Source organism: Herbiconiux ginsengi, assembly GCF_900107435.1.
GTDB lineage: Bacteria > Actinomycetota > Actinomycetes > Actinomycetales > Microbacteriaceae > Herbiconiux > Herbiconiux ginsengi.
In genome coordinates, this window is sequence record NZ_FNPZ01000002.1 from 56,602 (window position 1) to 168,906 (window position 112,305).

At 68.2% G+C, this 112,305-nt stretch carries 109 protein-coding genes, 3 tRNA genes and 1 other RNA gene (2 of these 113 cut by a window edge); 64 read left to right on the forward strand and 49 right to left on the reverse strand.

Annotated features, from left to right (window positions below; all coding sequences use genetic code 11):
* The 4 genes in view from BLW00_RS08535 to BLW00_RS08550 are tightly spaced (each overlapping or abutting the next) and all read right to left on the reverse strand, a layout consistent with a single transcriptional unit that may run on beyond the window.
* On the reverse strand, window positions 1-571 hold the 5' end (the start) of the coding sequence (locus BLW00_RS08535; RefSeq protein ID WP_092552356.1) for a dipeptide ABC transporter ATP-binding protein. The gene continues 1,244 nt to the left of window position 1, outside the view; 571 of the gene's 1,815 nt are visible here — the first part of the coding sequence; its start codon is at window positions 569-571; the stop codon falls past the left edge of the window.
* The gene (locus BLW00_RS08540) at window positions 568-1,425 is read right to left on the reverse strand and encodes an ABC transporter permease (RefSeq protein ID WP_092552359.1); all 858 of its coding nucleotides are present in this window, start codon (window positions 1,423-1,425) and stop codon (window positions 568-570) included. The genes BLW00_RS08535 and BLW00_RS08540 overlap by 4 nt, the downstream gene beginning before the upstream one ends.
* Window positions 1,422-2,453, reverse strand: a complete 1,032-nt coding sequence (locus BLW00_RS08545; protein ID WP_092552362.1) for an ABC transporter permease — start codon at window positions 2,451-2,453, stop codon at window positions 1,422-1,424. Before BLW00_RS08545 ends, BLW00_RS08540 begins: the two co-directional genes overlap by 4 nt.
* Complete coding sequence (locus BLW00_RS08550; RefSeq protein WP_092552365.1) at window positions 2,431-4,071, reverse strand: ABC transporter substrate-binding protein; 1,641 nt, start codon at window positions 4,069-4,071, stop codon at window positions 2,431-2,433. Before BLW00_RS08550 ends, BLW00_RS08545 begins: the two co-directional genes overlap by 23 nt.
* A gap of 169 nt (window positions 4,072-4,240) precedes the next feature.
* On the opposite strand from BLW00_RS08550, the gene BLW00_RS08555 reads away from it, so the two are divergent.
* Window positions 4,241-5,614: an LLM class flavin-dependent oxidoreductase gene (locus BLW00_RS08555; protein WP_092552368.1), complete on the forward strand. Its 1,374-nt coding sequence runs from the start codon at window positions 4,241-4,243 to the stop codon at window positions 5,612-5,614.
* A gap of 60 nt (window positions 5,615-5,674) precedes the next feature.
* On the opposite strand, the gene BLW00_RS08560 is transcribed toward BLW00_RS08555, so the two are convergent.
* Entirely contained in the window at window positions 5,675-7,849 is a 2,175-nt protein-coding gene (locus tag BLW00_RS08560; protein ID WP_139256666.1) for a helix-turn-helix transcriptional regulator, read from the reverse strand.
* Window positions 7,850-7,966: 117 nt separating this feature from the next.
* Here BLW00_RS08560 and BLW00_RS08565 point away from each other — a divergent pair, with 117 nt between their 5' ends.
* Window positions 7,967-8,200: a hypothetical protein gene (locus BLW00_RS08565; RefSeq protein WP_092552374.1), complete on the forward strand. Its 234-nt coding sequence runs from the start codon at window positions 7,967-7,969 to the stop codon at window positions 8,198-8,200.
* On the opposite strand, the gene BLW00_RS08570 is transcribed toward BLW00_RS08565, so the two are convergent.
* The gene (locus BLW00_RS08570) at window positions 8,178-9,383 is read right to left on the reverse strand and encodes an AI-2E family transporter (protein ID WP_092552378.1); all 1,206 of its coding nucleotides are present in this window, start codon (window positions 9,381-9,383) and stop codon (window positions 8,178-8,180) included. The two genes, BLW00_RS08565 and BLW00_RS08570, sit on opposite strands and share 23 nt — an antisense overlap.
* Before the next feature lie 48 nt (window positions 9,384-9,431).
* Between BLW00_RS08570 and cls the strand changes: the two genes are divergently transcribed.
* The 5 genes from cls (at window position 9,432) to BLW00_RS08595 (ending at window position 14,980) form a co-directional block, all read left to right on the forward strand.
* Window positions 9,432-10,904 carry a cardiolipin synthase gene (gene cls / locus BLW00_RS08575; protein WP_092552381.1) on the forward strand — a complete coding sequence of 491 codons (1,473 nt, stop codon included), beginning with the start codon at window positions 9,432-9,434 and terminating at the stop codon, window positions 10,902-10,904.
* A gap of 2 nt (window positions 10,905-10,906) precedes the next feature.
* Window positions 10,907-11,572: a GAP family protein gene (locus BLW00_RS08580; RefSeq protein WP_175494204.1), complete on the forward strand. Its 666-nt coding sequence runs from the start codon at window positions 10,907-10,909 to the stop codon at window positions 11,570-11,572.
* Window positions 11,573-11,659: 87 nt separating this feature from the next.
* Window positions 11,660-12,994 (forward strand): DUF1254 domain-containing protein, encoded by a 1,335-nt coding sequence (locus BLW00_RS08585; RefSeq protein WP_092552387.1) that lies wholly within the window; start codon window positions 11,660-11,662, stop codon window positions 12,992-12,994.
* 13 nt (window positions 12,995-13,007) lie between these two features.
* Window positions 13,008-14,468, forward strand: coding sequence for a DUF2252 domain-containing protein (locus BLW00_RS08590; RefSeq protein ID WP_092552388.1), 1,461 nt, complete (start codon window positions 13,008-13,010; stop codon window positions 14,466-14,468).
* Between the two features lie 17 nt (window positions 14,469-14,485).
* Window positions 14,486-14,980, forward strand: coding sequence for a hypothetical protein (locus tag BLW00_RS08595; RefSeq protein WP_092552391.1), 495 nt, complete (start codon window positions 14,486-14,488; stop codon window positions 14,978-14,980).
* A gap of 734 nt (window positions 14,981-15,714) precedes the next feature.
* On the opposite strand, the gene BLW00_RS08605 is transcribed toward BLW00_RS08595, so the two are convergent.
* Window positions 15,715-16,461, reverse strand: coding sequence for an SDR family NAD(P)-dependent oxidoreductase (locus BLW00_RS08605; protein ID WP_092552394.1), 747 nt, complete (start codon window positions 16,459-16,461; stop codon window positions 15,715-15,717).
* Window positions 16,462-16,582: 121 nt separating this feature from the next.
* Between BLW00_RS08605 and BLW00_RS08610 the strand changes: the two genes are divergently transcribed.
* Window positions 16,583-17,230, forward strand: coding sequence for a TetR/AcrR family transcriptional regulator (locus BLW00_RS08610; RefSeq protein WP_175494205.1), 648 nt, complete (start codon window positions 16,583-16,585; stop codon window positions 17,228-17,230).
* 199 nt (window positions 17,231-17,429) lie between these two features.
* On the opposite strand, the gene BLW00_RS08615 is transcribed toward BLW00_RS08610, so the two are convergent.
* Entirely contained in the window at window positions 17,430-18,314 is an 885-nt protein-coding gene (locus tag BLW00_RS08615) for a fumarylacetoacetate hydrolase family protein (RefSeq protein ID WP_092552400.1), read from the reverse strand.
* Window positions 18,315-18,412: 98 nt separating this feature from the next.
* Between BLW00_RS08615 and BLW00_RS08620 the strand changes: the two genes are divergently transcribed.
* The 3 genes from BLW00_RS08620 to BLW00_RS08630 all read left to right on the forward strand — a co-directional run bounded on the left by BLW00_RS08620 (window position 18,413) and on the right by BLW00_RS08630 (window position 22,509).
* Complete coding sequence (locus tag BLW00_RS08620; protein ID WP_139256668.1) at window positions 18,413-19,642, forward strand: PrsW family intramembrane metalloprotease; 1,230 nt, start codon at window positions 18,413-18,415, stop codon at window positions 19,640-19,642.
* Between the two features lie 55 nt (window positions 19,643-19,697).
* Window positions 19,698-20,072, forward strand: coding sequence for an FKBP-type peptidyl-prolyl cis-trans isomerase (locus BLW00_RS08625; protein WP_217634345.1), 375 nt, complete (start codon window positions 19,698-19,700; stop codon window positions 20,070-20,072).
* Window positions 20,073-20,271: 199 nt separating this feature from the next.
* Window positions 20,272-22,509: a HelD family protein gene (locus BLW00_RS08630; RefSeq protein WP_092552406.1), complete on the forward strand. Its 2,238-nt coding sequence runs from the start codon at window positions 20,272-20,274 to the stop codon at window positions 22,507-22,509.
* Between the two features lie 42 nt (window positions 22,510-22,551).
* On the opposite strand, the gene BLW00_RS08635 is transcribed toward BLW00_RS08630, so the two are convergent.
* Complete coding sequence (locus tag BLW00_RS08635; protein WP_092552409.1) at window positions 22,552-23,922, reverse strand: MFS transporter; 1,371 nt, start codon at window positions 23,920-23,922, stop codon at window positions 22,552-22,554.
* Window positions 23,919-24,971, reverse strand: coding sequence for an isopenicillin N synthase family dioxygenase (locus tag BLW00_RS08640; protein ID WP_092552412.1), 1,053 nt, complete (start codon window positions 24,969-24,971; stop codon window positions 23,919-23,921). Before BLW00_RS08640 ends, BLW00_RS08635 begins: the two co-directional genes overlap by 4 nt.
* A gap of 198 nt (window positions 24,972-25,169) precedes the next feature.
* On the opposite strand from BLW00_RS08640, the gene rpsO reads away from it, so the two are divergent.
* Window positions 25,170-25,439, forward strand: a complete 270-nt coding sequence (gene rpsO / locus BLW00_RS08645) for a 30S ribosomal protein S15 (RefSeq protein WP_022898789.1) — start codon at window positions 25,170-25,172, stop codon at window positions 25,437-25,439.
* 99 nt (window positions 25,440-25,538) lie between these two features.
* On the opposite strand, the gene BLW00_RS08650 is transcribed toward rpsO, so the two are convergent.
* Complete coding sequence (locus tag BLW00_RS08650) at window positions 25,539-26,936, reverse strand: HNH endonuclease signature motif containing protein (protein WP_092552415.1); 1,398 nt, start codon at window positions 26,934-26,936, stop codon at window positions 25,539-25,541.
* A gap of 148 nt (window positions 26,937-27,084) precedes the next feature.
* Here BLW00_RS08650 and BLW00_RS08655 point away from each other — a divergent pair, with 148 nt between their 5' ends.
* From BLW00_RS08655 to BLW00_RS08715, 13 genes are all read left to right on the forward strand, one after another.
* Window positions 27,085-27,432 carry a PadR family transcriptional regulator gene (locus BLW00_RS08655; RefSeq protein WP_092552417.1) on the forward strand — a complete coding sequence of 116 codons (348 nt, stop codon included), beginning with the start codon at window positions 27,085-27,087 and terminating at the stop codon, window positions 27,430-27,432.
* 32 nt (window positions 27,433-27,464) lie between these two features.
* The gene (locus BLW00_RS08660; RefSeq protein ID WP_092552420.1) at window positions 27,465-28,040 is read left to right on the forward strand and encodes a hypothetical protein; all 576 of its coding nucleotides are present in this window, start codon (window positions 27,465-27,467) and stop codon (window positions 28,038-28,040) included.
* Window positions 28,041-28,139: 99 nt separating this feature from the next.
* On the forward strand, window positions 28,140-29,339 hold the full coding sequence (locus tag BLW00_RS08665) for an LLM class flavin-dependent oxidoreductase (RefSeq protein WP_092552423.1): 1,200 nt from the start codon (window positions 28,140-28,142) through the stop codon (window positions 29,337-29,339).
* Window positions 29,336-29,980 carry an FMN reductase gene (locus tag BLW00_RS08670; RefSeq protein WP_092552426.1) on the forward strand — a complete coding sequence of 215 codons (645 nt, stop codon included), beginning with the start codon at window positions 29,336-29,338 and terminating at the stop codon, window positions 29,978-29,980. Before BLW00_RS08665 ends, BLW00_RS08670 begins: the two co-directional genes overlap by 4 nt.
* Before the next feature lie 99 nt (window positions 29,981-30,079).
* Complete coding sequence (locus BLW00_RS08675; RefSeq protein WP_092552429.1) at window positions 30,080-31,330, forward strand: type III polyketide synthase; 1,251 nt, start codon at window positions 30,080-30,082, stop codon at window positions 31,328-31,330.
* Between the two features lie 2 nt (window positions 31,331-31,332).
* The gene (locus tag BLW00_RS08680) at window positions 31,333-32,067 is read left to right on the forward strand and encodes a class I SAM-dependent methyltransferase (protein WP_245741474.1); all 735 of its coding nucleotides are present in this window, start codon (window positions 31,333-31,335) and stop codon (window positions 32,065-32,067) included.
* Window positions 32,060-33,256 carry an FAD-dependent oxidoreductase gene (locus BLW00_RS08685; RefSeq protein WP_092552432.1) on the forward strand — a complete coding sequence of 399 codons (1,197 nt, stop codon included), beginning with the start codon at window positions 32,060-32,062 and terminating at the stop codon, window positions 33,254-33,256. Before BLW00_RS08680 ends, BLW00_RS08685 begins: the two co-directional genes overlap by 8 nt.
* 97 nt (window positions 33,257-33,353) lie before the next feature.
* Window positions 33,354-33,806 (forward strand): hypothetical protein, encoded by a 453-nt coding sequence (locus tag BLW00_RS08690; RefSeq protein WP_092552435.1) that lies wholly within the window; start codon window positions 33,354-33,356, stop codon window positions 33,804-33,806.
* Between the two features lie 12 nt (window positions 33,807-33,818).
* Entirely contained in the window at window positions 33,819-34,241 is a 423-nt protein-coding gene (locus BLW00_RS08695; protein ID WP_092552438.1) for a hypothetical protein, read from the forward strand.
* 35 nt (window positions 34,242-34,276) lie between these two features.
* Window positions 34,277-34,864 (forward strand): hypothetical protein, encoded by a 588-nt coding sequence (locus BLW00_RS08700; RefSeq protein WP_092552441.1) that lies wholly within the window; start codon window positions 34,277-34,279, stop codon window positions 34,862-34,864.
* A 294-nt stretch (window positions 34,865-35,158) separates the two neighbouring features.
* Window positions 35,159-37,450, forward strand: a complete 2,292-nt coding sequence (locus BLW00_RS08705) for a polyribonucleotide nucleotidyltransferase (protein ID WP_092552444.1) — start codon at window positions 35,159-35,161, stop codon at window positions 37,448-37,450.
* A 174-nt stretch (window positions 37,451-37,624) separates the two neighbouring features.
* On the forward strand, window positions 37,625-38,986 hold the full coding sequence (locus BLW00_RS08710) for a M16 family metallopeptidase (RefSeq protein ID WP_092552447.1): 1,362 nt from the start codon (window positions 37,625-37,627) through the stop codon (window positions 38,984-38,986).
* A complete protein-coding gene (locus BLW00_RS08715) occupies window positions 38,986-39,588 on the forward strand; it encodes a histidine phosphatase family protein (protein ID WP_092552450.1) in 603 nt (200 codons plus the stop codon). The genes BLW00_RS08710 and BLW00_RS08715 overlap by 1 nt, the downstream gene beginning before the upstream one ends.
* Before the next feature lie 257 nt (window positions 39,589-39,845).
* Here the strand turns inward: BLW00_RS08715 and BLW00_RS08720 are convergent, their stop codons facing one another.
* Window positions 39,846-40,319: a GNAT family N-acetyltransferase gene (locus tag BLW00_RS08720; RefSeq protein ID WP_092552453.1), complete on the reverse strand. Its 474-nt coding sequence runs from the start codon at window positions 40,317-40,319 to the stop codon at window positions 39,846-39,848.
* Window positions 40,320-40,389: 70 nt separating this feature from the next.
* Here BLW00_RS08720 and dapB point away from each other — a divergent pair, with 70 nt between their 5' ends.
* Both dapB and BLW00_RS08730 read left to right on the forward strand, forming a co-directional pair.
* The gene (gene dapB, locus BLW00_RS08725; protein ID WP_092552456.1) at window positions 40,390-41,232 is read left to right on the forward strand and encodes a 4-hydroxy-tetrahydrodipicolinate reductase; all 843 of its coding nucleotides are present in this window, start codon (window positions 40,390-40,392) and stop codon (window positions 41,230-41,232) included.
* Window positions 41,229-41,672, forward strand: coding sequence for a tetratricopeptide repeat protein (locus tag BLW00_RS08730; RefSeq protein ID WP_407650961.1), 444 nt, complete (start codon window positions 41,229-41,231; stop codon window positions 41,670-41,672). Before dapB ends, BLW00_RS08730 begins: the two co-directional genes overlap by 4 nt.
* Window positions 41,673-41,712: 40 nt before the next feature.
* On the opposite strand, the gene BLW00_RS08735 is transcribed toward BLW00_RS08730, so the two are convergent.
* From BLW00_RS08735 to BLW00_RS08750, 4 genes are all read right to left on the reverse strand, one after another.
* On the reverse strand, window positions 41,713-42,606 hold the full coding sequence (locus BLW00_RS08735) for a TIGR01777 family oxidoreductase (RefSeq protein WP_092552459.1): 894 nt from the start codon (window positions 42,604-42,606) through the stop codon (window positions 41,713-41,715).
* Window positions 42,607-42,646: 40 nt separating this feature from the next.
* Window positions 42,647-43,072 carry an OsmC family peroxiredoxin gene (locus tag BLW00_RS08740; RefSeq protein WP_092552462.1) on the reverse strand — a complete coding sequence of 142 codons (426 nt, stop codon included), beginning with the start codon at window positions 43,070-43,072 and terminating at the stop codon, window positions 42,647-42,649.
* Between the two features lie 63 nt (window positions 43,073-43,135).
* Complete coding sequence (locus tag BLW00_RS08745; RefSeq protein ID WP_175494206.1) at window positions 43,136-43,609, reverse strand: DUF4395 domain-containing protein; 474 nt, start codon at window positions 43,607-43,609, stop codon at window positions 43,136-43,138.
* The gene (locus tag BLW00_RS08750) at window positions 43,606-44,037 is read right to left on the reverse strand and encodes a thioredoxin family protein (protein ID WP_092554606.1); all 432 of its coding nucleotides are present in this window, start codon (window positions 44,035-44,037) and stop codon (window positions 43,606-43,608) included. Before BLW00_RS08750 ends, BLW00_RS08745 begins: the two co-directional genes overlap by 4 nt.
* An 84-nt stretch (window positions 44,038-44,121) precedes the next feature.
* Between BLW00_RS08750 and thyX the strand changes: the two genes are divergently transcribed.
* From thyX to BLW00_RS24240, 7 genes are all read left to right on the forward strand, one after another.
* Complete coding sequence (gene thyX, locus BLW00_RS08755; protein WP_092552465.1) at window positions 44,122-44,850, forward strand: FAD-dependent thymidylate synthase; 729 nt, start codon at window positions 44,122-44,124, stop codon at window positions 44,848-44,850.
* Window positions 44,851-45,238: 388 nt separating this feature from the next.
* Window positions 45,239-47,005 carry a 2-isopropylmalate synthase gene (gene leuA, locus BLW00_RS08760; protein WP_092552467.1) on the forward strand — a complete coding sequence of 589 codons (1,767 nt, stop codon included), beginning with the start codon at window positions 45,239-45,241 and terminating at the stop codon, window positions 47,003-47,005.
* A gap of 96 nt (window positions 47,006-47,101) precedes the next feature.
* Entirely contained in the window at window positions 47,102-47,776 is a 675-nt protein-coding gene (locus tag BLW00_RS08765) for a GAP family protein (RefSeq protein ID WP_092552470.1), read from the forward strand.
* Between the two features lie 58 nt (window positions 47,777-47,834).
* Entirely contained in the window at window positions 47,835-48,584 is a 750-nt protein-coding gene (gene recO / locus BLW00_RS08770; RefSeq protein WP_092552473.1) for a DNA repair protein RecO, read from the forward strand.
* On the forward strand, window positions 48,581-49,417 hold the full coding sequence (locus BLW00_RS08775; protein ID WP_245741476.1) for an isoprenyl transferase: 837 nt from the start codon (window positions 48,581-48,583) through the stop codon (window positions 49,415-49,417). The genes recO and BLW00_RS08775 overlap by 4 nt, the downstream gene beginning before the upstream one ends.
* A 48-nt stretch (window positions 49,418-49,465) precedes the next feature.
* A complete protein-coding gene (locus BLW00_RS08780; protein WP_092552478.1) occupies window positions 49,466-50,134 on the forward strand; it encodes a DsbA family oxidoreductase in 669 nt (222 codons plus the stop codon).
* Window positions 50,131-50,262, forward strand: coding sequence for a hypothetical protein (locus tag BLW00_RS24240; RefSeq protein WP_281242399.1), 132 nt, complete (start codon window positions 50,131-50,133; stop codon window positions 50,260-50,262). Before BLW00_RS08780 ends, BLW00_RS24240 begins: the two co-directional genes overlap by 4 nt.
* Before the next feature lie 76 nt (window positions 50,263-50,338).
* Here the strand turns inward: BLW00_RS24240 and BLW00_RS08785 are convergent, their stop codons facing one another.
* Window positions 50,339-50,827, reverse strand: coding sequence for an aminoacyl-tRNA deacylase (locus BLW00_RS08785; protein WP_245741478.1), 489 nt, complete (start codon window positions 50,825-50,827; stop codon window positions 50,339-50,341).
* Window positions 50,828-50,908: 81 nt separating this feature from the next.
* Here BLW00_RS08785 and dusB point away from each other — a divergent pair, with 81 nt between their 5' ends.
* From dusB to BLW00_RS08815, 6 genes are all read left to right on the forward strand, one after another.
* Window positions 50,909-52,135: a tRNA dihydrouridine synthase DusB gene (gene dusB, locus BLW00_RS08790; protein WP_092552484.1), complete on the forward strand. Its 1,227-nt coding sequence runs from the start codon at window positions 50,909-50,911 to the stop codon at window positions 52,133-52,135.
* Entirely contained in the window at window positions 52,125-53,447 is a 1,323-nt protein-coding gene (locus BLW00_RS08795; protein WP_092552487.1) for a deoxyguanosinetriphosphate triphosphohydrolase, read from the forward strand. The genes dusB and BLW00_RS08795 overlap by 11 nt, the downstream gene beginning before the upstream one ends.
* Before the next feature lie 4 nt (window positions 53,448-53,451).
* A complete protein-coding gene (gene dnaG, locus BLW00_RS08800; protein WP_092552490.1) occupies window positions 53,452-55,485 on the forward strand; it encodes a DNA primase in 2,034 nt (677 codons plus the stop codon).
* Window positions 55,486-55,510: 25 nt separating this feature from the next.
* Window positions 55,511-56,437, forward strand: a complete 927-nt coding sequence (locus BLW00_RS08805) for an ATP-binding cassette domain-containing protein (protein ID WP_092552493.1) — start codon at window positions 55,511-55,513, stop codon at window positions 56,435-56,437.
* Complete coding sequence (locus BLW00_RS08810) at window positions 56,437-57,441, forward strand: D-isomer specific 2-hydroxyacid dehydrogenase family protein (protein WP_092552496.1); 1,005 nt, start codon at window positions 56,437-56,439, stop codon at window positions 57,439-57,441. Before BLW00_RS08805 ends, BLW00_RS08810 begins: the two co-directional genes overlap by 1 nt.
* A 56-nt stretch (window positions 57,442-57,497) precedes the next feature.
* Window positions 57,498-57,570: transfer RNA gene (locus tag BLW00_RS08815), tRNA-Asn, on the forward strand.
* A 120-nt stretch (window positions 57,571-57,690) separates the two neighbouring features.
* Here the strand turns inward: BLW00_RS08815 and BLW00_RS08820 are convergent.
* Window positions 57,691-57,996, reverse strand: a complete 306-nt coding sequence (locus BLW00_RS08820) for a hypothetical protein (protein WP_092552499.1) — start codon at window positions 57,994-57,996, stop codon at window positions 57,691-57,693.
* A 120-nt stretch (window positions 57,997-58,116) separates the two neighbouring features.
* Here BLW00_RS08820 and BLW00_RS08825 point away from each other — a divergent pair, with 120 nt between their 5' ends.
* Window positions 58,117-58,842, forward strand: a complete 726-nt coding sequence (locus tag BLW00_RS08825; protein ID WP_092554608.1) for an AzlC family ABC transporter permease — start codon at window positions 58,117-58,119, stop codon at window positions 58,840-58,842.
* A complete protein-coding gene (locus tag BLW00_RS08830; RefSeq protein ID WP_092552504.1) occupies window positions 58,839-59,144 on the forward strand; it encodes an AzlD domain-containing protein in 306 nt (101 codons plus the stop codon). The genes BLW00_RS08825 and BLW00_RS08830 overlap by 4 nt, the downstream gene beginning before the upstream one ends.
* Window positions 59,145-59,171: 27 nt before the next feature.
* Here the strand turns inward: BLW00_RS08830 and def are convergent, their stop codons facing one another.
* Window positions 59,172-59,738, reverse strand: coding sequence for a peptide deformylase (def, locus tag BLW00_RS08835; RefSeq protein ID WP_092552507.1), 567 nt, complete (start codon window positions 59,736-59,738; stop codon window positions 59,172-59,174).
* Window positions 59,739-59,780: 42 nt separating this feature from the next.
* Here def and BLW00_RS08840 point away from each other — a divergent pair, with 42 nt between their 5' ends.
* The 3 genes from BLW00_RS08840 to BLW00_RS08850 all read left to right on the forward strand — a co-directional run bounded on the left by BLW00_RS08840 (window position 59,781) and on the right by BLW00_RS08850 (window position 62,188).
* Window positions 59,781-60,695 carry a DMT family transporter gene (locus tag BLW00_RS08840; RefSeq protein WP_092552510.1) on the forward strand — a complete coding sequence of 305 codons (915 nt, stop codon included), beginning with the start codon at window positions 59,781-59,783 and terminating at the stop codon, window positions 60,693-60,695.
* A gap of 75 nt (window positions 60,696-60,770) precedes the next feature.
* Window positions 60,771-62,063, forward strand: coding sequence for a glycosyltransferase (locus BLW00_RS08845; RefSeq protein ID WP_407650962.1), 1,293 nt, complete (start codon window positions 60,771-60,773; stop codon window positions 62,061-62,063).
* 51 nt (window positions 62,064-62,114) lie between these two features.
* Window positions 62,115-62,188 (forward strand) — tRNA-Ile (locus BLW00_RS08850).
* A gap of 23 nt (window positions 62,189-62,211) precedes the next feature.
* Here BLW00_RS08850 and BLW00_RS08855 read toward each other — a convergent pair.
* Window positions 62,212-62,667 carry an iron chaperone gene (locus tag BLW00_RS08855; protein WP_092552513.1) on the reverse strand — a complete coding sequence of 152 codons (456 nt, stop codon included), beginning with the start codon at window positions 62,665-62,667 and terminating at the stop codon, window positions 62,212-62,214.
* A gap of 230 nt (window positions 62,668-62,897) precedes the next feature.
* Here BLW00_RS08855 and BLW00_RS08860 point away from each other — a divergent pair, with 230 nt between their 5' ends.
* Complete coding sequence (locus BLW00_RS08860) at window positions 62,898-64,718, forward strand: esterase-like activity of phytase family protein (RefSeq protein WP_245741482.1); 1,821 nt, start codon at window positions 62,898-62,900, stop codon at window positions 64,716-64,718.
* A gap of 47 nt (window positions 64,719-64,765) precedes the next feature.
* Here the strand turns inward: BLW00_RS08860 and BLW00_RS08865 are convergent, their stop codons facing one another.
* Window positions 64,766-65,503, reverse strand: a complete 738-nt coding sequence (locus BLW00_RS08865; protein WP_092552519.1) for an alpha/beta fold hydrolase — start codon at window positions 65,501-65,503, stop codon at window positions 64,766-64,768.
* Window positions 65,504-65,593: 90 nt separating this feature from the next.
* Here BLW00_RS08865 and BLW00_RS08870 point away from each other — a divergent pair, with 90 nt between their 5' ends.
* From BLW00_RS08870 to BLW00_RS08885, 4 genes are read left to right on the forward strand one after another with little or no spacing between them, the layout of a single operon-like run.
* Window positions 65,594-65,995, forward strand: a complete 402-nt coding sequence (locus BLW00_RS08870; protein ID WP_092552522.1) for a hypothetical protein — start codon at window positions 65,594-65,596, stop codon at window positions 65,993-65,995.
* On the forward strand, window positions 65,992-67,032 hold the full coding sequence (locus BLW00_RS08875; protein WP_092552525.1) for an AAA family ATPase: 1,041 nt from the start codon (window positions 65,992-65,994) through the stop codon (window positions 67,030-67,032). Before BLW00_RS08870 ends, BLW00_RS08875 begins: the two co-directional genes overlap by 4 nt.
* A 4-nt stretch (window positions 67,033-67,036) precedes the next feature.
* Complete coding sequence (locus BLW00_RS08880) at window positions 67,037-68,362, forward strand: DUF58 domain-containing protein (RefSeq protein WP_092552528.1); 1,326 nt, start codon at window positions 67,037-67,039, stop codon at window positions 68,360-68,362.
* Entirely contained in the window at window positions 68,359-70,686 is a 2,328-nt protein-coding gene (locus tag BLW00_RS08885; protein ID WP_092552531.1) for a transglutaminase family protein, read from the forward strand. Before BLW00_RS08880 ends, BLW00_RS08885 begins: the two co-directional genes overlap by 4 nt.
* On the opposite strand, the gene BLW00_RS08890 is transcribed toward BLW00_RS08885, so the two are convergent.
* Window positions 70,633-71,178 carry a PadR family transcriptional regulator gene (locus BLW00_RS08890; protein ID WP_092552534.1) on the reverse strand — a complete coding sequence of 182 codons (546 nt, stop codon included), beginning with the start codon at window positions 71,176-71,178 and terminating at the stop codon, window positions 70,633-70,635. The two genes, BLW00_RS08885 and BLW00_RS08890, sit on opposite strands and share 54 nt — an antisense overlap.
* 176 nt (window positions 71,179-71,354) lie before the next feature.
* On the opposite strand from BLW00_RS08890, the gene BLW00_RS08895 reads away from it, so the two are divergent.
* Entirely contained in the window at window positions 71,355-71,861 is a 507-nt protein-coding gene (locus tag BLW00_RS08895) for a DUF3145 domain-containing protein (RefSeq protein WP_092552537.1), read from the forward strand.
* 72 nt (window positions 71,862-71,933) lie between these two features.
* On the opposite strand, the gene BLW00_RS08900 is transcribed toward BLW00_RS08895, so the two are convergent.
* From BLW00_RS08900 to aceE, 6 genes are all read right to left on the reverse strand, one after another.
* Entirely contained in the window at window positions 71,934-73,172 is a 1,239-nt protein-coding gene (locus BLW00_RS08900) for a beta-ketoacyl-[acyl-carrier-protein] synthase family protein (RefSeq protein ID WP_092552540.1), read from the reverse strand.
* Between the two features lie 113 nt (window positions 73,173-73,285).
* Window positions 73,286-73,534 (reverse strand): acyl carrier protein, encoded by a 249-nt coding sequence (locus BLW00_RS08905; RefSeq protein ID WP_066038612.1) that lies wholly within the window; start codon window positions 73,532-73,534, stop codon window positions 73,286-73,288.
* 60 nt (window positions 73,535-73,594) lie between these two features.
* On the reverse strand, window positions 73,595-74,599 hold the full coding sequence (locus tag BLW00_RS08910; protein WP_092552543.1) for a beta-ketoacyl-ACP synthase III: 1,005 nt from the start codon (window positions 74,597-74,599) through the stop codon (window positions 73,595-73,597).
* 48 nt (window positions 74,600-74,647) lie between these two features.
* The gene (locus BLW00_RS08915) at window positions 74,648-75,568 is read right to left on the reverse strand and encodes an ACP S-malonyltransferase (protein WP_092552546.1); all 921 of its coding nucleotides are present in this window, start codon (window positions 75,566-75,568) and stop codon (window positions 74,648-74,650) included.
* Window positions 75,569-75,661: 93 nt separating this feature from the next.
* Window positions 75,662-76,945, reverse strand: coding sequence for a PucR family transcriptional regulator (locus BLW00_RS08920; protein ID WP_092552549.1), 1,284 nt, complete (start codon window positions 76,943-76,945; stop codon window positions 75,662-75,664).
* A 44-nt stretch (window positions 76,946-76,989) separates the two neighbouring features.
* Window positions 76,990-79,716 (reverse strand): pyruvate dehydrogenase (acetyl-transferring), homodimeric type, encoded by a 2,727-nt coding sequence (aceE, locus tag BLW00_RS08925; RefSeq protein WP_092552552.1) that lies wholly within the window; start codon window positions 79,714-79,716, stop codon window positions 76,990-76,992.
* A 206-nt stretch (window positions 79,717-79,922) separates the two neighbouring features.
* On the opposite strand from aceE, the gene BLW00_RS08930 reads away from it, so the two are divergent.
* Window positions 79,923-80,396: a peroxiredoxin gene (locus BLW00_RS08930; RefSeq protein WP_092552555.1), complete on the forward strand. Its 474-nt coding sequence runs from the start codon at window positions 79,923-79,925 to the stop codon at window positions 80,394-80,396.
* 148 nt (window positions 80,397-80,544) lie between these two features.
* Here the strand turns inward: BLW00_RS08930 and BLW00_RS08935 are convergent, their stop codons facing one another.
* Window positions 80,545-81,234, reverse strand: a complete 690-nt coding sequence (locus BLW00_RS08935) for a hypothetical protein (protein WP_092552558.1) — start codon at window positions 81,232-81,234, stop codon at window positions 80,545-80,547.
* Window positions 81,235-81,282: 48 nt separating this feature from the next.
* Here BLW00_RS08935 and BLW00_RS08940 point away from each other — a divergent pair.
* The 3 genes from BLW00_RS08940 to BLW00_RS08950 all read left to right on the forward strand — a co-directional run bounded on the left by BLW00_RS08940 (window position 81,283) and on the right by BLW00_RS08950 (window position 82,956).
* A tRNA-Val gene (locus BLW00_RS08940) sits at window positions 81,283-81,355 on the forward strand.
* 20 nt (window positions 81,356-81,375) lie between these two features.
* On the forward strand, window positions 81,376-82,077 hold the full coding sequence (locus tag BLW00_RS08945; protein ID WP_139256669.1) for an endonuclease/exonuclease/phosphatase family protein: 702 nt from the start codon (window positions 81,376-81,378) through the stop codon (window positions 82,075-82,077).
* Window positions 82,078-82,092: 15 nt separating this feature from the next.
* Window positions 82,093-82,956 (forward strand): SDR family NAD(P)-dependent oxidoreductase, encoded by an 864-nt coding sequence (locus BLW00_RS08950; protein ID WP_092552564.1) that lies wholly within the window; start codon window positions 82,093-82,095, stop codon window positions 82,954-82,956.
* 66 nt (window positions 82,957-83,022) lie between these two features.
* Here BLW00_RS08950 and BLW00_RS08955 read toward each other — a convergent pair whose 3' ends face one another.
* Complete coding sequence (locus BLW00_RS08955; protein WP_245741555.1) at window positions 83,023-84,390, reverse strand: glutamate decarboxylase; 1,368 nt, start codon at window positions 84,388-84,390, stop codon at window positions 83,023-83,025.
* 180 nt (window positions 84,391-84,570) lie between these two features.
* On the opposite strand from BLW00_RS08955, the gene BLW00_RS08960 reads away from it, so the two are divergent.
* Both BLW00_RS08960 and BLW00_RS08965 read left to right on the forward strand, forming a co-directional pair.
* Window positions 84,571-85,389: a Nif3-like dinuclear metal center hexameric protein gene (locus BLW00_RS08960; RefSeq protein ID WP_092552570.1), complete on the forward strand. Its 819-nt coding sequence runs from the start codon at window positions 84,571-84,573 to the stop codon at window positions 85,387-85,389.
* A gap of 46 nt (window positions 85,390-85,435) precedes the next feature.
* Window positions 85,436-86,170: a zinc ribbon domain-containing protein gene (locus tag BLW00_RS08965; RefSeq protein WP_092552573.1), complete on the forward strand. Its 735-nt coding sequence runs from the start codon at window positions 85,436-85,438 to the stop codon at window positions 86,168-86,170.
* A 576-nt stretch (window positions 86,171-86,746) separates the two neighbouring features.
* Here the strand turns inward: BLW00_RS08965 and rnpB are convergent.
* The 4 genes from rnpB to panB form a co-directional block, all read right to left on the reverse strand.
* Window positions 86,747-87,126, reverse strand: an RNA gene (gene rnpB / locus BLW00_RS08970) — RNase P RNA component class A.
* Window positions 87,127-87,172: 46 nt separating this feature from the next.
* Window positions 87,173-87,952, reverse strand: coding sequence for a polyphosphate--glucose phosphotransferase (gene ppgK / locus BLW00_RS08975; RefSeq protein ID WP_092552576.1), 780 nt, complete (start codon window positions 87,950-87,952; stop codon window positions 87,173-87,175).
* Window positions 87,953-87,977: 25 nt separating this feature from the next.
* On the reverse strand, window positions 87,978-88,166 hold the full coding sequence (locus BLW00_RS08980; RefSeq protein WP_175494207.1) for an SPOR domain-containing protein: 189 nt from the start codon (window positions 88,164-88,166) through the stop codon (window positions 87,978-87,980).
* Between the two features lie 56 nt (window positions 88,167-88,222).
* On the reverse strand, window positions 88,223-89,056 hold the full coding sequence (panB, locus tag BLW00_RS08985) for a 3-methyl-2-oxobutanoate hydroxymethyltransferase (protein WP_092552582.1): 834 nt from the start codon (window positions 89,054-89,056) through the stop codon (window positions 88,223-88,225).
* 99 nt (window positions 89,057-89,155) lie between these two features.
* Here panB and BLW00_RS08990 point away from each other — a divergent pair, with 99 nt between their 5' ends.
* The gene (locus BLW00_RS08990) at window positions 89,156-91,081 is read left to right on the forward strand and encodes an alpha/beta fold hydrolase (RefSeq protein WP_139256670.1); all 1,926 of its coding nucleotides are present in this window, start codon (window positions 89,156-89,158) and stop codon (window positions 91,079-91,081) included.
* A gap of 92 nt (window positions 91,082-91,173) precedes the next feature.
* Here BLW00_RS08990 and BLW00_RS08995 read toward each other — a convergent pair whose 3' ends face one another.
* Window positions 91,174-92,913 carry an NAD+ synthase gene (locus BLW00_RS08995; RefSeq protein ID WP_092552588.1) on the reverse strand — a complete coding sequence of 580 codons (1,740 nt, stop codon included), beginning with the start codon at window positions 92,911-92,913 and terminating at the stop codon, window positions 91,174-91,176.
* Window positions 92,914-92,969: 56 nt separating this feature from the next.
* Here BLW00_RS08995 and BLW00_RS09000 point away from each other — a divergent pair, with 56 nt between their 5' ends.
* Entirely contained in the window at window positions 92,970-94,307 is a 1,338-nt protein-coding gene (locus BLW00_RS09000; RefSeq protein ID WP_092552591.1) for a glutamine synthetase family protein, read from the forward strand.
* Window positions 94,308-94,333: 26 nt separating this feature from the next.
* Window positions 94,334-97,333 (forward strand): bifunctional [glutamine synthetase] adenylyltransferase/[glutamine synthetase]-adenylyl-L-tyrosine phosphorylase, encoded by a 3,000-nt coding sequence (locus BLW00_RS09005; RefSeq protein WP_092552594.1) that lies wholly within the window; start codon window positions 94,334-94,336, stop codon window positions 97,331-97,333.
* Window positions 97,334-97,339: 6 nt separating this feature from the next.
* On the opposite strand, the gene BLW00_RS09010 is transcribed toward BLW00_RS09005, so the two are convergent.
* The 5 genes from BLW00_RS09010 to BLW00_RS09030 all read right to left on the reverse strand — a co-directional run bounded on the left by BLW00_RS09010 (window position 97,340) and on the right by BLW00_RS09030 (window position 100,213).
* Window positions 97,340-97,576, reverse strand: coding sequence for a hypothetical protein (locus BLW00_RS09010; RefSeq protein ID WP_092552597.1), 237 nt, complete (start codon window positions 97,574-97,576; stop codon window positions 97,340-97,342).
* 13 nt (window positions 97,577-97,589) lie between these two features.
* Window positions 97,590-98,084 carry a MarR family winged helix-turn-helix transcriptional regulator gene (locus tag BLW00_RS09015; RefSeq protein WP_175494208.1) on the reverse strand — a complete coding sequence of 165 codons (495 nt, stop codon included), beginning with the start codon at window positions 98,082-98,084 and terminating at the stop codon, window positions 97,590-97,592.
* Window positions 98,085-98,200: 116 nt separating this feature from the next.
* Window positions 98,201-98,908 (reverse strand): nucleotidyl transferase AbiEii/AbiGii toxin family protein, encoded by a 708-nt coding sequence (locus BLW00_RS09020; protein ID WP_092552603.1) that lies wholly within the window; start codon window positions 98,906-98,908, stop codon window positions 98,201-98,203.
* Window positions 98,901-99,593, reverse strand: a complete 693-nt coding sequence (locus tag BLW00_RS24415; RefSeq protein ID WP_092552606.1) for a MarR family transcriptional regulator — start codon at window positions 99,591-99,593, stop codon at window positions 98,901-98,903. Before BLW00_RS24415 ends, BLW00_RS09020 begins: the two co-directional genes overlap by 8 nt.
* Before the next feature lie 365 nt (window positions 99,594-99,958).
* Window positions 99,959-100,213 (reverse strand): helix-turn-helix domain-containing protein, encoded by a 255-nt coding sequence (locus BLW00_RS09030; protein ID WP_175494209.1) that lies wholly within the window; start codon window positions 100,211-100,213, stop codon window positions 99,959-99,961.
* Window positions 100,214-100,809: 596 nt separating this feature from the next.
* Here BLW00_RS09030 and BLW00_RS09035 point away from each other — a divergent pair.
* Entirely contained in the window at window positions 100,810-101,010 is a 201-nt protein-coding gene (locus BLW00_RS09035) for a hypothetical protein (protein WP_139256671.1), read from the forward strand.
* A 538-nt stretch (window positions 101,011-101,548) separates the two neighbouring features.
* On the opposite strand, the gene BLW00_RS09040 is transcribed toward BLW00_RS09035, so the two are convergent.
* The 6 genes from BLW00_RS09040 to BLW00_RS09065 all read right to left on the reverse strand — a co-directional run bounded on the left by BLW00_RS09040 (window position 101,549) and on the right by BLW00_RS09065 (window position 107,015).
* Window positions 101,549-102,856: a phage major capsid protein gene (locus BLW00_RS09040; RefSeq protein WP_092552615.1), complete on the reverse strand. Its 1,308-nt coding sequence runs from the start codon at window positions 102,854-102,856 to the stop codon at window positions 101,549-101,551.
* Window positions 102,857-102,974: 118 nt separating this feature from the next.
* Window positions 102,975-104,909: a phage tail tape measure protein gene (locus tag BLW00_RS09045; RefSeq protein WP_092552619.1), complete on the reverse strand. Its 1,935-nt coding sequence runs from the start codon at window positions 104,907-104,909 to the stop codon at window positions 102,975-102,977.
* Window positions 104,896-105,291, reverse strand: coding sequence for a hypothetical protein (locus BLW00_RS22890; RefSeq protein ID WP_139256672.1), 396 nt, complete (start codon window positions 105,289-105,291; stop codon window positions 104,896-104,898). The genes BLW00_RS09045 and BLW00_RS22890 overlap by 14 nt, the downstream gene beginning before the upstream one ends.
* Window positions 105,260-106,057 (reverse strand): helix-turn-helix domain-containing protein, encoded by a 798-nt coding sequence (locus BLW00_RS09055; protein ID WP_322788336.1) that lies wholly within the window; start codon window positions 106,055-106,057, stop codon window positions 105,260-105,262. The genes BLW00_RS22890 and BLW00_RS09055 overlap by 32 nt, the downstream gene beginning before the upstream one ends.
* A complete protein-coding gene (locus tag BLW00_RS09060; RefSeq protein ID WP_092552628.1) occupies window positions 106,054-106,491 on the reverse strand; it encodes a hypothetical protein in 438 nt (145 codons plus the stop codon). Before BLW00_RS09060 ends, BLW00_RS09055 begins: the two co-directional genes overlap by 4 nt.
* A 359-nt stretch (window positions 106,492-106,850) precedes the next feature.
* Window positions 106,851-107,015 carry a helix-turn-helix transcriptional regulator gene (locus BLW00_RS09065; protein WP_092554612.1) on the reverse strand — a complete coding sequence of 55 codons (165 nt, stop codon included), beginning with the start codon at window positions 107,013-107,015 and terminating at the stop codon, window positions 106,851-106,853.
* A gap of 104 nt (window positions 107,016-107,119) precedes the next feature.
* Between BLW00_RS09065 and BLW00_RS09070 the strand changes: the two genes are divergently transcribed.
* Entirely contained in the window at window positions 107,120-107,617 is a 498-nt protein-coding gene (locus BLW00_RS09070; RefSeq protein WP_092552631.1) for a helix-turn-helix domain-containing protein, read from the forward strand.
* Window positions 107,617-108,789 (forward strand): tyrosine-type recombinase/integrase, encoded by a 1,173-nt coding sequence (locus BLW00_RS09075; RefSeq protein WP_092552634.1) that lies wholly within the window; start codon window positions 107,617-107,619, stop codon window positions 108,787-108,789. Before BLW00_RS09070 ends, BLW00_RS09075 begins: the two co-directional genes overlap by 1 nt.
* Here the strand turns inward: BLW00_RS09075 and glnA are convergent.
* The 3 genes from glnA to BLW00_RS09090 form a co-directional block, all read right to left on the reverse strand.
* Window positions 108,731-110,155 carry a type I glutamate--ammonia ligase gene (glnA, locus tag BLW00_RS09080; protein WP_092552637.1) on the reverse strand — a complete coding sequence of 475 codons (1,425 nt, stop codon included), beginning with the start codon at window positions 110,153-110,155 and terminating at the stop codon, window positions 108,731-108,733. The genes BLW00_RS09075 and glnA overlap by 59 nt on opposite strands.
* Before the next feature lie 135 nt (window positions 110,156-110,290).
* Window positions 110,291-110,701, reverse strand: a complete 411-nt coding sequence (locus BLW00_RS09085; RefSeq protein ID WP_092552640.1) for an RDD family protein — start codon at window positions 110,699-110,701, stop codon at window positions 110,291-110,293.
* Between the two features lie 7 nt (window positions 110,702-110,708).
* Window positions 110,709-111,422 carry a DUF4191 domain-containing protein gene (locus tag BLW00_RS09090; RefSeq protein ID WP_092552643.1) on the reverse strand — a complete coding sequence of 238 codons (714 nt, stop codon included), beginning with the start codon at window positions 111,420-111,422 and terminating at the stop codon, window positions 110,709-110,711.
* 138 nt (window positions 111,423-111,560) lie between these two features.
* Between BLW00_RS09090 and BLW00_RS09095 the strand changes: the two genes are divergently transcribed.
* Window positions 111,561-112,305, forward strand: partial view of a hypothetical protein gene (locus BLW00_RS09095; RefSeq protein WP_092552646.1) — the 5' portion only. 707 nt of this gene lie beyond the right edge of the window; the window shows 745 of its 1,452 coding nt (coding positions 1-745); the start codon lies at window positions 111,561-111,563; its stop codon lies off the right edge, out of view.

The following is a 112,305-nucleotide window of genomic DNA, read 5'->3' on the forward strand; positions in this document are numbered from 1 at the left end:
GGAGACCGCCGGACAGCTCGTCGGGCCGTTGCCGCGCCCGCACCGCCGGGTTCGGCACCCCGACCGATTCGAGCAGATCGACGACCTTGCGCTTGCGCGCCGCCCGCGAGCCCCAGCCATGCAGGGCCAGCGCCTCCTCGATCTCCTTGCCGACCGGCCGCAACGGATCGAGCGACACCAGGGCGTCCTGCAGGATGAAGCCCACCCGGCGGCCGCGGATCGAGCGCCAGGCCTTCTCCGACACCGTCGTGAGATTGATGCCGTCGAGCTCGAGGGTCTCGGCGTCGACGACCGCGTTCGCCCCGGTGAGCCCCACGATCGTGCGGGCGGTGACGCTCTTGCCCGATCCGGATTCCCCGACGATCGCCAGGCATTCGCCGGCCCGCAACGAGAACGAGACGTCGTTCACCACGGGCCGGGTCTCGCCGCCCCGGGTGAAGCCGACGTGGAGGTGCTCGACGCGCAGCAGGGGAGTCGCCGGATTCGTCGAAGCCGGCTGGGTCGTCGGTGTCGTCTGTGTGGTCGGTGCCGGCTGGGCCGTCGCTGCCGTTCGTGCCGTCTCCGTCGTCATTTCTCGTCCTTCTCGAGGATGTTCTGGATGTGCTTGCCGAGAGTGGTCGCGGCCAGGGCCAGCACCACGATCACGAGACCGGGCAGAACGGTCAGCCAGCCCGCCTGGGTGATGTACTGCTTTCCGGCGTCGAGCAGAGCGCCCCATTCCGGTGAGGGCGGGGCGACACCGAGCCCGAGGAACGACAGACTCGACGCCCACACGATCGACTGCCCGACCGAGAGCGCGAAGATCGCGACCAGGGGCCGCAGCGCGTTCGGCAGCACGTGGTTGCGGAGGATCCAGGCGCGCGGATGACCGAGCGCCACCGCTGCCTCGACGTATCCGGAGTCCTTCGCCTTCAGGATCTGGCCGCGGATGATCCGCGCGTAGCCGGGGGCCGTACCGACGCCGACGGCCACCACCTGAGACATCGCCGACGGACCGATCACGGCCACCAGGAGCAGCGCGAGCAGCAAGGTGGGGAAGGCGAAGAGCACCTCGATGATGCGGTTCACGGCGGCCGAGGCGAAGCGCCCGGCCAGCGCGGCGAGCGAGCCGAGAACGAGCGCGAGGCTGAGGCTCACAGCCGTGGCGCCCACGCCGATCAGCAGCGACTCGCGGGTGCCGTAGATCACCCGGCTGTAGAGGTCGCGGCCGGATTCGTCGGTGCCGAACCAGAATTCGAACGACGGCGGATGCAGGGCGTTCGCGAAGTTCATGGCGTAGGGATCGTGCGTGGCGAGCGCCGCCGGGAAGACGGCGGCCACCACGAAGAACAGCAGCACCGCGATGGCGAGGAAGAAGCCCCACGGCGTCGCAGCGAGCTTCGCGCTGACGGGCTTGGTGAGGAGGGGCTGGCCCAGTGCGGTCATGACTTCTTCAACCTCGGATCGATGATGACGTAGGCGATGTCGACGAGGATGTTCGCGACGACGTAGAGCGCGGCGATGAGGATGACGATGCCGGTGACGACCGGCAGGTCCTGCGTGTTCACGGCCGTGACGAGCACCGATCCGATGCCGGATCGGGTGAAGATCGACTCCACGATCACCGCCCCCGAGATGGTGGCGCCGAGCGCCCAGCCCGAGAGGGTGACCGCGGGCAGCACCGAGTGCCGCAGCACGTGCTTGAGCCGCACCCCCCAGTCGCCCATGCCGCGCATCCGGGCGGTGATCACGAACGGCTGGTCGAGCGAGCGCTCGAACTCGGCGCGCGTGGCCTGCCCCATGAAGCCGGCGAGGGGGATGGCGAGGGTGAGCGCCGGCAGGAACAGGCCGTTCGGGCTGGTGCCGCTGATCACCGGGAACCACCCGAGCGTGAGCGCGAACACGAGCAGCAGGATGATGCCGAGCCAGTAGTGCGGGAGGCCGGCGACCGCCGTGTCGAGCACGGCGCCGACGGAGCTGACCTTCGTGCCGCGGCCGGCGGTCAGGGTGACCCAGACCACCATGATCACCCAGGCCAGCGCGATCGCGGTGAGCGTCAGCACGATCGTGGGCCACATCTGCTCGCCGATGATGGCGGCCACCGGCCGGTGCTGTTGGTAGGAGGTGCCGAGGTCACCGGTGACGATGCCCCGCAGGTACTCGAGATACTGCACCAGCAGCGGATTCTGCAGGCCGTACTCCTGGTTGATCGCCGCGAGCTCGGCGGGGGTGCGCTCGATGGCCTGACCGGCGCGGATGTTGAGGATGATGGTGGCGCGGTCGCCCGGCAGGGCGGTCTGGGCCAGGAACGCCGCGGTCGCGGCACCCCAGAGCACCACGACGGCGCCGACGAGTTTGCCGGCGATCAGTCGCCAGGGGAAGCGGCGCGAGGCGCGGGCCCCGCCGCCGGCCGGCCCGGAGGGGGCCGGCGCGGCGGGCGGGGTCAGCGTGTCACTGGACGAAGTAGGCGTCATAGAACACCGGTCCTCCCTGTGCGTTCTCCTGCCAGACGTCTTTCAGGTACGGAGAGACCGCGAGGGTGCTCAGCCGGTCGTAGAGGCCGATGGCGAGGGCGTGGTCGGCGATGTACTGCTGAGCCTCGGCGTAGAGCGCGTTGCGCGCATCCGGATCGGCCGTGGAATTGGCCTGCAGGATGTAGTTCTCGAGCTCCGGGCTGTTGTAGAAGGCCGCGTTGTTGTAGTTCGGGAGATCGGGTGTGCTCTGCCCCCAGTTGATCAGCAGGATGCCGGAGCCGACACTCGTCCAGTAGCCCGCGCTGATGTCCTTCTCCGAGGGCTTGGAGTAGGCGCCCGCGAAGAACTCGCTCTGCGGCACCGGGATCAGCTTCACTTTGAAGCCGGTGGCCTTCACCTGCTCCTGCACGCCCTGCAGGATCGAGGCGCCGTCGGCGTTGATGATCGAGCCCGCGCCGTAGGGCAGCACGACCTCGAGCGTCTGGCCGTCTTTCGTGCGGTAGCCGTCGGCGTCGCGGCCGGTCCAGCCCGCGGCATCCAGCAGCTCGTTCGCCTTGTCGGCGTCGAAGGAGTAGGTGTCGGCCGCTTCCTGGCTGTAGCCCGGCGTGGTCTGGCTGACGCCGCCGTTGCCTTCGTAGGGGATGACGCCGTGGCCGATGGTCTCGACCAGCGGCTCCCGATCGAGGCTGTAGGCGAACGCCTTGCGCACGTTCTCGTCGGTGAAAGGGCCCTCGGCGGTGTTGAAGGTCAGCTGCTGGGGCCGGCCATGGGTGACGTACTTCTCGAGCTGGTAGCCCTGACCCTCGAGGTTCGACCACTCGATCGCCGGCACGTCGTAGATGACGTTCGTCTCGTCGGCGCGGAGCGAGGCGACCCGGGTGGTGGGGTCGGGCACGAACTTCCAGTCGATCTCGTCGACGTAGGCGGGCCCGGTGTGCTTCGCGTTGGCGGGCGGCGAGGTGTAGTCGTCGTTGCGGGTGAGCACGATGTCCTGGCCGCGGTTCCACTGCTTCACGACGAAGGCGCCGGAGCCGATCGGGCTGTTGCAGTTGTCTTCGTCGGAGCGCGTCTTCAGTGCCTGCTCCGACTGGATGCCGAAGTACCCCTGGGTGAGCGTCTCGGCCAGCAGTGCGTACGGCTTCTGCAGGTGGATGGCGACCGTGGTGGCGTCGATCGCCTCGGCCGACTGGTAGTAGCCCTGGAGCCACACCTTCGCGGTGCTGTTGCCGCCGCCGACCCAGTGGTCGAAGTTGTAGGCGATCGCCTCGGCGTCGACCGGGGTGCCGTCGGTGAAGGTCACGCCGGGCTTGAGGTGGAACGTCCAGGTGAGCTGGTCGTCGGATTCCTCCCACGACTCGGCGAGCCAGGGCACGACCTGGGCGTTCTCGTCGAGCGAGACCAGGCTGTCGAGCACCTGGGTTGAAAGGTAGGCCTGCTCGATCCAGCCGCCGAACACGCACGCGGGTTCCTGCTGGTGGCCGTAGACGATGGTGCCGCCCTCGACGCGCGGCGCGTCGGAGGCAGGGCCGGCCGATGCGCCGGCGGAGCATCCGGCAAGCGTCAACGCAGCGGCCGCGGTGAGGGCCACGAGGGGGGCGACTCGGAGTTTTCTGGGCATGGAGCGGTTCTCCTGAACGGGAGGTCGGTGGTCGGGGATGCTCAGACGGTAGGGCGACGCGCAGCCCGGCCGATACCCGGTGACGTCACATGACGACGCCGGGCGTAACTGTCTTGCGCCGTGTTACGCCGGGCTTGCGCGCGCGAGAGGAGCCGCCGAGAGTGACGGCATGACGAAAGAGCTGCATTTCAACGGCTTCGAGATGAACACGCCGAGCCACATCAATCACGGGCTGTGGCGGCATCCGGAGAACAACCGCCACCGCTACACCGAGCTGTCGTACTGGACCGAAACGGCGAAGCTGCTGGAGCGCGGGCTCTTCGACGCGATCTTCCTCGCCGATGTGGTGGGCACCTACGACGTCTACGACGGAAGCCGCGACCCCGCGATCATCCGTGGGCTGCAGACGCCGAACAACGACCCGTTCCTGCTGGTGCCGGCCATGGCGGCGGTGACCGAGAACCTCGGGTTCGCCGTGACCTTCACCACCACCTACGAGCAGCCCTTCCCGAACGCCCGCCGCTTCAGCACGCTCGATCACCTCACCGGCGGCCGCGTGGCCTGGAACGTCGTCACCGGCTACCTCCCGGATGCGGCGCGCAACTTCGGCCTGAGCGACCAGGTGAAGCACGACGATCGCTACGACCTGGCCGAGGAGTTCCTCGAGGTGTCGTACAAGCTCTGGGAGAGCTCCTGGGAGGCCGACGCGGTGGTGCGGGATGCCGCGGCGAACCTCTACACCGATCCGGAGAAGATCCGGCAGATCGACCACGAGGGCCGCTTCTTCACGGTGGCCGGCCCGCACCTCTCGGAGCCCTCGCCGCAGCGCACGCCCGTGATCTACCAGGCCGGCGCCTCCGATCGCGGCCGGGTGTTCGCGGCACGGCACGCGGAGGCGATCTTCGTGGGCGCCCGTACGCCCGAGCAGGCGCGCAAGGTGATCACCGACGTCAAGGAACTCGCCGTCTCGCTGGGGCGCCGGGACGACGACATCCGGTTCCTGCTCGGTCTCAACGTGGTGGTGGCCGAGACCGAGGCCGAGGTGAAGAAGAAGCTCGACGACATCCTGTCGTATCGCGACGTGGTGGGCTACCTCGTGCACTTCGGGGGAGGCTCGGGCATCGACCTGTCGAAGCTCGGGGCGGAGGAGTACATCGAATACAAGGCGCGCGACCACGTGCAGTCGATGGAGGCGGCCTTCGCCGACAAGACCGTGCAGAACGTGGTCGACTTCTACGACGACCCGTTCTCCGATCCGTTCTTCGTGCACGGCACGCCCGACCAGGTGGCCGACCGGATCGAGGAGCTCGCCGACTCGATCGGTCTCGACGGCTTCAACCTCGTGCAGTACCTCTCGCCCGGCACCTTCGAGGACTTCGTGGAGCTCGTGGTGCCGGAGCTCCAGAAGCGCGGCCGCTATCGCACCGCCTACACGCCGAACGAGACCCTGCGCGAGCGGCTCTTCGAGGGGCGCGGCCCGCTCCTCCCGGAGCGCCACCCGGGCGGCTCGCTTCGCGTCGGCCGGAACGCCGCGCGGGCCTGATCGCCTGCGGAACTCCGGCGCGACCCGGCGAGGCCGCGCGAAGCACGGCCCCGCCGGCAGCTAGAGCAGGCCGAGTTCGCGGGCGCGGAGGATGGCGGCATCGCGGTCGGGGGCGTCGAGTTTGCGGTAGATGTGGGCCATGTGCGTCTTGATGGTGTTCACCGACACGAACAGCCGCGCCGCCAGTTCGGCGTTGGAGTAGCGGCTGGGAAAGTAGGCGAGCAGCTCGCGTTCGCGATCGGTGAGCGGCACGGGCAGCGGCGAGATCGTGGCCGCGAGCGGCACCGCCTCGCGCGCGCGGGCGAGCTCGGCGGCCACCACCGGGGGCGGGGGCCCGATCGCCTCGTCGTCGACGAAGAGGTGACCCAGGATGAGGGTCTTCGCCAGCCGCACCAGCCAGAGCAGCTGCGTGCGGTTGTCGAGGGCGGAGAGCGCCTCGGCGTCGCGCAGCGCCGCGATCGCCGCCTCGGTGCGGCCGAGCCCGATGGCCGCGAAACATCGAGCGAGGTGGGCGTCGGCGGGAGCCGGATGGCCGAGCAGCCCGACCTCGCGAGCGAGCGCGATCGCCTCGTCGGCGGTCTCGAGACCCCGGTCGAGGTCGCCTTCCCAGACATCCACGAGCGCGAGACTCCCGAGCAGATGGATGCGGTGGGCCGAGTACCGGCCGCCCGGCGTGTCCAGCCCCCGCTGCAGCCACGACCGGGCCTCGGCCAGCCGGCCGAGGAGGAAGAGTGATCGCCCACCCGCCGCGAGCACGAACGGCCACAGCAGTTCGACGTTGGTGAGCCGGAGCAGATCGGGCACCGGAGAACCGTCGTGGTCGGTGAGCCGACGGAGGGCCTCTTCGGCGTCGGTCAACGAGAGCGCCGGGTTCGGCCGGAGCTGCACTCGCCCGGTGAGGTAGCACTGCGCCACGAGCTGCTGACCGGCGGTGAGGCCCGGATCGGCGCAGAGCTCCCGCAGGATGTCTTCGGCCTGCGCACCGTGGCCGCTCAGTCCGAGCAGGATTCCCCGCAGCAGCTGCGCATCCGGATTGCGGCGCAGCACGCGCTCCGGAACGGCATCGAGCCAGCGGAGCATGGTGGCCGTCTCGCCGCGTTCGAAGACGTCCGATCCGCGCGCCAGCAGCACGTCGAGCACCGAATCCCAGCGCTCCGCCTCGAGGAAGTACCCGATGGCCTTCTCGAAGGAGTCGTGCTCGAGCGACCATTCCGCGGCATGCACGAGCATCGCGGCCTCTTCGGCGGGGTCGTTCACGTGCAGCCGGTAGCGCAACAGCTCGCGGAAGAGGTGGTGGAAACGGTACCAGCCCGGCCTGCCGGCGACGGGCAGAACGAACATCGACTGCTCCTGCAGCGACTCGAGCAGCCCGGCCGCACGCGCCTCGCCGGTGCAGGCGGCCACCAGGTCGGCATTCATCTCCGTGAGGGCGGAGAGCCGCAGCAACATCTCGCGGCGGCCCTGCGGTTGCGCGAGCAGCACCTCCTCACCGAGGTAGTCGGCGATCAGTCGATCGCTGCCGACGAGCAGCGAGACGAAGGCCTCGGGGTCGCCGGTGTCGCGCAGGGTCAACGCCGCCAACTGCACCCCGGCTGCCCAGCCCTCGGTGCGTTCGACCAGCACCGACACGGCTTCGGGGCTCAAGGCGCGGCCGCTGATGCGCGCGACCGCCTCCGCGGCATCCGCGTCGCCGAAGGCCAAGTGCGACTGCCGCAGCTCGAGGAGGTTGTAGCGCAGGCGCAACGGAGCCCACCCGAGCCGGAAGTCGCGCCGCGACGAGAGCACCAGGTGCACCTGCTCGGGCAGGGTGTCGACGAGGGCCCAGAGATCGGCGAGCACCTTCTCGTTGGCCAGCAGGTGCAGGTCGTCGAGCACGATCTCGCACTCGGGGAGGGGGCGCATCCGCTCGCTCAACGCATCGACGAACGGGCGGCCCAGCCCGCCGTCGGCTGCGACCACCTTCGCGACGAGGTCCTCGATGCCGGGGGAGAGCGAGTTGAGCGCGGAGGTGAGGCGGCGCGCGAAGTGCGCGGCATCCACGTCGTCGGGGCCGACGTCGATCCAGACGAAGGCTAGGTCGTCGTGGCCGGCGGCCCATTGACTGATCAGCACGGACTTGCCGGCGCCCGCCGGCGCCACGATCAACGTGGCCGGGCCGGTTCGGCCCTCGTCGAGCAGAAGGCGCAGGCTCGGTCGATCGACCGCGTGATGCGGAGGAACATGCCGCTGTGTCATCGGGCCTCTTTTCCCGCCCCGAAGCCCAGTATGCCAGCGGGGGCAGAAGTCATCCATGGCGGATGACGTCTGGAATCGGCGTCCGGCGCACACTCGATGAGGAGGGAGGGCCCCTCCGTGGACGCACGGGAGGCACGGGTGCACGAGCAGACCTTCGAGATCGTGGTGCGTGGCCGGTTGAGCCCCGAGCTCGCGGCGACGTTGACCGGCTACGACGTGTTCGTCGACGACGACTCGTTCACCCACGTCACCGGACTCGTGATCGATCAGGCCGCCTTGCACGGACTGATCTCGATGTTCGGATCGCTGAACATCGACCTCGTGTCGGTCAACCCCGCGCCGGCCGGTTAGCCGCCTTCTGTGCCTTGGCCGACTTGCGGGCGGTCTTCTCGTCTACGTAGTCGGATTTCAGGATGCCGCGGGTCTCGGCCGTGGGCCCGAGCACCGGCCGCCACCACTGCGCATCCGGATTCGCGTCGATCAGGATCATCTTGCCGAGCAACGTCAACGGCACTGCGAGGATCGCCCCGATCGGCCCGATCACCACCGCCCAGAACAGCACCGAGAAGAAGGTGACGGTCTGGCTGAGCGAGACCGCCTGCCCCACCACCCGCGGCTGGATGATCGACTGCACCACCGCGTTGATCACGCCGTAGACGATCACGATGGCGATGACCGTCGGCCAGCCGCCCACCAGGAAGCCGAAGATGATCGGCGGGATGATGGCGAAGAAGTAGCCGATGTTCGGGATGAAGCTCATCAAGAACGCGAGCAGCCCCCAGAGCAGCGCCGCGGGCACGTGCAGGATCGCGAGAGCGAGCGTGTTCAGCGCGCCCTGCACGATGCCGAGCACGGTGGTGACCACCATGTAGCGCCGCACGTTCGAGGTGTAGGAGGTGATCGCGGTGACGAGGTCGGGCTTGCGGGTCTTCAGTTGCCCGAGGATCGTCTTGGCGTAGACCGCGTCGGCGGCCATCAGGATCATCATGGTGAGCACGATCACGAGTGCCGCGGTGATGCCCGCGACGCTGCCGATCGCGCTGGTCACGGCGGCGATCACGTTGCCCGGATCGATCCCCTGCACCACGGCCTGGATCTGTTGCTGGTCGATGCCGAGCGTGGTCAGCCAGCCGGCGACGGTCTCGCCGATCTGCTGGAACTGCGCGGCGTAGCCGGGCAGCATCGCCACGAACTGCGAGAAGGCGATCAGGATCGTGTAGGTGAATCCGGCCAGCAACCCGAAGACCACCAGGATGACCGCTCCCGTGGCCAGGCCTCGCGGCACGCCCCGCTTCTCCAGGCCCGTGCGCACCGGACTCGCGCAGATCGTGAGGATGAGGGTGAGCAGAACCGGGGCCAGGATGCCGCGCAGCGAGCTGATGCCGATCGACACCACCACGGCCGAGGCCAGCCCCACCAGGATGATCGCCCCGCGCGGATAGGGCGATCGTGACTCGGTGCTGTCGGTCATCGGCGTGCTCCCGCTCGTTGAGATGCCCTCACGGTAGGCGGGCGGCGTCGGGACTGTCGTCATCCCGTCAGGGTGATGCAGGCCGCACGCGCGATTGGCTAGGTTCCCCTCATGAGCGACGTGCTGTTCACCAATCTCGTCTGGATCGTGGTCGTCGCGGCCGATCTGGCCATCCGGATCGCAGCACTCATCATCGTCCCCCGTGACCGCAAGCCCACCGCGGCCATGGCGTGGCTGCTCGCGATCTTCCTCATCCCGTTCGTGGGCATCCTGCTCTTCCTCGTGATCGGCCGCACGAAGCTGCCGAAGAAGCGACTCGCGCTGCAGAGCACGGTCGACGGGATGATCGCCGAGAGGGCCCGTGCGCTCGACCTCACACCGCGGCGTGCCTCCTGGCCGGTGTGGTTCGAGAACCTGGTGATCCAGAACGAGCGGCTCACGCGCATCCCGCCGAGCGACGGCAACACGGCGGAGCTCTTCGCCGACTACGAGGGTTCGATCGCCGCGATGACGGCCGAGATCGAACGGGCGACCACCTTCGTGCACGTCGAGTACTTCATCGTCTCCTTCGACGCCACCACGGCGCACTTCTTCGGCGCGATGGAGCGCGCCGTGCAGCGGGGCGTCACCGTGCGCCTGCTCGCCGACCACCTCTCCTCGACGCGCGCGGTGCACAGCAAGGAGACCTTCGCCGAACTCGACCGGATCGGCGTGGTCTGGTCGTACATGCTCCCGGTGCGGCCGTTCAAGGGCGAGATCCAGCGGCCCGACCTGCGCAACCACCGCAAGCTCGTCGTGGTCGATGGCCGGGTCGCGTTCATGGGGTCGCAGAACCTCATCGACCGCACCTACAACACGGCCAAGAATCTCAAGCGGGGCCTCAAATGGCAGGAGCTGGTGACGCGGCTCACCGGCCCGGTCGTCGCGAGCGTGAACGCGATCTTCCTCGGCGACTGGTTCACCGAGACCGGTGAACTCATCACCGAGGAGAACGTGCCCGCGATCGACCAGCCCCGCGCATCCGGCGACGACGCCCTGGAATGCCAGCTCGTGCCGAGCGGGCCGGGCTACACCTTCGAGAACAACCTGCGGATGTTCCTCGGCCTGATCTACGGTGCCGAGCGGAAGGTCATCATCACGAGTCCCTACTTCGTGCCCGACGAGGCGATGATGTACGCCATCACGGCGGCGTGCCAGCGCGGACTCGACGTGCAGCTGTTCGTCTCCGAGATCGGCGACCAGGGTCCGGTGTTCCACGCACAACGCTCCTACTACGGTGCGCTGCTCGAGGTGGGGGTGCGGATCTTCCAATACCCGGCTCCGTTCATCCTGCACGCGAAGCACCTGTCGATCGACGACGACCTCGGGGTGATCGGATCGAGCAACATGGACATCCGGTCGTTCAACCTCGACCTGGAGATCTCGCTTCTCGTGCGCGGCCGCTCCTTCGTCGACGGGATGCGGGCGGTCGAGCAGCACTACCGGGACATCGGGCGCGAGCTCACCCGGGAGGAATGGGAGCGGGAGCCGCTCAGCCGCACCGTGTTCGACGGGGTCGCCCGACTCACCTCCGCCCTGGAGTGACGATGGCCGACGCGATCGGACGACTGTTGCCGCTCGCGGTGGCGTTGGCGATCAGTTCGGTGCCCATCCTCGTCACCGTGCTGATCCTGCTCTCACCCAACGCGCGCCGCTCGGCGTTCCCCTTTCTGATCGGCTTCGTCGCGGGCGTCGCCGGTGTGTTCGCGGGATGCATCGCGCTCGCTCAGGTGATCCCGGTGCGGGTCGTGCGGCATCCTCAGGAGGCGCTCGGGATCGCGTTGATCGTGATCGGCGCCGCCCTGGTGGTGCTGGCGGTGGTCGGCGGGGTGCGGTCACTGCATGCCGAGGCCTCGGGCGTGCCGCGCTGGATGAGCCTGGTCTCGGGCTTCGGGCCGCTGCGGTCGGCGGGCCTCGGCGTGCTGCTCTGCTTCCGGCCGAAGTCGATCCTGCTCTGCGCGGCCGCCGGCCTCTCGGTGCGCGGCGAGCGACTCTCGCCGGGCGAGCTCGGCGTGCTGGTGACGGTGTTCACTCTTCTCGCCGCCTCGACCGTGATCGCCCCGATCGTCGTGGCCGCGGCTTCCCCCGAACACGCCCAGAACTGGCTGACGGCGATGCGGCACTGGATCGAGAAGAACAGTTCCACGGTTACCACCGTCATCCTGCTCATCATCGGCGTCGTCGTGGTCGGTGACGGGCTCACGCGGCTCTGACGCCGTGCAGCGGATCACCCCGACGGGATGACGACAGTGCATCCGCCCTCCGATTGACTCGCTGCATCGACCCTGGAGGAACGACGAATGACAGCGACAGATCCCGTCGAGATCCGAGAACGGGCGGCTGAGGCCTTCACCTACCTGTACCCGCTTGTCACGATGGACGTCACGCGGATGCAGCTCACCGACACCCGCGACCCCGCCGCCATCGGGCGCAGCGCTCCCAACACCTTCTCCCATGTGCAGCAGTTTCCGCCGGCCGATTTCCGGAGCGTCGTGGCGCCGAACTTCGACACGCTGTACAGCGTCGCCTGGCTCGATCTCGAGGAGAGCCCGATCGTGCTCGACGTCGCAGACTCCGGTGGCCGGTACTACCTGCTCCCGATGCTCGACATGTGGACCGACGTGTTCGCGGTTCCCGGTAAACGCACGACGGGCACCGGGGCCGGCTCCTTCGTGATCGCGGGACCCGATTGGAGCGGGAGCGTGCCGCCCGGGGCACAGCTCATCCGGGCCACCACCTCCACGGTGTGGCTGATCGGCCGCACCCAGACCGACGGTCCGGCCGACTACGACGCGGTGCACCGGTTCCAGCGTGGGCTGACGCTGCGCGCGCTCGACGGGGGCGAGCTCTCGCACGAGGTGCGGGCATCCGTCGCCCCGGAGAACCTCGACCTCACCGGCGACCCGCTGCACATCGTGAACGGACTCCCGGCGATCGACTACTTCGGCTATGCGGCACGGCTCGTGCAGCTCTACCCGCCGCACGCCACCGACTTCTCGGTGCTCGCGCGGATCGCCCGCATCGGCTTCGTGCCGGGTGACGACTTCGACGGCTCCGGATTCGACGCCGACGGTCTGGCCGCTCTCGAGGCTGGGAAGGCGGATGCGCTGGCTCACCAGCTCGCCGAGCTGCCCACGCTCGCCCGCGTGGCGAGCGGCTGGTCGATGAACACCGACACGATGGGCGTGTACGGCAACTTCTACACCAAGCGCGCCATCGTGGCGATGGTGGGTCTCGGAGCCAACCCGCCGGAGGACGCCGTGTACCCGATCGCGGTGGCCGATTCCGACGGCTCGCCGATCGTGGGTGAGAAGTCCTACGTGCAGCACTTCGAGAAGTCGGAGCTGCCCCCGGTCGGCGCCTTCTGGTCGGTCACCATGTACGACGCCGACAGCTTCCAGGTGGCGAACCCGCTGAACCGCTTCGCGCTCGGCGACCGCGATCCGCTGGTCTACGGCGCCGACGGCTCGCTCGACCTCTACTACGGTCCCACCGATCCCGGCGGCGACCGCACGGCCAACTGGCTGCCCGCACCGGCCGGGCCGCTGCGCATCATCATGCGGCTGTACGAGCCAGAAGCGGCGGTGCTCGACGGCGCCTGGAACCCGCCCGCGCTGAAAGCGGTGGCGCTCTGATGGAGGAACGATCATGACCACGAACTCGCGCGTGACCATCGCTCCCGACAGCGGGGTTCCGCTCTGGCGCGGCAACGCCGAGCGCATCGATGCGGGGCGCTCCGCCCGGGCGCTGTCGCCGCGCCGGAGCCACGCGACGTGGCGCCCGGCCGACGACCGCACCGACGTCGTGACCACTCTCGAAGAGCAGGCCGAGTCGCGGGTGCGCTCGCTCATCCCGCTGCGCTATCAGCGGATGCTGAGTTCACCGTTCGCCTTCTACCGCGGTGGCGCCGCGATCATGGCGGGCGATCTCGCCGCCCTGCCCGACTCGGGCATCAGGACCCAGCTCTGCGGCGACGCGCACCTGGCGAACTTCGGACTGTTCAAGACCCCCGAACGTTCGCTGATCTTCGACCTCAACGACTTCGACGAGACCGCGCGAGGCCCGTTCGAGTGGGACGTGAAGCGGCTCGCGGCGAGCTTCGAGATCGCGACCCGGCACCGTGGCTTCCGCGACGCCGACCGGCGTGCCACCGTGCTCGCCGTGGGAGGCGCCTATCGCAGCGCGATCCGGCGCGCCGCGCGCGGACGCGTGCTCGACAGCTGGTACGAGCGGCTCGACGTCGGCGAGATGCGTGCGCTGCTGCGCGAAGCCGCGGCCAGTGGCGCCGCGAAGCGCACGCAGGTGCGCCGGACGGAGTCGACCATCGCCTCGGCCAACGAGCACGACAGCGCCCGGGCGTTCTCGAAACTGGTGCGCGAGGTCGACGGGCGCCTGCGGTTCGTCTCCACGCCTCCGCTCATCGTGCCGATCGAGGAGCTGCCGCCCGACGAAGGCGGATTCGGCGACGGCGACCTGATCGACGATCGCGCCGCCATCCCGGGCCTGCTGAGTGGCTACCAGTCCACGCTGCTCGACCGGCCGCATCCGCTGCGGGAGTTCAGCTACCACCATCTCGCGCGGAAGGTCGTGGGGGTCGGCAGTGTGGGCACGCGGGCCTGGGTCATCCTGTTGCAGGGAACGGATGCCGGCGATCCTCTGCTGCTGCAGGCCAAGCAGGCCCAGCGGTCGGTGCTGGAACGGGGAACGGATGCGCCCGAGTACGACAACCACGGCGAGCGCGTCGTGCGCGGCCAGCGCTTGATGCAGGCCGCGAGCGACAGCTTCCTCGGCTGGCAGCGGGTGGACCGCACCGACGGCACCTCGCGGGACTATTATGTCCGGCAGCTCAGCGACGGCAAGGCCTCGTTCGACATGGAGCGGGCACAACCGGCCGGTGCCCTGATCTACGCGCGGCTCTGCGGGGAGACGCTCGCCCGGGCCCACGCCCGTGCCGGTGCGCGCCTCGAGATCAGTGCCTACCTGGGCGCGCGCGACGTGTTCGACCAGGCGGTGGCCGAGTTCGCCGAGCACTACGCTGATCAGAACGACGCGGACTACGAGAGTGTGCGGGCGGCGGCCGCGTCGGGGCGGATCACAGTAGACGGATAGCGGGGGACGGATAGCGGATGGTGTCGGAACGAACCCTGCGTCAGACCCTCGTCACGCCCGAGCTGGTCTCGGGGATCGTTCTGGTCAGCGTCTTCGTGGCCGTCGCCGACCAGAACGACGGCGTGCTCGACGTCTTCGCCATCACCGTCGTCAGCGTGCTCGTGTTCTGGTTCACCGAGGTCTTCGCACACACCGTGGCGGAGCAGCGTCGACGGGCCGTCGACGACTCGGTCGACCTCGGCGCCTCGCTCCGGGTCGCCCTGGTGAAATCGCGCGGATTCCTGTTCGCGGCGATCCTGCCCACCGTCTTCCTCGTGATCGGACTGTTCGGCGTCAACGAGGGAGTCGTGGCCTACTGGGCGGCGCTCTGGGTGGGGGTGGCCTCGCTCGCCGTGATCGGCTGGATCGCGTTCAAGGGGCGCGGGGTGGGCTGGTACTGGCGGGTCGGTGGAGCGCTCGCCACCGCGTGCCTCGGGTTGATGGCGGTTCTGCTCAAGATCCTGGTGCACTGAGTAGTCCTGGTGCACTGAGTAGTCCTGGCGCACTGAGAAGTCCTGGTGCGCTGAGAAGTCGTGGACGCCACCGAACGCCTCGCTCGCGATCGACGTTCCGCTGCCCGAGGGCGTGACGCTGCGCCGGGTGACCGGGGAGTCGGAGGTGTGCGCGATGAGCGCGATGCACGACGAGGTGTTCGGCGATCCGCCCTCCGACGAGATGTTCGGCGATCCGCCCTCCGACGAGATGGCGGACGCGCTGATCCGGCGGCTCGATTTCGGCGACGGGATGGAACTGTGGGTGGCGGAGGAGGAGGGGCGGATGGTCTCCGCGGGCCGGCCCGAACCGATGGCCGGGACGGCGTTCGCCGGCATCTGGGGCGGGGCGACGCGTGAGCAGTGGCGGGCCCGGGGTGCGAATCGCGCTCTGACGGCCGCCCGGGCCCGATCGGCTCGAGCGTTCGGGGCTCGTGAAGGTCTCGACCGCGACACCGTACCGCTGGCGGCGCACTGCGGGCGCCACGGTGTAAGTGGATGCCCCGGGCGCCGGACCTGGGCCCGGGGCATCCGGTCGGTGGCGGGTGGGACCAGCCGATGTCTGCTTGGCGCAATCCGGAGACCGCCTGAAACCCGGTGTTCCCGCTCTTACCTCACGGCAGACCGGAGGGCCGCGACAGGTGCATCCCGGCTCTCACGAACTCTGACCGCTCGGCCTCGCCATCCGTGACGGGTCGGCATGGTGACGGATGTGTTCATTGGGTCTGATCGGTGGGACGGATGAGGATCTCGTTCACCGAGACATGCGCCGGTTGCGTGACGGCGTAGAGCACGGCGGCCGCGACGTCGTCGGGCCGGAGCGTGCGCATCCGGGTCGCCAACTGGGTGGCCATCGCGCGCGACGCCGGGTCGGAGATGTGGTCGGTGAGCTCGGTCGCGGTGAAGCCCGGTTCCACCACGACCACACGCACGCCGTGCGCCGTGACCTCCTGCCGGAGCGATTCGGAGAAGGCGTTCACGCCGAATTTCGTGGCCGCGTAGACGCCGCCACCCGCGTTCGCGACGCGACCGGAGGTGGAGGAGAGCTGCACGAGCGCGCCTTTGCTCTCGAGAAGGTGGGGGAGGGCGGCGTGAGTCATGTACATCGTGCCCAGCAGGTTGGTGCCCACCATCCGCTCCCACTCCGCCGTGTCGGCGCCGTCGATCAAGCCGGTCAGCATGAGGCCCGCGTTGTTCACGAGCACGTCGAGGCGTCCGAACCGCTCGATCGTCGCTGCCACTGCGGCCCGAACGGAGCTCTGGTCGGACACGTCGAGCCGGAGCGCCAGCATCTCGCCCGGTGCGCTCTGCGCCAGCACGTCGAGTCGGTCGACCCGTCGCGCCCCCACGGCGACCCGTGCGCCCGCCGCGGACAGCGCGAGCGCCACCGCCTCTCCGATCCCGGATGACGCGCCGGTGACGAGCGCGACCTTTCCGCTCATCGTCTGGTTGGTGTTCGACATGTCCGTCACTGCTTCGATCTCCTTGAGGTCCCCGGGTCCGATAACCGGACCACTCGGTCATGTTGATCGTAACCGCACTCCGGACGGTAATCGGACCATTGGGTCAGGTTATCCTGGAGCCATGAGCGAACAGCGTGCGACGACCGCGCAGGAGCCGCCATCCGCCCTCCGACAGGATGCCCGGCGCAATCGCGAGCGCCTGCTCGCGGCCGCGGGCGAGCTGCTGGCGCGTGACGGGACGGAGGTCTCGATCGCCGACATCGCCACCCGGGCGGGCGTGGGCAAGGGCACGGTGTTCCGGCACTACGCGTCGAAAGACGCCCTCGTCGCCGAGGTCGTCTGCGAGGTGCTCGAGACGTTGCTCGCACAGGGCCAGGAACTCGCGGCGACGCTCCCGCCGGCCGACGCGCTGCGGGAGTTCATGACCGCGGCGATCCATCGGCAGGCCGACGATCGCGCGTTCTGCGAGGTCGTGGCGGGAGCGTCCGCCGACAACGAGCGGGTGCAGGGATCGATCCGGCGGTTGTACGCCCTCGTCGACGGGCTGACCGCGCGAGCGCGGGACGCCGGCGCCATCCGTGTCGACGTCACGGGCGACGACATCGCCCTCCTGCTGAGCGGCATCTACCAGACGGCGGCCCCTCTCGCCCGTACCGATCCCGATCTGTGGCGCCGCTACCTCGCGCTGACGCTCGACGGCCTGTTGCCGCGGCACGCGAACCCGTTACCGCATCCGTCGCCCCACCTCGCATCAGGGGGCGGCGACTAGTTACCACCGATTTGAAGGAGACCGGTGCCGTATAGGCCACCGCTCCTCCTCGAATCTGTAGTAACTCATCAGCGATCCATGCCCGGCGCGTGCCCGGAATCGGTACCACGCCCTGCGCCATCAGCCACGCCAGCGCGATCTGAGCCTTCGACGCACTCTTCTCGGCCGCGATCGCGTTAACCCGGTCGACGGGCGCGGCTCAGTCCTCGATGACGCGGCAGTGCGTCGTGAGCTGGCCGATGCCGTCGATCCAGATGGTCACGGTCGAGTGGTTCTTGAGGAAGATCTGCGGTTTGCGCGAGTAGCCGGCGCCGGCCGGCGATCCGGTCGAGATCAGGGTGCCGGGCAGCAGCGTGGTCGACTGGGAGAGCACGCTGATCAGCTTCGCGACGCTGTGGATCATCTCGCTGGTCGACGAATCCTGCACCGTGCGGCCGTCGAGCACCGTGCCCAGCCGCAGGTCTTGCGGATCGGGCACCTCGTCGGCCGTGACCACCACCGGTCCGACCGGGGTGAACCCGTCGAAGCTCTTGCAGCGGATCCACTGCGCCTCACTGAACTGCACGTTGCGAGCGGTGATGTCGTTCACGATCGTGTAGCCGAAGACGTGATCGAGCGCATCCGCGATGCTGACGTCTTTGGCCGGCTTGCCGATGATGACGCCGAGCTCGGCCTCGTAGTCGACTTCGGCGCTGAGTGACTGCGGCCAGCTCGTGGTGCCCTCGTGCGGTGCCAGCGAGCTCGGCCAGAAGGCGAAGACGGTGGGCGCGGCCGCCATGTCGAGGTTCAACTCGGAGGCGTGGGCGCCGTAGTTCAGGCCGATCGCGATGATCGCCGGCGGGCGGGAGACAGCGGGCGCGTGCTCGAAGTCGGCGAGGTCGAGCGCGTCGTGCCAGCCGTGCGCCGCGACGGCCGCGCGAAGGCGATGGAGTTCGCCGTCTCCGCGCTCGATGAGCTCTTGGAGGTCGCGCGGCGGATCGTCGGTCACCGCACCGACCGGCAACACCCGGTGCCCGTCGACGACGTAGAAGCCTGCGGCCTCCCTTCCGGCTGCGGAACGGGGGGACAGGTGCGCGAATCTCACCCCTCCAGGCTATCGGGCCCCACCGGCCCCCCGGATATCGCGCCCGGACAAGCCGGAGTCCGCTACGCTGTCGGATAATGCCAAGGTGAGGATTGCTCTTGACGGTTTTCGATCCCCGATCCGCGCCCGCTCCGGCGCCGGTTCTCGCGCCCGATGTCGCGCTCCCGCCGATGCCCGAGATCGCCCCCGGTCCGCCTCCGCGCCGCACCCGCACCGGAGTGTTCGTGCTGGCGATCGTCGGCATCATCCTGCTCGGCTTCGTCTTCCTTGCCGTCGTCGGCTACCTCGTGCTCGGGCTGGGGCCGGCCGCATTCGTCATCTGCGCCATCCTGGCCCTGGTGCCGCTCGCGGTCGTCATCACCGCCATCACAATCATCGACCGGTGGGAACCCGAGCCCCGGCCGGCGCTCTGGTTCGCCTTCCTCTGGGGCGCTGCGGCATCCATCGCCATCGCCTTGATCGTGGATTTCGGGGTGCAGGTGGCCGTCGCCGTCGCCAGCGACGGGCAGAGCACCACGAGCGACCTCTGGGGCTCGGTGATCCAGGCGCCCATCGTCGAAGAGGGGGCGAAGGCCGTCGGCGTGCTGATCCTCCTGCTGTTCTTCCGCAAGCAGTTCGACGGACCCGTCGACGGGCTGGTCTACGGCGCCACGGTGGCCGCCGGTTTCGCGTTCACCGAGAACATCCTCTACTTCGGCCAGGCCCTGATCGAGTCGGGCGGTGTCGGCCTCGGCTTCACCTTCGTGCTCCGCGGCATCATGTCGCCGTTCGCGCACGTCATGTTCACGGCCTGCACCGGCGTCGCGCTGGGCTTCGCGGCCCGCCGCAAAGGATTTCTGAAGGGTGTCGGCATCTTCTTCGCCGGGCTCGTGCTGGCCATGGCGCTGCACGCGCTGTGGAACGGCTCCTCGTTCGTGGTGGAGGGGCTCGACGGCTTCTTCCTCGTCTACTTCGTGGTGCAGGTGCCGTTGTTCGCGCTGGCGGTGGTGTTCGTGGTGCTGCTGCGCAAGTCCGAAGCCAAGCTCACCCGCGCCAGGCTCACGGAGTATGCCGAGGCCGGCTGGTTCAGCGCCGCCGAGGTCGACATGCTCTCGTCGGGGGCGGGGCGGCGGCAGGCGCGGCGCTGGGCGCACACCCTGCCGGGTGGCAACGGGCCCGCCGCTCTGAAGTCGTTCATCCGGCATTCCACCCGCCTGGCATTCACCCGGCAGCGCCTGCTCGTCGACCGCGCGAACATCGCGCCGCAGCACGACGAGGCCGAACTGCTCGACGCGATCCTCGGCGATCGCGTCGCGCTGGCCGCCGCATCCGCCGGCCACCCGGTATGACGGCGGATGTGCGGGCTGCTTTGACCTGACCCCGGCGGTGGGATTGGATGGACTCATGACAGATCCCATCGGCTCCAAGCCCGAAATCGAATTCCCCGAGGGCCCGGCCCCCACCACCCTCGAGATCGTCGACATCGTCGAGGGCACCGGCGCCGAGGCGACGCCGGGCGCCACCGTCGAGGTGCACTACCTCGGCGTCGAGTACGACACCGGCGAGGAGTTCGACTCCTCCTGGAACCGTGGCGAGACCATCACCTTCCCGCTGAACGGCCTGATCGCCGGCTGGCAGGAAGGCATCCCCGGCATGAAGGCCGGCGGTCGTCGCAAGCTCACCATCCCGCCCCACCTCGCGTACGGCCCCGAGGGCAGCGGCCACTTCCTCGCCGGCAAGACGTTGATCTTCGTGATCGACCTGGTCGAGGTCCCGTAACTGCATCGTCTTGTGCGCCGCCGCTTCTGCGGCGCACCGTGCGGTAGGTCCCGGCGCGCCAGCCTTGTGGCCGCTCTCACGGCGCGAGGCGACGTCCACGCCGCCGCCTCGCGCCGCCGATTCACCATCCGGAAACCTCGCCCCGGCATCCTCCCGGCAATCCGCGCGTAGAATAGCTTGCCGGATTCTGGGAGGTGCCGTGGCGGACGAAGAACTGGCGCGCGAGCGCGACTACGTTGCGGGACTCTATGCGCGCCTCGACCAGCTGCGGGCCGAGGCCGAAGCGGAATTGACCGTGGTGCGCCGCGAGAACGTGGGCGGAAACCACCAGAGCCGATCCGAGCGCGACGCCTTCGCCCGGGCCTACGAGGATCGCATCCATCAGCTCCGCGAGGTCGGCGAGCGACTGGCGTTCGGCCGCCTCGAGCTGATCGATCCGGATGACGACGGCTCCCGGCTGCGTTACATCGGCCGCATCGGGCTGCGCGACGAGAATCTCGAGCCGTTGCTGCTCGACTGGCGCGCGCCGCAGGCCCGCGCCTTCTATCAGGCCACGGCGGCCACACCGCTCGGCGCCCGCGCGCGCCGGCATCTGACCACACGCGGTCGCGAGGTCGTGCGCATCGAAGACGAGGTCTTCGACTCCGCCCTCCTCGACGAAGAGGGAACGCAGTTGCAGGGTGAGGGCGCGCTGCTGGCGGCACTCTCCGCACAGCGCACCGGGCAGATGCACGACATCGTGTCCACCATCCAGGCCGAGCAGGATCGCGTCATCCGTTCCGAGCTCGGGGGCGTGCTGGTGGTGCAGGGCGGACCGGGAACCGGCAAGACCGCGGTGGCGCTGCACCGCGCCGCCTACTTGCTCTACACCTACCGCGAGCGGCTCGGTTCGAGCGGCGTTCTCGTGGTCGGCCCGAGCCCGGCCTTCCTGCAGTACATCAACGCGGTGCTGCCGAGCCTCGGCGAGACCGGCGTGGTGCTCTCGAGCCTCGGACAGCTCTATCCCGGTGTCGATGCGCTCGACGAGGATGCGCCGGCGGTGGCCGCCCTGAAGGGCTCGGCCGAGATGGCCGCGCTCGTGCGACGCGCCGTGCGGTCGCGGCAGCGGGTGCCCGAGGAAGCCATTCCGCTCGAGATCAACGGCGAGAAGCTGCTGCTCGAACCCGCGCTGATCGCGGAGGCGATGGCCAAGGCGCGCGAATCGGGCAAGCCCTACAACGAGGGTCGCGTGCAGTTCGTCAAGAACGTGCTCGCGCAGCTCACCCGGCAGCTGGCCGAGCAGCTGCGGCGCCGTGGCAGCACGGTCGACGATTCCGATCTCGCGTATCTCCGCGAAGACATCCGCACCGCCTACGACGTGCGCGTCGCGTTGAACACCGCCTGGTTGCCGCTCACGCCCGAGAAGCTGGTCGAAGACCTCTACGCCCGCCCGCAGTGGCTGGCCACGATCACCGGCCACTGGTCGAAGGCCAAGCGCGAACTTCTGCGGCGCGAGCGCGGCAGCGCCTTCACCGTGTCCGACGTGCCGCTGCTCGACGAAGCGGCCGAGCTGCTGGGCGAGTACGACCCCGGCAACGCCGCCGCGCGTCGTGCCGAGAAGGCGCAGCGCAAGCGCGACCTCGAGAACGCGAAGAACGCCATCCGCAACATGGATGTCGCGGGCATGGTCTCGGCGGAGGCCGTCGTGGCGGGGTTCGAGGAATCGACGGTGCGGCTCACCACGGCGGAGCGTGCGGCATCCGATCGCACCTGGACCTACGGGCACATCGTGGTCGACGAGGCGCAAGAGCTCTCGCCGATGCAGTGGCGGGTGCTGTTGCGCAAGTCGCCGTTGCGGTCGTTCACGATCGTGGGCGATGTCGCGCAGGCGAGCTCGGCGGCCTCGTCGACGAGCTGGTCGTCGACGTTGCAGCCTCTGATCGGTGAGAACTGGCGGCTCGAGGAACTCACGGTGAACTACCGCACCCCCTCGCAGATCGTGGATGCCGCAGAGCGCGTGGCGCACGCCAGCGGGCTCACCGTTACGCGGTCGCGCTCGGTTCGCACCACGGAGTGGCCGGTGACGGCGCGACCGAGCGTGTCGGAGGCGTCGCTGCTGGCGGATGCGGCGGCCGAGGCCTCCGAGATGGCCGCGGCCGGTGGCACCGTGGCGGTGATCGCGCCGGTGTCGCTCATCCCCTCGTTGACGCCGGTGCTGACGGATGCGTTCGGCTCGGCCGTGGGGGTCGGTGTCGCCGGACTGTCGCGCTCGGTGGCCCTGCTGGAGCCCGCCGAGGCGAAGGGGCTCGAGTTCGACTCGGTCGTCGTGGTGTCGCCGGCCGGCATCGTGGCGGAGAACACGCGGGGGGCTTCAGCCCTCTACGTCGCCATGACACGCCCCACACAGCGCCTGACACTCCTGCTGGCACCGGGCGAGGAGCCGCCGGTGGGACTGTGACGGCCGCCGCCGTGCGGTCGCGCGCCCGGCTCCGGCTCGGTGTCAGGGACGCGGGTCGAACGCGTCGTAGGCACGGAACGAGTGCACCAGACGCAGGATGAGCGTCGCCGCCACGAGAATCACGAGTCCGCCGAGCAGCGGCGGGAACCACAGCGCGGCGAACACGGAGAGCACGCCCACGTAGAGGTCGCCGATCCGCGGTCCGCCGGTCACGACCACCGTGAACACGCCCTGCAACCGCCCCCGCATGTTGTCGGGAACCGCGGTCTGCAGCATGGTGCCCCGGTAGATGGCGCTCACCTCGTCGGCCGCTCCGGCGCCGATCAGGCCGAGGGCGGCGAGCACCAGGGCCACGACGTTCGCGTCGTCGAGCTCCTGCGAGACGGGCGAGCCGCCTGCGGATGCGACGAGCACCACCACGCCGAACGCCACGACGAACCCGCCGTAGACCTGCACCGCGTGCGCGATGGCGCGTCCCTGCATCCGCACGTGCCCGAGCCGGCCCGAGAACACCCCGGTGAGCGTGGAGCCGATGGCATAGGCCGCGGTGAGCACGCCGACCGTGATGGCGCCGCCGCCGAGCACCAGCACCCCGATCGCCGGGAAGAGCACGCGCGGCTGCCCGAAGGTCATGGCGAAGATGTCGATCAGGAACGATGCGCGGATGTTCGGCGCGCCTTTCAGGAACGCGAATCCGTAGCGCAACGACGCGAGTCCGGGTCGCTGCACCTCGCCCTCGGGCAGGATGCGCGGCAGGCTCGCGATGCCGAGGAACGCGGCGACGAAGAGCACGACGTCGACCGAGTAGGTCCAGCCGAAGCCCACGGTGGCCACGAGCACGCCGGCCAATGCCGGACCCACGGTCACCATCACGCCGAAGGTGATGCCGTTCAGCGCCGCCGCCGCGGGAAGCAGCTCGCGGGGGAGCAGGCGGGGGAAGATCGCCGACCGCGTGGTGGTGATGACGGTCGCCGCCACCGCGTTCAGCGTCGAGAGCGCGTAGAGCGCTGCGACGCTGTCGGCGCCCGTCCAGGCGAGGATCGCGATCGCCGCGGTCGACGACCAGGCCACGATGGCCGCGATCAAGGCAACGGCACGCCGGTCGAACGCATCCGCCAGCATGCCGCCGTAGAGCCCGAACACGATCATCGGCACCAGCGCGAACAGGGCGACGCCCGACACGGCGAGCGTCGATCCGGTGAGGCGGTAGATGTCGAGACCGACCGCCACGATGGTCATCTGGCTGCCGATGCCCGAGATCGCCTGGCCGGCCCACAACCGCGCGAACGCCGGGCTGGCCCGGAGAGGAGTGAGGTCGGCGAACGGGTTGCGCCGTCGCGCGGGTTCGGCCGCGGCATCCGAGACCGGGGAGGGCGCCGGTTCGGACGATCCGGAGTCGGGGTGCCCGCTCACTCGGCGTCGTGCGCGGGCGCAGCGGCCTTCGACAGGAGATCGGCGTGGTGGATGGCGGCGACGTCCGGATGCGCACGCAATCGGCTCTTCAGCACGTTCTCGCCGTAGGTGGTGAAGATGGGGTTGTCGGGATCGGCGGTGATGCCGGTGGCCTGTGCGGCCAGCTCCGGCGGCAGGGGGAGCACGGGGATCGTCGCATCCAGAGCCGGGCTGTAGAAGAAGGGGATGGAGATGCGGTCGTCACCGATTCGCGGTGAGATCACGCGGTGCACGGTGGCTTTGAGGTAGCCGTTGGTGGCGACCTCGAGCAGTTCGCCGATGTTCACCACGAAGGCACCCGGGATCGGGGGAGCGTCGATCCACGCGCCGTCCTTCTCCACCTGCAATCCGCCCTTGCCGGCCTCGACCAGCAGCAGCGTGAGGACACCCGAGTCCTTGTGCGCGCCGACGCCCTGCTTGGGTTCGGGGTCGCTCTTGCCGGGGTAGCGCACGATCTTGATGAGGGTCGAGGGGCGCTCGGCGAAGGCAGCATCGAAGACGTACTCGTCGGCGCCGAGTGAGAGCGCCCATTCGCGAAGCAGAGTGAGGCTCACCCGCGTGAGCTCGTCATACCACTCGGTCACGACCTCCTGCAGTTCGGGCAGCGCCGCCGGCCACTGGTTCGGGCCCTCGAGCCGCATGTAATCCGGGGTCTCGGGTGTGATCTCGACGGGCTCGCGCTCCGTGCCGATGTCGATCTGCTCGCGCCAGTCGACTTTGCCCTGGGTCAGTTCGCCGCCGATGCGGGTGTAGCCGCGGAAATGCGGGCTCTGCAGGTTCTCGATGGCCATCTTGTCGGCCTCGGGGAGGTCGAAGAAGCGGCGGGCGGTGAGCATGATGCGGTCGATCAGCTCTTGGGGCACGCCGTGGCCTACCAGGTAGAAGAACCCGTAGTCGTGAGTGGCCTCGCGGAGCTCGGTGCGGAAGGCCTCGGCCTCCGCGTCGCCCTGCGTGAGGCGGGAGAAGTCGAGCACGGGAAGGGTGGCCGTGCTGAGGGTGTTCTGAGTCATGAAGTAATTCCGTTCCGTCAACGACCAACGCGTTTCTACTATGGTGTGTTCCCGGTCCGGAGTCGATTCGGCGGCCGGAATGTTACGGGCACGTTTCTGGTAGGATCTACAGGTTGCCGTGAAGACGGCCGCGGATAAAGAGAGCCACAGCATCCGGCTGACTGGCACCGCGCAACGAGAAGAAAGGGGATCCCATCTATGGCACTCGAAGCAGACGTCAAGAAGGCGATCATCGAAGAGTACGCGACCCACCCCGGTGACACCGGATCCCCCGAAGTTCAGGTTGCGATCCTGACCAAGCGGATCAAGGATCTCACCGAGCACCTCAAGGAGCACAAGCACGACCACCACTCGCGTCGTGGTCTGCTGCTGCTCGTGGGCCAGCGTCGCCGCCTGCTGGGTTACCTGCAGGACATCGACATCGACCGCTACCGTTCGCTCATCGAGCGACTCGGTCTGCGTCGCTAGTCGACCGGCACTTCGCGCCTCGCGATCTCCTTCAGAAGGCCGTCACCCTGCGGGGTGGCGGCCTTCGTCGTTCACCCTTCTCGTCAAGCGACCTTCCCATCAAGCAACCCCCTCAGGCGTAGCCTCGGGCACGAAGCTCGGGCGCGCTGAACGTCGTCTGTATGCATGCGGTGTCGTGACGTAGTGGCGCCCGGTGGGTGATCTCCACTCGAGGGTGCGGCCGGGGTGCGCAGTGACGTCCCATCCGGTCGAGTCGTGTTTCAGGTGGTGGTGCTTGGGGCAGAGGTGGTGCAGGTTGGCGCGCTCGGTCTCACCGCCGTGGGCCCAGTCGGTGGTGTGGTCGAGTTCGCAGGATTCGGCGCGCCGGTTGCAGTTCGGGAACCGGCAGGTCTCGTCGTCGAGGAGCAGCGCGAGCCGCAGGTCGGGTGGTGGCCGGTATCGGGTTCGGCCGACGGAGAGCGTCTCGCCGGTGTCGGGATGGGTGAGGATGCGCACGAAACTCGGCGCGCGGGCCGCGAGTCGGCGGGCGGTGTCGATGTCGATGGGCCCGAACCCGTGCAACTCGGCCTGGCCGCCGTCGTGGCCGAGTAGGGACAGTGCGGGCACCGTCAGCACGACCGTTGGCACGATCCCCAAGAATTCGTCGTCGACGGTGATTCGGCCATTGTCGACCGCGGGCGATTCTTCTTCACCAGCCGGTTCGTCAACGTCTACCGAGTCATGGACCGGTGCATCGTCCCCCTCCGTGTGGTCGCCCGCTGTAATCGTGTCATCGCCTGCATCCGGCCTGGGCGCAGAGGCAGCGACGACCGGTCGTGTGGCACCGCCACCGAGAAGGAGCGTCGTGAGCACATCGGCGCGGAGCTGCGTGTGCGTGCGGGACTCCGTCGCATTGTGCGCAGCGCGGGCAATGCGGCTGAGGAGGCTGTCGATGGCCACCGCAGCCACCGCTGGGAGGTGACAGGTGAGCCAGGCCATCCCATCGGCATCCGGCGTGAGCACTACGTCACGTTCGGCGGTCGCCGCCCGAGCGCGCACATCGATCGATTCAGGGTGGAGCCGCTCGCGTTCGCGACGGGCGGTGCGTTCGAAACGGGCAGCCGTCGTGGATTCCGCCTCCGGCAGGAGGGCGAGCTCGAACTCGCTCCGCGCTTCACTGGGGAGCGGAACGACGGCATCGACCATCTTTTGGGCGTGACGGTAGCTGATCGCGCCGCTCGACAGGGCCTCCAGAGTGGCCGGAAGCGCGTGCACGAGGATCTCGGCGTCGTTGAGGAGGCGGATCACGGCGCGCTCCGGCAGCCGGGTCGCGCACGAGATCTCCGCGACGAGCGAGCGCATCGCCAGCCCGTGCGCATCCGACCGCGATTCGGCCAGCCGCAACGTCGTCGCTTCGGCCAGCAACGCGGCGCTACGCGCTGACGACGCTGCCCGAATCGCCTCCTCGGCGACCAATTCGTCGAGGATGGCGTCGATCCGCATCCCGTTCTCGTTCATGAGATTAATTCAATCACCACCCACTGACACTGACGCTTGTTCGACCTTGGTGGATCGTCCATTGCCAGGATGTCTGGAACGCTGGGCAGAACGCCTGAGTAACGAATGCTCATACTCATCGGTGACGATCGGTTCCTACGGTTGACCCATGGTGTTCAGAAGGTTCCGCGCACGACGTTCACTCGATCTGCGAGTCCTCGAATCCGTGGCCGCCTTCAATCATCTGCATCTGCCGGCGTATGGCTACGCCATAGCGAAGGAACTCGCCTCTGATGGGTCGCACAAGCTCATCTCGCATGGGATGCTCTATCGCGCACTCGACCGCTCGATCGATCGAGGTCTGCTCGAGGCGCGATGGCAGACCGATCCCGATCGGGTCGAACGTCCACCGCGACGGGTCTACCGCATCACCCCGTCGGGCTCGGTGGTGGTCTCTGAAGGATCCCTGCGCTCCGAGCCGCAGAGCGTCGCCGCTTGGCTCAGTCCTCGAGTATGAGCTATCGAGTCGACCTACCGCATGATCGTTCGATGAGCCTCATTCTGCGCTGGTGCGAGTGGTACACGCGCAGTCTGCCGCCTGATGTGGTGCAGGATCGTCTCGATGAGATCGCATCCGATCTTCACGAACACGAGGCCGACCTGCGTTTCGCGTGCGTCGACCCGCTCACGTGGCGGCGTCTCATCGTGAGTCGGGCGATCCGGGGCGTGCCTGCCGATCTGGCTTGGCGCGAAGGTCGGCTCCGGCGGATGGAGGCAATGCGCCTGGGGCTCGCGCCGACCCGCGAGGTGGCCTTGACGACGCGAGTCGTGACGGGTGCCGTCGCGCTGGGCGGGATCGCGGTCGCAATAGGCGCCGTCGCCTGCATGCGGGCGATCGCGATCGGGGCCATACCTGCAGGGCTCGCTTCGGTGACCCTGGTATTAGCGGTCGCACTGGTCCTCTTCACTCGGCCGACGACGCGCGTCGTGGGAGCTGCTGCAGCGAGCGTCGCCCTCATCGTGGAAGGCTGGCTGGTCGTCGGTTCGATCGGTGCTGTTGCCGCGATTCCGGCTTCCGCTCTGGTCATCGCGGCGGGAGTCCTGGTCGCCCGATTGAGGCGGTGATCGAGCGGGAATAAGTTCGACGCCCCGTTGTTGAGAGTAATATTCATGCAAACGCATTGAATTGAGAAACTTCAGCAGAGAGACAGCAGCGAGGTCGACATGCAGTTCGGAATCTTCACCGTCGGAGACGTCACCACCGACCCGACGAACAACACCACCCCCACCGAGGGCGAGCGCATCAAGGCGATCCTGACGATCGCGCAGAAGGCCGAAGAGGTCGGACTCGACGTCTTCGCCACCGGCGAGCACCACAACCCGCCGTTCGTGCCGAGCAGCCCCACCACCATGCTGGGCTACGTCGCCGCCAAGACCGAGAAGCTGATCCTCAGCACCTCGACGACGCTCATCACCACGAACGACCCGGTGAAGATCGCCGAAGACTTCGCGATGCTCCAGCACATCGCCGACGGCCGCGTCGACCTGATGATGGGCCGCGGCAACACCGGCCCGGTCTACCCGTGGTTCGGTCAGGACATCCGGCAGGGCATCCCGCTCGCCATCGAGAACTACGCCCTGCTCCGCCGCCTCTGGGACGAAGAGGTGGTCGACTGGGAAGGCCAGTTCCGCACGCCGCTGCAGGGCTTCACGAGTACCCCGCGCCCACTCGACGGCGTCGCGCCGTTCGTGTGGCACGGCAGCATCCGCAGCCCCGAGATCGCCGAGCAGGCGGCCTACTACGGCGACGGATTCTTCGCGAACCACATCTTCTGGCCGAAGGAGCACTTCCAGCGCCTGATCGCCTACTACCGCCAGCGCTTCGAGCACTACGGTCACGGCAAGGCCGACCAGGCCTTCGTGGGTCTCGGCGGGCAGGTCTTCATGGCCAAGAACTCGCAGGACGCGGTGAACCAGTTCCGCCCCTACTTCGACAACGCCCCGGTCTACGGACACGGCCCGAGCCTCGAGGACTTCACCGAGCAGACCCCGCTCACCGTCGGCAGCCCGCAGCAGGTGATCGACCGCACCCTCACCTTCCGTGAGACCTTCGGCGACTACCAGCGCCAGCTGTTCCTGATGGACCACGCCGGCCTGCCCCTCAAGACCGTGCTCGAGCAGCTCGACATGCTCGGCGAGCTCGTGGTGCCCACTCTCCGCAAGGAGCTCGACGCCAAGCGCCCGGCACACGTGCCCGACGGTCCCACCCACCAGAGCGAGATCGAGCGGATGAGCGCCCGCGAGGCCGCTCGCCAGGTCGCCGACCTCGACGGCCAGTCCGCCGTCGCAGCCGAAGCGGCACGCGCGGAAGGCACCGCCACCCACACCGGCGCCGCCTTCGGCATCAAGGGAGCCCAGTCATGACCGACACCACCCCAATCGCCCCGAAGCAGCTCGTCGCGATCTCCTCGGGCCTCAGCCAGCCCTCGTCCACCCGGTTGCTGACCGACCGGCTCGCGGATGCGACGGTGGCCGACCTCCGCGACCGCGGCATCGACGTGGAACTGCGCACGATCGAGCTCCGCGACATCGCCCAGGACATCACGAACAACCTGGTGACCGGCTTCCCGAGCACCAAGCTGCAGAGCGCGCTCGACGCGGTCGCCGGCGCCGACGGGCTGATCGCGGTGACGCCGATCTTCACCGCCAGCTACAGCGGTCTGTTCAAGTCGTTCTTCGACGTGATCGACAACACCGCCCTCACGGGTCTGCCGACGCTGATCGCCGCCACCGGCGGAACTCCGCGTCATTCGCTGGCCCTCGAGCACGCCGTGCGCCCGCTGTTCAGCTACCTGCGCGCGCCCGTCATGCCGACCAGCGTCTACGCCTCGTCGGAGGACTGGGGGAGCGGAGCCGACGGCGTCGCCTCCCTGCCCGATCGCATCCACCGTGCTGCGAGCGAGCTGGCCGATGCGGTGCAGCGCTCCGACCGGTCGAGCCGGGTCGTCGACCCCTTCGCCCTCGACGCGTCGTTCAGTCCGGTCGGCGGCTACGGAGCGCAGTAGCGCCGACGGATACGAACAGATGCGGGCCTCCGGCACCACCCGCATCCGACATTGCTGAGATAGGCCCATGCAGGCACATGATCGTGCTTACATGGGCCTATGGCAGTGAGCGTGCGAACCATCCAGACCGCGGTTCCGGCCACGGTGCTGACCCAGCACCTGGTGCGTGACGTCTTCGCCGCCCAGGAGGGGCTGACCCGCCTCGGCCGGCGCCTGGTGACGGCGTCGTTCGACGGCTCCGCCATCGAGACCCGCTACTCCGTGATCGACGAGCTCACCCTCGATCGGCAGTTCGACGACCCGCAGTTCTTCGACCTCGCCTCGGGCGCCCTGCTCGCGCCCTCCACCCGGGTGCGCAACGAGCTTTACATCGAGCGCGCCTCGCTGCTCTACATCGAAGCGGCCCGCAAGGCCCTCGACGCGGTGCCCGGCCTCACGGCCGCCGACATCACGCATGTCGTCACCGTCTCGTGCACGGGCTTCTTCGCGCCGGGTCCCGACTACGTGCTGGTGCGCGAGCTCGGCCTCGCGCCCAGCACCCTGCGCTACCACGTCGGTTTCATGGGCTGCTACGCGGCCTTCCCCGCGCTCCGGATGGCGAAGTCGTTCTGTGAAGCGGATCCGGATGCCGTCGTGCTCGTCGTCAGCGCGGAGCTCTGCACCCTGCATGTTCGTTCCTCGAACGAGCCCGACCAGATCGTCGCCTCCTCGGTGTTCGCCGACGGGGCCGCCGCCGCGATCGTCACCGCACGGGACATGCCCGCCGGGCCCGAAGACGGATTCGTGCTCGACCTCGACTTCTTCGAGAGCGTGCTCACCCCGGTGGGCGAGCAGGACATGGCGTGGAAGATCGGCGACGAGGGTTTCGAGATGATCCTCAGCTCCTACGTGCCGAAGATCATCGACGAGCACATCACGGGCGCACTCGAACCACTGCTCGCGCGAGACGCCTCGCTCGGCGCCGAAGCGAGCACCGAGATCGCGCATTGGGCCGTCCATCCGGGCGGGCGGAGCATCCTCGACAAGGTCGAGTCGAAGCTCGGACTCTCCGAGCAGCAGATGACGGCGTCACGTGAGATCCTGCGCGACTACGGCAACATGTCGAGCGCCACGATCCTGTTCGTGCTGAAAGCGATCCTCGAGTCCGCCACTCCGCCGAGCGGCGGCGACCGTGTCTGCGCCATGGCGTTCGGGCCCGGGCTCACCGTCGAGACCGGACTGATGACCGTGCGCTCGGTGCCCGCGGAGTCATCCATCGAGGTGCCGGTCGAGCGCCCCGCGTCGTCGGTGGCGGCCCGGGAACCGGAGACCGCGACGCCGCGGGTGCTGGCCGAGGTGTCGGAGGCGTAATCGTGGCCCGATCGACACTCCGCCGGCGAGCCGTCGACGCGCGCGAGCTGATGGACGACCCGAACTGCGACCCGGTTCTGCTCACCCGCACCTACGAGCAGTTCCAGGTCGTGAACGCGATCGTCTCGGGCTGGCACGGCACCTACCGCGACCGCATCCGCCCCCTGCTCTCGCCGGTGCTCCCCTCGACCCTGCTCGACGTCGGCTGCGGTGGCGGTGACATCGCCCGCGCTCTGGCGCATTGGGCGGCCACCGACGGTCTGCAACTGCAGGTCACCGGAATCGATCCCGACGCGCGGGCGCTCGATTTCGCGACGCGTACCCCGAATCCCGACGGCGTGCGCTTCCTCCTCGCCGAGAGCAGTGAACTGGTGGATGCCGCGCAGCGCTTCGATTTCGTGATCTCGAACCACGTGCTGCATCACTTGAGCGCCGAACGATTCGCCGACCTGCTGATCGACAGCGAACTGCTCTGCCGCGGACTCGCCCTGCACAGCGACATCCGCCGCAGCGCCGTCGCCTACGGCGTGTTCTCGGTGGGAACGCTCCCGTTCTTCCATCACTCGTACATCCGTGAAGACGGCCTCACCTCCATCCGGCGCAGCTACACCACGGCCGAACTCCGGATCGCGGCCCGCCGCGGCTGGACCGTCGAGGCGCACGCGCCGTTCCGCAACCTGCTGAGCTATGCCGCGAGCACCGCCGCCCGAAGCGGGGGACCGGAGCCGGATGCATGACGTCGCCGTGGTGGGTGCGGGGCCGGCCGGGCTCTTCCTGGCCGCCGCACTCGCCCAGCGCGGCATCGACGTCGTGGTGCTGGAGCGGCGTGGCGGCCCCCGCCTGCACTCGCGCGCCATCGGCATCCATCCGCCCTCGCTCGCGGCCCTTGACCGTCTCGGCGTGCTCGACGCGGTGCTGGCAGCGGGCGTGCGCATCGACCGCGGCATCCTGCGCATCGACGGCGAGGTCGTGGCCGAGCTCGAGTTCGGCGGAGTGCCCGAGCCGTTTCCCTTCGTCGTGTCGTTGCCGCAGGTGGCGACCGAGCGCATCCTGAGGTCGCAGCTGGCGACGGGGGCGCCGGATGCGCTGCGAGGCGGCGTGCGGGTCGAACGGTTCCAGCACCATGCGGGCGGCGTCGCGGTGCTCGGACACACGGCGCGAGGCGACGGGCTGCGGGTCGATGCCCGGTTGGTGGTGGGGGCCGACGGACCACTCAGTCTGGTGCGGGCGGCGGCGCGCATCCGCGACACCGTGTATCCGTACCCGTACCGCTATGTGATGGGCGACGTGATCGATCAGACGTCCGAAGGCCCGGTGGCGGTGTTGCACCTGCATCCGAAGGGCATCGTGGAGTCGTTCCCGTTGCCGGGCGGGCGGCGTCGCTGGGTGACGCACCTGCCCGCCGGCATCGCATCGCCGGATGGTGCCCTGCCGGATTCGGGGGAGACCAACGACCCAGGGGTGGCTGCGGAGCTCTCGCGGCTGATCCTCGAGCGCACGGGAATCGTGACCGATCCGCGCACCTCCACCATGACGAGCGTGTTCGGCGTGCGCCGTCGCACGGTGCCGCGGATGGGCGACGGCCGGATGCTGCTGATCGGCGACGCCGCGCACGAGGTGAGCCCGATCGGCGGGCAGGGCATGAACCTCGGGTGGCTCGACGCGGAGGCGCTGGCCGGGTTGATGCCCGAACTGCTCGCGGCTCCGAAGAGCGCCCGCTCCCGTGCTTCGGGGCTGCTGCGCGACTTCGAACGCACCCGCCTGCGGTCGGCGGCTCGGGCTTCGCGCACGGCGGAGTTCAACATGCTCATGGGGCGGCCGACCTCGGCCCTGGGCTTCGCCGCGCGCCGCCTCGTGGTGCGCGCGGCGGCGGCCCCGGCCCTGCACGACCGCCTGGCCAGGGCCTTCACCATGCACAGTCTCTGATCGTTCCGCGCGACAGATGTCGAGTCGTGCCTTGTTCGGGGGTGCTGGCTCTGCCAAACTGACCTCGAGACAGGGCACGGCGAGACGAAGGATGGTCATGGGTCTGTTCGGTAAATCGAAGAATGCGTTCGGCGGGCACGACATGGCGGCCCAGGCGGCCGCCGCGCAGGCGATGGCCGATCAGGCCCTGCGCGACGCGGGTTACAGCGACGGGGGTCCGGTCACGATGGCCAACGCCGGAGCGGTGGGCGCGCAGATGTCGGCCGATCACGACGTGCTGAACGCGTACGGCCAGGAGCTCAATCGCATCATCGCGATCGGCGCGCCCGGCTCATCCGTCATCCGCAGCGCGGTCGACACGGGGGAGCGCACCTCGGGCAACCCCTGGTACCAGCTCGAGATCGAGGTGACGCTGCCGGGCCAGGCGCCCTACACGGTCTCGAAGCGCGAGATGGTGCCGCCTCAGTTCCTCGCGAACTACGCCGAGGGCACCGCTCACACCGTGGCCGTCGATCCGGCGAACCCGCAGGCGATCGCCCTCACCAGCTGAGCGGGTGCGCTGATGGGTGTCTTCAACGACGTGTGGCGGCTCGTCAAAGCCGGCGCCGAGCAGACGGCGCGCACCGATTACGCCGAGAACCTGCGGCAGTCGGCCGACCTCGCCGAGCAGTTCGCCGGTGCAGACCCCAATGCGCCGATCGGCACCCACGGTGCCGCAGCGGCGAATCCGTTCGTGAACATGAGCATGTTCGCGTCGATGATCCAGGGCTCGGGCACCGTCGTCGCCCTGCACGACACCGGCGGCCGGATCGGTCTCGACACGATCTACGCGGTCGACCTCGACATCACGCTGCCGGGCGCCGAGCCGTACCGCACCGTCTACAAGACCGTGATCGCGCAGGCCGCGCTCCCGAATTGGCAGCCGGGTGCGATGTACCCGTTCCGGGTGAGCCCCACCGATCGTGACTCGGTGATGCTGGGCTGAGCTGCCGGCGTTCGCGCCCACGGCAGAATAGACCCATGAACCTCACCCGCCGATGGAAACCGTTCTGGCGCTGGGAGGCCTTTCTCTTCGCGATGGTGCTCGTTCTGGCGATCGCCGCGAGCTTCGTGACCCGCGCCGACTGGCCGGTGGTGGGCCCGATCCTCGGGATCGTGCTGCTCGTGCTCGCCGTCGTGATCGCGGTGCTGCTGTTGTTGCCGCTGTTCCACCGCAACGGCCGTGACAGCGAGAACACGCGCAAGAGTCTCGAGGGCGTCGAGCTGCTCGAGGTCGAACCGGAGAAGACGCTTCGGGTGGTCGAATCCGACCGGCGGCAGAACGCGATCGACGCGGCCCGCGCGAAGACCACCGGTCCGCTCTCTGCGGTGCTCACTCCGGATGCGAGTCGCTGGCTCGGCCGGGAACTGCGCGTGGCCGTCGATCTGATCGCGGGCGACGGCCAGATCTACCGCGCCGGCTTCGTGCCCCGCGAGGTCGACATCGAGCTGGGAACCGAGCTCCGAGCCCTCGCGGCACGCCGGGCGGCCATCGTCGTGCCCGTGACCATCACCGGATCGGGCCGGCCGTTCACGGTCGATTTCGGGCTCGGCCCCATCCCGGCCTGAGTGCCGGCTGCACACGCGGCGAGCGTTCCTCGGTTCCCGCGCCCCCGCCTGTTAGGATGGAGAGGTTGAGAGCAGGCTGGCAGGAAGCTGGTCCTCGGTGGTGGATTTCCGAATCGCGCGTTCCTGAAGAGCGTGGGCGTCGGAGGCCTTCTACTGGTGGCCAGCATGTGTTCATTCACAGCGTCGCCCTTCCACACACGTAACGGCACGTTTCGCCTGCCGTCATGCCTGCTCCCACGCGAGGAGTCGCACGCCCACACGGGGCCGCGACGCTAAACAAAGGAGACAGACCTCTTGGAAGGTCCTGAAATCAAATTCGCCGAAGCCGTTCTCGACAACGGCAAGTACGGCACCCGCACGGTTCGCTTCGAGACCGGCCGCCTCGCGCAGCAGGCCCAGGGCGCCGTCGCCGCTTACCTCGACGAAGAGACCATGCTTCTCTCCGCCACGAGCGTGAGCAAGCACCCGAAAGACAACTTCGACTTCTTCCCGCTGACGATCGACGTCGAAGAGCGTTCCTACGCCGCCGGCAAGATCCCCGGCTCGTTCTTCCGCCGCGAGGGCCGCCCCTCGACCGAGGCCATCCTGGTCTGCCGTCTGATCGACCGGCCGCTGCGTCCGTCGTTCGTCAACGGCCTCCGCAACGAGGTCCAGGTCGTCATCACCGTTCTGAGCATCGCTCCCGACGAGTTCTACGACTCGCTGGCGATCAACGCGGCATCCGCCTCGTCGCAGATCTCGGGCATCCCGTTCTCGGGCCCCATCGGCGGCGTGCGCCTCGCGCTCATGCCCGGCTACGGCACCGAGCCCGACCAGTGGATCGCATTCCCGAAGTACTCGCAGCTCGAGGAGGCCGTGTTCGACCTCGTCGTGGCCGGCCGGGTCGTCACCAACAAAGACGGCAGCCAGGATGTCGCGATCATGATGGTCGAGGCCGAGGCCACCGAGAACAGCTGGAACCTCATCAAGGGCGGCGCCACCAAGCCGAGCGAGTCGGTCGTGGCCGAGGGCCTCGAGGCCGCCAAGCCCTTCATCAAGCAGCTCGTCGAGGCTCAGGCCTCGATGGCTCAGCAGGCCAACAAGGCGGTGCAGGAGTACCCCGTGTTCCTGCCCTACACCCAGGCCGGTTACGACGCCGTCGCGGCTCTCGCCTACGACGAGCTGGTGGGCATCTACCAGATCGCCGACAAGATCGAGCGCCAGAACGCCGACGACGCGCTGAAAGACCGCGTCAAGGCCGCCATCGCTGCGAAGGTCGAAGCGGGCGAGCTCGACGCCGACATCCTGCCGACGGTCTCGGCCGCCTACAAGTCGGTCACCAAGGTGGTCGTGCGCGGTCGCATCCTGAAGGACGGCGTGCGCATCGACGGCCGTGGGCTCGCGGACATCCGCCCGCTCGACGCCGAGGTCGCGGTCATCCCGCGCGTGCACGGTTCGGCGATCTTCCAGCGCGGAGAGACCCAGATCCTGGGTGTCACCACGCTGAACATGCTCAAGATGGAGCAGCAGATCGACTCGCTGAGCCCGATCACGAAGAAGCGCTACCTGCACCACTACAACTTCCCGCCCTACTCGACCGGTGAGACCGGCCGCGTGGGTTCGCCGAAGCGTCGCGAGATCGGGCACGGCTTCCTGGCCGAGCGCGCCCTCGTGCCGGTGCTGCCTTCGCGCGAGGAGTTCCCGTACGCCATCCGTCAGGTGTCGGAGGCCCTCGGGTCGAACGGTTCCACCTCGATGGGTTCCGTCTGTGCCTCCACCCTGTCGCTCCTCAACGCCGGTGTGCCGCTGCGCGCCCCGGTCGCGGGCATCGCCATGGGCCTGGTGTCGGATGAGGTCGACGGCGAGACGCGCTACGCGGCTCTCACCGACATCCTCGGCGCCGAAGACGCTCTGGGCGACATGGACTTCAAGGTCGCCGGAACCAGCGAGTTCATCACCGCGATCCAGCTCGACACGAAGCTCGACGGCATCCCGACCTCGGTTCTGGACGGCGCTCTCAAGCAGGCCAAGGCCGCTCGCGACGCGATCCTCAACGTGATCAACGCCGCGATCGACGCGCCCGACGAGATGGCCCCGACCGCGCCCCGCGTGATCTCGGTGCAGATCCCCGTCGACAAGATCGGCGAGCTGATCGGCCCGAAGGGCAAGACGATCAACGCCATCCAAGACGAGACCGGCGCCGACATCTCGATCGAGGAAGACGGCACCGTGTACATCGGCGCCGTCGACGGTCCGTCGGCCGAGGCCGCGCGCCAGCAGGTCAACGCCATCGCGAACCCGCAGAACCCGGAGATCGGCGAGCAGTTCCTCGGAACCGTCGTCAAGCTCGCCACGTTCGGCGCGTTCATCTCCCTGCTCCCGGGCAAGGACGGCCTGCTGCACATCTCCGAGGTGCGCAAGCTCGCCGGTGGCAAGCGTGTCGAGAACGTCGAAGACGTGCTGGGCGTCGGCCAGAAGATCCTCGTGGAGATCACGAAGATCGACGACCGTGGAAAGCTGTCGCTCGCCCCGGTTCTCGCCGAGGCCGCCGACACCGAGGGCTCCGCTGCGCACAGCGAGGGCCCGGAGGCTCCCGCCGAAGGTTAGGTTCTACTCAGCTCCATCCGGATGCCCGTCCCACCACCCGTGGGGCGGGCATCCGTCGTTCTGGCCACGGGTACGGGGGTGCCGCCTCGCCCTTCCCGGGTCGTCGAGCGCGGCCCGCGGCTTGCCATCTCCTCCTCGCCTTCTTGGGAGGACGGGCGGGTAGGGTAGAGCGTGATGAACAGCGCCGTACCTCTCCCCTTGGACCTTCCGGAACTCTCGATCGGCACTGTCGCCGAAGGGTTGGTGCGGCGAACGATCCTGCCGAGCGGGGTGCGCATCCTCACCGAGCACATCCCGGGCAGCCGCAGTGCCACGATCGGCTACTGGGTGGCCGCCGGTTCGCGCGACGAGCTGGGCGCCGTCGCCGGCATCCCGTCGCGTTTCGGATCGACGCACTTCCTCGAACACCTGTTGTTCAAGGGCACGCCGAGCCGCACGGCGCTCGACATCGCGATCTCGTTCGACTCGGTCGGCGGCGAGCACAACGCCGTCACGGCCAAGGAGTACACCTGCTACTACGCGAAGGTGCGCGACGCCGACCTGCCGATGGCCGTCACGGTCATCGCCGACATGCTCACGTCGTCGCTGCTGGAGCACGGCGAGTTCGAGACGGAGCGCGGCGTCATCCTCGAAGAACTCGCGATGGCCGAAGACGACCCGTCGGATCTCGTGGGCGAGCGCCTGTTCGAGGCGGTGCTGGGCGAGCATCCGCTCGGCCGCCCGGTCGGCGGCACGCCCGAGACCATCCGCGCGGTCACCCGTGACGCGGTGTGGGAGCACTACGCGGCCTCGTACCGGCCCAATGACCTCGTCGTCTCCGCGGCCGGCGCCGTCGACCACGACGTGCTCGTGGCGGCCGTGACGGCGGCTCTGGACGCCTCGGGCTGGGATCTCTCCACCTCCGCCGATCCCCGCCCTCGCCGCTCCGTCGAACCCGCCGCGCTGGTCGCGGGCCGGCCGGTCAGCGTCGTCAACAAGCCCACCGAGCAGGCCAGCGTCATGGTCGGCATGCCCGGCCTCGTGGCCACCGACGAGCGCCGCACCACCATGGCGGTGTTGAACTCCGCGTTCGGCGGCGGGATGTCGTCGCGCCTCTTCCAGGAGGTGCGGGAGAAGCGCGGCCTGGCCTATTCGGTCTACTCCTACGCGCCGAGCTACTCGGATGCCGGTGTCTTCACCATGTACGCCGGGTGCACGCCCGAGCGCTCCGGCACCGTCAGCGAACTCTTGCTGAGCGAGCTGCACCGCCTGGCCGCCGACGGCATCACGGCCGACGAGCTCGACCGCGCCCACGGTCAGCTCTCCGGTTCGGCCGCGCTCGCGCTCGAAGACTCCGACACCCGGATGTCGCGCCTCGGCCGCTCCGAACTCACCATGGGCGAGTTCGTCGACCTCGACGAGAGCGTGCGGCGCCTGATGGCCGTGACGCGCGACGACGTGCAGGAGCTCGCGCAGGAGCTCGCGGCGCATCCGGTGAGCATCGCTGCGGTCGGTCCGGTCGACGACGACGCGTTCCGTCAGGTGGTGAGCACCTGATGGCGCACACGCTCTACCTCGTGCGGCACGGCGAGCAGCTCGACGCCGAGCACGGCGTCGACGACGGACCGCTCTCGCCCCGCGGCCAGCGCCAGGCGCGGCTCATCGCCGACCGCCTCGGCGGTGTGCCCTTCGACAACGTCTGGCACTCGCCGCTGCAGCGTGCCGAGCAGACGGCGCTCATCATGAGCGAGCACCTGCCGGCGCTCGACCCGAAGCCCAGCGCCCTGCTCTTCGACTGCGTGCCCACCGGATATTCGCCGCAGATGCCGCACACCTTCGAGCCCTTCTTCAACTCGGTCACGGAAGACGAGGTGGAGGCCGGCCGCGCCCAGATGTCGGATGCGGTGGCCGAGTTCTTGACGCCCTCCCGCGCCACCACCCACGACCTCCTGATCACGCACAACTTCGTGATCGCCTGGTTCGTGCGCGAGGCGATGGATGCGCCGGAGTGGCGCTGGGCCGGCCTCAACCAGGCGCACGCGGGTCTCACGATCATCCGCTACAAGGCGGGTCGCCTGCCCGAACTCGTTGCCTACAACGACCTCGGCCACCTGCCGGTGGAGCTCCGAACCGGCGTCAACGACCCCCAGCCGTACTAGCTCAGTTCAGCGTTTCCCTCTTGTCCCTTCGCCAAGTGTCGGGGAAACGAGAACGCAGGCCGCGGGCCGCGCTCGCTGACCCAGGGTGAGCGCGCGGCCGGAGGGCACGACCGCAGGCCGGGCTCTCCGACCGCACGCGAACATGTCGCCCGGCGCCGCAGCAGCGGCGGCGCCGGCAAAGAGCGCCCGACCGACCGAAGGCCGGCCGGGCGCGGGAAAGCGGCGAAGCGGTACCCCCTTTCCCATCCCCGAAACACTCAGAGCGGCTTGCAGTACCACCTTGTGGCGTTGGGGTTCCTGTTGTACGGGAGGATCTGCTCGTACCCGAGCCGCGCGTAGAGGCGGGCGGCACCATCGAGGGAGTCGTGGGTGTCGAGCACGAGTTCGGTGGCCCCGAAGGCGCGCGCCCGATGCTCCAGCTCGCTCATCAGCGCGCCGGCCCAGCCGCGGCCGCGCGCGGCGGGGGAGAGCCAGACGTGCTTGACCTCGAAGCGCACCACCCCCGCATCGGCGTCGGCGAGCATCCGGATGCCGCCGCAGCCCACCGGTGCTCCCTCGTCGTCGTCGACCACCAGGAAGACGCCGTTCACGCCGTCGAAGTCGACGGGCGACGGGTAGGACACCGTGTACGGGCCGTCATTCTGCGGAAAGGCCGCGGCGCGGAAGGCGAAGTAGTCGTCGAGCAGTGCTCGTTCGGGGCCGGCCGAGACGTCGCCGGGACGGATGCGCATGCCTCCAGCCTACGAGGACGCGGCGGGCGCGCGGGCGTCGCGGTCGGTGGCCCCGGGTAGATTGGTGGCTATGACTACGAAGGTTGCCGTCGTCGGCGCGACAGGGAAGTTGGGTCGGCTGATCTCCGGCCTCGTGGAGGAGTCGCCCGAGTTCGAACTCGTCGCGGCGCTGGATTCGCGGAGCACGCTCGACGACATGCTGGTGGCCGATCTGGTGGTCGACGTGACCATCCCCGGCGTCACCCAGAAGGTCGTCGAGTTCGCGGTGGCGAACGGCAAGAACGTGCTCATCGGCACCTCGGGCTGGTCGGCCGACCGGATCGCGGGCCTCCGCCGCAGCCTCGGCGACGAGCCCGCATCGGGCATCGTGGTCATCCCGAACTTCTCCCTCGGTTCGGTGCTGGCCACCTCGTTCGCGGCGATGGCGTCGCGCTACTTCGACTCGATCGAGATCATCGAGACGCACGCCTCCACCAAGGTCGACTCGCCTTCGGGCACCGCGGTGCGCACGGCCGAGCTGATGGGCGCGGCGCGAGCCGCCCTGGGCCCCGTCGCCGCTCCCCACACCGACCAGCGCGCGCGGGGACAGCAGGTGGCGAGCATCCCGATCCACAGCCTGCGTCTCAACGGCATCGTCGCCAAGCAGGACGTCGTGTTCGGCGGAACGGGCGAGGTGCTCACCATCACCCACGAGACCATCTCGCCGAGCGCCTACACGGCAGGAATCGGTGTGGCCCTCACCGCAGCGGCCACCGCGCGCGGCGTGATCGTGGGCCTCGACCAGCTGATCGGCCTCGGCGGGCAGGCAGGCTCGGCGGCCCAGGATGACGCCTCCGGGACTCCGGCCCCCACCGACCCCGACCCCGAGAACGTTTCCGGCCAGGCGGCGACCGCCACGAGCGTGCATCCGTGAAGAACCGCTTCGCCGCGCTGTTGATGGCGGTGCTCCTCGCCGTCTACATCGTGCTCGTCGGCGTACGCGCCGTGCAGTTCGTGCTGACGGGGGTGCCGATCGCCGTCGCGATCGGAGTGGTGCTCATCATCCTGCCGATCGTCGGGGCCTGGGCGCTGGTGCGCGAGCTGATGTTCGGACTGCGCACCCAGCAGCTGGTCGAGCAGCTCGAGCGCGAGGGGGAGTTGCCGGTCGACGACCTGCCGAAGAAGGCGAGCGGGCGGCCGCTGCGAGCGGCGGCCGACGAGGAGTTCCCGGTCTACCGCGACGCCGTCGAGGCCGACGACACCGACTGGCGCGCCTGGTTCCGCCTGGGCCTCGCCTACGACGCGAGTGGGGATCGCCGGAGAGCTCGTGGAGCCTTGCGTACCGCGATCGCTCTGGAGCGCGCGCAGCGCTGACTGTCGCGCGGCGGCTGGGGTGGTTCTGGGGGCGGGGTGGCTAGACCGCGGCCAGCGCCTTTTCGAGGGTTTCGTCTCGGAAGGTGAAGCCGTCGGCCGCGAGCATCTGACTGGAGACGTCCTGGTCGGACAGGAGCAGGTCTTTGCCGGCGTCGGCCAGCGCCGCCTTCAGCGCCCACGCGGGCGTCTTCAGCCAGTAGGGGCGGTGCAGCTGCTCGGCCAGTTCGCGCACCACGAGGCTCGCGGGAGCGGGTTCGGGACCGGTCAGATTCACCGGTCCGCTGAGCGACGAGTCGAGCAGGTGCCGGAGGGCGGCCGCCTCGTCGTGCAGGCTGATCCACGGCCAGGTCTGGTCGCCCGAGCCGAGCGGCCCTGCGAGACCGGCCTTGGCCATGAGCCGCAGCGGCTTCAGGGCGCCGCCGTTGGCGGCGACGACGAGCCCGGTGCGCGCCAGCACCACCCGGGTGCGGGCGGCGGCGGGTGCGGCGGCCCGCTCCCAGGCCTCCGCGACCTTGGCCAGGAAGCCGTCGCCCACGGGCGCGGTCTCGGTGAGCAGCTCGCCGGGCCGGTCGCCGTAGAATCCGACGGCCGAGCCGCTGACGAACACCTCGGGCGGCGATTCGGAGCGCAGGATCGCATCCGCCAGCGTCGACGTGGCCTGGAGGCGCGACTGCAGGATCTCCCGCTTGTACGACAGCGTCCAGGGCAGGCGTGCGATGGACGCGCCGGAGAGGTTCACCACGGCATCCGCGCCGTCGATGATGCCGGTCTTGATCCAGCGGGCCTCGGGATCCCACGTGCGTTCGGTCGGCGTGCGCGCCGGGCGGCGCACCAGGATGAGCACGGTGTGCCCGTCGGCGCGCAACTGGGCGGCGAGTTCGGTTCCGATGAACCCGGAACCACCGGCGATCAGCACGGTGCGCGGCCCGGTCATCGACACGTCCCCACTCCCGTGTGAGCTTCCGCCGCGACCACTACGCGAGGCTCGCTTCGAGGGTGATCGGGATGCCGGCCAGCGCCCGCGAGATCGGGCAGCCGGCTTTCGCCTCTTCGGCGATGCGCTGGAAGTCGGCTTCCGAGATGCCCGGAACGACGGCGCTCACGAGCAGGTGACTGCCCGTGACGCCCTCAGCGGGGTCGAAGGTGACGGCAGCGGTGGTCTGCAGCGATTCGGGAGTGGTGCCGAATCGGGTGAGCGCGTTCGCGAACGCCATCGAGAAGCAGGAGGCGTGCGCCGCGCCGAGCAGCTCCTCGGGCGTGGTGACGCTGTCGGCGCCCTCCGAGCGGGCCTTCCAGTTCACAGCGAAGGTGCCGGCCTCGGAGGTGTCGAGCGTGGTCGTTCCCGACCCGGTGAGGAGATCTCCTCGCCAAACGGTCGTGGACTCGCTGGTGACAGTCATGGGCATACCTCTCCGTCGGTGCTTCCAGACTATTCGGCTTTGCCCGGAATCGTCAGGCCCGAATCAGGTGCGGCGCGAAACCGGGCGTGCGCGCACCAGCAGCAGATAGAGCTGGCAGCCGATGCAGTATCCGAAGACCGAGTTGAGAAAGGCGGCGACGAAGGCGAGCGAGGCGAAGATCGTGATGGCATACGGAACCCCGAGAGCCCCCAGCACGAGACCGGCGAACGTGACGACGAAGCCGACGAATTGCGCGAAGGTCGGCGGCTTCGGATCTTCGAGTTCGGTCGGCGGGGCGAGTCGAGGGCGCACCAGCGTGCGGAACAGCCAGCCGAACGGGTGCCGCTTGACGCCCGCGGTGGCGCCCCAGAGGAAGAGCAGGCTGAGGGCGGCGAGCAGCAGGAAAGCGGGGGAGAGGATGCGCGCAGCCGGCTCGATCTGCGGATCGGTGGGATAGGCGAAGCTCAGCACGATGGTGACGAGCAGCAGCACGGCGGTGATGCCGGCGGTGAAGCGCGGCGCGCGGGGGTCGATCATGCGAATTCCTTCAATCGGGTCTCCACCACGGCCCGGCGCACCGCGCCGCCGATGCGCGTGCGCACCACGCCGTCGCGATCGAGGATGAGGGTGGTGGGGGTCTGCAGGATGGAGAAGTGGCGAACCAGGTCGGGCCGATTCGTGACGTCGACGTCGAGGTAGGAGACGCCGCTCGTGCTGGTGGAGATGTCGGAGAGCACACGGCGGGTGGAGGGGCAGCTCGAGCAGAACTCGGTGGAGAACTGCACCAGCGTGGCCCGCTCGCCGAACCGCGCGGGCGCATCGGGAGCGTCGAGGAGTGCGGGTGACACGGATGGCTGGGCCGCCACGGCACGAGCGGCGCCCTGCCGCGACCTCCACCCGAAGCCCACGAGGGTGCTGACACCCACGAGTGCGACGAGGAACGCGATGGCGAGGAGAGGGTTCATGGTGATCGCAGCGTAGGCCGAGGCCGACCCGATGCATCCGTTCATGACGAATATTACGAACCGCAGGGAAGCTAACCTGAACACGTGACTGCGATCGAATTCCGAAGCGATGTGACCGTCGAGCTCGTGCGCTCGAGTGCCCACGACTCCGACGTGCTGTTCGCGGCGCGCGTGTCGACGCAGGGCGAGCAGACCCTGGAGGCCGCCGAGACGGGGGCCGAGGCCGATCCGAAACGCGACCGCGGCCTGATCAACTACCTGATGCGCGACCGCCACGGATCGCCGTTCGAGCACAACTCGATGACCTTCTACGTGCAGGCGCCGATCTTCGTGTTCCGCGAGTTCATGCGGCACCGCATCGCCAGCTACAACGAGGAGTCGGGTCGCTACCGGCAGCTGCGCCCGGTGTTCTACGTGCCCGGGCCGTCGCGCAACCTCGTGCAGGTGGGCAAGCCCGGCGCCTACGACTTCCTGCCCGGCACGCCCGAGCAGACCGCGCTGGTGGCCGCGGAGGTGCAGGCCGCGAGCACGGCCGCCTTCGAGTCGTACGAACGGATGCTCGAGGCCGGCGTGGCCCGTGAGGTCGCCCGGATCGTGCTGCCCCTGAACATCTACTCCTCGATGTACGTCACGATGAACGCCCGGTCGCTGATGAACTTCCTGTCGCTGCGCACGAAGCGCGCCGACACGCACTTCCCGAGCTTTCCGCAGCGCGAGATCGAGATGTGCGCCGAGAAGATGGAGGAGATCTGGGCGGAGCTGATGCCGCTGACGAGCGCGGCGTTCGACGCGAACGGGCGGGTGGCGCCGTAGGGGTACCGCTTCGCCGATTCCCGCGATGCGCGGCCTGCGGTCGCGCGTCGCTCGTTGCCGGCGCCGCCGCTTCTGCGGCGCCGGGCGACATGTTCGCGTGAGGTCGCTGACGCGGCCTCGCGCTCACCCTGGGTCGTCGAGTACGGCCTGTTGCGTTCGGTCTCGCGCTCGACTCCGCGGCCGCGGGGTCTCTCCGGGTCGTGCGGGAGGGGGCTGTGGCGTTTGGTGTTGTGTTCGACTTCTGGAGCGAGCACCGCGTCGTGATAACCTGATCTCGTGTTCTACGGTTTGCTCCTTCTTAGCTGCCGCGACGAGTCCTAGTTTCAGGCCTCCCTCGTCGCGGAGTTTGCTGTTGGCTGACCACCACTCTTGACGAAGGAACGCACCGATGAAGAACAATCAGGCCGCATCGGCCATGCCGATCCACAAGTATCGGCCCTATCACGAGCAGATCGCCGTCGACCTGCCTGACCGCACCTGGCCCGCCAAGCGCATCGAGGTCGCACCGCGCTGGTGCGCCGTCGACCTGCGCGACGGCAACCAGGCGCTCATCGACCCGATGAGCCCCGAGCGCAAGCGCATCATGTTCGACCTGCTGGTACGCATGGGCTACAAGGAGATCGAGGTCGGCTTCCCGAGCGCCTCGCAGACCGACTTCGATTTCGTGCGATCGCTGATCGAGGAGAACGCGATCCCGGACGACGTCACCATCCAGGTGCTGACCCAGGCGCGTGAGCACCTCATCCGTCGCACCTACGAGTCGATCGCGGGCGCCAAGCAGGCGATCGTGCACCTCTACAACTCCACGAGCATCCTGCAGCGCGACGTGGTGTTCCGCACCGATCGACAGGGCATCGTCGACATCGCCCTGGAGGGTGCACGCCTGTGCCGGGAGCTCGAGAAGACGATCCCCGAGACCACCGTGTACTACGAGTACTCGCCCGAGAGTTACACCGGCACCGAGCTGGAGTTCGCGGCCGACATCTGCAACCAGGTGCTGGCGATCTTCGAGCCCACCCCCGAGCGCAAGGTCATCATCAACCTGCCCTCGACGGTCGAGATGGCCACGCCGAACGTCTATGCCGACTCCATCGAGTGGATGGGCCGGCACCTGAACCACCGCGAGAACGTGATCATCTCGCTGCACCCGCACAACGACCGCGGAACTGCCGTGGCTGCGGCCGAACTGGGCTACCTGGCCGGAGCCGATCGCATCGAGGGATGCCTGTTCGGCAACGGCGAGCGAACCGGCAACGTCGACCTGGTGGCACTCGGCATCAACCTGTTCACGCAGGGCATCGACCCGCAGATCGACTTCAGCGACCTCGACGAGGTGCGCCGCACCGCAGAGTACTGCAACCAGCTGAAGGTGCACGAGCGCAGCCCCTGGGCCGGCGACCTCGTCTACACGGCCTTCAGCGGATCGCACCAGGATGCGATCAAGAAGGGCTTCGAAGCGATGGAGGCCGACGCGGCCCTCCAGGGCAAGAGCGTCGACGAGCTGGTCTGGGCCGTACCCTACCTGCCCATCGACCCCAAAGACTTGGGCCGCTCCTACGAGGCGGTCATCCGCGTCAACTCGCAGTCGGGCAAGGGCGGCGTCGCCTACCTGCTGAAGACCGACCACGCGCTCGACCTGCCGCGGAAGCTCCAGATCGAGTTCTCCGGCGTCGTGCAGGCGAAGACGGATGCCGAGGGCGGCGAGGTCACGAGCGACGAGATCTGGTCGATCTTCAACGACGAGTACCTGCCCGCGCCGGCCGATCGTGCCGAGGACAAGTGGGGCCGCTTCGAACTCACGCGCACGCGGACGGCGAGCGACCTGAGCGGGTCGGTCTCGCTCGAGGTCGAGCTGCGGGTGGGTGAGGACGTGATCGAGACGAGCGCCACCGGCAATGGTCCGATCGCGGCGTTCCTCAACGTGATGAGCGAGCAGGGCATCGAGATCAAGCTCTACGACTACGTCGAGCACGCGCTGAGCGCCTCGGGCGACGCGCTGGCAGCGGCTTACGTGGAGCTGCAGGTCGATGGCACGCGCCTGTGGGGCGTCGGTATCGATGCCGACATCTCGACGGCGAGCCTCAAGGCCGTGGTGAGCGCGGTGAACCGCGCCATCCGCGTGCGCGACGCCGACCGCGAGCTCGCCGCCGTCTGACCCGCGCCGCCGGGTAGCGCGAAGTGCGACTTCTGGTCGCCTCATGTCGCACTTCGCGCTACCTGGCATCGGTCGCGAGACCGCTAGAGTGAGCCCATGTTCTGGCATGCCTTGGGGGAGGTGCTTCCTCTCGCTTTCGCGGTGATCATCTCGCCCATGCCGCTGGTGGCCGTGATCACGCTGCTGCTCGGCCCGCGGGGCCGGCGCAACGCCGTCGCCTTCACGGTCGCCTTCGTGGTGGCGTTCTTCGCCCTCACACTGGCCCTTTCTTCCGGATCGAAGGGCACCACGCAGAACGATTCGTTCTTCGCGACGGTGTTCCACCTCGTGATCGGCTTCGCGTTCGCCGCGCTCTTCTTCTACCTCGCCTTCCGGAGCTGGCAGAAGCGGCCGAAGAAGGATGCCGCGCCCGTCGAGCCGAAATGGCTCGCCGCCATGGACTCCTTCGGTGTGGTCAAGTCGGCCGGTCTCGGTGCGCTGCTCGGCGTCGCGAACATCAAGAACGTGCCGATCGCCATCGCGGCCGGTTCGGTCATCGGATCGGTGGACCTGGCCTGGTCGCTGGTGTTCCTCTGCACTGCCGTGTTCGCGGTCGTCGCCGGTCTCGGGCTGATCCTGCTCACCATCGTCGGAGGCTCGACGTCGCCGCGCATCGCGGGCGGACTCGCCTCGGCCAAGGCCGGCCTGATCCGCCACAACAACGTGATCCTCGCCGTGCTCTTCGTCTTGCTCGGCGCTCTGCAACTCGGGCGGGCGTTCGAGGCCTTCTGATCCGGGTCGACTCCGGGTCGCTCGGCTCTCCGTCGGTGGCGCGGGGGATACTTGACAGGTGCCCGTTTACCGAGATGAAGCCGTCGTGCTGCGCACCCACAAGCTGGGTGAGGCCGATCGCATCGTCACGCTGCTCACCCGGCAGCACGGCAAGGTGCGGGCCGTGGCCCGCGGAGTGCGGCGCACCGCCTCGAAGTTCGGCGCGCGGCTCGAGCCCTTCATGGTGGCCGACGTGCAGTTCTACGAGGGGCGAACCCTCGACACCATCACCCAGGCGGTGACGATCGGGTCGTACGGCGCCGAGATCACGGCCGACTACGCCAGTTACACCGCGGCGAGCGCGATGGTGGAGACGGCGGACAAGCTCACCGAGGAGGAGCCCTCGCTGCAGCAGTACCTGCTGCTCGTCGGCGCCCTGCGCTCGCTGGCGCGCGGCGAGCACGGACCCACGCTCACCCTCGACTCCTACCTCCTGCGTGCGCTCTCGATGGCCGGCTGGGCGCCGAGCTTCCACGACTGCGCGGTGACGGGCGAAGCCGGGCCGCATTCGGCCTTCGTCGTGCAGCTCGGCGGCGTGGTGAGCGACGAGGTGGCACCACCCGGCACCCCGCGCCTCGATCCCGGCACCCTGGGCCTGCTCGGCGCCCTGCTCACGGGCGATTGGGCCACGGCCGACGCCTCGGAACCCGGCACCCGTTCTCGAGCGAGCGGTATCGTGGCGGCGTACACCCAATGGCACCTGGAACGCGGGCTCCGATCGCTCGAGCACGTCGAACGGTCGCAGACGAAGAAGGTCCAACCCACGTGAGTCCCGTTCGCAAGACCTCCCCGCTGGCGGAGCCCTTCCGGCCCCTGGACTGGACGGGGCTCCAGCCGCCCGAGGTGCCTGCCGCCGCGGTGCCGAAGCACGTGGCGATCGTGATGGACGGCAACGGCCGCTGGGCCAACCAGCGCGGCCTCACCCGTATCGAGGGGCACCGAGCGGGTGAAGCGGCGCTGCTCGACGTGGTGGCCGGCGCCATCCAGATCGGCGTGAAGCACGTCTCGGTCTACGCGTTCTCCACCGAGAACTGGAAGCGCTCGCCCGAAGAGGTGCGCTTCCTCATGGGGTTCAACCGGGAGGTGCTGCACCGCCGCCGCGACCAGCTGAACGAGTGGGGGGTGCGCATCCGCTGGGCCGGCCGCAAGCCGCGACTGTGGGCATCCGTCATCAAGGAGCTGCAATTCGCCGAGCGGCTCACTGCGGCGAACTCGACGCTGACGCTCACCATGTGCGTCAACTACGGCGGCCGCAACGAGATCACGGATGCGGTGCGGTCGATCGCCGACGACGTGGCGGCGGGGCGCATCCGTCCGTCCGCGGTGTCGGAGAAGCTCATACAGAAGCGCCTCTACGTGCCCGAGCTGCCCGACGTCGACCTGTTCGTGCGGTCGTCGGGGGAGCAGCGCACGTCGAACTTCCTGCCCTGGCAGTCGGCCTACGCCGAGATGGTGTTCCTCGACCGGCTCTGGCCCGACTTCACACGGGTCGACCTGTGGCAGGCGATCGAGCGCTACGCCGGCCGCAACCGGCGGTTCGGCGGGGCGGTGGATGCGCCGCGGGCGGCCGGTGACGACCTCGACGACGACATCGGCGAATGAACGCGCGCATCGCGGAATGAGATCGCGAATGCGCGGGTTGGCTTCTGTGTGAGTGACGCCATCAAGATCGACATCTGGTCCGACATCGCCTGCCCCTGGTGCTACATCGGCAAACGCAAGCTCGAGTACGGCATCGCCGAGTACGAGGGCGACGAGGGTGCCGTGCCCGTCGAGATCGAATACCACAGCTTCGAGCTCTCGCCTGACACGCCCGTGGACTTCCACGGATCGCACGAGGAGTTCCTCGCCACGAAGGGCTTCCCGCCGGAGCAGATCGGGCCGATGCTCGAGCGCGTCACCGGCATCGCCGCGTCTGTGGGGCTCGACTACGACTACGGCAACCTCAAGCACGCCAACACCGTGCTCGCCCACCAGCTCATCCATTACGCCAAGGCGCGCGGAATGCAGCTCGAGGCGAAGGAGCGTCTCCTGAAGGCCTACTTCGTCGACGGCCGGCAGGTCGGCACGATCGACGGCCTGGCCGACCTCGCCGTGGAGCTCGGGTTCGACCGCGACGACGTGGTGCGCTCGCTCAGCAGCGACGAGTACCTCGCCGACGTGCGGGCCGACCAGCAGACCGCGATCGCCTACGGCATCCAGGGCGTGCCGTTCTTCGTCGTCGACGGCAAGTACGGCGTCTCGGGCGCGCAAGATCCGGCGACCTTCGCGCAGGTGCTGCGCCAGGTGACCGACGAGAAGACAGAGGTCGGCGCATGACCCCCGATGCCGCAGACGAGGTCGAGCCGAACCCCCAGCCCGTGCAGATCCTGCCCCGGATGCCCCTGACGCTCACACTCATCGGCGATGCGGGCGCCGCCTGCGAGGGCGACGCCTGCGCGATCTGACCCCGCGCAATCGTGTCGACCCGTCAGTTGGTGCCGCTATGAACGTCGGATAGCGGCATCAACTGACGGGTCGATGTCAGTCTCGGGGCGGGAGCGGGTCGGAGATGTCGGCGACCACCGCGTCCAGGCCCGTGGCCAAGGCGTCGGCGTCGACGAACGCGCTGTGACCGTGCGCTCCGGCGCCCATCGCCACACGCTTGCCGGTGAAGGAAGCGTCGAGGTAGACCGGCCAGGCGGTGCTCGAACCGAGCGGGGTGATCGTGCCGCGCTCGTAGCCCGTGGCCTCCAGCGCGACATCCTGATGCGGCATCGAGAGTTTGTTGACTCCCACCAGGGTGCGCAGCTTCGGCCAGCTGATCTGGCGGTCGCCCGGGATGAGGGCGAACAGGAAGTCGCCGTCATGGCGCTTCACGACGAGACTCTTCATGATGTCGCCGGGCGCGAGGCCGAGCAGCGCCGCGGCGCCTTCCAGCGAGTCGGCGGCCGGCCGCTCCACGATCTCCACCGGGATGCCCCGGGCCTCGGCGTCCTGCTGCACTCGGTCGATGCCGTTCTGGTTGTTCACAATCCGGTTCAACCGCCCGGTTGTCCACAGGATTCCCGTTCCCGACACACCCCCGGCGCCAGTCTGGGAGAATTGACCACGATGTCCACTCCAACACTCACTGCTCCCGCGCTCGACGGCGTCGGCGACCCGTCGACCGCGCTCGACGAGAAGCTCGCCATCGGGCCCATCCGGCTCGACGTGCCGGTCGTGCTCGCGCCCATGGCGGGCATCACGAACACCGCGTTCCGGCGGCTCTGCCGCGAATTCGGCGCGGGGCTCTACGTCAGCGAGATGATCACGAGCCGTGCGCTGGTCGAGCGCACGCCCGAGACGATGCGGCTCATCGCGCACCACCCCTCCGAGACGCCGCGCTCCATCCAGCTCTACGGGGTCGATCCGGCCACCATGGCGCAGGCCGCGCGCATCCTCGTCGAAGAAGACCGCACCGACCACATCGACATGAACTTCGGCTGCCCGGTGCCCAAGGTCACGCGCAAGGGCGGGGGAGCGGCACTGCCCTGGAAGCTCGATCTCTTCCGCGAGATCGTGGAGTCGGTGGTGGATGCGGCGGGAGACATCCCGGTCACCGTCAAGATGCGCAAGGGCATCGACACCGATCACCTCACCTACCTCGAGGCGGCCCGCGCCGCCGAAGGCGCCGGGGTGAAGGCCATCGCCCTGCACGCGCGCACCGCTGCCGACTTCTACAGCGGGCAGGCCGACTGGTCGGCCATCGCGCGGCTCAAAGAGACCATCACGAGCATCCCGGTGCTCGGCAACGGCGACATCTGGTCGGGCGAAGACGCGCTTCGCATGGTCGACGAGACCGGATGCGACGGGGTCGTCGTCGGCCGGGGATGTCTCGGGCGGCCGTGGCTCTTCGGCGACCTCGCGGCGGCGTTCCGGGTGCGGGCCGGCGAGCTCACGGCCGAGGATGCCGAGGCCCTGCGGGCGGCGCCCTCGCTCGGAGACGTGGCGCGCACACTGCGTCGGCACACCGAGCTGCTGGTGGAGTTCTTCGGCGACGAAGACCGCGCCTGCCGCGACATCCGCAAGCACATCGCGTGGTATCTGAAGGGCTACCCCGCGGGCCACGAGGTGCGCGCGGCGCTCAGCACGGTCACGAGCCTTACGCAGATGGACGAGATCCTCGCCACCCTCGACTGGTCGGAGCCCTACCCGGGCGCCGACGCCGAGGGCCCGCGCGGCCGGGCCGGCAGCCCGAAGAACCCGGCACTGCCGGAGGGCTGGCTGCAGTCGCGTTCGCTCGAGCAGGCCGGGCGGGTCGATCTCGCCGAGGCAGAACTGAGTCACAGTGGTGGCTGAGCCCCTGCACAACCTGTCGACCGCCACGCCCACGAAGGGCTACTCCGAGGCCGACGCCGAGCGATTCCGGCCCGAGGAGCACTACACCCGCCGCAGCGACTTCGCGCGCGATCGGGCGCGCATCCTGCACTCCTCGTCGCTGCGCCGACTGGCAGCCAAGACCCAGGTGCTGAGCCCGGCCGTGGTGGCCGACTTCGCGCGCAACCGCCTCACCCACTCGCTCGAGGTGGCACAGGTGGGTCGTGAACTCGCGAACAGCCTCGACCTCGATCCCGACGTGGTCGACAGCGCGTGCCTCGCGCACGACCTCGGCCATCCGCCGTTCGGCCACAACGGCGAGCGGGCGCTCAACGACTGGGCTCGCGACATCGGGGGGTTCGAGGGCAACGCACAGAGCCTGCGCATCCTCACGCGGCTCGAGCCGAAGGTCTTCGACGACGAGGGGCGCAGTGTCGGGCTGAACCTCACGCGGGCGAGCCTCGACGCGAGCTGCAAATACCCCTGGACGGTCTCCGACCCGGTCCCGGACGCCAGCGGTCGGCTGAAATACGGCGTCTACGACGACGACGCGCCGGTGTTCGACTGGCTCCGCCGGGGCGCTCCGGCGCGCAAACTCTGCGTCGAGGCGCAGGTGATGGACCTGTCCGACGACATCGCCTACTCGGTGCACGACTTCGAAGACGCGGTGCTGAACGGCTACATCGACGTCTCGGTGCTCGGGGCGCGCGCCGACCACTCGGCGCTCATCCGCAGCATCCACTCCCGCGCCGGCGGGGCGTTCAGTCTCGACGACCTCACCGAGGCCTTCGAACGCCTCGACTCCCTCCAGGTCTGGCTCTCGGAATGGAACGACTCGCGGCAGGCGCACGCGAAGCTGAAGAACCTCACCAGCCAACTCATCGGGCGATTCGCGGGCGCGGCCACGCGGGCCACCCGGGAGTCGTTCCCGGCCACCAGCATCACGCGCTACGGCGCCGACGTGGTGGTGCCGCCCTGGGTCGAGGCCGAGATCGCCACGCTGAAGGGCATCGTGTCGGTGTTCGTGATGAGCAACGACGCTCGGCAGCCCATCTACTCGAAGCAGCGCATTCTGCTGCTCGAACTGGCCGACGCCCTCTGGGAATCCGACGGCCGGGCGCTCGACACGGCGTTCGCCGACGACTGGCGCCGCGCCGCCGGGGACGCCGAGCGCAAGCGCATCGTGGTCGACCAGGTGGCGAGCCTCACCGACCAGACCGCCGAGGCCTGGCACGCCCGGTTGGTCGAAGTCCACGCCTCCGGCCTCCGTGTCGGTAGCCGGAACGTATCCTAGAGACATGGCAGGGCTGATACGTCGGAGCGACATCGACGAAGTCCGCTCCCGGATCAACATCGCCGACGTCGTGGGCGACTACGTCACGCTGAAGAGCGCGGGTTCCGGCTCGTTGAAGGGGCTCTGCCCGTTCCACGACGAGCGGTCGCCGAGTTTCCACGTGCGTCCGCAAGTCGGCTTCTACCACTGCTTCGGGTGCGGCGAGGGCGGCGACGTCTACAAGTTCTTGCAGCAGATGGACCACGTGACCTTCGCCGAGGCGGTGGAGCGCCTCGCCGCGAAGATCGGCTATCAGCTGCACTACGAAGACGGCGGTGCCGCGGTCGACCAAGGCAATCGGGCACGCCTCCTGGCGGCCAACGAGGCCGCGCGGGAGTATTTCGCCGAGCAGCTCACCATGCCGGGGGCCGACACGGCGCGGGCCTTCCTCGGCGAACGCGGCTTCGATGCATCCGTCGCCGCCCACTTCGGGGTGGGCTACGCGCCGCAGGGGTGGGACAACCTGGGCAAGCACCTCAAGAGCCGCGGCTTCACCGAGAAGGAGCTCAGCGAAGCCGGGCTGCTGAGTTCGGGCGATCGGGGCACCTACGACCGCTTCCGCGGGCGGCTGATCTGGCCGATCCGCGATCAGACCGGCCAGACGGTCGGCTTCGGCGCCCGTCGCCTGTTCGACGACGACAAAGGGCCGAAGTACCTCAACACCCCCGAGACGCTGGTGTACCACAAGGCGCAGGTGCTCTACGGGCTCGATCTCGCCAAGCGCGACATCGCGCGCAGCCGACAGGTCGTGGTGGTGGAGGGCTACACCGATGTGATGGCCTGCCACCTCGCCGGCGTCACCACGGCGGTGGCCACCTGTGGCACCTCCTTCGGGGTCGAGCACATCAAGATCATGCGCCGGGTGCTCTCCGACGACAGTGCGGGCCTCGGCGAGGTCGTCTTCACCTTCGACCCGGATGCCGCCGGCCAGAAGGCCGCCCTGCGCGCCTTCAGCGAGGAGCAGCGCTTCGCCGCCCAGACCTACGTGGCCGTCGGGGTCGATGGCCTCGACCCGTGCGACCTCCGCCTCGCCAAGGGCGACGACGCGGTGCGGCGGATGGTCAAGGGCAAGAAGCCGATGTTCGAGTTCGTGATCAAGCAGAAGCTCTCGGCCTACGATCTCGAGACCGTCGAGGGGCGCGTCGCGGCGTTGCGGGATGCGGCGCCCATCGTGGCCGACATCCGCGACTCCGCCCTGCGGCCCGCCTACACCCGCCAGCTCGCCAAGATGCTCGCGATGGAGCTCGACGACGTGCGGCGCGCGGTGGAGAGCGCGTCGCGAACGCGCAGCGCTTCCGGCGGCGACCGGAACGAGCGGGGCGGGGCGGAGCGCGGCCACGGCGACCGACCGATCCGTGAGCTCTCCGGCACTCCCGGAGGCTCGGGCACCAGCGGCCCGGGCGGCCACGGAACCCCGGGAGCGCCCGGCACTCTCGTGATCACCGACCGTCGGGTCGACCCGGCCGGCGATCCGCTCGTCGCCTCTGTCACCTCGTTGCAGGAGGCGCCCGTGGTGCGCCCCAGCGTCACGATCACGCAGCTCCCGGGCACGACCGCCGCGCGCACGGAGCGCGACGCGCTGATGGCGATGCTGCAGGCGCCGACCGTGGTGGGTCAAGACCTGCTGCTGCAGGCCAGCGCCTGCGGGTTCAGCAACGCGCCGCTCGCGGCGATCCGCGACGCGATCGGTCGCAACGTCGACTCCTTCGAGCGGCAGGACTGGGTCACCGTGATCCAGGCCGACTTGCCGGAGGAGTACCGCCGGCTGGTCGAGGAGCTCGCCGTCGCGCCGATACCTGAGCGCCCGGATCGCGAGCCGCAGATCTACCTGCGCCGCATCACGCGCGACCTCATCCAGCGGCATCTCCTGCGCCGTAAAGAAGACGTGAAGGGGCGGCTGCAGCGAACCGACGCGGTCGAGAATCCCGTGCTCTACCGGGAGATCCAGCGCGAACTCGTGCAACTCGAGGCCGACCGCCGCGCCTTGCAAGCCGACTAGGGGTTAGCGAATAGGCTCGAATCCTATGGCTGACCGATACGTACTCACCGCCTCCGACGTCACCATCGAATACCCGGCCCACAGCGTGAGCTCGGCGTTCACGGCGGTGAAGGGCTTCACTCTGACGATCGAACCGGGCGAGATCGTGGGCCTCGTCGGTTCCAGCGGCTCGGGAAAATCGACCCTGGCCCACGTGGCATCCGGTCAGGCCGCCGTTCGCGGCTCGAAGGACAACTCGCCCCGAATCATCGGCGGCAGCCTCGACGTGCTGGGCTTCGAGATGCGCGGCCTCAAGCGGTCGAAGCTCAACAAGCTCACGCTCGGCGTCGGGTACGTGGCGCAGGATGCCGGGTCGAACCTCACCTCGAACATGACGGTGGCCGAGCTGGTGGCCGAGCCCCTCTTTCTTCGCGACAAGCGTTACAACCGCCACGAGGCGGGCCTGAAGGCGGCCACGCTGGTGGATGCGCTCCTGCTGCCCGTGGGTTCGATGCTGAAGCAGCCCCACGAGCTCTCCAGCGGCCAGCGGCAGCGCGTGGCGATCGCGCGCGGACTCATCCTCGATCCCGTGCTGCTGATCGCCGACGAGCCCACGGCGGGCGTCGACGTCTCGGTGCGCGGCGCCGTGGTCGACGTCATCGCCGGGCTGCAGCGTTCGCGCGGGGCCAGCGCGCTCATCGTCAGCCACGACCTGGCTGCGCTGCGGCGTTCCGTCGACCGCATCGCCGTCATCCACGAGGGTGTCGTGGTCGGGCTCGGCGGAATCGACGAGGTGCTCTCCGATCCGCGCCACCCCTACGTCGCGGGCCTCGCCCGCGAGACCTACAGCGACGAGGCCGACGACGACTTCGACGACGACGAGGACGACGAGGGCGAGGGCGAGGGCGACGGAGACGAAGACGGCAGCGAGTCCGACGCGGGAGCCGCACCCGACCGCGACGAGAACCGCTGATGGCGCGCCCCGCCTACACGAGCCGCCACCGGGAGGTGCTCGCGGTGCCCGCCGAGGCCCTCCCTGCCGGTGACCGGCCGCAGCCGGGCCCCGTCGCGGTGCTCCCGACCGAATCGCCGCTGTTCGTGCAGGCGATCGAGGCGGCCGGCGGCATCGTCGGGGCGCTGGATGCCGACACCCGCGGCATCGTCTGGCTGACGTCCGACGGAGCCGACGAGTTCGCCCGCGCCCTCGAGGCCAACCCGCAGGTGCAATGGGTGCAATTGCCGTGGGCCGGCGTCGACGCCTTCGCCGAGGTGATCCGCACCCACGACCGCCCCGACCTCATCTGGACCAGCGCCAAGGGCGCATACGCCCAGCCGGTGGCCGAGCACGCGCTGATGCTCACCCTGGCTCTCCTGCGCGACCTGCCCGACCGCATCCCGGCCACCACGTGGGGAGAGAAGTCGGGCTGGTCGCTCTACGGTCTGAACGTCGTCGTCATCGGCGCGGGCGGCATCGCCCTCGAGCTCCTCCGCCTGCTCGAGCCCTTCGGCGTCGAGTCGACCATCGTGCGCCGCTCCGAGCAGGTCGTGCCGAGTGCTGACCGCACCGTGACGAACGACCGACTGGACGATGTGCTGGCCGATGCCGACGTCGTGGTGGTGGCTGCGGCGCTGACATCCGGAACCGAGAAGCTGCTCGGCGCGTTGCAATTCGAACGTATGAAGCGAACGGCATATCTCGTGAACGTCGCCCGCGGAGGCCTGGTCGACACGGATGCCCTCGTCGCCGCGCTGGCCGCCGGGGAGATCGCCGGCGCCGGGCTCGACGTGACCGATCCGGAGCCGCTGCCCGACGGGCATCCGCTCTGGTCGGAGCCTCGCGTGATCATCACCCCGCACACCGCGGACACGCCCGAGATGACGGCTCCGCTGCTCGCCGCGCGGGTGCGGCACAACGTGCGTGCCCTGCTCGGCGACGGCGACTTCGCTGGACGGGTCGACCCCCGGGCGGGCTACTGAGTGGTCAAACCCGCCGCCGAATCAGTGATATTGTATTGAAGCTGTTTCAGCAACATTCCTCGATAGCTCAATTGGCAGAGCAGCCGGCTGTTAACCGGCAGGTTCTTGGTTCGAGTCCAAGTCGGGGAGCGAAGGCCTCGCGGCTCCACCCGCGGGGCCTTTCTTCGTTTCGGGCCGTGCGCCCCGGCGCGCTGTCGGGCGTCGCTCGAGGCCGCCCGGGCTCGGGCGGATAGGGCAGACGGGGCCGGATCAGCCCGCGACGCGATGACGTGCGGCAGGCGTCATGATGGGCGTCGCCGGGTGCGCGGGAGCGGGCTGGATCGGGGTCTTCTCGCTCGCCGTACCCACCTCGATCTCGCTCACGGCGACCCGGGTCAGCGGCCCGATCAAGAGCAGCTCGACTCCGCCCTTGTGCAGGAGCGGCACCAACTCGGTGTCGCCGCGTTCGGCCGTGTCGCGGGCGTGCGCGATAAAGATGTCGGACATCGTGGTGGTGGCGAAGAAGCTGCGTCCACCGTGGTGGATCACCCGGCTGTACTCGTGTTCAATCGGCATGGACCGTCTGCTTTCCACTGTGAGTAGTAGCACTGCGTCGAAACAGAATCTACGCCGACCGAATCGCGGTGCAAAGGGGTTGTTTTCCCAGTTTCGGATGCACTCTGCCATCATCGGATGATGCCCCGCGCTCCCCGGCGAACCCCCGACGAGACAGCCGCCATCCGGGCCGCTCTGGCGGTCGGCGTGGCCACGGCCGCATACGGAGTCTCCTTCGGGGCCCTCGCTACGCTGTCTGGTCTCGACATCTGGCAGACTTGCTTCCTCAGCCTCGTCATGTTCACCGGCGGCTCCCAGTTCGCCCTCATCGGCGTGCTCGCCTCGGGGGGTCTCGCCGCCGGCCCCGCAGCGGTCACGAGTGCCGCCCTGCTCGGCACACGCAACGTCTTCTACTCGATCCGGATGTCGCCCGTCATCGGCCCCGGATTCTTCAAGCGCGCCGCCGCCGCGCAGATCACGATCGACGAGTCGGTCGCGGTCTCGACCGCCCAGCGCACGCCCGCGGCCCAGCGGGTGGGCTTCTGGGCGACCGGCATCCTGATCTACCTCGGCTGGAACCTCACCACCCTGGTCGGCGCCCTCATCGGCGACCTGCTGGGCGACGTGAGCGCCTACGGGCTGGATGCCGCGGCCGCCGCAGCCTTCCTCGGCCTGCTCTGGCCCCGGCTGAAGGAGCGCCAGACCCAAGCCGTGGCGGTGGGGGCCGCGTTCGTCGCGGCGATCCTCACGCCGTTCCTCACGCCAGGGCTGCCGGTGCTGGTGGCAGCGGTGGTGGCCGTCGTGGTCGGCGCGTTCAACCTGCTCGACCGCAGTCGCCGAACGCCCGGCCAGGAGGGCGCCTCGTGAGCGCCTGGAACGTCGTCATCCTGGCTTCGATCATCTGCCTGGCGCTGAAGGTGGCGGGCTACCTCATCCCGCCGCGCGCCTTCGAACACCCCACGGTCGCGCGCATCGCGAACCTCATGACGGTCGCGCTCCTGGCCGCACTGATCGCGGTGCAGACGCTCGGTGCCGGGCAGTCGATCCAGGTGGATGCGCGGCTGCCGGCCGTGCTGGTGGCGGCGGGACTCTATGCGCTCCGCGTGCCGTTCGTCGTCGTGGTGATCGCCGCAGCGGCGGTCGCGGCCCTCATCCGCGCGCTCACCTAGACCGACGCGGCATCCGGATGCCGCGGCTCACGCGTCGAGGTCGTCGATCCCGGGCAGCCAGGAGTTGCCCTCGACGCCCCAACCTTTCTTGCGGGTGATCTTCGTCACCGCTTTCGCATACGCCCGGTCGAGCCGGTCGATGTAGAGCAGGCCGTCGAGGTGGTCGAACTCGTGCTGGAAGATGCGGGCCAGCCATCCGTCGGCTTCGATCTCGAACCCCGTGCCGTCGAGATCGGTGGCGCGCAGGATCGCCGCCGCACCGCGCGCCAGCGGGAAGCGCGGGCCCGGGAAGGAGAGGCAGCCCTCCGACTCGGTGTCGGGGTCGGCCGGTTCGATCGAGGTGGGGGTGACGAACAGCTCGGGGTTGATCGCGACGCCGCGGTGGAGAACGTCCTGATCGTCCGTCCAGCTGTAGACGAACAGGCGCAGCGGCACGCCCACCTGCGGTGCGGCGAGGCCGACGCCCGGAGCGGCATCCATGGTCTCGAACATGTCGTCGACCAGGCGGCGCAGTTCGTCGTCGATCGCGGAGACCGGGGAGGCGGGGGAGTGCAGAACAGGATCTCCGGAGATCCGAATCGGGAGAACGGCCATTCGCTAAGCCTAACGGCGAGGCTTCCAGGGTACTGTCGATGGGTGCCTCCTGAACTGTTCGAGCTCAGCGATCAGATCGCGCTCGACCCGAAGCAATTCATCGGCATCCCGATCGCTCTGGTCGGCGCGATCTTCCTCAGCCTGGGCGCGCAGTTCCAGCACCGCGGGGTCACCAAGGTCGAGGCGAACACCCACGATGCCGACAAGGGTCTGAGCGTGCGCCAACTGATGGCGCTGCTCAGCCGCCCGTCGTGGGTCATCGGCACCCTGATGCTCGGGCTCGCCATCGTCTTCCAGCTCACCAGTCTCGGTTTCTCGCCGATCATCGTGGTGCAGCCGCTCGGCGCGGTGGCCCTCGTGATCACGGCCATCCTGAACTCGCGAATCAGTCGCGTGAAGCTGAACCGCAGCTCCGTCATCTCCATCGTGCTCTGTGTGGGCGGCGTGGGCCTGTTCGTGCTCGTGGCGGCCTTCACCGCGGTCGACAAGCCGGTCACCACGGCCGACCTCATCATCATCCTGATCGTGCTGGCCATCGTTCTGCTGCTGTTCGCGGCGACCTTCGTCTTCTTGCGCAAGCGCTTCAAAGCCATCGCCTACATCGTGGGCGCCGGCGTGCTCTACGGATTCGTCGCCACACTCGCGAAGGTCGTCATCAGCCGCATCTTCCAGGCGCATTTCGAGTGGCTCACCGTGCTCGCGCTGGTGGGGCTGCTGGCCGCCGCAGCGCTCGGCGGCTACTTCGTGCAGAACGCCTACGCCTCCGGGCCGCCCGACCTCGTGATCGCCGGGCTCACCGTGATCGATCCGCTGGTGGCGGTGGCGATCGGCATCATCGTGCTCGGTGAGGCGTCGCAGGCGCCGCTCTGGGCGAACTTCGCGTTCCTCGCCTTCGGCCTGGTGGCGATCCTGGGAGTGTTCGGCCTGGCGCGCTACCACCCTCAGGCCCAGCGCTAGGGTAAGTTCTTTCACAGCCCCCGAGACGCCGAGCCACGAGCGACGCCCCCGGAACCCGAGCAAGAGAGATACGGTTTGACAGACTCCCGAGATCCGCACACTCGCACGGATGCGCCTGACGCGCCCGGCACGACGAGCCGGCCTCTCCGGATCCTGATCGGCGCAGACACCTTCTCGCCCGACGTGAACGGGTCGGCTCGCTTCGCCGAGCACCTCGCTTCCGGCCTCGCCTCACGCGGTCACGACGTGCACGTCGTCGCCCCCTCGGCGAAGCTGCCCACCGGCGCCCACATCGAGGTCTACGACGGCCAGAAGATCACGGTGCACCGCCTCTACAGCTGGCGCTGGTATCCGCACGACTGGCTGACCTTCGCGCTGCCATGGCGCATCAAGCAGAACAGCGCGAAGATCATCGACGAGGTGAAACCCGACGTCGTGCACTTCCAGTCGCACATCATCGTGGGGCGCGGTGTCTCCACCGAGGCCAAGAAGCGCGGCATCCGCATCGTGGGCACCAACCACGTCATGCCCGAGAACCTGCTCGCCTTCACGGTGATCATCCCGAAGTTCCTGCAGAACTGGGCCATCGGCCTGGCCTGGGCGGCCGCGCGCCGCTCCTTCAGCCGAGCGGATGCGGTCACCGCGCCCACCCGCCGCGCCGCTGACTTCTTCGAGAAGGCCACGGGCATCGACAACGTCTATGCCATCTCGTGCGGCATCAACGTCGACAACTACGTTCCCGACTTCACCCCCCGCACCGAGAACCGCATCCTCTTCGTCGGCCGGGTGGCCGGCGAGAAGCAGATCGACGTGCTGCTGAAGGCCGTGCAGCTGCTGCCGGCCGATCTCGACACGAAGATCGAGATCGTGGGCGGCGGCGACCAGCTGCGCAACCTCCAGAACATGGCGAACCAGCTCGGCCTCGGCGATCGAGCGACGTTCACCGGCTACGTCACGGAGGAAGAGCTGCGCAGGGCCTACACGCGTGCCACGATCTTCGCCATGCCCTCGATCGCCGAACTGCAGAGCATCGCCACGATGGAGGCGATGGCCAGCGGTCTGCCCGTGGTCGCCGCCGACGCGATGGCCCTGCCGCACCTCGTGCACGACGGCAAGAACGGCTTCCTGTTCGAGCCCGGGAACGCGCAGCAGCTGGCCGACCGGCTCGAGCACATCCTGCGCCTTCCCCAGGAGGAGCTCGATGTGCTGAAGCGCGAGTCGCTCGACATCGTGGCGGCGCACGACATCCAGCGCACCCTGAACACCTTCGAGCACCTCTACCGTGGAGAGCCGGTGACGGCTCCTGTCGTGGTGCAGCCGCCGACGGCGGAGAAGTCCGAAGACACCCCGGCCGAGAAGCGGGCCTGAACCGACCAGAGCGCGGGCCGCGGTATCGTAGTCTGGCGCTCCTGGGCGCGCGGGGCGGTAGCTCAGCTGGTTAGAGCAGCGGACTCATAATCCGTCGGTCACGGGTTCAAGTCCCGTCCGCCCTACCGATCGGCCCTGTCCGGTTTCGTCAAGCGACCGCCCTTGTGACCAGAGCCGCGATCTGCTTCTCCACGGCGTCGGTGATCTCCACGATGGCGAAGGCGGTGGGCCACATGGGTCCGTCGTCGAGTTGCGCGGCCTCGTTGAAGCCGAGCGTCGAATACCGGGTCCTGAACTTGGATGAGCTCTGGAAGAAGCACACCACCTGGCCGTCCTTCGCGTAGGCGGGCTGGCCGTACCAGGTGCGGGGCTCGAGATCCGGCCCGGCCGCGGTGATCACGGCGTGCACGCGTTCGGCGATGGCGCGATCCTCGTCGGGCATCTCGGCGATCTTCTCGAGCAGGTCGGTGAGCCCGTCGACCTTCTTCGACCGCGCGGGCCGGCGCGCGGCCGTCTTCAGCTCCTTGGCGCGCTCCTTCATGGCCTCCCGCTCCTCGGCGGTGAATCCGTCGTACTTCTCGCCGGCCTTCTGCGTGTCGGTCATCGGTGATCTCCTTCGTGAGCGATTCGTGGGCTGGTCTCCCATGCTACGGATCGGCTGTCACGGGAGCTTCTCGATTCCTGCTCGATGGGCGCTCGTGGCGAGGAGCATCCGCGACGGCGGTGGTTGCTCTTTGTTAACCAGTAGTCAATCTCTCGTCCTCCTGGCCGCCCTAGCGTGCGATCGTCGGATCGCCGATGGCGGTGATCGCGACATCGACAGAGGAGAACGACGTGACCAGACGAATCCGTGTCGCCCCGGCGGCCCTTGCCACCGTGGGCGTGCTCGCCGGCGTGTGCCTGTTCGGCGCACAGCCTGCCCTGGCCGCCCCCGCGTCCGCACCCGCGGAGGCCGCGCCGGTCGGCACCGACGCATCCGTCGCCCCCGGCGGCCGGCTCAGCGCGAACGCCTTCGGTGGCGGCGCCGATGCCGGCTACACCCGCGCGGTGATCAGCCACACCGAGCCGGCGAACGGCGCCCTGACGATCCTCCCGAACGGCGACTACGACTACACGCCGAAGGCCGGATTCACCGGAACCGACAGCTTCACCGTCTCGAGCTCCGACGCCGTGAAGCTCTATGAGACGAACGGCGCCGACCTCGGCGTGTTCGGTGGCGTGCCGGTCACCGGCAACGGCTACGGCTCCTCGGTGGTCGCGGTGCCGGGCAAGCCCGGGTTCATCTACGGTCTCACCGACCGCGGCCCCAACGTCGACGGCGCCGGCGGAGTCAAGGTCGAGCCGATCCCCGATTTCACCCCCGCGATCGGCGAGTTCCAGCTGGTCGGCGGCACAGCGGTGCTCGTGCGCGACATCCCGCTGAAGGATGCCGACGGTACGCCCCTGAACGGACAGGTCAGCACCGAGGCCACCACCGGCGAGACCATCGTCGACCTCGACGGCCACACGCTGCCCGCCTCGCCCTACGGCTTCGACTCCGAGGGCCTCGTGGCCATGCCCGACGGCACCTTCTACGTCTCCGACGAATACGGCCCGTACATCGCGCATTTCGACGCGAACGGCAAGCGCCTCGAGCAGTTCTCGCCCTTCGACGGCAGCCTGCCCGCAGAGTTGAAGAACCGCACCGCCAACCAGGGCATGGAGGGCCTCACCATCACGCCCGACGGCTCCACCCTCGTGGGCATCATGCAGAGCGCGCTCAAGCAGCCCGACCTGGCCGGCGTGAATGCGAAGAAGGTGCCCGCCACCCGCATCGTCACGGTCAGCCTGGTCGACCACTCGGTGCACGAATACCTCTACCTCACCACCGACCCGGCCACCACCGCCGACGCGTCGAGCGAGATCACCGCGCTCTCGGCCACGGAGTTCCTCGTGCTCGAGCGCGACGGCAACCTGCCGCCGGCGCCCAACCGCAAGATCGTCTACAAGGTCGACATCAGCGGGGCGACGGATGTCGGCCCCGACTCGACCCTGGCCGACTCCACCTACGACGCGGCGAACGGCGGCCTGCGGCTCGATGACCAGGGAGGCAAGACCCTGGAGAGCTTCGTCGGAGCCGTCACGACGGATGCGGCGCACGCGGCCCTGACCGCACGCGGCATCACGCCGGGCGCGAAGTCGGACTACCTGAACCTCACCGACACCCTCGCCGAGCTGAGCCCCGAGGGCACCTTCTTCGGGCACGACAAGGTGGAGGGGATCTTCCCGATCGACGGCGGCAGCAAGCTCTTCATCTCCAACGACAGCGACTTCGGGTTGAAAGGAACGGTCGAGGGTGAGACGAACCCGTTCGTTCTCGACCCCAAGATCAACGCCGACGGCACGCAAGACCAGGGGGAATACCTCGAGGTCGACCTGACGAAGTTGCCGGCCACCCAGACGGTCACCACCGTGACGATCACGGTGGCGGCGGCAGTCGCGACGCCGGGCGGCCCCACGGTCACGGGCGGAACCGGTGGCTCGGGTTCCTCGACGACCCTCGCCGCCACGGGCGCCGTCCCCACCCCCGCGCTCGGCCTCGCCGCCGCCGCCCTGCTCGCGGGTGCGGCAGCCATCGGCGCGGGGCGACTGCGCCGACGCCACCGCGCGCGCTGATCGTCACGGCACATCGAGCGGGCACGAATCGTCGCGCCTCAGCCGGGTCACCGACGAAACGTGCCCTCTCGATCGGCCAGCAGGAGTTCGGCGAGCTGGTCGGGGCGCACCAGCGCGGTCAGGTGCCCCGTGTCGATGACCTCGGGCTCGACGTCGAGACGCTCGCGGGCGATCCGGCGCACGAATTCGAGCGGGAACAGGCGGTCGTAGCGGCCGGCGATCACGCGAGTGGGCACATCCGGCCAGCCATCCGTCACCCAGACGGAGGAGAAGGGGGTGTCGGCCGGTTCCGCGCTCTCGTGCTCGGCGCTCTCGGCCACCAGGTCGGCCGGGAGATCGTGCAGGAACACCTCCTCGACGTCGAACGCGGCACCCGGATCGCGGCCCTCGTCGACGGCGAAGGCACGCATCGCGCTCCCTTGTCCGGTGTTCTCCCACCAGGTGCCGGGCGTCTCGCCGGGCGCCGGGATCATCGGGGCGAGCAGCACGAGCTCCGACACGTCGAGTCGCTCGCACACCTGCACAGCGACGAACGCGCCCATCGACTGGGCGACCAGCACGATCGGCTGTGCGGGCGCATCCGGCGAGGCGCCCTGCGACGCGGTCTCCGCCGACCTGATCGCATCGACCACCAGGTCGGTGTATTCCGGCAGGCCGGCCCGCTCGTCGGCCCAGGGGAGATCGACGGTCAGCACCTCGTGGCTGGCGGCCGAGAGCCGCGGCACGAGGAGGTGCCAGAACCAGGAGTCGCTACCCGCTCCGGGCAGCAGTACGAACCTCGCCATCCGGCACCGCCTTTCAGGGCTATCGCAAATGTCGGTGTGTGAGCCTATCGTGGAAGCGACGGCGCGAGCCGTGGATCCACGAGGAGCGATGTGCGCGAGACGACCGACGACAGGGAGTTCGACTCCCGGTTCGACGCCGCCTTCCAGCCCGGGTTCGACGACTCGTTCGGAATCGGCTTCGCCGAGGCCGTCCGGAGCGTCGAGACGGCTCCCCGCACGGGTCCGCTCGAGGGGGCACCCGCCCCTCGTGCCCGGCCGCTCGTCGACCGGTTCGTGATCGCTCTCTGGGTGATCGGGGCGGGTCTCCTGGGGCTCGGCTTGGTCGGAGTCACCAACGCGATGGTGAGCTTCAGCAGCTCGTACGGACCGACGCCCGATTACCTCATCGGAGTGGTCTTCGCCCAGCTGGCACCCTGGCTGGTCGCGATCGGGTTGGCGACCCTGATCGGCACCCTCTTCCTCCTCGCCATCCGATGGGAGCACCGTCCATGACCCCCGAATCCACCGCCTCCGCCCTGACCGGCACCCAGAACGCCCCCGCGTCGAACGCTCCGCTCACCCTGGCCGAGTTCGACGAGTTCGCCGGCGCCATCATGGCGAACCTGGAGAGCGTGATCGACGGCAAGACCGAGGCGGCCACCCTGGCGCTGATCGTGCTGGTGGCCGAGGGCCATCTGCTGGTCGAAGACGTGCCGGGCGTCGGCAAGACCACGCTGGCGAAGGCGCTGGCGACGAGCGTCGGATGCTCGGTGGCGCGCATCCAGTTCACTCCCGACCTCCTGCCGTCCGACGTCACGGGCGTCTCGATCTACAACCAGGTCGACCACGCCTTCGAGTTCAAGCGCGGCGCGGTGTTCGCGAACATCGTCATCGCCGACGAGATCAACCGTGCTTCGCCGAAGACCCAGTCGGCCCTGCTGGAGTGCATGGAGGAGGGGCAGGTCTCGCTCGATGGCACGACGCATCCGCTCGACCGGCCGTTCATCGTGGTGGCCACGCAGAACCCGATCGAGATGGAGGGCACCTACGCCCTGCCCGAAGCGCAGCGCGACCGCTTCATGGCCCGCATCTCGATGGGTTATCCGGATGCCGCGGCCGAGCTCTCGATGCTGCACCAGCGCGAGCTGGCGAGCCCGCTCGACAAGCTCACCGCCGTGGTCGACAAACAGCAGCTGCACGCGATGATCGAGACCGCCCGTTCCGTGTATGTCAGCCGGGCCGTGGAGTCGTACGTGGTGTCGATCGTGCAGGCGACCCGGGTGCACCCCGAGTTCCGGCTCGGCGCAAGCCCTCGCGGCACGTTGCACCTGGTGCGCGCCGCGAAGGTGCTGGCCGCGTTGAACGGCCGTGAGTTCGTGGTGCCCGACGACGTGAACGAACTCGTGGTGCCGGTGCTCGCGCACCGCATCGTCGCCACCCGGCGGGCCGCGAGCGACAGCCGCGGCGGTGGGTCGCAGGCGATCGCGGATGCGCTCCGTGCGATCGTGGCGTCGACCCCGGTGCCGCTGAACCGATCGCGCTCGGTCTGATCGCATGGCTCGAGCGCGATCCACCAGCACCGTGCCGCGTCTCACCGTGCGCGGCTGGGGGCTGATCGCGGCCGCCATCGTGGCGTTCGTGCTCACGCAGGTGTTCCGGCGGCAGGAGATCGCCTATCTGGCCTGCTTCCTGCTGGCCGTTCCGGTGTTCTCCCTCGCCTGGGTGGCGCTCCGGCGGGTCGCGCTGAAGGTGCGCCGGCGGTTCTCGCCCGAATCGGGCTCGGTGGGGCAGACCGTCACGGCGACGATCTTCGTGCAGAACTGGGGCAGCCTCCGCAGCCCCGCCGCGGTGTGGGTGGAGAAGGCGGCGGCGCCGCTGCAGTCGAGCGACCCGGCGCCTCTTCCGGCGCTGCCGGGCTATACCTCGTCGACGCTCGACGAACCGGCGCTGCACCAGCTGCGCTACCGGCTCGACACCTCCTACCGCGGAGCCCACCAGATCGGGCCGTTCGAGGTGACCCTCACCGATCCGTTCGGCTGCGCCATCCGCCGGGTGCGCTTCGGCGGCACCGATACCGTGCTGGTGACGCCGACGGTCTTCGAACTGGCGCGCATCGATCTGCGGCTCTCCACGGGCGACGGCGCCGAGCAGGTCTCGCGTCGTCTCGTGGGGGCGGGGGAGCAGGACGTGATCGCCCGTAAGTACCTGCCCGGCGACTCGATGCGGCGCGTGCACTGGCCCGCCACGGCCAAGCATGGCGAACTGATGGTGCGGCAGGACGACCAGCGCAACGACCAAGACGCCGTGATCGTGCTCGACGCCCACTCCTTCGTGCGCGACTCTGCGGTGCGCTGGAAGGCGGGTTCCGACGACGACACCGACCCGGCCTTCGAATGGGCGGTCAGTGCGGTTGGGTCGGTCGCGGTGCACCTCATGAACGAGGGCTACGGCGTGCGTCTCGTCGGCCACGCGCCCGGCCAGGTCTCCGACGACGAGGAGGTCTTCACGGCCCCGCACGGACTCTCCCGCGCGGTGCGCGACCTGGCCTTCGCCACCCGCGACGCGCTGCACGACCCGCTCGACTTCCGCGAAGCCGTCGAGGCCGCCGCGTTGACCAGTCCGGATGCGCCGCCGGTGTTCGCGATCGTGTCGTCGGCGCCGGGGGCCGCCGGCCGCATCCGTGAGCTCGCGGCGATGTCGTCGCATCCGATCGCTTTCGTCGTGGGCGGAGACGCCGCGGCCGGCCGCGCGGGCCTCGGCACCGACCGCAGCGTGGCCACCGAGTTGCGCGCGGCCGGCTGGTCGGTTCTCGAGTGCGGTGCCCACGACGACCTGCCCTCGCTCTGGAAGGCGCTGGGCGACGCGCGGGGGATCGGATGAGCGCCTCGCGCCGCCGTAGCGCGGCCCAGCAGCGCCGAGAGGAGAAGACCGGCGCGTGGAAGAGCACGCTCGCCGTCGCGGTGGCGATCGGCGCCGCCCTGATCGGCCTGACCCCGTTGCTGCAAGGCTTCGGATGGTGGTTCGCCACGATGGCGATGGTCGTGCTGCTGCTCGGCGTCGCGGCAACGCTGCGCGGGCGCGGGGTGCCGGAGGTCACCGTGGTCGCCGTCACCGCCATCGTCTGGGGCGGTCTGGTGGTAGTGCTCTACGCCGGATCGACCCTGTGGTTCCTGCTTCCGACGCTCTCGACCCTCACCGACATCTCCGGCGATCTCGCCGACGCACGCCTCTCCATCGCGCAGCAGGAGGTGCCGGCGATCGCCGACGGCGCCATCACCCAGCTGATCGTGATGTCGGTGGGGCTGATCGCCGTGATCGCCGACGAACTCGCCACCGGCCTCCGCACCCCCGTCTTGAGCGGTATCGGGCCGCTGGCCGTGCTCGCCATCGCCCCTCTCGTGCGCAAGACGGAGCCGAACGTGGCGGTGTACGTGCTCACCGCGGCGGCGTTCCTGGCGGTGATCTGGTGCAGTTCGCGCATCGGCTCCGGGCCGCCCCGGCTGAAGACGAGACCCACGGTGAAGGGCGGCCGCAACCCCGCCCTGGCCTTCGGGATCGCCGCGGGCGCCGTCGCCACGATGATCGTGCTGCCGGCGATCACCCCCGGACTCACGGCGGAATCGCTCGCCGACGACGGTTCGGGCAACCGCTTCCCTTCGGTCTACGCGACCGGAATCGACCCCACCATCCAGCTCGGCCGCGACCTGCGGCGCAGTGATCCGGTGCTTTCCCTGACCTACACCACCACCTCCACCGAGGGTCTCTACCTCAAGATGGTGAACCTCGGCGACTTCTCCGGGGGAACCTGGCAGCCCGAGCTGCCCCTCAACGCCGTCGGCTACGACGGGCAGGACTTCGGCACCCCTCCCGGCCTCGCGCCCGACGTTCCGGTCGAGGAGGTGGCGACCACGGTGTCGATCGCCTCGCTCCGCAGCGACTGGCTTCCGCTGCCCTATCCCACCAAGAGGGTCGACGAGCTCGCGGGCACGTGGCTGCTCACCCCGACCTCGTTCACGGTGACCGATCTGCAGGGCGACACCCGGGGGCTGAACTACCAGGTGACGGGTCTCGCGGTGAATCCGACGGCCGGGCAGCTGGCCGAAGCCGGTGCCGTCGTTCCGGATGCGGTGCACGACTACCTGGCCTTGCCCGACGATCTGCCCGCCGTCATCTCCTCCACCGCCAGCGAGGTCGCGAGCGGCGCCGTCACGAACTACGACCGTGCCGTGGCCCTGCAGGAGTACTTCCGTTCCGGACAGTTCCGGTACTCGCTGGCCGCCCCGGTGTCCGGCGGCTACGACGGCGACAACGCGCAGATGATCGCGGCCTTCCTGGAGGCGAAGGAGGGCTACTGCGTGCATTTCGCCGCGGCGATGGCCGTGATGGCGCGCACGCTGGGCATCCCGTCGCGAATCGCCGTCGGCTACGCGCCCGGACAGACGGCCGACGGCACCACGGAGGGCAGGCCGGTCTTCGAGGTCTACACCGATCAACTGCACGCCTGGCCCGAGCTCTACTTCGACGGCATCGGCTGGCTGCCGTTCGAGCCCACACCCGGTCTCGACATCACGCCACCCGACTACAGCCTGCCCGACTACGCCCTGGCGGGCGGGGCCGGCTCCTCGGCCTCGAATCAGAGCACCAGTACGGCGACCGCCGATCCGAACGCGCAGCGCGACGATCAACAGAATGCGTTCGGATCGCTCACGCCCGAGCAGATCCTGATGGGCCAGATCCGGGGTTGGGGTACCTTCGCGGCCGTGCTGGGCGGGATCTTCGTGGTCGTCATCGCTCCCTGGACCGTGCGCTGGGCTCGGCGACGGTCGCGCCTCCGCCGGTTGGCGACCGACGAGCTTCCGGGCACGCTGGCGTGGACCGAGTTCGAAGACACGCTCGACGACTACCGGGTGCAGCGCTCGGCCGGCGACACCATGTTCGATCTCGAACGGCGTCTGCGCGACGACGTCGAGCTGCCGGAGCCGGCGATCGACCGATTGCGCCGGCAGGTGGAATACGAGCAGTACGCTCCGCCCGGATCGGCCGACGGCCCGACGCGGGAACGCATCCGGAGCGACCTCGTGGCGTTGATCAGCGCGCTCGAAGGCCGGGCACCGACCCGGGAGCGCTACCGGGCTCGACTGCTGCCGGCGTCACTCTGGCGCCGGCGCCGGACGGCGACCCCGACGGGGACGCTCGTTCCGTAGCGGGCGCACGAGGCCCTCCAGGCCACCGGGAAGGGCCTCGAGGTCGCTCAGCCAGCCCAGTGCGGCTTCGGCGAGCCGCTGACGCGCCAGGACCGCGGGGGAGGGGTCGCCGACGGACTCGTGCAGCGACCGGGCCCAGGATCGGCGATAGCCGTCGACCACGACCTCCGCGCCTGCCCCGAGACTGGTGGCCAGCTGCACCTTGAACGTCAGGTCGCTCCAGGCCGATGCCGAGTCGACGCCGGTGTCGGCCAGCCAGTCGCGGGCGGCGCGTCGGCCTTCGGGGGTGATGCCGTAGAGCGGGAGCCCGTCATCCGTTGCCCCGGATGCCTGCACCAGCCCCGCGGTCGACAGGCGGTCGAGTGTGGAGTAGATCTGGCCGACGTTGATGCGACCGCGACGGTCGGTGCGGTCTTCGAGCTCGCCGTGGATCTGCAGGCCGTAGGCATCTGCTTCGCACAGCACGAGGAGGATGCCCGCGCGAATCGACATCCCGCTGCCCTCTCCTCGAAATACTCGCTCAGTATAGTTCTGTGAGTTCACGAACCGCGGATGACACGGTTGTCATTCCGGAACGGGGTCCGGCATACTATGAGCACAACTGCATACGCCGTTCGAATCCGTTCACAGGTCGTTGGGGAAGACGTACCTCACGAATGGAGAGAAAAATGGCGGCAACCGTTGCTCGCGGGGTGGTCTACGTCCACTCCGCCCCACGCGCGCTCTGCCCCCACATCGAGTGGGCCGCAGGTCGCGCTATCGGTCGTGCAGTGAACTTCGACTGGATCGAGCAGCCGGTCTTGCGCGGCTCGCAGCGGGCCGACTTCTTCTGGGAGGGCGCGCCCGGCACGGGAGCCGCCATCGCCTCGGCTCTGCGCGGGTGGGAGCACCTGCGCTACGAGGTCACCGAAGACGCGAGCGACGGCACCGACGGCGGCCGCTGGATGCACACCCCCGACCTGGGCATCTTCTATGCGCAGGTCGACAACGCGGGCAACACCGTCATTCCCGAAGACCGCATCCGCAACGCCATGGAGGCGGCGGGCACCAACGCGCTTGAGTTGCACCGCGAACTCCGCCTCGCCCTCGGCCAGGCCTGGGACGACGAGCTCGAGCCCTTCCGCTACGCCTCCGACATGTCCCCGGTCATCTACCTCCACCGGGGCGTCGGCTGACTCTCCGCGAGACGCCAAAATCCGCCCCTAAACATGACGTTTAGGGGCGGATTTTGGCGGCTCGCGAGGAGGTTACGCCGTCTTGAACGCCACAACGGCGTTGTGGCCGCCGAAGCCGAAGGAGTTCGAGATCGCCAAGACGTCGCCGGCGGGCAAGGCCCGCGGCTCGCGCACCACGTCGAGGGGGATCTCGGGGTCCTGCTCCGAGAGGTTGATCGTGGGCGGAGCCAGGCGGTCGTGCAGCGCCATCACGGTGAAGATCGCCTCGATGCCGCCCGCGCCACCCAGGAGGTGACCGGTGGACGCCTTCGTGGCCGAGACCGGGATGTCGTGCAGACGGTCGCCGAAGGTGTGCAGCAGAGCCTTGTACTCCGCGATGTCGCCCACGGGCGTCGAGGTGGCGTGCGCGTTGATGTGCTGCACGTCGTCGAGCGAGTAGCCGGCGTTCGCGACCGCTGCGATCATCGCGCGCGCCGCCGCCGAACCCTCGGGGTCGGGAGCGGTGATGTGGTACGCGTCGCTCGTGACCGCCCCGCCGAGCAGTTCGGCGTAGATCTTCGCTCCGCGCGCCAGAGCGTGCTCCTCGGTCTCGAGCACGAGAGCTGCGCCGCCCTCGCCGAGCACGAAGCCGTCGCGGGTGAGGTCGTAGGGCCGGGATGCGGTGGCCGGGTCGTCGTTGCGCTTGGAGAGCGCCTGCATGGCCGCGAAGGAGGCGATCGGCAGCGGGTGGATCGCCGCCTCCGAGCCGCCCGCGATGATGATGTCGGCGTAGCCGGCCTGCAGGTGGTCGTAGGCGTTCACGATCGACTCGGTGCTCGACGCGCACGCCGAGACCACCGTGCGGGCTCCCGCCCGGGCGCCGAGCGCCATCTCGATCGCCGCGGCGGGGCCGTTGGGCATGAGCATCGGAACCGTCATCGGCAGCACGCGACGCGGGCCGCGCTCGCGCAGCGTGTCCCAGGCATCCAGCAGCGTCCACACGCCGCCGATGCCGGTGGCCCAGTCGACACCGAAGCGCTCCGGAACCACGTCGGGAGCGCCGGCATCCGCCCACGCCTCGCGCGCGGCGATCAGGGCGAACTGGCTACCCGGGTCGAGCCGTTTGGTCTCGATCCGCTCGAGCACCTCGCTCGCGGGAACGCGAGCCTGAGCCGCGAACGTGATCGGCAGCGCGAGCTCGGCCACCCACTCCTGCTCGAGGGTGGTGGCGCCCGACTCTCCGGCGAGCAGGTTCTTCCAGCTCGAGGCTGCGGTGCCGCCGATGGGGCTCGTGGCCCCGATTCCGGTGACGACGATCTTCTTCGTGCTCATGGCAAAACTTTCTGTGGGTGGTCAGTCCAGTGCGCGCCGGGATGGCGCAGTTCGGTCGACAGGATTGAAGGTTCGGGCCGCAATCCTGCCGACCAGGCGCTCGTGAGGTTGGGCTAGCCCTGTGCCGCGACGATGAAGGTCACGGCGTCGCCGACGGTCTTGAGGTTCTTGACCTCTTCGTCGGGGATCTTGACGTCGAACTTCTCTTCGGCGTTGACGACGATCGTCATCATCGAGATGGAGTCGATGTCGAGGTCGTCGGTGAAGGACTTGTCCAGCTCGACAGTGTCGGTCGCGATGCCGGTCTCGTCGTTGATGAGCTCAGCCAGTCCGGCCAGTACTTCTTCGGTGGACAATGCCATTGTTCTCTCCTTGGGGGTGTCGTTTGACCGAGACTTAGTTTAGTCAGGCCAGGGGGATGTCTAAGGCAGCACCACGACCTGGGCGCCGTACACGAGGCCCGCGCCGAAGCCGATCTGCAGGGCGAGACCGCCAGAGAGCGACGGGTTCTCGGCCAGCAGCCGGTGGGTGGCGAGCGGGATCGATGCCGCCGAGGTGTTGCCGGTGGTCTCGATGTCGCGGCCGATCGCGACGCTGTCGGGCAGTTTCAGCTGCTTCGCGAACTCGTCGATGATGCGCATGTTGGCCTGGTGCGGGATGAAGGCGGCCAGGTCGTCGACGGTGATGCCGGCGGCGTCGAGCGCCTGCTTCGCGACTTTCACCATCTCCCACACGGCCCAGCGGAAGACCACCTGGCCGTTCTGCCAGAGCGTCGGCCACTCGGCCTCCCCGTCGCGGAACTGGATGCTCGTGCCGGTCATGTGGATCTCGTCGCGCTTGGTCGCATCCGACCCCCAGATGGTGGGGGAGATGCCCGCGAAGTCGCTGGGGCCGACGACCGCCGCACCCGCGCCGTCACCGAGGAGGAACGAGATGGAGCGGTCGGCGGGATCGACGTATTCGGAGAGCTTCTCGGCCCCGATCACGAGCACGTACTCCGCCATGCCGGAACGGATGAGCGAGTCGGCCTGGCCGATTCCGTAGGCGTAGCCGGCACAGGCCGCGCTGATGTCGTAGGCGGCGGCGAACGGCGCGTCGATCCGCTCGGCCACCTGGGTGGCGAGCGAGGGCGTGATCACCGGATTGCTGATGGTGGAGACGAGGATGGCCCCGATCTGCGAGGGCACGATGCCGGCGCCCTCGATCGCCTCTTTGGCCGCGGCCTCCGCGAGATCTACCGCGAAGACGTCGTGCGAGGCGCGCTTGCGCTCGACGATGCCGGTGCGCTGCCGGATCCACTCGTCGGAGGAGTCGATCGGGCCCACCAGGTCGTCGTTCGGCACCGAGAGGTCTCCTCGGGCGGCGCCGATCGCGTAGATGCGGGTGAACTGCGGGCCGGTGGCCTGCTTCAAGGGGGCGTGGGTCATGGCGCTTCGGCGATGCCTTCCGTGCGTAGGGATGTCGGGAACGGTCGCTCAGGCGGCCTGGTCGATGAGGTCGAAGGCGGCGGCGAGGTCGTCGGGGGTCTTCACCGCGACCGCGGGCACGCCCTTGAGACCGCGCTTGGCGAGGCCGGTGAGGGCGCCGGCCGGGGCGACCTCGATGAGGCCGGTGACTCCGGCGGCCGCGAAGGCCGCCATGTCACGGTCCCACCGCACGGGCGACGAGACCTGGGCGACCAGCAGCTCCAGGAAGCGCTCACCGCTCTCGACCACCGAACCGTCGTTGTTGGTCCAGATCGTGAGTGTCGGATCGACGGGCTCGAGCGTCTGAGCCACCTCGGCCAAGTGGGCCACAGCAGAGTCCATGTAATGGGTGTGGAAGGCGCCGGCCACCTGCAGGGGGATGACGCGTGCGCCGCGAGGAGCGCGCTCGGCGAGCAGAGCCAGCGCGGCGGGCGGTCCGGCCACCACGATCTGGCCGCCGCCGTTGTAGTTCGCGGGCAGCACGCCCACCTCGTCGAAGAGAGCGAGCAGCTCGGTCTCGTCGCCCCCGACGACGGCGCTCATGCCGGTCTCGGTGATGGCCGCCGCCTCCGCCATCGCGCGACCGCGTTCGCCGACGAACAGCATCGCCTCCGCCGGGCTCAGGATGTCGGCCCCCACCGCCGCGGTGATCTCGCCCACCGAGTGCCCCGCGATGCCCCCGATCTTCTCCCGGCGTCCGTCGGCGAAGAGGGCGCTCAGCGTGAGCAGGCCGGCGGCCACGATGAGTGGCTGCGCCACCGCCGTGTCGCGGATGGTGTCGGCGTCGCTCACGGTACCGTGCTTCACCAGGTCGACCTCGGCGGCTTCGCCCAGCTCCTCGAGAGTGGTGCGGTAGGCCGGGTCGGCGATCCACGGCTCCAGGAAGCCGGGGGTCTGCGAGCCCTGTCCAGGACAAACGACGACGATCATTGCTTCAGTCTCCCAAGTGTTCGGTCGATGGCTGTGGTGGGCAGAGTCAAGAGATTGTGTGATTCGTTGTCGAAGCTCGACAACGGCGTGCGCTCAGCGGCGGTGTCCGGGCGGCTCGTGGTCGTTCATCGAGCCCAGGATCAACGCCGACTGCAGGATCAGGGCCTCGCGGGCTCCCGTCGCGTCCCAGCCGATCACCTGGGTGACGCGCTTCAACCGGTAGCGCACCGTGTTCGGGTGCACGAAGAGCTCGCGGGCGGTCGCCTCGAGGGAGCGCCCGTTGTCGAGATAGCACCAGAGGGTGGTCATCAGCTCCGGCGACTGGTCTTGCAGAGGGCGGTAGACGCGGTTGACCAGGGTGGAGCGGGCGAGCGGATCGCCGGCGAGGGCGCGCTCGGGCAGCAGGTCGTCGGCGAGCATCGGCCGAGGAGCGTTGCGCCAGGCGCGCGCCACGGCGAAGCCGGCCAGGGCGGCCTTGGCGCTCCGGGAGGCCTCGACGAGGCTCGGCACCTCGTGGCCCAGCACCAGGTAGCCAGGGCCGAAGCCGGGTTCAAGCTGCTTCGCGATGTCGAGGAACGACAGCACCTGTTCGGCGCCGTTCGTGGGGGCGTCGTCGAGCGGCCCGCCGTTCTCGGCGATCAGGGGCGACATCGACGTCGCCGACGCATCCGCCGATCCCTCGCCGGAATGCTCCAGCGGGTTGCCGTTCACCGGATGCGCGCGCCCGATTACGAGCACGAGCCGGCCGCCCTGCACCCCGATCAGCAGATCGGCGTTGAGGTGGCGAGCGGTGCGGCGCAGCTGGTCGACGTCGAGCTGGCGTGGCGTGGTGCCCACGAGCACGCTCACCTCGCCGTGCCCGTGCCAGCCGAGCGCTGCGATGCGGCTGGGCAGCTCGTCGTCGTATTCGCCGCTCAGGATGCTGTCGACCACGAGTGCTTCGAGCCGCGCGTCCCACAGGCCACGGGCCTCCGCGGCGCGGGCGTAGACATCCGCGGCGGCGAAGGCGATCTCGCGGGAATAGAGGAGGATGGCTTCGCGGAGCGAGGCATCCGCTCCGGCGACGCGTTCTTCCACGACCTCCACGACCACGCGGATGAGCTGCAGCGTCTGCTGCAGGCTCACCGAGCGGAGGAGTTCGCGGGGGGCCGAGCCGAAGACGTCGGCGGCGATCCAGGTGGTGGTGGTCGGGTCGTCATACCACTGGATGAACGACTTGATGCCGGCCTGGGCCACGAGGCCCACGGCAGAACGCCGCCCCGGCGGCATGTCGCCGTACCAGGGCAGCGTCTGGTCAAGACGCTTGATCGTCGCGGTCGAGAGCTCACCGGAGATGGTGCGGAGCCACGCCAGGGTCTGCGCCTTGGTCTTAGGCATCCGCGCCCCCGACCGCGATCAATCGAAACGTCATCGGACTCGGATCAGCTCTCGCCGCCTGCCGAGCCGGAGGTGCCGGCCGTCACGTCGTAGAGGCGGTACTTCTCGATCGCCCAGCTCGGGGCGTTCTGGTCGACCTCGCCACGCGCCGCGAGCTGCTCGAGCACGCGCACCACGACGGAGGGGCCGTCGATCTTGAAGTAGCGACGAGCGGCCGGACGCGTGTCGGAGAACCCGAAGTCATCGGCTCCGAGGGTCGCGAACTCACCGGGCACGAACTGGCGGATCTGATCCGACACCGCGTGCATGTAGTCGGTGACAGCCACGAACGGACCGTGTGCATCCTGCAGCTTGCGGGTGAGGTAGGGCACGTGGCGCTCTTCGGTCGGGTGCAGGAAGTTGTGCTCCTCGGCCTTCAGGCCGTCGCGGCGGAGCTCCGTCCACGAGGTGACCGACCAGACATCGGCCGACACGCCCCAGTCGTTCGCGAGCAGTTCCTGCGCCTCGAGCGCCCACGGCACCGCCACGCCGGAGGAGAGGATCTGGGCCTTGGGGCCCTCGATCGTTCCGCTCTTCAGCTGGTAGATGCCGCGCACCACGCCCTCGACGTCGAGACCCTCGGGCTCGGCCGGCTGCACGTGCGGCTCGTTGTAGACCGTGAGGTAGAACATGACGTTGGGGTCGGGATGCGTGCCGCCGTACATCCGGTCGAGACCGGCCCGCACGATGTGGTTCAGCTCGTAGCCGTAGGCGGGGTCGTAGGTGATGACCGCCGGGTTCGTGGAGGCGAGCAGCAGCGAGTGGCCGTCGGCGTGCTGGAGGCCCTCACCGGTGAGCGTCGTGCGGCCTGCAGTGGCGCCGATCACGAAACCGCGCGCCATCTGGTCGCCCGCCGCCCACAGGGCGTCGCCCGTGCGCTGGAAGCCGAACATCGAATAGAACACGTAGATCGGGATGAGCGGCTCGCCCTGCGTCGCATACGACGTTCCGACCGCGGTGAACGAGGCCAGCGCGCCGGCCTCGTTGATGCCGACGTGGATGATCTGGCCCTGCGGGCTCTCCTTGTAGGCCAGGAGCAGCTCCCGGTCGACCGAGGTGTAGGTCTGGCCCTTGGGGTTGTAGATCTTGTTCGACGGGAAGAAGGCGTCCATGCCGAAGGTGCGCGCCTCGTCGGGGATGATCGGCACCACGCGGTTGCCGAAGTCCTTCGAGCGGGTGAGGTCTTTCAAGAGGCGCACGAAGGCCATCGTGGTGGCGATCTCCTGGTGACCGGAGCCCTTCTTGAGGGTCTGGTACGCCGAGTCGTCGGGCAGCGTGATGGCCGTGTGCTTCGTGCGGCGCTCGGGCAGGTAACCGCCGAGCTCGCGACGACGCTCGTGCAGGTACTGGATGGCCTCGTCGTTCTCGCCCGGGTGGTAGTAGGGCGGGAGGTAGGGGTTCTCCTCGAGCTGCGCATCCGTCACCGGGATGTGCATCTGGTCGCGGAAGGTCTTGAGGTTGTCGAGCGTCATCTTCTTCATCTGGTGGGTCGCGTTGCGACCCTCGAACGCCGGACCCAGGCCGTAGCCCTTGATCGTGTGCGCCAGGATGACGGTCGGCTGGCCCTTGTGCTCCGACGCGGCCTTGAACGCGGCGTAGACCTTGCGGTAGTCGTGGCCGCCGCGCTTGAGGTTCCAGATCTGGTCGTCGGTGTAGTCCTTGACGAGCTCGAGCGCCCGCGGGTCGCGACCGAAGAAGTTCTCGCGCACATAGGCGCCCGACTCGGCCTTGTAGGTCTGGAAGTCGCCATCCGGAACCGTGTTCATCAGGTTCAACAGGGCGCCCTCGGTGTCGCGGGCGAGCAGGTCGTCCCACTCGCGGCCCCAGACCACCTTGATGACGTTCCAGCCGGCACCGCGGAAGAAGCTCTCGAGCTCCTGGATGATCTTGCCGTTGCCGCGCACCGGGCCGTCGAGACGCTGCAGGTTGCAGTTGATCACGAAGTTGAGGTTGTCGAGGCCGTCGTTGGCCGCCACCTGCAGCTGGCCGCGGCTCTCCACCTCATCCATCTCGCCGTCGCCGAGGAAGGCCCAGACCTGCTGGTCGGAGGCGTCCTTGATGCCGCGGTTGGTGAGGTACTTGTTCAGCTGCGCCTGGTAGATCGCGTTGATCGGGCCGAGACCCATCGAGACCGTGGGGAACTGCCAGAACTCCGGCATGAGCCGGGGGTGCGGGTAGGAGCTGAGGCCGCCGCCGGCATGCGACTTCTCCTGGCGGAAGCCGTCGAGCTGGTTCGCGTCGAGACGGCCTTCGAGGTAGGCGCGGGCGTAGGTGCCGGGGGAGGCGTGGCCCTGGATGAAGATCTGGTCGCCACCGCCCGGGTGGTCGTGACCGCGGAAGAAGTGGTTGAAGCCCACCTCGTAGAGGGCGGCGCTCGACGCGTAGGTCGAGATGTGGCCGCCGACCGCGATGCCGGGGCGCTGTGCGCGGTGCACCAGCATCGCGGCGTTCCACCGGATCCAGGCGCGGTACTTGCGCTCCAGCGACTCGTCGCCCGGGAACTCGGGCTCGTTCTCGGGAGCGATGGTGTTGATGTAGTCGGTCGTCGGCACCATCGGCACGCCGAGGTGGAGCTCTTTCGATCGCTTCAGCAGGCTGAGCATGATGTCGCGCGCTCGGCCGTGACCGCGGGCTTCGACGAGTGCGTCGAGGGATTCGTTCCACTCGGCTGTCTCGTCGGGATCGGAATCGATGTGTCCCGCCGAGTAGGGGTCCTGGTCGTTGACAGTCACCGTCGACCTTTCTGTTGATTACAGATCGTTTCGTGATCGGACGACCGCGCCGGGATGTGGTGCGGAACGCCACAGAACAGCCTAGTGAGTTTAACCGGGAGCGCGGCGCGCGGGCGGGCCGCGGCCGTTTGGTGGAACACCGGAGCGGAGCTATGATGGGGGCGCTTTTGCCGGTGAGACGCCCCGGCGGTGGAAAGGAAGCCATCATGGCTTTGGAGAACGACACTCTGGCCCCCGATTTCGAACTCCCCAATCAGTACGGGGAACGAATCCGCCTGAGTCAGTTCCAGGGAAAGAAGCCCGTTGCCCTCGTCTTCTTCCCCCTCGCATTCTCCGGAGTGTGCACCAGCGAGCTGTGCACGCTCGAAGACAACATCTCCCTGTTCAAAGACGCGAACGTCGAGCTGATCGGCATCTCCGTCGACTCCAAGGCCACACTCCGCGCCTGGGCCGAGAAGGAGGGCTACGACTTCACGCTCGTGGCCGACTTCTGGCCGCACGGCGACGTGGCCAAAGACTACGGCGTGTTCCTCGAGGAGAAGGGGTTCGCCAACCGCGCCACCTTCCTCATCGACGAGAACCGCATCATCCGCGCCTCCTTCATCACGGCGCCCGGTGAGGCCCGCTCGATCGCCGCCTACCGCGCCGCGCTCGAAGACCTGGTTCCCGCCCGCGTCTGAATGAAGCTCGGGGCTTCTTTTCATCAGATATAAGTTCCTACCTTCTATTTGGACTTCCTCGTGGGCAGTCTCGTGAGCTGGGCGATCGGGCTCGGCGCCGCGGGGTTGCTCTGGATTTCGGCTCGCTAGCCGGACCGACGGGATTCCGTCAGCCGAGCAGGCTGACGCCGCGCGCGATCACCAGGGCGAGCATCACGAAGCCGGCGAAGGCCTCGAGTCCCATCAGCAGTTTCGCGCGATGCGTGAGCGGCATCGCATCCGTGGGGCTGAACGCCATCGAATCCGACAGCGAGAAATACAGGTAGTCGACGAAGCCGGGCAGCCAGTCGCTCGTCTTGGAGGAGTGCGCGGCCACCTCGGGGCTCGCGTCGTGATCCTCGTCCTGCGGAAAGCGGAAGTCGGCCGGAGGGATCTCCGAACGCGTGCGCTGGGTGCGCACGACCGGGCCGCCGCGGTCCAGTTCCCAGTAGAGCAAGGCGAACCCGATCACGTTCGTCAGCCACACCTGCAGGGCGGCCAGGAGCAGGGTCGGGCCGTCTTCGGTGTTCTGCACGAGCAGCTGCACCAGCACGACGAGCAACCCCTGGTTCGTCACGCCGATGACGACCACCAGCACGACGCCGAGCCGCCGCGACCAGGCGGTCTGGCGCACCATCCGGTGCGGGTTGATCACGATCACCGCCACCAGCAGGGCGAGACACACACCGACCACGCCATAGCGCACCACGCCGAAGAAGTTCGGCGGCAAGAGCACGTAACTGCCGATGATCGCGAGCACACCGATGGCGGCGGGCCAACGGTGCTCGGCGTGCGCTCGCTCCTGCTGCACGTCGGCCACAGGCGGAGTCTAAGCCTGTATGCTTTTGCACGCGCCGAAGCGCGCGAGGGGCCTTTAGCTCAGTTGGTAGAGCGCCACGTTTACACCGTGGATGTCATCGGTTCGAGCCCGGTAGGGCCCACTCAGTCGGCGCGGGAGAGCATGAAGATCGTCAGCCTCAACCTCCGCGGGTTCTTCGATTGGGCCGAGCGGATGCCGCACATCGTGCGTTACCTGCTGGACGAGCAGCCCGACCTCGTGATGCTGCAGGAGGTCGTGTATCTCCCGGGGGTCTCGCCACACACGCAGCTCCACCAGCTCAACGCCGTTCTCGGATACCCCTATCGACACGCCAGCGTGAGCAGGCTGCAGTCGAGCCCGGAGGGCCCCTACCGCGAGGGACTCGGCGTGCTCAGCCGGCACCCGGTGACGCAGAGCGAGACGCTCATCCTGCTGCACGAAGAGGGTGATCCGCACAACCGGATCGTGCAGTTCTTCGACGTGGACGTGGGGGCCGGCGTCGTGTGGCCCTTCGCCAACGTGCACCTGTCGGTGCGCGACGATCACGCGTTCCACCAGCTCGAAGAGGTGCTCGCCATCCTGCGGGCGCGCGGGGAGGACCGCATCATCGGCGGCGACTTCAACATCAACCATCTCGAACGTCGCGCCCGCCTGTGGCGTGACGACTATTACGTGCTCACGACCGAGATCGAGCACTACGTGTCGTTCGCGGCGTCGAACCAGGCCGACGACTACTTCCTCGTGCCAAAGGAATTCACCGTGCGTTCGCTCGCAGTCTCGCCCGACGGACTCTCCGACCACCGGGCTCTGCTGGTCGAGATCACTCCCGGCCGCCCGTCGTGATCTAGCGTGGAGACTATGAGCGAGAAGACTCCGCGCACGGTCGTGGTCACGGGAGCGAGTTCGGGAATCGGGGCCGTGGCAGCGGCACGACTGGCCGAGCGCGGCGATCGGGTGGCCGTCGTCGGCCGTAATCCGGAGCGCACTCGCGCCGTGGCCGAGAGCATCGGCGGCGCCGCCTTCGTGGCCGACTTCACCCGCTTCGACGAGGTGCGCGAGCTCGCCTCCGCCCTGTCGGAGCGCTACGAGGCCATCGACGTGCTGCTCAACAACGCCGGCGGGCTGATCTCCACCCGCACCGACACCGTCGACGGGCACGAGGCGACCATCCAGTCGAACTACCTGTCGCCCTATCTGCTGACCCGGATGCTCCTCCCGCGTCTCGAGGAGTCGGCACGGCGCGGCGGCACGGCTCGCGTGGTCTCGACCTCGAGCATGGCCAACCGCTGGGGGCGGATCGATCTCACCGACCTCGACTCCACCGACCGCCCGTGGCGCGGCGGATGGCGTGGCTACGGCACGGCGAAACTCGCCGTCGTGCTGTTCATCCGCGAGCTGGCCCGCCGCACGGCTGCGCGCGAAGGCGTGCCCGGCGTCGACGCCTACTCCTTGCATCCGGGCACCATCGTCACGAACTTCGGATCGGGCTCACCGCTCATCCGCTTCGGCACCAAGGTGACCGGAGGGCGCTGGGGCACCACCGCCGACGTGGGGGCCGCGCCCCTCGTCGCGCTCGCCGCCGACTCGCCGGTTCCGGCCGTGAGCGGCGTCTACTTCGACCGGCTGCGCGCGAACGGTGCCGTCGCTCGCGCGGCCGACGACGTCGAACTGCAGCATGCTCTCTGGGCGAAGACGGCCGAGATCGTCGGCCTGCCCATCTGAGGCACGATGCGCGGCGCGACGTGCTCTGCGCGGCCTGCTCAGTGCGGCTCCCTCAGCGCGGCCCCCTCAGTGCGTGAACGCGGTGACCTGGCCGTCGAGCGGCATCGGCGACTCCAAAGCGTCGAGGTGGGCCACCGCGTCGGTGATGTCCTGCACGAGGCTCTCGGCGAGGTTGCGGCTGAGGCCGTTGCGCACCACGATGCGCTGCACCACGAGATCGCTCAGATCGTCGGGCATCGGATACGCCGGCACCAGCCACCCTTTGAGGCGCAGCCGCTCGGACAGGTGGGAGAGGTTCCACTTGTCGGTGTGGCCCTTGGCGAGTTGCCAGGCGAACACGGGGATGTCGGTGCCGTCGTTCCAGAGATCGAATGCGGGCATCGCGCCGATGGCCTGGGACAGGTAGACCGCGACATCCTGCGATGCCTTCTGCACTTTGTAGTACCCCTCCCATCCGAGGCGAAGGAAGAGGTAGTACTGCAGCAGCACCTGTGCGCCGGGGCGGGAGAAGTTGAGGGCGAAGGAGGGCATGTGGCCGCCGAGGTAGGTGACGTCGAAGACGAGGTCGGATGGCAGGTCGTCGACCGTGCGCCAGATCACCCAGCCGAGTCCGGGATACACGAGGCCGTACTTGTGGGCCGAGGTGCTGATCGACGCGACCCGTTCGAGCCGGAAGTCCCACACCAGGTCGGGCTGGAGGAACGGGGCGATCATGGCTCCGGATGCGCCGTCGACGTGGATGGGCACGTCGAGGCCGGTCTGGGTCTGGATGCGATCGAGGGCTGCGGCGATCTCGGCGACGGGTTCGTACATCCCGGTGTACGTGACGCCCATGATCGCGACGACGCCGATGGTGTTCTCGTCGACGTATTTGTCGAGGTCGTGGCCGTCGAGCACGCGGTGCTCGTCGGTGATCGGCACGTAGCGGGGTTCGACGTCCCAGTAGTTGCAGAACTTCTCCCAGCACACCTGGACTGCGCTGGAGAGCACCAGGTTCGGCTTCTCGGTGGACAGCCCGGCGGCGCGGCGGGCGTGCTGCCAGCGTCTCTTCAGGGCGAGGCCGCCGAGCATGCACGCCTCGGAGGACCCGATCGTGGAGGTGCCGATCGCGCCTGTCGTTCCGGGAGCGTCGGGCGCATCCGGGGCGTTCCACAATTTCGCGAGCATCTTCCAGCAGCGGGTCTCGATCGCGGCGGTCTGCGGGTACTCGTCTTTGTCGACCATGTTCTTGTCGGCCGTGTCGGCGTAGAGCTTCTGCGCGAACGGGTCCATCCACGTGCCCACGAAGGTCGCGAGATTCAGCCGCGCGTTGCCATCGAGCATCGCCTCGTCATGCACCACCTGATACGCCGTTCCCGGCAGCGATTCGCCTCGCGGGATCTCGTCGAGCGGGAAGTCGGTGGCCTCACCCTCGCGCGCGAAGATCGGGTTCAGCTGGTTCTGCCCCGAGCCGCCGGTGAACCCGTGCCGGGCCTCGAAGTCGGGAGTGGTCGCGGGCGTGGACGGCAAGGAGTCTCCAATCGACTGCGATGATCTCCAACAGTAGTGGCGGTGGGTGCACATGGGGTGCTCAGCAGCCCGGCACGTGCCGCGCTCGGCCAGTAGTCTGGGGAGATGCCCACCACGCTCTCCGAATTCAACGCCACGGTCGAGAGACTGTGGCCGAGCGAGTTCGCCGAGACGTGGGATGCGCCGGGCCTCGTGAGCGGTGCACCCGACGATCGCGTCGATCGGGTGCTGCTCGCGGTGGATGCCGTGGCCGCCACCGTGGAGCAGGCCGTCGGAACCGGCGCCGACGTGCTGCTGGTGCATCATCCGCTCCTTCTGCGAGGCGTCACCAGCATCGCCGAGACCGGGTACAAGGGCGCCCTGTTGGCCAAGCTCATCCGCTCGCGCTGCTCGCTGGTGGCGGCGCACACCAACGCCGACATCGTCGACGACGGAACCTCGTCCGTGCTGGCGTCCCGCCTCGGACTGGTGGAGCAGCAGCCGATCGAACCCGGGGTGCGCCCCGGCACCGGAATCGGACGGGTGGGCCGGATGCCCGAGCCCACGACACTCGGCCGGCTCGCCCTGGCTCTCGGCGAGATCTTGCCCGCCACCGCCACCGGAGTGCGCGTCTCGGGCGACTTCGAGCAGTCCGTGTCGACGGTCGCGCTCTGCGGCGGCGCCGGAGACTCGTTGCTGGCGAATCCGGCCGTTCGGGGCTCCGACGTCTACATCACCGCCGATCTGCGCCACCACCCCGCCTCCGAGTCGCGCGAGCAGTCGTTGCTCGGCTCGGGCCCCGCCCTCGTCGACGTCTCGCACTGGGCGAGCGAGTGGCTCTGGCTCGAGACCGCGGCCCGGCAGCTCGCCGCTGCGCTCCCGGAGGTCGAGTTCATCGTGAGCGACCTCCGCACCGACCCCTGGGATTTCGTCATCACGCAATGATCCGCGCGACGACCGAATGCCACGACCTGAACACGAAGGAACCCACATGAAGGCTCCGGCCCTCGAACAGCGCAAGCTCCTCGACCTGCAAGCCGCCGACAACCGCATCGCGCAGTTGAACCACACCCTGCGCACCCTCCCGCAGGAGGCGCGGCTCGCGGAGCTGCAGCGCGACTCGATCGCCGCTCGGCAGGAGTTCGGCGGCGTCAACGGCGAGCTCGAAGACGCGCGGGTCGAGATCAGCCGCGTCGAGGCCGACATCGAGACGGTGGCTGCGCGCGAGAAGCGCGACCGTGAGCGACTCCAGGCGAGCGCGTCGACGAAGGACATCCAGGGTCTCGAACACGAACTCGCGTCGCTGAAGGTGCGGCGCTCCAACCTCGAGGACATCGAGCTCGAGGTGATGGAGCGGGTGGAGGAGATCGAGGAGCGCCTCGCCGCGATCACGGCCCGCCGCGACGACATCGCGACCGAGGAGCGGCTGCTGGCCGCGCAACGCGACGAGCAGAGGGCGCGGATCAACGCCCAGCTCGCCGTGGCGCAGTCGGAGCGCTCTGCCATCGCCGCGGGAGTGGGCGCCGAACTGCTCGCCCTCTATGAACGACAGCGCGAGCGCTACGGCATCGGCGCCGCTCTGCTGCGCGGCGGCGTCTCGCTCGGCAGCAACGTGGCCCTGAACGGCACCGACCTCGCGCAGATCCGTGCGGCCGCCCCCGACGACGTCGTGCTCGACCCCGACAGCAACTGCATCCTGGTGCGCACGGAGGAATCGGGCATCTAGGCGCACCGGGCGACTGGGGCGAGGACGATTGGCGCTCTCCGCCTGGGGCGGCAGAACGGGGGTGCCGCCCCGCCGCCCCCTCGGGCTCGCCCGGCCTTCGGCTGGGCGGGCCCTTGTTGCTCGCGCCGCCGCTTCTGCGGCGCGAGGCGACATGCTCGGGTGAGGTCGCTGACGCGGCCTCGCCCTCACCCTGGGTCGTCTGAGCGCGGTACGTGGGTACCGCCTCGCCACCTTTTCGGGCTCGCCCGGCCTTCGGCTGGGCGGGCCCTTATTGCTCGCGCCGCCGCTTCTGCGGCGCGAGGCGACATGTTCGGGTGAGGTCGCTGACGCGGCCTCGCCCTCACCCTGGGTCGTCTGAGCGCGGCCCGCGGCTCGCATTCCACCCTTTCGAAGTGTTTGGGGAACGAGAGCGCCGGCCGCGGGCCGCGCTCGACGACCCAGGGTGAGCGCGGGGCCGGAAGGCACGACCGCAGGCCGGGCCTTCCGACCCCACGCGAACATGTCGCGCGGCGCCGGGTAGGGACCGGCGCCGCCCGGGGACGCCGAGCGAAGCCCGGCGCCCCCGGCAGCAACAGAGTGAATGGGCCGGCGATACGCCGGGTTCTGTGGGGGAGCGGACTCCCTGACGGCCATCTATCTCGGGACTACGTTGCCGCAGCCCTCCAGCGGTCTACCCGGAAGCTGAGCGAGCAGCGTTAGCGCTTCCTGTCTGACCTTGCTCCGGGCGAGGTTTACCGAGCCGACTGCGTCACCGCAGCCTCTGGTGGTCTCTTACACCACCGTTTCACCCTTACCGCGGGCCGGAGCCCGTGGCGGTCTACTTTCTGTGGCACTGTCTCGCGGGTTGCCCCGGGTGGGTGTTACCCACCGCCCTGCTCTGTGGAGCCCGGACGTTCCTCGGCACCGCACTCGGCCCGGAAGCACGGATGCGGCGACGCGACCGTCTGCCGGCCCATTCACGTGAACCAGCCTACGGCACGCCGCCGTCCTGCGTCGGAGGGACTATTCGAGGAAGGTGGTCTTCATCGTCGACAGGCACGCCGCCCCGAGGATGCCCGCGTTGTTGCGCAGCGCCGCCGGAATGATGGGGGTGTTGAGCTCGAGCAGCGGGATGAACTCCTCGTAGCTCTTCGAGACACCGCCGCCCACGATGAAGAGATCGGGCGAGAAGAGGCGCTCGAGCGTCGAGTAGTACGTCTGCAGCCGCTCGGCCCACTTCTTCCAGCTCAGGTCTTCGCGTTCCTTCGCGGAGTAGGCCGCCTTGGTCTCGTAGTCGACACCGCCGATCTCGAGGTGCCCCAGCTCGGCGTTCGGGATGAGCACGCCGTCGTAGATGAGGGCGGTGCCGATGCCCGTGCCGAGCGTGGTCATGATGATCAGGCCGCCCTTGCCCTTGGCGGCGCCATAGTGCACTTCGGCGAAGCCGGCGGCATCCGCGTCGTTCACGAAGGTGATGTCACGACGGAGCACACCCTCGAACAGCTTCTCGGCCTCGAAGCCGATCCACTTCTTCGACACGTTCGCGGCCGACATGGTGACGCCGTGACGCACCACGGCCGGGAAGCAGATGCCCACCGAAGCGGAGGCGGGGATCTCGCCGAGCGATTCCATCAGGTCGCTCACCGTCTTCGCGATGTCGTCGGGCTTGCCGCCCTCGGGCGTCGCGATCTTCTTGCGGTCGGTGAGGAGTTCGCCGGTCGTCACGTCGACGATGGCGCCCTTGATCCCGGTTCCCCCGATGTCGATGCCGACGGCGACGGTGTTGGGCATGTTCTCGGTCATCTGCTCGTCTCCAGTCGGAACGGGGTCACGTGTTGTCGGCTGCGTCGTCTTCGGCCCACTTCGCGCTGTTCGCGCGGAGCTTCTCGAGAGCGTGCTCGGCCTCCTCGTGCGTCTCGAACGGCCCGACGCGGTCGACGACCGACGACACGTAGCCCTTCTCGACCTCTCCGGTCTTCATGTTGTACCAATACTGGGTCGAGGGGTCTTCGCTCATCATTCCTCCGTTGCGGTGGGTCTCGTCGTTCTCGTGGTTCGTCGTTCTTCGCGTGCTCAGTCGTAACTGTGCTCGGGGCCAGGGTAGCTGCGGTCGGCCACTTCTTCGCGGTACTGCAGCACCGCCGTGGTGAGCGCGCCGCGCAGATCGGCGTATTGCTTCACGAACTTCGGGATGCGCCCGGTGGAGAACCCGGCGAAATCGGTCCAGACGAGCAGCTGCCCGTCGACGTCGGGTCCGGCGCCGACCCCGATGGTGGGGATGCGCAACGCCTCGGTGACGCGCTTCGCGGCCACCGCGGGAACCATCTCGAGCACGACGGCGAACGCGCCGGCTTCCTCGACGGCCAGGGCATCGGCCACCAATTGCTCTTCGCCCTCACCCCGGCCCTGGATGATGTGGCCACCCAGTCCGTGCTCGCTCTGCGGCGTGAAGCCGATGTGCGCCATGACCGGGATTCCGGCGTCGACGATGCGGCGGATCTTGTCGGCGCTGCGCACGCCGCCCTCGAGTTTCACGGCGTGGGCGCCGGTCTCCTTCATGAACCGCACCGCGGTGTTCAGTGCCTCTTCCGCACTGTTCTCGTACGACCCGAACGGCATGTCGGCCACCACGAACGCGCGCTTGACAGCGCCGGCGACGGCACGCGCGAGGGGGATCAGGTCGTCGACCGTGACCGGGAGGGTGGTGTCGTAGCCGAGCACGTTGTTGCCGGCCGAGTCACCCACCAGAAGGAAGTCGATACCCGCTTCGTCGAAGATCTGCGCCGAGAGCTGGTCGTAACTGGTGAGCCCGGTGATCAGGATGCCCGTCTCCTTCGCATTCTGGAAATGACGGGTGCGCACGCGCTTGATGACCGCCGTCTCGGCGGGCGATGACTGCTCTGGCATGTCATCAGTCTAGTTCCGCGGCATCCTCTCGCTGATGCGTTAGGTTATGGCTTACGTAACCCGAATGCGTGAATCGTGAACCCAAGTCGAAAGGGAGACGTGGGCCGTCGAACTATTGCGCAGCTCGTGCTGGGGGCCGCCGTTGCGGCGTTGCTGATCGCGGGACAGGCGCCCGCCGCGAACGCGGCGACGATCGCCGAGCGCAGCTGTCAGGCCGGTCTGCCCGACACGGCGGTCTGCGGAGACCTCACCGTTCTGGAGAATCGAAGCAACCCGGCATCCCGGGGCATCGAATTGCCCTACGTGGTCATTCCGGCATCCACCCAGCCGGCCACGGGAACCCCGATCATCACCATGGCGGGCGGTCCGGGCCAATCGTCGACGGAGGTCGCCGAGGCCCTCGCCGCCGATCCACGTATCGGAGGCACCCGCGACATCGTGGTGCTCACCCAGCGCGGCAGCACCGAGTCGAGCGCGCCTCTGGACTGCCCGGCCGCCACGTCGGCCTACGTCGACACCTTCACCGAGGAGGAGTCGCCGGCCGACGAGATGGCCGAAGTCGGCCTCGCCATGAAGGACTGTCTGACGGCCTTCGCCGAAGACGGCGGAGACGTGCAGGGCTACACGAAGTCGGAGACGGCGAACGACATCATCGAGCTGCGGCAGACGTTGCAGTACCCGGTCTGGACGCTGTTCGGCGACTCGTGGTCGACGAAGGTCATGGAACTGGTGGCCAACCGCGACTCCGCCGGCGTCGACGCCCTGGTGCTCGATGCGTTCACCCCGGTCGATCGCGACCTGAAGGGCGACGCCTATTTGGCGCTGTCCGACACGCTCTCGCGACTCTCGGAGCGCTCCGGCGGCGAATATCCCGACCTGAACGCCGATCTCGCCGAGGCCGCCGCCCTGTTCAGCGACGACCCGGTGCACGGCCTGATGACGAATCCGGTCACCGGCAAACAGCGGTACTACTCGCTCACCGGCTCGGATGTCGTCACGATCGTGCAGCAGGCGCTCTACGACCCGGCCACGGCGGCCGCGGTGCCCTACCTGCTCTCCCGGTTGGCCGACGGCGAGACGGATGCGATCAACCCGTTCATCCCCGACGCCATGTCGCATCTGACGCGCACGAGCCTCGGGCAGTACTGGGTGGAAGCCTGCCGCGACGAGCAGCCGTTCTGGAGCGCGGATCCCACCGTTCCGGCCGCCGAGGGCGCCGAAGACACCGATCCGACGCCGCTTCCGGTGCTGACCTACCTCACCGCCGCCGACCAGATCTGCGGATCACTCGGGCTCGTGCCGGCTCCGGCGGAGAACCGTGCCGCGGCGTCGATCCCGCAGCCCACGCTGATCTTCGCGAGTGACACCGATCCGCTCATCTCGGTGGGTGCGGCCCAATCCGGGCAGGTGACCTTCCCGTCCAACCAGCTCGTCGTGCTGCAGTCCGGCGGTCGCGCCGGCGTGACGGCCGACGCCTGCGGCATGGATCAGCTCGCCACCTGGCTGGCCTCGCCCGGAACGGCGGTGGAGACGACGTGCACCGATGGCGTCGCCGTGTACCCGATCCTCTCCGGCGACTCCGTGCATCCGACCTCCCGCTTCGCCTCGGTGGTGACGGCGGTGGATCAGAAAGACCTCTTCCAGCTGACCATCCCGCTCATCTTCGCCGTGTTCGCGGGGTTGTGGCTGGTGGGCTGGCTGATCGCCGTGCTCGTGCAGATCCTGCGCCACGAGCCGTTCGGTCTGATGATCGCGAGCGGTATCGCACCGGTCACCGGCGCCGTCTTCCTCCTCGCGCTCTGGCTCACTGTCTCGTCGGCGATGATCGCGACGCCTGCGTTCCCGCTTGCCGGGGTGCCCACGATCGTGCCCTGGCTCGGCATCCTGCTCGGGGTCGGCTTCCTCGGCATCATTCCGGTATGGCGCCTCGGCGGTCGCGGTAGCGCGGCCCTCGCGGCCGGGGCGACGCTGGTGTGGTTGGCGATGATCGTCTGGTTCGTGTGGGTAGCGGTGCTGCCGAGCTAGTCTGCGGTGGTTGGTACAGCTTCGCCGTCTTCCCGCGATGCGCGGCCTGCGGCCTGCGGTCTCGTGCCGATGTTGTTGGGAGTGGCGACGTTTCAGACCGCGGTGGGGCGGTAGGTGATGGGGAGGCGTCGGTCTCGACCGAACGCGGTGCGGGAGATCTTCGGGCCGATGGCGCTCTGGCGGCGCTTCCACTCCGCGCGGTCGACGAGCTGTGTGATGCGCTCGACCGTGGGGCGGTCGAAGCCGAGTTCCACGATGTCAGCGATGCTCAGGCCGCCGTTGATGTAGGCCTCGAGGATGGCGTCGAGCACGTCGTACTCGGGCAGCGAGTCCTGATCGGTCTGGTCGGGGCGGAGCTCCGCCGAGGGCGGCTTCGAGATCGAGTTCTCGGGGATCGGCGGTGTCTCGCCGCGCGACGAGGCGTGCGCATTCCGCCAGCGCGCCAGCTCCCACACCAGCATCTTCGGCACGTCTTTCAGCGGCGCGAAACCGCCCACCGAGTCGCCGTAGATCGTCGAATACCCGACGGCGAGCTCGCTCTTGTTGCCCGTGGTGAGCACGAGGTGCCCCTCCTGGTTCGACAGTCCCATGAGGATCACACCGCGGGCGCGCGCCTGCAGGTTCTCGGCCGCGATGTCGGTGAGCCCGAGTTGCACCTCGAAGGGCAGCACGAGGTCGGCGATGGGTTCGGTGCGGAAGTGCAGGCCGATCCGTTCGGCGAGGTCGTCGGCATCCGAGCGTGAGTGGCCCGACGAGTAGCGCGAGGGCATCGACACGCCGAAGACGCGCCCGGGCCCGATGGCGTCTGCGGCGATGGCCGCGCAGACGGCCGAGTCGATCCCGCCGGAGAGGCCGAGGATGACCGAGGGGAAATGGTTCTTCTCGACGTAGTCGCGGAGCGCCAGCACCAGCGCGTTCCAGATCTGCTCGCGGTCGTCGGGCAGCTCGGCGATCTCGGCTCGGATCTCGGGCTTCTCGTTCGACGGCGTGCCGGGGGAGAGCTCGACGCGACGCACGTCGTCGGGGAGTTGCGCATCCGTCGCCCCCTCCGGATCGAGGTCGACGACGAGCAGGTGCTCGACGAACTGCGGCGCCCGGGCGAGGATCGCGCCGTCGCTGCCGACCACGACGCTGTCGCCGTCGAAGACCAGGTCGTCCTGCCCGCCCACGAGGTTGACGTAGGCCACGATGGTGTCGGTCTCGATGGCGCGACGGGTGACCAGAGGCAGGCGCACCTCGTCTTTGTCGCGCTCGTAGGGCGATCCGTTGATCACCACGAGCAGGCCCGCGTCGGCGTGCAGCACGCGCCCCACCGGGCCGCCGTCGCGCCAGAGGTCTTCGCAGATGATGAGGGCCACGTCGATGTCGCGGATGCGGAGCACGAGCAGTTCGTCGCCCGGGATGAAGATGCGGTACTCGTCGAAGACCGAGTAGTTCGGCAGGTGGTGCTTCGCGTAGCGGGCCACCACGCGACCTCCCTGGAGCACGCTGGCCGCGTTCTGCGCGATCGCGGTCGGCGCGTTCGAGGTGCCGAGCAGCCGGGGCTCGAACGGGCCGTCGGGGTGCCCGACGATCACCGGCACGTCGCCCAGACCGGCCTCGGCGAGCTCGCGGGCCAGCAGGTGCACGCGCTCGTGCGCCGCGGCCAGGAAGCTCGGTCGCATCGCGAGGTCTTCGATGGGGTAGCCGGAGATGGCCATCTCGCCGAAGGCAACCAGGTCGGCCCCCTTCGACGCGGCGTCGCGCACGGTGTCGATGATGGAGCGCGCGTTCCCGTCGAGGTCCCCCAGAACAGGGTTCGTTTGGGCCAACGCTAAGCGAAGTCTCGGCATAGCCACTAGCCTAATAGGGGCATGAACCGATGCCGGAGAGAGGGTTTGTTCCGCCGATGGATAAGCAACGGGACTTCGTTCTTCGCACAATTGAAGAACGAGGCATCAAGTTCGTGCGACTGTGGTTCACAGACGTCGTGGGAACCCTGAAATCCGTCGCCATCGCTCCGGCCGAGGTGGAAGGCGCCTTCGCCGAAGGACTCGGATTCGACGGTTCGGCCATCGAAGGACTGACGCGCTCGTTCGAGGCCGACGTGCTCGCGCATCCCGACCCCACCACGTTCCAGATACTGCCCTGGCGGGGAGAGATCGACCCCACGGCGCGCATGTTCTGCGACATCACGACGCCCGACGGCCAGCCCGCCGTGGCCGATCCGCGCAACGTGCTGAAGCGCACTCTCGCGAAGGCCGCCGATCGCGGCTTCACGTTCTACACGCATCCGGAGATCGAGTTCTACCTGCTGAAGTCGTCGCAGTACGGGCCCGACGGCCCCGAGCCGGTCGACTCGGCGGGCTACTTCGACAACGTTCCGGGTGGCACCGCCCACGACTTCCGTCGCCGTTCGGTGCGGATGCTCGAAGACCTCGGCATCTCGGTGGAGTTCAGCCACCACGAGGCCGGCCCCGGCCAGAACGAGATCGACCTGCGGTACGCGGATGCGCTCACCACGGCCGACAACATCATGACCTTCCGCACGGTGATCAAGGAGGTGGCGATCGAGCAGGGCGTCTACGCGACGTTCATGCCGAAGCCGCTCTCGGGGCATCCGGGATCGGGTATGCACACGCATCTCTCGCTCTTCGAGGGCGACGCCAACGCCTTCTACGAGGCGGGCGCCGAATACCAGTTGTCGAAGATCGGCCGCAACTTCATCGCGGGCCTCTTGCGTCACGCACCGGAGATCACCGCCGTCACGAACCAGTTCGTGAACTCCTACAAGCGGCTCTGGGGTGGCGACGAGGCTCCGAGCTTCGTCTGCTGGGGCCACAACAACCGTTCGGCGCTCGTGCGCGTGCCGCTCTACAAGCCCAACAAGGGGCAGTCCTCGCGCATCGAATACCGTGCCATCGACTCGGCGGCGAACCCCTACCTGTCCTACTCGCTGCTGCTGGCCGCGGGCCTGAAGGGCATCGAGGAGAACTACGAGCTGCCGCCCGAGGCCGAAGACAACGTGTGGAGCCTCACCGATGCAGAACGCAAGGCACTCGGCTATGACCCGCTGCCCGCCTCGCTCGACCGCGCCATCAGCCTGATGGAGGAGTCGGAGCTGGTGGCCGAGACCCTCGGCGAGCAGGTGTTCAACTATGTGCTGCTCAACAAGCGGCAGGAGTGGAAGGCCTATCGCGCTCAGGTCACGCCCTACGAGCTCGAATCCAACCTCGAAATACTGTAGAAGAGGCCTCGCCCTCTGAAGCACTGATGCCTCGTTCCGCAACCACCCTCACCGACCTCGCCCGAGTGGGCTTCGCCCGACTCGGCTGGGCCGGCGAGGAGTTGCGCGCACTGGCATCGGCGACGGAGGTCGGCCTCGACGACCTGCTGCCGTCGTTCTCGCTGGCCGCCGACCCCGATCTGGCCCTCAACGGCGTGAAGCGGATGCTGCAGCGCGCCCCGTCGATCATGACGGCCGCGTTGCACGATCCGATCGCGCGGCAGCGGGTCATCCGGGTCTTCGGAGCGTCGGAGGGGCTGACCGACTTCTTCGCCCGGCATCCGGATCAGCTGTCCGTGCTGGGTGCGGCATCGCTCCGACTCCTCGACGAGGGGGGCGCCAAACGGGAACTGCTCGCCTCCGTCGGGGCGGTCGACGGCTTCTCTGCGCTGCTGGGCGAAGACGCCTGGACCGCCCTGCGCATCCGCTACCGCGCGCTGCTGGCCCTGGTGACGGCCTATGACCTCGAGCAGCCGAATCCCGTGGCGGGGCTCGACACCATCGCGCGAGCGTTGGCCGACCTGGCCGCCGGCGCCCTCGAAGCCTCCCTGGCCGTGGCCCGATCGCAGGTGTCGACCAAGGGGCACGGGCTCTGGTACTTCCCCGTCGAAGAGGTGCGGGCCACGCGCTTCGCCATCATCGGCATGGGCAAGGCCGGCGCCGCGGAGCTGAACTACGTCAGCGACGTCGACGTGATCTTCGTGGCGGAGGGTTCGACCACGTCCGAGATCGACCTGCCCACCTCCACCGCGGTCGAGATCGGAACCCGCCTCGCCATGGTGACGATGCGCGGCATCGGGGAGACGGGTCTCGAACCGGGCCTCTGGGAGGTCGATCCGAACCTGCGGCCCGAAGGCAAGGCCGGCGCGCTGGTGCGATCGCTCGAGTCGCACGCGGCCTACTACGACCGGTGGGCCAAGAACTGGGAGTTCCAGGCCCTGCTGAAGGCCCGGCCGCTCGCCGGCGACGCCGCCCTCGGTGAGGACTACACCCGCGTCGTGGCGCCGAAGGTGTGGTCGAGTGCCTCGCGCGAGAACTTCGTCGAGTCGGTGCAGCGGATGCGCGAACGCGTCACCGAGCACATCAAACCCGACGACGTGGAATACCAGTTGAAGCTCGGCCCCGGCGGCCTGCGCGACATCGAGTTCACCGTTCAGCTGCTGCAGCTCGTGCACGGCCAGGTCGACGAGAGCGTGCGGCAACGCGGCACGCTGCCCGCGCTGGCGGCCCTGGCCGAGGGCGGCTACATCGGCCGGGTGGAGTCGGTGGAGTTCGCGCAGGACTACCGCATCCTGCGCCTGCTGGAGCACCGGATGCAGCTGCGCCAACTCAGTCGCACCCACCTGATGCCCCGCGACGAGGCGGAACAGCGAGTGCTTGCCCGCGGCAGCGGCCTCGCCACCAGCGCCGACGAGTTGATCGGGCGCTGGACCGACATCAAGGTGCGGGTGCGCAACCTGCACGAGCGCCTGTTCTACCGGCCGCTGCTCGCCGCCGTGGCGGCGCTCTCGCCCGACGAGCAGGCGCTCACCAGCGCCCAGGCCGAAGCGCGGTTGGCGGCCATCGGATTCCAGAACCCCGCCGGCGCGCTCGGCCACATCGCGGCGATGACAGCGGGCGTCTCGCGACGGGCGGCCATCCAGCGCACCCTGCTGCCGGTGATGCTGCAATGGTTCGCGAACGGCCCCGATCCGGACTACGGGCTGCTCGCGTTCCGGAGGCTCTCCGACACGCTCGGGGAGAGCTACTGGTTCCTCCGAATGCTGCGCGATTCCTCGGGCGCGGCTGCGCGGCTCACGCAGGTGCTCTCGGGCTCGCGTTTCGTGGGGGAGCTGCTCGAGCGCATCCCGGAGGCAGCCGCCTGGCTCGAGAACGACGAGGAGTTGCGCCCGCGCGGAATGGCGGTGCTCGAAGACGAGACGCGGGCCATCGTGGCCCGCCACGACACTCCGGATGCCGCGGCGATGGCCTTGCGCACCCTGCGGCGCCGTGAGGTGCTGCGCCTCGCGATCGCGTCGATCCTCGGCATCGTGACGGTGGAGGAGCTCGGCCGGGGTCTCACCGACATCACGACCGTGCATCTTCAGGGAACGCTGAGTGTCATCCGGCAGTCCGCGGCACTCGTCAACGGCGACGGCATCGAGTTCGCGATCATCGGCATGGGCCGCTACGGCGGCGGTGAGCTGGGCTTCGGGTCGGATGCCGACGTGCTCTACGTCTACCGCCCGGTGCGGGTCGACAAGCCCACCGCGCAGTCCGTCGCCCAGTTCATCGTGAACGAACTGGTGCGGCTCACGGATGACGCGCGCCTGCCGCTCGACCTCGACATCGATCTCCGGCCCGAGGGCAAGAACGGCCCCGCCGTGCGCTCGCTCGACTCCTATGCCGCCTACTACGAACGCTGGTCGCTGACCTGGGAGGCGCAGGCGCTGCTGCGGGCGAACGGGGTGGCCGGTGATCGTGCGCTGATCGAGTCGTTCCACGCGCTGGCCGACACCGTGCGGTATCCGCGAGCGATCTCGGAGACCGAGATCCGCGAGGTGAAGCGCATCAAGGCGCGAGTGGAGAAGGAGCGGCTGCCGCAGGGCGCCGATCCGGCCCGGCACCTGAAGCTCGGGCGGGGTTCGCTCTCCGACGTCGAATGGTATGTGCAGCTGCTGCAGCTGCAGCACGCCGCGCGTTTGCCGGAGCTGCGCACGACCTCGACGCTGGCGGCCCTGTCGGCGGCCGAGGATGCCTCGCTCATCAACCACGACGACGCCCGCAAACTGCACGACGCGTGGATCTTCGCCTCCCGCGCGCGCTCGGCGATGACGCTGTGGACCAACAAGACCTCCGACGTGCTGCCCGCCGATCGCCGCCAGCTCGAGGGTGTGGCGAGGCTGATGGAGTACCCGCCGGGCTCCGCGACCCAGCTCGAGGAGGACTACCTCGGTGTGACGCGCCGTGCACGAACGGTCTTCGAACGCCTCTTCTACGGGGTCTGACGTGTGCTATCGCAAGGCGGGGTGGTCGCGCCAAGCCGGCATGCCGGACATGAACTCTCGAGTCTGCGCCTCGGCCTCAGCGCGGGACTGACCCGGGTTCGAGCGCTGCTGCCACGAGACCATGGCGGCGAAACGGGTGTCGAAATCCTGCAGCGCGCCGTATTCGTCTGTGCAGTATTCGCAGTAGCGCCCGGTTTCGATCGGCATGCTGCAGCTCTCGCAGGTGGCGGTGTTCGTTGACATGGAGTGGATCCTCTCAGGGGTGACGTGAATGGGCTCGGGCAGGAGGTGCTGCGGACTCGAGTGCGTCGCGCGGCGGCTCGGCTGCGACCACGAGTTCGTCGAGCGCAGCCAGGATGGCATCGGTCTGCTCCCGGCCCAGGCGGGCCAAGGCATGGGCGAGCAGCTCGTGACTCAGCACCGAGGCGTCGCGACGCAGGGCGGCGACCCCGGCCGGGGTGAGCCACACGAGAACGCGCCGTCGATCATCGACATCACGGCGGCGCTCGACGAGGCCGTTGTGTTCCAGCTGCGTCATGATGTCGCTCACCACCGACTGCGCACGCCGGAGGTGACGGGATGCGTCGCCGATGGTGACGGGCCCGCTGAAGGAGAGGTGCCGCAACACGGCGCGGGAGACGCCCGACAGCTCGTGGTCGGTTCCGTCACGGCGATGGAAGGCGAGGTAGACCCGTTGGAACGCGTCGTCGAAGCGCTCGGCGCTCACGAGGAATGGTTCGTCGATCGACATGCCACTCAGCATCGTGGTTCGGTGATCCATCGTCAATCCCGATACATCTCCGCCGATCTCGTCGGCGTGGATGGAAAGTCCAAGGGCCTCGAAGGTCGGATTCTGCGGTCTCCGCGTCAGAGCGCGATGGTCTTGACGACCTCGGGCTGTCGGCGCGCCCAGAAGGTTTCGATGTCTTTCCGGGGGAGTGGGAGTGAGGGGTCGTCTTCGACGTCGTCGAGGAAGCCGAGGCCGCGCACCACGTTTGCGATGACGCCGGCGGCGGCTACGGGTCGGTACTTCTGCACGAGTAGGTTCAGACCTTCTTCGATGGAGATGTACTCGTCGAGGACCATGAGGTCGAAGTAGTCGCGGAGTGCACCGCGATCCTGGATGACCTTGAGCTTCGTAGCGAGCACGTCGGCAAGACTCGCCAGACGGACACCGCCGAACTGCGTGGTCGGTTCGAGGAGTTGCTGAGACGAGGCGTCGAGGAACTGCACTTTCGTGTCCTCGAAGATCCCGTTGAGCGTCCCCTCCTCGGCAAGCGTCGGTGCGAACGTTCCCACTGTGTTCAGCGCCTCGCTAAGGGCGCGGACGTCGAATTGATTCTCGGTGAAGAAGTCGAGGTCGCGGCTTACTCGGTGCTGCAGGTGTGCGGTGAGCGCGGTGCCGCCGGAGAGGTAGGCAACCGGCGGCACGACAGGAGCGAGCGTGCGCCACGCAGCTAAAGTGCGCGCGGGGAGAAACGACGCGAGCGATGACAGGTGATCCAGGTCGGCTTCTGACGCTGCGTGCGTCTCGAGTCTGTGGTGTCCGTCGTTCTCACGTGGCTGCTCAATCATGGTGTGACCAGTTTTCGACCAGTGCCTTCGTGCGGGGGTTCACCCCGCGTCGGGACATCGCCGTTTGGATGTCGGTGGGGGAGATGTTGGCGAGCGCCCACCTCCATGCCCGAATGTCGGGCGCCTCAAGCAAGCGGCCCGCCATATAGCTGCCGTCGGCTTCGGGGGTGAGCTTCGAGGCGTCGGCGTTCCAGAAAAGGTGGCGAAGCGAACGTGGCAGCGGAGCCCGGGCGGCTTCTTGCGGTCGAGGTAGTCGCGTGCGCCGTACGGCGCGTCGGAGCTCCTCCGGCCAGACCGCGGTATCGGTCTTCCACCGCAACTCTCGTTTTGCGCGTCCGCTGGCGATCTCAGAAGGTACTCGGGTGACGAGTCGTCGCGCTTCGAGCGCACGGAGCGCTCTTGTCGCCGTGGTCGGGCTCAGACCTCCCTGGACCGCCACACTTCGCGCGCTCGGCAAGCCGAGCGGAGCGCGTGAGAGGGCAGCAAGCACCCGAAGCTCGGAGGCTGGGGTTTCATGCTGCGGTGCAGAACCATGCGCCGCGAGAAGGCGCTCCGATGCACCATCAGGGATCCGGCGCGTGTGGCCGCGACCCGGGTGTGGGACACCGAGGGCGTCGAGGGCACGATGCACCGTGGGAAGGCTCACGCCGAGCTCCCTCGCCATCTGCGGCGCAGTAGTGTCCATAACGTTATTCTACTCGGAGTAGCGAGATCGACGGCGAGGGCGCCGGCACCCTGCGCGAGATGCGCACAGGGCGCTGACGAGCGCCAACGGGGAGCAACGAGGTGCCAGGAAGCATGAAGCCCCGGCTTCCCTTGTTCCAGGGAAGCCGGGGCTTCATGAGGTGGTACCTGTTGCGCGCTGTTGCCGTGCGTCGGGTCCCGTGGGCCTTGTTGCCGCTCGCTACACGCCGTAGTACAGCTCGTACTATTGACGACTAGTTGGCTGCTGTTGTGAGCATCCAACTTCCGCGTGATTCCGGGCATCTGCAATGGTGAAGCGTTGTGCGAGATTGGGCTAGATGGAGAATGCTGCGGACTTTTTGCGGACTAGAGCCGGGTTCGAATGAACGCCTCAAGGTCGCTTCGCCGAATTCTCATCTTCCGTCGAGTGCCAGAGAGCGACACCGCCGCCAGTTCGCCGTCAGCAACGCGGTCGTACACATAATCAGGCGATGTTGAAAGAAGGGCAGCCACGGCGCCGATAGTTAGAAGCTCAAGCGGATCATGGGCCGAGAGCCGGTTCGGCGGAAGCCTAGACACTTCCTCGCGAACGATGTCTCTGATGATCGATTCGATAGTCATGCCAATCAGCATCCGTCACTTGCCGGATCAATATCGTTCCGATTCCATCGCCGCTTACGGCCGACCTTGCGGAGCACGGACGGAGGCGTACGCGAACTGGCGCCAGCACCTCGAATTTTGTGTGGCTTACAGAGCGCGCAGCCGCGCCATCGCCTGTGAGGTGAATGTGCCATGAGTGATTCCTTCCGGTGCCTGCTCCCGCGCCGGTGGGCGGGATAGCAACGTGGCTTCACTCTCTCTCATGCGTTGAGGGTATCAACATGGGTACTTTCCGCAAGGTGGGTCCGCGGTTCGTGTACCCATACCGGAATCTCAGGCGCCCTTCTGAGCGCTCGGGTAGCCGCACCATCCCCCTGTGTGGTGTCAGCCCTGCTAGGGCTTAAGGTGCCCGCTTCTGTGCTTCCTGTACCCACGTGGCATTTCACGGGATCGGGGAGAGGGAGAAGTGGGAACGCCGAGGGCTTCCCGTGGCGCTCAGGTGCAAAAATGGTCGCGGTCACGCCCGCACCCCTGCACGGGACTGCACTAGACGGGACGAATGTGTACACGATTCCGTAATAGTGGATATGCGCGTTCTGGCTCAGTACGGTTCAGGCATGCTCACATTCCCTGTCACTGCTCTTGTCCACACCACTGACGGCCGCACGCTCGTCACCACCGATCCCGATGCTCGGTTCCTACGCAAGTGGGCCGATGGCTCTTCCGCCTGGGGCTATGACCTCTCGGTCGTTGGCTCGTTACTGCCCGTGCGACTCTACGTCGAGGACATCGCCGAGTTCGAGCTGATTGCTTCGTAGCTTCACCCTCCGGGCGTAGCGGTTGGTGCGGCGACTGGCACCCCCTCCCTAAGGCGTTCTGAATTTAGGCGTGCCACCGCTTGTGCAAGCGCCGCACCGGCCCTGCTGATTGCCTTAGCCCGAGCTTTGTCTACTGCGTTCTCATCCATCTCTCAAGCTTCTGCCCGTTAACGCCGAATGGCCCACACCGTGAGAGTGTGGGCCATTCATTGGGCGCTGATCAGGTCAGTGTCGGTAATCACACCGGCTCACTGATCATCCATCCGAATCACGCTGAAAGGAGAAGCGCGAACGGTGAGGTTGACGCCGGTGCTCTACGCGGTGGGCTTAGGCGCTGTGGCCCATTCCGGAATCGCCTCGCCTGGCACGAACACGACATCAAGGCCGGTGTCGGGATGCACGGTGTGAAGATAACCGTTAGCCAGAACAGCGGTCGCGGCTACGTGGCGCGGCCCTGACTCCCTTACGACGACGTTCTCAGCCTCGCGCGGCGTGAGCCCTGTACGCGCGGCGAGGTCTGCTACGGCTTCGCTTCGGGTCACGCGGCGCCCTGCAAGCCTCGGTACACCGCAAATGCGCCGGGGCGCGCGGGCTGAATGTCGCCTCGCCAGTGGGCCACAACTCCGATCTTCCCCTCGTCGGCATAGCGCTCGTTCAGCACCTGGATGGTGAGGCCGAGGCGCTGCCCGATGATGAGCTGCGAGAAGTCTCCCGCGAATAGGTCGGTCGCGCGGTTTGCCATCGTGCCGAGCGTGTACGACGGGATGGTGTTGCTGCTGTAGCGCGGAACATCGGCCACGGCAGCAGGGATGCTCAGCGGCTGCCCGGTCGTGTCGTAGGCCTTGGCATACTGCTGATCGAGGCGACTGTTCCAGACGAGCCCGGTCGGGTTCTCGTTTCCGTTGCGAACTGTGTACAGCAGGTCGATGACCTCATTCCAGTACGCTCCCGTCGTCTGAGGCGTGCCATTCGCTGCGGCCGTGCCGAGCACATTCGCGGGCTTGTTCGCGTTCAGCGCGGCAAGGATGCCCCGAGGGTTCGGAGGCGTGGGAAGGTTGATCGCACCGGCACCGGCCGTGATGGCGCCGTAGAGGGCCACCATATCGAGCTGCCCCGCGATGGCCTGAGCAATGGCCGCAGCGACGACCTGATCGGCGTTCTCGGCGTCTTGGAACCATTCGCGGGTTCCGATGACCAGCGCAGACATCGATTTCGACGTTAGTGTCACGTTGTCGAATGTGGGATCACTCGACGTGATCGCCGAGCCCTCGGCGCGGAACGCTGCGCTCGGGTCGCCCGTGATACGGCCGATGTTGACGGTCGGGGCGCCCATCGGGACGATGGTAGCCCCCGCCTGCGTCACGGCTGCTTTCGCTCGGGCCAGGTCGATGAGCTGGCCGGCCCAATCGGTCGGGATGATCGCTGAGCCGCCCGTCGTGGTGAGGGCTCGGACCATTTCACCGACACCCGAATACTGCGCCTTGGCGAGGTCGTCACGCTCCGAACCGCGAGCTGCGACCGGGTGTGAACTGAACCGCTCATTTGACCGCAGGGCAGCGGGTGCCCCGGTGTCCACGTTGATCCAGTGCGCCGCGCTGTCGCGGCTCTCGGATTGCGAGTGTGCAAACTCGGCAATCTCGCGTTCCTGATCGAGCGAGAGGCGCAGTGACTTGATGCGCTCGGAGTAGGCCGCGTGGTCGGCCTCGGCGCGCTCCCAGGTCTGCCGCTCTTCGGCGGTGAACTCGCGGGTCTGCGCGATTTCGGCCAGCGGCTTGGCGGTGTTCTCCCACGCGGCGGCACGCTCGTCCATGATGCGCTTGATGTTGGTTGCGATGGCTGATGTCATTCAGTTTCCCCTTTCGAGGGCGATTGAGGCCTGCAGGTGCAGGCCCGCGTTGATCACCCGGCGGGTGGCCGGGTGGGTACTGCTGGGGTGTGCCCACGGCCAACCGTGGGCACACGCTTTAGCGGCGTTTCAGCTCTACGGTCTTGAGCTGCTTGTAGACCCGCGCGCCGTCGAGGGTCACGTCGAGGTGTTGTTCTACGTAAATCGGCCCGTCGCGCTCGCCCGACCCGCGATATTGCGCGAGCGGAACGACGGCCTCCGGGCCAGCTTCACCAATGAGGGCAAGTGTCGGCGAGCTGACGATTCCACCCTCGGCGAGCGCCGGAATGTTTTGCAGCTTGTCGAACTTGATGTGGGCACCGCCGAGGATGTCGGGCAGCTTCACATCGAGTCCGCCGAGGGTGTTGTTCCAGGTGTCGATGACGAAGTTCGCGATATTCCGCATCGTGCCGACTGCGAGGTCTTGCAGCCCTTGCCAGGCTTCGCCGACTCGATCCGGAATCGAGGTAAAGAATCCGACGAACTCGCTCACTTTGCCACCGAGCCAGTTCACGGCGTCGCCGGTCATTCCCTGGATGCCGCCCCACCAGCCACCGAACCATTCGGTGATTGCGCCCCAGTTCTTGATGATGAACCCGAGCGGGGTGAAGTTCAGGAACGCATCGGATATCACTCCGATGAACCACTGCGCCCCGGCGAGGATGTTCGCCCAAGCTTCGCCGAGCCATTTCACGACGCCATCCCAGTTTTGAACGAGCCATATACCGGCGAGCACGAGTAGGCCAATAGCGACCACAATTCCGGCGATGATCCATGTCACCGGGCTGGCGTACCAAGCGACGTTGTTCGCGGACTGCGCTGCCGTGTTCATGTTGGTTGCGGCGGTACCCGCGGTCTGTGCGCCTCGGAACGCGATCAAGGGAACGACGGCGGCGGCGACCTGCAAGGCTGCCGGGCCGAACGCCATCATTCCCGCTGCGATGTCCCCAAGTGGTCCGGGGATGCTCACGATCTGCAACAGCCACGAATCGAAGCCACGCTTCACTTCCTCGATTCGATGCTCGGCGGTGTCGTTCAGCTTGTCGCCCACGGAATCCAGGCGCCCTTCGACCTCGCCGAGGCCACCAGCAGTGCCCTGTAGGGAAGCGAGGAATTTCGGGATTCCATCGGTTCCCAGATCCTCAAGCGGGGCGCCGAACAGGCCGACTGCGGCCTGCGCCTGCGCGGCCGGATCGGTCACGCCGAGCAGGGCACTCACGATCATCTGCGTGGCCTCGGCGCCCTGTTCGCCGCCCGCTAGGAGCTTCGCGGACATATCTCCGTAGTTCAGCCCCAAACCCTCGATGATCGGCTGCGTGCGGCCGATATCGGTCGAGACGAGCACCGCGAATTCCTTCACCGCGTCGCCCGTCTTGTCGATTCCGTACATGCCTTTCGCACTGCCCGCGACGAGCATGCTCATGGCCTGCTCGCCCGAGAACCCGAGCTGCGCAAAGAACCCGCCGTACTCGTCTGTCGCGTCTAGCAGATCGGCGCGCAGCTCCACCGGCATCTTGTTCATGGCCGCGGTGAGCAGGTCGAATGCCTGCGCCCCGTCGACCGCGATGCCCTGCGTGATCATCTGGCTTGCGATCTGTGCAGAGCGCCCTACATCGACAGAGAACACATCCGCGAACGTCATCGCTTTGCCTGTCATCGACGCGAGGTCGGCTTCGCTGGCCTCGCGCATGCCGTCGAATGAACCGATGACCGCCGTGACGGCCCCGTTCACCTCCTGCATGTTCTCGCCGTAGTTCTCGGCAAAGAGCTTGCCCGCAGCGCCACCGATTCGAGCGGACTCGGCGGCGGTCAGGTTCAGCTCGGCGTTCATGTGCGCCTGGGATGACTCGATGTCTAGGCTCTCGGCGAAAGCCTGTCCGATCTTCGCCCCAGCGAACGCCGCTGCTGCGCCCGCCGCGATCTTGCCTGCGTTCTTTTCGAAAAGTGAGAACGCCTTGTCCACGCCCCCGGTGTCACCCAGGATGCTGACAACGAAATCCTTACCCGCCGACATCGGGGCTTTCGGCCTCGCCGAGCCATTCGGCGAGAATCGTTTCGGGCCACCCGATCAGCACGAGCGAGAACTTCGCTGGTGCCACCTGAATAATGCTTTGCCCCAGCGCCTCCGCGCCGACTCGGAGGAATTCTCCGTACTCGACATCGGGGCTCACGAGCGTAATCTTCCGTCCTGTCTCCGCGCCCTCGTGGCTGAGCATGACGAAGTGCTCTCGTTCCGCGAGGCCGATGGATAGGGACTCTTCTGCGCTGATCGGGCCGCAGTAGCGGCTCGAAACAGGCGGGTCAAGTTTGAACCCGCGCCAGCGACTCGATTTGGTTTCTCCTGTGATTCGGTACTTCCTTTCGCTAGGCGGCTTGCGCCGCGTCTCTGTCGTCACGCCAGTTCGGACGCTCTTCATCGCACCTCAGGCAACGGTCATTGAATGGCCCCCACCACTTGTGCCCGGCATCGCAGGAGACTGTGCGTGGGCGCTGACGCACTAGCCACTCGTCAGGCGCCATACGAATCCCCTTCGCGACGTAGGCGGCAGGTCGAGCCACCGACACAGACGTTCGCCCGAGAATTCCGGAGATGGCGCGAGCGATGTCGTACTGGTCGGGGTTCAGACCCTCGTTACGCAGGCAGACTGCGACAGCGGCCGTGTCGACACCCGGCTGCGAGGGTGTCTCCAACTCGACGTGCGCGCGGTCTGTACCTAGTAAGAGAGATTGATCAGTCTCATCGGTTAAGTAGATGGATCTGGCCCCGACAGATTGTCCGTTAGGGGCGGACAGGTTGTCGGGTTGTGGCCGACCACTACCCGACAGATTGTCCGGTTGCTTTTCCGGTGCGCCGTTGAGGTGCAGAACGTACCTGTCGGATGTTCGGGAGCCGTTGCCTCTGCGACGTTGCTCGCGGGTCAGCAGCTCGCGGCGCTCGAGAATTTCGATGGCGCGGGAGACGGTCTTTGTCGACATGCAGCACATAGCTGACAGCGTGGCGTGCGAAGGAAAGCACGATCCCGCCTCGTCGGCGTAGTCAGCCAGCGCCATCAGAACGAGTTTCGCGGCCAGGGATGGCTTCGGCACTAGCGGGGGGCTACCGTCCTCACCGAGGGTAAGTGGCACCTGCCCCCATGCCCACACGAGAGCGCGAAGGCTCACAGGCCAGACTCGCCAGCGAACACGCGTTCCCTCTCCGGGTCGCTGAGCGGGTTCTGAGACTCGAACACCAGTTCTCTGGCACTCTCACCCGTCCCGCTCGTTACTGACGCGCCTACGGGGCGCGCAGCGCCTCGGGCGTTCATCGACTTGGCTACGTGAACGAGTGCTGCGATGTCGGCGGCGAGTGCGGCGGTGGTGTCTAGATCAAAGCCCGTGTCGTGAACCGCGACATCGACGCGCCATTGGCTCGCGTCGCTCAGGCGCTCGACCACGATTTCGTAGTCGGGAGTGAGTACGTGGGCGGCCTCGTGGATGAACAACTCGTCGTCGGCATCTAGCAGGGGGTGATCGTTGCCGTAGCGGATGCATCCGGGCTCGGCGCAACTTACGACAGCGGCCGGGGGAGCCTCGCCTGCTATGGTCTGTTCGTTCATCTTCTCGATTCCTCTCGGAGTTGCGAATGTCGGCCCGGCGTCTCTAGCGCCGGGCCTTTTGCGTATTGCGTGCGTTCGCCGGAATCGAACCGGGGAACCTCCTGGCGAGGATGCAAACTCTCGCCGGGCGAACGCTCCTGAACTCCCACCACGCAGATATCAACTCAGAGGGGTGAGCGAGAGGCTGAGCAAGCTCGGAGGCCCGCCACTGTGGCGCGGATCATGCCCGCGTGCATCACTCACCCGATGGAGCTGACAGAGCCGCGCCGCGAGTGGGTAGTTCGTTCTCTATGGAGTTGTGAAGTTGCTAGCCCGTCTTGCGGGCAGCGAGTCAGCCTGACGGGCCGAGGATCGCCGTTCTACGCGAACGCCGCCGCGATGTAAGCGTCGACATCATGGGCACGGAACATCCGGCGCCCACCGATGAGAGCGGATTTTGGGGCAGTCCCGCGGTGGATGAGCCACCGCAGAGCGGCAGGAGTCTTGCGCAGTCTTTGTGCCGCTTCGTCCAGCGTTAGCAGCATGGGGGCTTCGTTCTGGTCTACTTTCACAGTTACCTCCTTTCGCAGCTTGTTGCGTTATAGCGAAGGTATAGCCAGTTGCGTTAGAAGTCAACTATGCTCAATGCATGGCAACTACAGGCAGGCAGCGCGGAAACGATATCGGCGCCACAGGTGTGCGATTTGGGAATCGGGTACGTGAAGTTCGGCAGCACCTCGGGATGACGCAGGATCAGCTCTCCGCAGAGCTAGACCAAATCGGGCGCCCTATTCCGAAAGCCAGCATCGGCCGCATTGAATCCGGCGACAGGAGAGTGGACATCGACGACCTGATGGCGCTTGCCTACGCGCTTAATGTCTCTCCACTCTCATTGCTGCTGCCGTTCCCAAACACTCCCTATGTGGCCGTCTCATTGTTAGAGAACGGCACGGAGATTCCGGCTGAGGATGCATGGCTCTGGGGGCTCGGGGTGAGCCCCCATTTCATGAGGAACAAGAATCATGACGAGGCTGCGCGAGCGGCTGAAAGGCAGCAATTCCAGGAAATGTCTAAGCCTTGGTGGCTCGACGTCCAGGCGGATTTCAGTGCCGACCTTCGCGCGTCGCGCCAAATCCGAGATCGCTAATGAGCATTAGACAGCGGCCCGATGGTTCGTGGCGGGCTCGTTTCCGCGACGCGGACGGCAAAGAGCACGCTAGGCACTTCAAGTACAAGAACAACCCCCGCCATCCTGAGGACAGCGCGCAGCACTGGCTCGATCACGTAACCACTTCGGTAGTGACGGGCACGTACGTCGACCCGAAATTGGCGAAGCTCACGGTAGGGGAGTGGTGCGACACCTGGCTATCGGCCTACGAACAGAATCGAGCATCATCAGTGCGTCAGGCGCGCTCGCACGTGAAGCACATCAAGACGGCGTTCGGCTCTCGCCAGCTTCGTGATGTGCGTCCCTCGGATGTGAAGGCGTGGACGGCGGCGCTCAAGGCATCCGGGCTGGCAGATTCGACCGTTTACGCGCTGCATTCGCGCCTGTCTCACATCTTCACCGACGCGGTGCACGACGGCCTCGTGCCGCGCTCTCCGGTCAGCAGACGTACCTCGCCGGGACAGGCGAAGCAGCGAATGTACGTCGCGACCACTGAGCAGGTCTGGGAGCTGCACGAGCGGATGCCCGCCCATTTCAAGCCGGTGATCCTGCTTGGCGCCTTCGCCGGGCTTCGGATCGGAGAGATAGCGGCGCTCCGAACGAGCGATGTTGATTTCCTCCGGGGCATCATCACTCCGGAGGTTCAGTACCCGGCGCTACCTCTGAAAACCGAGACTTCGAAAACGCCGATCCCGATTCCGCTTGACCTCTGCACCGAGCTGTCGCGCGTCCCGGCGAAGTGGGGGAGTGCGACACTCGTCGTCGGTGCCTTCGGGCGCCCGGTGTCGCCGTACACAATCGAGACGGCTTTCCGGAAGGTGGCCGACTCGATCAAGGGGCTACCCGCGGGGTTCCGCATCCAGGACCTACGGCACTACTTCGCGTCGTTCCTGATCGCGTCGAACATGGACATCAAGACGGTTCAGAAGCTGCTGCGCCATGCGTCCGCGAAAGTCACCCTCGACACCTACGGGCACATGTGGCCGGACAAAGAAGAGTCCGCACGAGCTGCCATCGCGAAGACAATGGCAACTCGTGCGGACTTTTTGCGGACTAGAGGGGTCGAAACCCCCGGAATCCCGCGTGATCTAGCTACACGCCGTAGTACAGCTCGTACTCGAAGGGGTGCGGGCGCTGGGCGATCGGCTTGATCTCGTTCTCACGCTTGTACGTGATCCAGGTCTCGATCAGGTCGGGGGTGAACACGTTGCCCTTGGTGAGGAACTCGTGGTCGGCCTCGAGCGCGTCGAGGGCCTCGCCGAGCGATGCCGGCACCTGGGGGATGTTCTTGGCTTCCTCGGGGGGCAGCTCGTAGAGGTCCTTGTCGACGGGCTCGTGCGGCTCGATGCGGTTCTGGATGCCGTCCAGGCCCGCCATCAGCTGCGCCGCGAAGGCGAGGTAGGGGTTGCCCGAGGCATCCGGTGCGCGGAACTCGATGCGCTTGGCCTTCGGGTTCGTTCCCGTGATCGGGATGCGGATCGACGCGGAACGGTTACCGGCCGAGTAGACCAGGTTGACCGGAGCCTCGAAGCCGGGGACCAGGCGGTGGTAGGAGTTCACCGTCGGGTTCGTGAAGGCGAGCACCGCGGGGGCGTGCTTCAGCAGACCGCCGATGTACCAGCGGGCGAGGTCGCTGAGTCCGCCGTAGCCGGCCTCGTCGTAGAACAGCGGGGTGCCGTCGTTCCACAGCGACTGGTGGGTGTGCATGCCCGATCCGTTGTCGCCGAAGAGCGGCTTCGGCATGAACGTCGCGGTCTTGCCCCAGAGGTTCGCCGTGTTCTTGACGATGTACTTGAACTTCAGGATGTCGTCGGCCGCGTGCACCATGGTGTCGAAGCGGTAGTTGATCTCACCCTGGCCGGCGGTGCCGACCTCGTGGTGGGCGCGCTCGAGGATGAGACCGGAGTCGATCAGCTTGAGCGAGATGTCGTCGCGCAGGTCGGCGTGCTGGTCGACCGGGCTGACGGGGAAGTAGCCGCCCTTGTAGGGGGTCTTGTTGGCGAGGTTTCCGCCTTCTTCGACGCGGCCCGTGTTCCAGGCGGCCTCGGAGGAGTCGACGGAGTAGAAGCTCGAGTTCTGCTTCACCTCGTAGCGCACGTCGTCGAAGATGTAGAACTCGGCCTCGGGGGCGAAGAACGCGGTGTCGGCGATGCCGGTCGAGGCGAGGTACTTCTCGGCCTTCTTCGCAACCTGACGCGGGTCGCGCGAGTAGATCTCGCCGTTGCGCGGGTTGTAGATGTCGAAGACGAGGATCAGGGTGCGCTCGGCCCGGAAGGGATCGATGTAAGCCGTGGAGACGTCAGGGATGAGCTGCATGTCCGACTCGTGGATCGACGCGAAGCCGCGGATCGAGGAGCCGTCGAAGAGCTGACCGACGGCGAAGAACTCCTCGTCGACGGTGGCGGCGGGGATGTTGAAGTGCTGCTGGACACCGGGAAGATCGGTGAACCGGATATCAAGGAACTTGACGTCCGTGTCCTTGATGAACTTGAGCACCTCGGAAGAGTCACTGAACATGTGAGAGATCTCCAAATGGCTTGGTACAGAAAACAGCTGCAGATGCAGCCACCGCCACCCTAGAGGCGCGGCATTACCCGGCGGTGTCGCAATTGTTTCCGGGATGTTACGAACCCTCCGAAGAGGCCCGGAATCTCAGCGTTTGACGAGCACCGTGCCCGCGAAGACGTCGTGGAGGCCCCGCTGATCGGAATCCCAGATGACCGCCGGGATGACCAGCATGAGCAGGAGCGTGCGCACGATCGGTCGCCACCAGCCCGCGTAGCTCCCGTCGAGCCGCACCACCCGCATCCCGAGGAGCAGATGCCCGAGCCCGCCGCCCAGCGTGATCATGAGCACGACCTGCTCGATGAAGAAGATGATGCTCGACGCGAAGGGATTCTCGAAGAAGAACGCGAAGTAGATCACGTAGCAGAAGGCGAAGTCGATCAGGAGGGCCGCGATCCTGCGGCCGGAGCGAGCGATCGAACCGTGCCCCTCCCGGTTCAGGCCGAGACGTTCTCCTGGCCACTCGCTCGGAGCAGCACCTCCCGAGACGCTTGCCACCCCGGTCTCAGCGGCCGCGCTGCGGACGCATCCGCATCGGGTCGATGCCCTTGGGGATGGGCAACGGAGACGACGACAGCGACGTGAGCCGGTTGGAGACGGCCATGACCTCGGGCTTGGTGAGGTTCGGCTTGATGCGCGCCATCTTGGCGGCGACACGGTGCAGAGGCACCGCATCCGGATCCGGGCCGACCGAGAGGAAGGTCACGGGCACGTTCGGGAGGATGCGGAGCACCTTGCGACGCTCCTCCTCGAGCATCTTGTTGGTGCGGGAGCGGGGTCCTTCGCTGATCAGCACGACGCCGCCACGGCCGACGGCACGGTAGACCGCATCCTGCGTCTTCCCGTTGACGGCCACGGGCATCTCGCTGCCGCGCCAGCTGCGCTTCAGCGAACTGCGCAGAACGGCGCCCACAGCGCCGGGCTGCCCTTCGATCTGCTTGTAGGCGGCGCGCTCGGCGCGGCGGCCGAGGATGATGAGAGCGGCCAGCAGACCGCCGAGAACGCCCGCGAGAATCCACATCACCATGGCGAACACGTTGTCGCGCGAGAAGATCAGGGCCAGAGCCACACCCACGAGCACGGGCACGCCGAAACCGAGGGCCATCAGCCACACGGCGTTCTTGTCGTAGCGGCGGGTCATCGTGAAGACCTGCCACATCTGTTTGATGCGGCCCGGCTCTTTCGGGGCTTTCGGTGTTGCGTCGGTCTTGCGTGCCATGCCTCCAAGGATACTTCGTCGAACCGACGGCGGAAGCCACGATCCGAGCAGTCCTCCACAAGCGAACGGATGCGCGGATCCGTCCCCAGATCGCGGCGACGAGGTGCGCGGAGGAGAATTGGAAAGGATGCTCGGGGCATGACATTAGGCACGTCTCCGCCCGCTCTTTCCGCCCTCGGTCCTGCGGTCGCCGGGTATCGGCTGCACGAGCTGATCGGCGTCGGAGAGTCCGCGAACGTCTATGCCGGCGTGCTCGATGTGGGCGATGGCGGCGCGGATGTCGCCGGGAGCGATCCGGTGGCGGTGAAGCTCTGCCTGACGTCGGGAGCCGACCCCGTCGCCGGAGAATTCGGGCGGGAGACGGAGTGCCGCGTGCTGGCGCTGCGCCCCATCGCTGCGATGCCGCGGCTGCTCGATCTCGGCACCACGGAACGCGGTGAGTTGGTGATGGTGATGACCCTGTGCCGAGGCCGCCCGGGGTCTTCGCCGGTGCCGCGCGCCGGCCGGCCGGCGGTGGACCCGGGCGAACTGTCCCGCCTGGTCGACGAACTGCACGAGGCGGGTGTCGCGCATGGCGGGCTGGATGCGGACGCGGTGCTCGTGGGCGACGACGGCGACCATTCCCTCGTGGGGTTCCGGTCGGCGCGATTCGCGGGGGAGGCCGGGTTCGACGCGCTCGTGGGCGACGACCTCCGCGCCGTCGCCGTGTTCACGCGTGGGCGGGGCATCGTGGCCTTCTCACGCCGGTCGTGGACTGGTGGGGAAGTCGAGTTGCGAGATCCGGTGGTGACGCCGCGGGCGGGCAGGCAGGATTCGCCCGGAGAAGGGTCCGCTTCGCACGACAGTGGATCGTCGACCTCCGGCCTCGACGAAGCCTGGCGGT

Coding starts and splice junctions, on each gene's coding strand:
- BLW00_RS08540 (WP_092552359.1), bottom strand. CDS start 1,425: ATGACCGCACTGGGCCAGCCCCTCCTCACCAAGCCCGTCAGCGCGAAG.
- BLW00_RS08545 (WP_092552362.1), bottom strand. CDS start 2,453: ATGACGCCTACTTCGTCCAGTGACACGCTGACCCCGCCCGCCGCGCCG.
- BLW00_RS08550 (WP_092552365.1), bottom strand. CDS start 4,071: ATGCCCAGAAAACTCCGAGTCGCCCCCCTCGTGGCCCTCACCGCGGCC.
- BLW00_RS08555 (WP_092552368.1), top strand. CDS start 4,241: ATGACGAAAGAGCTGCATTTCAACGGCTTCGAGATGAACACGCCGAGC.
- BLW00_RS08560 (WP_139256666.1), bottom strand. CDS start 7,849: ATGACACAGCGGCATGTTCCTCCGCATCACGCGGTCGATCGACCGAGC.
- BLW00_RS08570 (WP_092552378.1), bottom strand. CDS start 9,383: ATGACGACAGTCCCGACGCCGCCCGCCTACCGTGAGGGCATCTCAACG.
- cls (WP_092552381.1), top strand. CDS start 9,432: ATGAGCGACGTGCTGTTCACCAATCTCGTCTGGATCGTGGTCGTCGCG.
- BLW00_RS08580 (WP_175494204.1), top strand. CDS start 10,907: ATGGCCGACGCGATCGGACGACTGTTGCCGCTCGCGGTGGCGTTGGCG.
- BLW00_RS08585 (WP_092552387.1), top strand. CDS start 11,660: ATGACAGCGACAGATCCCGTCGAGATCCGAGAACGGGCGGCTGAGGCC.
- BLW00_RS08590 (WP_092552388.1), top strand. CDS start 13,008: ATGACCACGAACTCGCGCGTGACCATCGCTCCCGACAGCGGGGTTCCG.
- BLW00_RS08595 (WP_092552391.1), top strand. CDS start 14,486: ATGGTGTCGGAACGAACCCTGCGTCAGACCCTCGTCACGCCCGAGCTG.
- BLW00_RS08605 (WP_092552394.1), bottom strand. CDS start 16,461: ATGTCGAACACCAACCAGACGATGAGCGGAAAGGTCGCGCTCGTCACC.
- BLW00_RS08610 (WP_175494205.1), top strand. CDS start 16,583: ATGAGCGAACAGCGTGCGACGACCGCGCAGGAGCCGCCATCCGCCCTC.
- BLW00_RS08625 (WP_217634345.1), top strand. CDS start 19,698: ATGACAGATCCCATCGGCTCCAAGCCCGAAATCGAATTCCCCGAGGGC.
- BLW00_RS08640 (WP_092552412.1), bottom strand. CDS start 24,971: ATGACTCAGAACACCCTCAGCACGGCCACCCTTCCCGTGCTCGACTTC.
- rpsO (WP_022898789.1), top strand. CDS start 25,170: ATGGCACTCGAAGCAGACGTCAAGAAGGCGATCATCGAAGAGTACGCG.
- BLW00_RS08650 (WP_092552415.1), bottom strand. CDS start 26,936: ATGAACGAGAACGGGATGCGGATCGACGCCATCCTCGACGAATTGGTC.
- BLW00_RS08655 (WP_092552417.1), top strand. CDS start 27,085: ATGGTGTTCAGAAGGTTCCGCGCACGACGTTCACTCGATCTGCGAGTC.
- BLW00_RS08660 (WP_092552420.1), top strand. CDS start 27,465: ATGAGCCTCATTCTGCGCTGGTGCGAGTGGTACACGCGCAGTCTGCCG.
- BLW00_RS08665 (WP_092552423.1), top strand. CDS start 28,140: ATGCAGTTCGGAATCTTCACCGTCGGAGACGTCACCACCGACCCGACG.
- BLW00_RS08670 (WP_092552426.1), top strand. CDS start 29,336: ATGACCGACACCACCCCAATCGCCCCGAAGCAGCTCGTCGCGATCTCC.
- BLW00_RS08675 (WP_092552429.1), top strand. CDS start 30,080: ATGGCAGTGAGCGTGCGAACCATCCAGACCGCGGTTCCGGCCACGGTG.
- BLW00_RS08685 (WP_092552432.1), top strand. CDS start 32,060: ATGCATGACGTCGCCGTGGTGGGTGCGGGGCCGGCCGGGCTCTTCCTG.
- BLW00_RS08690 (WP_092552435.1), top strand. CDS start 33,354: ATGGGTCTGTTCGGTAAATCGAAGAATGCGTTCGGCGGGCACGACATG.
- BLW00_RS08695 (WP_092552438.1), top strand. CDS start 33,819: ATGGGTGTCTTCAACGACGTGTGGCGGCTCGTCAAAGCCGGCGCCGAG.
- BLW00_RS08700 (WP_092552441.1), top strand. CDS start 34,277: ATGAACCTCACCCGCCGATGGAAACCGTTCTGGCGCTGGGAGGCCTTT.
- BLW00_RS08710 (WP_092552447.1), top strand. CDS start 37,625: ATGAACAGCGCCGTACCTCTCCCCTTGGACCTTCCGGAACTCTCGATC.
- BLW00_RS08715 (WP_092552450.1), top strand. CDS start 38,986: ATGGCGCACACGCTCTACCTCGTGCGGCACGGCGAGCAGCTCGACGCC.
- BLW00_RS08720 (WP_092552453.1), bottom strand. CDS start 40,319: ATGCGCATCCGTCCCGGCGACGTCTCGGCCGGCCCCGAACGAGCACTG.
- dapB (WP_092552456.1), top strand. CDS start 40,390: ATGACTACGAAGGTTGCCGTCGTCGGCGCGACAGGGAAGTTGGGTCGG.
- BLW00_RS08735 (WP_092552459.1), bottom strand. CDS start 42,606: ATGACCGGGCCGCGCACCGTGCTGATCGCCGGTGGTTCCGGGTTCATC.
- BLW00_RS08740 (WP_092552462.1), bottom strand. CDS start 43,072: ATGACTGTCACCAGCGAGTCCACGACCGTTTGGCGAGGAGATCTCCTC.
- BLW00_RS08745 (WP_175494206.1), bottom strand. CDS start 43,609: ATGATCGACCCCCGCGCGCCGCGCTTCACCGCCGGCATCACCGCCGTG.
- BLW00_RS08750 (WP_092554606.1), bottom strand. CDS start 44,037: ATGAACCCTCTCCTCGCCATCGCGTTCCTCGTCGCACTCGTGGGTGTC.
- leuA (WP_092552467.1), top strand. CDS start 45,239: ATGAAGAACAATCAGGCCGCATCGGCCATGCCGATCCACAAGTATCGG.
- BLW00_RS08765 (WP_092552470.1), top strand. CDS start 47,102: ATGTTCTGGCATGCCTTGGGGGAGGTGCTTCCTCTCGCTTTCGCGGTG.
- BLW00_RS24240 (WP_281242399.1), top strand. CDS start 50,131: ATGACCCCCGATGCCGCAGACGAGGTCGAGCCGAACCCCCAGCCCGTG.
- dusB (WP_092552484.1), top strand. CDS start 50,909: ATGTCCACTCCAACACTCACTGCTCCCGCGCTCGACGGCGTCGGCGAC.
- dnaG (WP_092552490.1), top strand. CDS start 53,452: ATGGCAGGGCTGATACGTCGGAGCGACATCGACGAAGTCCGCTCCCGG.
- BLW00_RS08805 (WP_092552493.1), top strand. CDS start 55,511: ATGGCTGACCGATACGTACTCACCGCCTCCGACGTCACCATCGAATAC.
- BLW00_RS08810 (WP_092552496.1), top strand. CDS start 56,437: ATGGCGCGCCCCGCCTACACGAGCCGCCACCGGGAGGTGCTCGCGGTG.
- BLW00_RS08820 (WP_092552499.1), bottom strand. CDS start 57,996: ATGCCGATTGAACACGAGTACAGCCGGGTGATCCACCACGGTGGACGC.
- BLW00_RS08825 (WP_092554608.1), top strand. CDS start 58,117: ATGCCCCGCGCTCCCCGGCGAACCCCCGACGAGACAGCCGCCATCCGG.
- def (WP_092552507.1), bottom strand. CDS start 59,738: ATGGCCGTTCTCCCGATTCGGATCTCCGGAGATCCTGTTCTGCACTCC.
- BLW00_RS08855 (WP_092552513.1), bottom strand. CDS start 62,667: ATGACCGACACGCAGAAGGCCGGCGAGAAGTACGACGGATTCACCGCC.
- BLW00_RS08865 (WP_092552519.1), bottom strand. CDS start 65,503: ATGGCGAGGTTCGTACTGCTGCCCGGAGCGGGTAGCGACTCCTGGTTC.
- BLW00_RS08875 (WP_092552525.1), top strand. CDS start 65,992: ATGACCCCCGAATCCACCGCCTCCGCCCTGACCGGCACCCAGAACGCC.
- BLW00_RS08880 (WP_092552528.1), top strand. CDS start 67,037: ATGGCTCGAGCGCGATCCACCAGCACCGTGCCGCGTCTCACCGTGCGC.
- BLW00_RS08885 (WP_092552531.1), top strand. CDS start 68,359: ATGAGCGCCTCGCGCCGCCGTAGCGCGGCCCAGCAGCGCCGAGAGGAG.
- BLW00_RS08890 (WP_092552534.1), bottom strand. CDS start 71,178: ATGTCGATTCGCGCGGGCATCCTCCTCGTGCTGTGCGAAGCAGATGCC.
- BLW00_RS08895 (WP_092552537.1), top strand. CDS start 71,355: ATGGCGGCAACCGTTGCTCGCGGGGTGGTCTACGTCCACTCCGCCCCA.
- BLW00_RS08900 (WP_092552540.1), bottom strand. CDS start 73,172: ATGAGCACGAAGAAGATCGTCGTCACCGGAATCGGGGCCACGAGCCCC.
- BLW00_RS08905 (WP_066038612.1), bottom strand. CDS start 73,534: ATGGCATTGTCCACCGAAGAAGTACTGGCCGGACTGGCTGAGCTCATC.
- BLW00_RS08910 (WP_092552543.1), bottom strand. CDS start 74,599: ATGACCCACGCCCCCTTGAAGCAGGCCACCGGCCCGCAGTTCACCCGC.
- BLW00_RS08915 (WP_092552546.1), bottom strand. CDS start 75,568: ATGATCGTCGTCGTTTGTCCTGGACAGGGCTCGCAGACCCCCGGCTTC.
- BLW00_RS08920 (WP_092552549.1), bottom strand. CDS start 76,945: ATGCCTAAGACCAAGGCGCAGACCCTGGCGTGGCTCCGCACCATCTCC.
- BLW00_RS08930 (WP_092552555.1), top strand. CDS start 79,923: ATGGCTTTGGAGAACGACACTCTGGCCCCCGATTTCGAACTCCCCAAT.
- BLW00_RS08945 (WP_139256669.1), top strand. CDS start 81,376: ATGAAGATCGTCAGCCTCAACCTCCGCGGGTTCTTCGATTGGGCCGAG.
- BLW00_RS08950 (WP_092552564.1), top strand. CDS start 82,093: ATGAGCGAGAAGACTCCGCGCACGGTCGTGGTCACGGGAGCGAGTTCG.
- BLW00_RS08960 (WP_092552570.1), top strand. CDS start 84,571: ATGCCCACCACGCTCTCCGAATTCAACGCCACGGTCGAGAGACTGTGG.
- BLW00_RS08965 (WP_092552573.1), top strand. CDS start 85,436: ATGAAGGCTCCGGCCCTCGAACAGCGCAAGCTCCTCGACCTGCAAGCC.
- ppgK (WP_092552576.1), bottom strand. CDS start 87,952: ATGACCGAGAACATGCCCAACACCGTCGCCGTCGGCATCGACATCGGG.
- BLW00_RS08980 (WP_175494207.1), bottom strand. CDS start 88,166: ATGAGCGAAGACCCCTCGACCCAGTATTGGTACAACATGAAGACCGGA.
- panB (WP_092552582.1), bottom strand. CDS start 89,056: ATGCCAGAGCAGTCATCGCCCGCCGAGACGGCGGTCATCAAGCGCGTG.
- BLW00_RS08995 (WP_092552588.1), bottom strand. CDS start 92,913: ATGCCGAGACTTCGCTTAGCGTTGGCCCAAACGAACCCTGTTCTGGGG.
- BLW00_RS09000 (WP_092552591.1), top strand. CDS start 92,970: ATGGATAAGCAACGGGACTTCGTTCTTCGCACAATTGAAGAACGAGGC.
- BLW00_RS09005 (WP_092552594.1), top strand. CDS start 94,334: ATGCCTCGTTCCGCAACCACCCTCACCGACCTCGCCCGAGTGGGCTTC.
- BLW00_RS09010 (WP_092552597.1), bottom strand. CDS start 97,576: ATGTCAACGAACACCGCCACCTGCGAGAGCTGCAGCATGCCGATCGAA.
- BLW00_RS09015 (WP_175494208.1), bottom strand. CDS start 98,084: ATGTCGATCGACGAACCATTCCTCGTGAGCGCCGAGCGCTTCGACGAC.
- BLW00_RS09020 (WP_092552603.1), bottom strand. CDS start 98,908: ATGATTGAGCAGCCACGTGAGAACGACGGACACCACAGACTCGAGACG.
- BLW00_RS24415 (WP_092552606.1), bottom strand. CDS start 99,593: ATGGACACTACTGCGCCGCAGATGGCGAGGGAGCTCGGCGTGAGCCTT.
- BLW00_RS09030 (WP_175494209.1), bottom strand. CDS start 100,213: ATGACTATCGAATCGATCATCAGAGACATCGTTCGCGAGGAAGTGTCT.
- BLW00_RS09035 (WP_139256671.1), top strand. CDS start 100,810: ATGCTCACATTCCCTGTCACTGCTCTTGTCCACACCACTGACGGCCGC.
- BLW00_RS09040 (WP_092552615.1), bottom strand. CDS start 102,856: ATGACATCAGCCATCGCAACCAACATCAAGCGCATCATGGACGAGCGT.
- BLW00_RS09045 (WP_092552619.1), bottom strand. CDS start 104,909: ATGTCGGCGGGTAAGGATTTCGTTGTCAGCATCCTGGGTGACACCGGG.
- BLW00_RS09060 (WP_092552628.1), bottom strand. CDS start 106,491: ATGAACGAACAGACCATAGCAGGCGAGGCTCCCCCGGCCGCTGTCGTA.
- BLW00_RS09065 (WP_092554612.1), bottom strand. CDS start 107,015: ATGCTGCTAACGCTGGACGAAGCGGCACAAAGACTGCGCAAGACTCCT.
- BLW00_RS09070 (WP_092552631.1), top strand. CDS start 107,120: ATGGCAACTACAGGCAGGCAGCGCGGAAACGATATCGGCGCCACAGGT.
- BLW00_RS09075 (WP_092552634.1), top strand. CDS start 107,617: ATGAGCATTAGACAGCGGCCCGATGGTTCGTGGCGGGCTCGTTTCCGC.
- glnA (WP_092552637.1), bottom strand. CDS start 110,155: ATGTTCAGTGACTCTTCCGAGGTGCTCAAGTTCATCAAGGACACGGAC.
- BLW00_RS09090 (WP_092552643.1), bottom strand. CDS start 111,422: ATGGCACGCAAGACCGACGCAACACCGAAAGCCCCGAAAGAGCCGGGC.